Source organism: Ensifer sp. 38_S197, assembly GCF_056924495.1.
Genome location: NZ_JBXOVZ010000001.1, coordinates 285326 through 399149, shown reverse-complemented (window position 1 = coordinate 399149; position 113824 = coordinate 285326). Strand labels below are relative to the sequence as shown.

Genomic DNA, 113824 nt, shown 5'->3' with positions numbered 1-113824 from the left:
AAGGCCGTCGAGCATCTCGCCCGGCTTCAGCCAGCCATAGTGCTGGACCGCTTCCTGGGCGACATAGGCGAGCACGGCATAGGCGCCGCCAAAGGTGACGACCGCCATCTGACTGAAGAACAGGCCGATCTGGCTGAAGACGCTCTCCCGGCCGAGGACGATGACGAGCAGCGCCAACGGTAAGAGCCACAACGCAAGCAGGACGCTGGAGATCCGAAGCGACCATGCAAGATTGGGGCGTGCGTGAACGGGGATTTCCTCGCCGAGCGCGGAGTCCTCGTCTCTCAGAAATGCGCCCGTGCCACCCTTGTGTCCGCCGCCGATGCGAAAAAGCGGCGAGCCGACGCGGGCCCCGACATAGCCAAGCACGCCGGCTGCCAGGATGATCAGCGGGAAGGGAACGCGAAAAAAGAAAATGGCGATGAAGGCGACCGCCGCGATGCCGACCATCATCCGGTTCTTGAGGGCCCGGCCGCCAATGCGGAAGACGGCCTGGACGACCACGGCGAGCACGGCGGCCTTGAGGCCGAAGAACAGCCCTTCGACGACGGTGACATTGCCGAAGGCGGCGTAGACGTAGCTCAAGCCCAGGATCGCCAGGAAACCGGGAAGCACGAAGAGAAGGCCGGCAACGAGGCCGCCGGCGGTGCGGTGCAGGAGCCAGCCGATGTAGACGGCAAGCTGTTGCGCCTCGGGTCCAGGCAGCAGCATGCAGTAGTTCAGCGCATGCAGGAAGCGATGCTCGCCGATCCAGCGCTTCTCATCAACGAGGATGCGATGCATCACCGCGATCTGTCCGGCCGGGCCCCCGAAGCTCAGCGCCGCGATGCGCGCCCATACCCGCACCGCTTCGCCGAACGAAATGCCGTGGCTATGCCCGTGCCGCGCCACATCGGGCGCGGCCTTGTCAGCGATATCGGTCATCTCAGAGATCCTTTTTCGGCGAAGGCCAGTTGTGCGTCTCGTTGGTTGCGTCCCGGCACCAGCGATAGAAGGCGTCGTAAAGCAGCATCCCTGCTTCCAGTTGCTCCAGGTCGTCGGCATACATGCGCGAAAGACCGAGAGAGGCGGCGAGCAGACCCGGTGCCTCGGGCGCAAGCTCGAGACGGGCGGTGTCGGCTCCGCGCACGATGGTCGCGAGCCGCAGCAGCGGGGCGGTTGCCAAGCCGAATTGCTCGACCATGACATCGAAGGTGCAGAGCTCGCCGCGGTGGCTCCAGGGGATCGGGGCATCGATATCGAAGGGCGTGGCGCCGAAGCGCTCGCCGACCAACTCGACTTCGGACGGTGCGACATACAGGAACACCGCTTTCGGATCGACGAAGCGGCGGATCAGCCAGGGGCAGGCGATACGGTCGATTTTCGGCCGCGCCCGCGTAACCCAGATGGTTCGTCCATTGGTGTCCCGTTCGGGGATGGCAGAAGCCGGCACGGCCGGATAGCCAGCGCCGATCCAGGCCTCGAAACCGCCTTCGAGCACGTCGGCAGCAATGCCGGCATTGCGAAGCCAGGCTGCAACGCCATGGCTAAGCTTCTTGCCCTGCTGGCAGATGATGATTGCCGCTGCCCTGTCGACATCCTTCATCCAGTCCTGCACCCGGCGATAGTCACGCCGGTGGGAACCTGGGACGAGGCGTGGATCGGCATCGAAGTCTTCGTCGATCCTGACATCGATCAGTGCGGGACAATTCGGCGTGCCGATGAGGCGGGAGAGTTTTTCCGAGGATATTTCGAGAAATGACGACATGACGCGTCCTCCGGATGAGCGGTTGAATGGACGCGATTCTTCGGCTGGCGCCTCATGGGGTGATCGCACCCCCATGCGCGAAGTTTTCCGCTCTTTGAGCAGACTGTCAAGCCGACGGTTGAGAATGGAAAGCCAGTCCACCGTGCTGAGTGCGGAAGGGCCACCGCACTCAGCACGCGGATGCTCGGCGTGTTCGGGCTATTTGCCGGCATCCTTGGCTGCGGTCTCGATGATCTCGGCAACCTTTTCCGGCTGCGAGGCAAAGACGGCGTGGCTCGCCTTGATTTCGCTTACCTTGCTGCCGGCTCGCTTGGCCATGCTTCTCTCAAGGTCCGGATTGATGGCGCGATCTTCGGTTGCCACGATCGCCCAGCTTTTCTTCGTCCTCCAGGCGGGATCGCCCGCCTTGGCCGTGAAAACTTCCTTTGCGGCAAAGACCTGCGACTTCGCGGCAAAGGCGGCCTCCGTTTTGGGAAGGTCGGCGGCGAAATCAGCAGCAAACGCTGTCGGGTCGAGATAGACGTATTTGCCGTCGGTGGTTTCCTTGATGCTCATCGCCGCCGGCGGCTTCGAACCGGCAAGTGCTGCCAAGTCCTCGCCCTTGTCGGGCTGAAAGGCTGCGACGTAGACCAATCCTTCGACCTTCCGGTGATGGCCGGCCTCGCTGATCACCATGCCGCCGTAGCTATGTCCGACGAGCAAGGTCGGCCCGTCCTGCAGGTCCAGAACTCGGTTTGTCGCCTCGATGTCGGCCGCAAGCGAGGTTAGCGGTTCCTGCACCACCGTCACGTTGAAGCCGCGCCGCGCCAGGATATCGCCGGCCTGCCGCCAGCCCGAACCGTCGGCAAAGGCGCCGTGCACGATGACGATGTTCTTGATGTCCGCGGCCTCGGCAGCGAAGGCGACAACGCTCGTTGCAAACGCAAGAGCAATGGTTGGGAGAATTCGGCGGCGCATGCGATCGTTCCTTCCGGGTTCGTGAGGCGACGATCGCAATCTGGTCCCGCGAGGTATCCCGGATATGTCGGCCCCCGCCATCAAATGTACCGCTATGTAGCGAAAAGCGATCGATCCCTTCTCGCGTCGCCCAAGGCTCAGATCGCGGCAATTGGCCCGCGAAACGGCTCCGAATCTTGTTTTTGATCGGCTTCCAAGTTCCTTCGATGCGGTTCCTGTCCATTCAAGGTCTCGTCGACCTACAGGCGCTATTGCAACTCGCGGTGGAAGAATTGGTTCTCGGCAAACGCGAAGTGCCCCGACGTCTTAGGAACATTAGAAAAGCACAATGGTTTGGGCGGCAGTGCGATAAACAAGTTGGAGAGTTCTAATGACCAATATCCTTATCAAAAGTGCCTTGGCCTTGAGCCTTGGTACCGTGGGCATTCCCGCCTTCGCCCAGACAGAACAGCCCGCTCAAGGGCAAGCCGAGCAACCCGCCCAAGGCCAATCGACCAAGTGTCCTGTGGGGACCGAATGCCCGAAGGGTGGTACGGAACAGAACCAACAGCCCGACACTCAAGGGTCCACTCAGCCTGAGACGCAATCACCGGATCAACAGGGTTCGAATGGCAAGCAGATGGGTACGGGACAGAAACAGCCCGACACCCAAGGCCAGGCACAGCAAGGTCAAAGCACCGAACAACAGAAGACCAACCGAAAGAAGACTGGTGCGGCCGAGAGCCAAACTCAGGAGCAAGGCGGCACGACCCAGCAGAACAATGCAAGCCAAACTCAGAAATCGGGAAGCGGACAGGGCGGCAACGAGCAGCCCACACAACAGGGTGAAGCCAATCAGTCTGGTCAAGGCAAGTCCAACTCGTCCACGACCAACGTGACCGTCGAACAGAAGACCGAAATTACGCAGGTCATCAAGGAAGAAAAGGTTAGACCCATTGACGTCGATTTCGACGTTTCGGTCGGCGTCGCTGTGCCTCGGACCGTCAAGGCCAAGCTGCAACCGCTGCCGCGTCGCATAGTTCAGATCGTCCCCGCATACGAAGGCTACCTCTACTTTGTCCTCGCTGATGGTCGGATCGTCATCGTTGACCCATCTTCGCTGGAGGTTGTCGTGGTCATTGCCTGACCGATCGTTCGGGCCGGCTGGCTGCCAGCCGGCCCGTCTCTCTGGCCGCCATTGCGGCCAGAATTGTCTGGGGTTTCGAAACTAGGGTGATAATCCTCAAAATCGGACGCTCAGCCCGGGTCGGCCAGCGGCCCGGCGTCGTCCTGACGCTGGCGCTTTCTGCGGCCTTTCGTCTTGATCTCGACTGCGAGATCGTCGAGATATTCGAGCGCTTCACCCGCAGCGATTGCGGAGGTGGTACTGCCGTCGTCAACGGCCTGCCGCAGGTCGTTTCGCGCCTCTTCCACCGTCTTCTCGATGAACCGATGCGGATCCTGGCTGTGAGAGGCCGCCCATCGCAGCAACCGACACATCAACCTCTCATTCACCCGCATCGCAGTAACGGCCTGGCTCAGCATCAGGTTCATTTTTTGAGCTTTGTCGACCTTTATCTTCCGGGACATGAGATGGTCTCTCCGCTGTTCTGCACGTGATGTTTGTGTCCTTAGTCGAACACTTGCGGGCTGAAGAGGTTCCGTGACTTTCCGTCACGGTGGCCGCGGATGCTCGTGCGGAACATTTGGTCCCGACGGCGGTTTGACGGCTTCAACCAGAGGAGAACGGTCGTGCCCCGCGGAAACAAACGGACAAACACCCAGGACCATCAACGCAAGACCGACCATGGTAGTGAGCCGGGACGCGAAGCGTCATTGCAGAAGGGTGGACAGATCGGCGTGGACGCCTCAGTCCGACGTTCCAAGGCAGATCGCTCGGTGTCTCCGAAGAAGGCAACCGAAACGCGCAAACCGATAGAAGATCGCAGCTCACGCTGACGCTCACGTCCCTTCTAAAAGTGGTTTTGAGCTTCCGCAGAGCGGAACATTTTGAGAGTTGGGACGTACTTGCTGGGCCGGGCAACACGAATCCGCCAATGAATGCCCGGTCGGAAGCGAGCAGTCCGATGCCGTCACGCCCCTTCGATGAGGACGCAGTCGCCGACGATGTCCTTCGGGCCAGGTTGGCTGCGATCGTGGAGTCGTCCTTCGATGCGATTATCAGCAAAGATCTGGACGGCACTGTGCGCACATGGAACGGAGCCGCGGAGCGGCTGTTCGGGTACATGGCCGAGGAGATGATGGCGCAATCGATCCTCACCATTATCCCGCCGCATCTGCACGGCGAGGAGTGGAGGCTGCTCGATCGCCTGGGACGGGGAGAGCGGATCGACCCGTTCGAGACGGTACGGCAGCGCAAGGACGGAAGTTATGTTTCCGTGTCGCTGACAGTCTCGCCCATTCGAAACGGCGTGGGCAAGATCGTGGGCGCATCGGTGGTCGCCCGCGACATTACATCGAACAAAGAGAAGGAACGGCGCATTCGCCTTCTCCTGCGTGAGGTGAACCACCGGGTTCGCAACCAGTACGCCATCATCCTTGCGATGATCAGGCAGAGCGGCAGTGAGGCATCCAATGCAGCCACATTCCAAAAGCGGATCGAGGAGCGTATCTGGGCACTGGCAGCCTCCCACGATCTGATTGCGTCCGCCGACTGGAAGGGGGTTGATCTCGGTGGTCTCGTCGAGACGCAAATGGCGCCCTTTCATCCGGGCGATACCTATGAGATCGCCGGCCCCTCCCTTGCGTTGGCGCCAGTCGCGATCGAGAACCTCGGCATGGCGATCCACGAATTGGCACTGAATTCGCTGCACAACGGCGTCCTGAAAGAGCGAACCGGAGCGATCTCCGTGCAATGGGCGCTCGCCGAACGGGGTCCGATCCGGGGCTTCTCGATCACATGGGAAGAGCGGGTGGCACCGGGAAGCAAAAGCCCGAGCTTTCCGCAAACCGGCTTCGGCGCAGTTGTGCTCAGGCGCAGCGTTGCGCAGGCGTTGAACGCGACCGTGGACATTCTCTGCGGCGACGGAATGCTCCGGTGGCGATTGGCAGGACCGGCGGATCAATTCCTGGAGCCACACCAGGCCGCCATTGAGCCGCGCCCGACCGATGGGGCATAGCGGCTCTGCGGCTCGCGCAGTCACTCAGCGAGGTGCTGGCGGCGCTCGTTCATGAATTTGTCGAGATCACTGCGCGCCGGCCCGACACGGCCGAAAATCTCGCGTGCGACCAGAGGCGTCAAACCGTATTTCGCAATGAATTCCGCAAGGTCGTAATGGCCGTAATAAACGGCCTCCGACGGATTGATGATCTTGGCGCGCCCTCGTTTGGCAGGTGCAGACGGTTTGCTTCCATGGGAAGCGGGCTGGTGCTGTGCCATCTCGATCTCCTGGTGTCGTGCGACGTCGGTGTTTGCGGTTCGCAACCCACGCCGACCCGTGGCGCTGCGTCAGCGCCCAAGTGTTCCAACGTCCATTTTGTTCCCTCCCGGAAGCCTTGGAGCGCGACAATCCTGAGGTTTCGACGCCGGACAGGATCCCCCGATGCATTATTGAGACATGGGGGCGGTCGTTCCGCCCGAAGGGTCGAGACCTTGTCTTGACGAAGTCGGTGTGTACCCCGGGCTGCAATCAGCCGGTGCTTGCCGGGATTGCGCCATCAGGGGCGCGGCCGCAGCCGATCCCGTTCGGCATCTATTTCCCCGTTCGTCCAAGGTCTGCCAGCCTCATCGAAACGTTCCCAGCCCGTCTGCTCGTAGTCGGCGCGGCGCTCTGCGGGGTCCACGCTCGCCCGCCCGAGGATAGCCTGAACGCGGTAGGCCATCGGTTCGTCGAGAACGCGGGCAATCACCAGTGTGCCGCCACGGCGTATCCCCTCCGCGTAGAAATGCGCGTCCTCTTCATAAACGCCGGCATCAATCAGCCCGCCGATGATGCCGCCCACCGCGCCGATGGAAACGGCGCCGGCGGCGGCCCCTGCAAGCGTCGCTGCCAGCCAACCGGCGGCAACGACGGGACCGATCCCTGGAATGGCCATCAAACCAAGGCCCGCCAACAGTCCGAGAGTGCCTCCGGTGACCGCGCCGACGGCTGCTCCAGTTCCAGCACCCTCGACAGCGCGGCTTTCGCCCGCATGCCGACCGCCCACATTATTGGCGATGATGCTTATGTTCTCGGAGGGAACGCCCGCCTGCTCCATCTCAGTGACCGCTGCGCGTGCGTCGGCGTAGTCGTCGAACAATCCTGTCACCGTTTGCATTCGAAACCTCCTTATCGCTGCCGGCGGCACTGGCTCAGCCAGAAACTCCGCAAATTCTCGTGGCCCAACCGACTGTTATTTCTTTGGTTCCGGTCGGTTGGTCTCTGGTTCCGGGTCAGACGTAGCGGGGCGGCTACGGTCGGGCGGATTAGATGGCCCAAGGATTCCCGGTAACGAGAGGCGGTCGTCGTGTCGGTCAGTCGATCTTTCCCATCAACGCCGTGCCGAGACTGCCCATGGCGAACGAGGCGCCGAAGGCGAAGATCTGCATGAAGAGGGCCACGGGTTCGATTGAGCCGCTATGGCCAAGCGCCTCCGGATTTTGGGCGACGATCACCAGGGCGGTGATGGCGCCCAGCAGGAAGCCGGACGACAGATGCCAAAAGAGAAAACGCAACAACATGGGCATTTCTACCTCCGCGGACGAGAGGCGAGGGCCTTCGGCAACAAGCGCTGTCGCGAGCAACGGTCAATCGGAATTGATCGCCTCGCGGCTCACACGTTCCTCCAGCCTCGCCAGGTAGGATTGCAGGCGGAGAAGCTTCTTCCGATCGTCGGCAACGAGCGCTTTGATCACCTCGGAGCGGTTCATGGCGGGAGCCACGCCAACGACTTCGCTTGCTTCCGCAAGGATGTCGTCGATCTCGTGTTCGAGCTCTTTCGTCATTTGCCGCAACATTGCCAATTGGTCTTCGAGCGGATGTGCATCCGCATCTACATCGAGATATGACTGGTTATGCTGTTCCGCATCGAGCGTTGCCGTTTCCTTGCGCATCACCGTGCACTCCTCCGGCAGCCGAACCGGCCTACGCGCAATTGGTTCCCGGGCTTTGATTTCGCAGGGGATAGCGTGCAGCCGGAATGCTGCGATTGAGCTTCGTTGTTATCCGGCCATGAGCTTGAGCGCCTCCGGATCGCGGACGCCCGATCGAAACAGTTCGATGACGCGCGCCGCAAGGGTTTGCGCGCGCGCGTCCGCGGGCGAAATGTTCTTCTCTCTCAACAGTTGATTGAGCACGTCTTGCAGCATCGCCATCTCCTGTGGGCGGATGACTGCGCTTCGATCTTGCCCGTTGGGGTTCATGGGGGTTTCTCCTGGAGAAGCCCCATCCAACTTGCGCCCCGCGATTTTGTTCCCGTGAGAGGATTTTCGCCATGCCTCGCCAACGCGGCTTTGGATAGGCGGGATCACCGAAATCGATTTACGCTTGCGGTGCCCTTTTTAGGTCCAGTTGCTTTTGCTGCCCAATGGGGCACTGAAGCGGATACGTCAGGCCTCATGCTGCCATTCTGCGGCAGCTTTCGGCGCAGCGCCGACACGCTTCGACGCAACTTTCCATGTTACCAAGATGCATGCAATCATCCGCGCACTCTTGGCAGAGGTCCGCGCAAATCCGGCAGACTTGCCGGTGGTGGTCGGTGCCAATCATCATCAACCGGGCTGACGCCTGGCATAGCTCGGAACAGGAGAGAATGAGCCGAAGATGCCGCGGTTCCACATGTTTTCCCCCGAGTTCGATGCACCGTTGCATGGCGGTGTCCAAGCATTCACGATGGCAAACGAGGCAATCGTCGATGCATTCGTTCATCTCGGACATCGGGTTGTCGTACATCGTTCCGTCCTCCTGTTGGGCATCTATCATGGGGGAAATGTTTCGCGTGCTCCCCTGTTGAACCAAGCGCCGACAGGAAAGGTTCCCGATGTGGGCGCAAGCCCGCCATTGCGTCGCCCGGGCACGCGACGCGCTAAGGTGGCCTCTTGAAGCCGCCCATGGACCTATCTGCTCTTCCTCGAGCGGCGCCGTCTTAGAAATCGGACGAACTGGGCTTCGTCCGCCCGAAGTCCCGCAACAGGCTTCGGGTTGGCGCCGCCTTTCGGGATTGTTTCGCCAGGATGCGAAAGAGCAAGCACGGCGGGATGGACATAGCTCTTGCGGCAGACGGCGGGTGTGTTGTGAAGGACGTTTGCTGCCGCTTCGCACATTTGCTTGATTGTCGGGCGCCTGCCTTCGTTGAGGGCTTGTCGCGCGACGGCAAAGGCAGCAACGCTTCCCGCCCAAGTTCTGAAGGTCTTGGCGGAGATCTGGGTGCCGGCGATCTCGGCGAGGTAGCGATTGAAACGGCCGGACTCGATCGGTTGTGCCTTGCCGTTAGGCCCCACGCAAACAAAGAGTTGTCTCCCTGGAAGTTCAGCAATTTCCTCCAGAATTCGTTGCAGTCTGGGATTGCGCAGGCGTCTGCGGATACGCTGCCCGCCCTTGCCCCTGAAGTTCAGTTCGATGCAATCGTCGCGAATCTTGAGATGCCGCTTGAGAAGCGTGACGGCGCCGTAGCTGCCGTTCTGCTCGACATAGTTGGCACTCCCGATGCGAAGCGGTGCCTGATCGAGCAGCGCAGCCAGCGTGGCAAGAATTGTAACCGGATCGTCGATCGGCCCGCTCATATGCTCGCGCATCGTTCGGCGCATCCGCGGCAGTGCTTTGGCAAAGGCAGGAAGCTGGTCGTATTTGGCGCGGCTTCGCAATTCCTGCCAGGCATCGTGGTAGCGATATTGTTTCCGGCCGCGCGCATCGTAGCCGGTCGCCTGAAGGTGGCCGTTCTTGTTCAAACAAATCCACACATGTTCGTAGGCTGGTGGCAATCCAAGCGCTTCAATGCGCTCGATGATACTGGGGTCTTTCAAGGGTTCGCCGTTCGGGCGTCGATAACAAAAGCCGTTCCCGATGCGCGACCGGCTGTAGCCCGGTTCCTTGTCGGAAACATAGACAAGGTCGTGCTCAGCCGGTGTCACGCTCTGGCCTGTGCCCAATCAGACCCGCCCCATCAACAGGAGCACCACCAGTACGACGACCAGAACGCCGAACAGGCCGGACGGGCCGTAGCCCCAATTCGCAGAATAGGGCCACGCGGGAAAAGCGCCGACCAGCAGCAGAATCAGAATGATCAGCAGTACGGTTCCAAGCATCTTTCAGTCCTTCCGCTATTCGCTCCTTGAATCACCAGACTTCGATGACTTCACGGGTCTGCGGGTTGATCAGCACTCTACGGTCATTGAGCACCACGTAGCCGTAGGCAGGCTGATTTGGGATCGTATGGATCTCGACGGTATCGGGAAGGCGGGTGCCGACGACCAGGTCGCCCTGATAGACGACCGAAGGGCTGCTCTGCTCAAGAACGTAGGTCTTGACTTCACCGGGCACGACGACGGTTGCGGTCTGCGCGACGGCGACACCACCGAAGGACAGGCCCGCGAACAAACTTGCCAGGATTATTTTCTTCATGATCAAGCCTCCTAACTGGTGTGGACTAACCGACGATTGCGAGAATGGTTCCGAAATGCAGCCGATAGCAGTAGGCCGGACGAGTAAGGTGGCGACCGCCTTCATCCGTGCGTCCGTCGCGCCGCACGGGGTTTCGAGATCACGATTGTCAGCGACTGCATCTCCGCAGCCTATCTGCGGGAAACGTCTCGCCTTTCGAACTTCAGCCACGGGTCCTGTTCGCCGGATGGCGACCGATGCCTTCAACTTCGCCCGGAACCCGTCGTCGTCCTCCGAGTTTATTTATCGAATAGGAGGAACCAATGGTGAAAACGATCGAAACGAACGTCGACGCTGGTGCCGGACGTGACTTCGAATGTCAGTTGGCAATGAGCGATCAATTTCGGCTCCTGACGGAATTCGCCGAACATGCAGGGTGGTCCTGGGACGAAATCGCCATGGCCTTGCTGGAGCTGACCGACGACTATGTCGCCGCCATGCGCACGCCCTTGGAACCTGCAGTGGCGCACGCCAAGTTCGTTTCCAAAAGCAATACGCGGCACTGAGTTGGCATCACCAGAGCATCTCTCTGAAAGAGCAGGCGCTCCTGTCGAACCCCGTGTCACGAACTCAGCTCGACTTCTTTGGCTGCATACTCCTTAGGTATGATGTTCGATACCTATTTCAAAGTAGAGGACACGGAGCAACTACTTCCTTTTTCATCCGCAACACCCCAATTTGATCGTATTCTGGAGACGCCTTTTGCAGTAGTCTCTAATATATTGGTTGTTGTAGAGTAAACGCGTTTCGTAAAAATTTTTAGCGGAGAGTCTCTGTCAAGTTAATGTGGTGGACCGATCTCCAAGTATAAACCGAAGTATTTTTATGACCTGATAGCGCAGCCCTGGTGGTTTCATTGCGAATCGTGGGTTGAATATTTTCGGGTCTGGGGGAAATGTAATTATGATCTTAAAAAAGTCGAATGGGAAGCAATTAGCTAACGATACCTTCCACTTGTCCGGTAAACATTTCGAAACCGTCGAAGCGGGCCCGGAGGCAGCACCACAACGGGAGCGCCTGCTGGTTATCATCGACGGTCGCGCGCTTGACCGACAATGCCTGGCGCAGAGCATCGTCGCCCACAAGGCGGAGCTGCGTGTGCTGGCCTTTGGATCAATCGAGGAGTGGAGACAGCGACACAGCCAATGGCCTCAACTGTCCGCGATCCTGCTGGACATCGGCGGGAGAAGAATTTCTGAGCCGGCCGTCGCCGAAGAAATTCGCAGGTTGTCGTCGGATTTTGAGCCGGCGCCCGTTATCGTCCTGGCAGACACAGACGAACTTAGCCAGATCATGAAGGCGCTTGAATGCGGGGCGAAGGGCTACATTCCGTCCTCCGTCAGCATCGATGTGTGCATAGAGGCTGTCTACCTTGCTTTGGCCGGTGGCACATTCGTTCCTGCCAGCAGTGTGTTCGCCATGCGCCAGTTGCTGGAAACGGGCAGCACGGCCGCGCGTCCGCTCGCCGGAATGTTCACGGCGCGCCAGGCGGAAGTGGTCGAAGCCCTGCGACGTGGAAAGGCCAACAAGATCATCGCCTATGAGCTCAATCTGCGCGAAAGCACCGTCAAGGTTCATATCCGCAATATCATGAAGAAGATAAAGGCGACGAACAGGACCGAGGTCGCCTACAAGATAAACGATCTGTTCCCTGCGGATCCGCCAGTCGAGGGCATCAACCAGCGGTATCGCTGACTGGACGTGTCGCTGGACGCTGCCCTTGGCGCGGGACCAAGAACGAAGACCCATGGCCTCGGTGTTTTAGGCCCACCCGGACCGGGTCGAGGTACGTCGCTTGCATAAGTAAAGGCTTCCGTCTATTGTAAGAGTTCAGCTCGTCCAGCCGAGTGCGCGTGAGGTTACGTTGGTATCCGATCGGCGCCGAAAAAAGAAACGCACTGGAAATGCAGGGAATACTCACCTGCAGTGCGGCAGCATACTAAAAATTTCCTTTCGAACTCAAGATATTCTCGCTCACAACTCAGCGTGAGCCGTTGGCCGCCGCGAAGGTCTGGCACTCTGAAGATCCTTTCCCGCAACGCAATACCGGCTCGCAAGTATCTTGCTTGATCGAGCCATGCGTCATCATCGCTCGAGCGATCATTGCTTCAAATCTCTCTCCTCCTGCTGATTGCGTCGATCTGGTTTCCGGGCGCCACGCGGATTGCCGGAACGGATGGATCGCTTTCCTTCCTGCTGGCGCTGTTTTGCGCCGTCGTCGGCGTGGCATCGTATGGCGAGCTGGGAAAGCGCATTCACCGCACCGAGGCGACCTTGGCGACGGCATTGCTCACCACCGCGGCCCTGATCATCGTTCTGTCCCTGTTGTCGATGCTCCACGCCGACAATCCGATGCGGGCCATGCGAGCAATCTTCGCGCAGATCTTCGGTTTCGCCACGATCCCGGCGGTTGCTGCCCTGTCCACCAGGCCGAATGGTCAGGTTTTGCTCGACCGGCTGGTGACGGCAATGGTCGTCATGAGTGTCGCAACGGCGTGCCTCGTCGTTGGCGGCCTCGGTGGAGGCAGGTTCGCCGACAGGGCGGAAGGCTACTTCAAGCATTCAAATCAGTTGGGCATCGCGCTTTCGGCCGGCCTGCCCCTTGTCGCTGCCCGCTTGGTCACGACCCGCAAACACCGATTGCTCCTTGCCGGTTGTATGGTCGCCGTACTTCTTGGCCTGGTGAAATCAGGCTCCAAAACCAATTTCGTCGTCGGTGTCATCGGGCTCGGCCTCTTCTTCGCCTTGTATGCAATCTATCTCGCGGTGAGACGACAGCGGCCCCTGACGGTCGTCGCCGGCGTGATAGCGGCACCAGTGGCGCTCCAGATGGCGCTGGTCATCCTGCAATCCCTCAATCCGCGGGCATATCGGCTGTTGATGACCCAGGTGTCCGGCGGCGAGGCTCACTCCATGGTGTCGCGCGAACGGCTTTGGACCATCTCGATCAACCTGGGTCTCGCGCATCCGTTCACGGGCGTCGGCGCGGGTCAACCGATCGGCGATATCGCTCCCCATAGCCACAACCTGTTCATCGAGTATTTCCGCACCCTCGGCGTGCCGGGCGTCGGACTGATCACAATCATGGTGCTGCTCGTCGTCATATTTCTCGTCAGTGCCGTGGTTCCCACTCTGATGGGGCAAGGCGAGAGCAGGCATGCGACCGTCTCCAATGTCATGCTGCTCGGATCGGCGGTCTGTGTCTGGAACTATCTGGTGGCAAACCAGATGAGCAATTCTTTCGGCCCGTCGACGGCGCCATTCTTCTGGATCCCGCTCGCGCTGCTGATCGCCTATCGCAGCATGCAGCGATCGCCGGTGCCAGCAGAGGTAGACCGGAGCCGGGTGACTTACGACCGGCCGATGCCGGCCGCGGCGCGGACATTGGAGATATGAGAGTGGCCGGCATGGATCTGGATCCGGCGGCTTCGAAGAGGCCGGGTGCGATGGCTGGTGGCGAACCGCGAAGCGTCGGCGGCGACGCGCTGCCGGCAGGCATTCGTTTCATTGAATTCTTCGGTCTTCCGGGCATCGGCAAGACCACGGCTTCCCGCCTGTTGGCTGAACGACTGCGAAGCGCTGGCGCCGTCGTCGACGAAAAAAGGACGACATGGGAAGACAAGGCGCTCGTCGCGCGACAATTCAATCGCCTGAACCTCGTCCTGCCAAGACTGCGCCACAGCGACTTTCGCTCGATAGCATCGCGCATTGCAAAGTTCGTTGCCGAAGACGGGCAGGAGGCGCCTGCCGACCTCCTGCGTTGGACCTGGTGTCTCTGGTCGGTCGCCGCCTATATGGCCGACGAGCGATCAAGGGGCGACAAGGTCACGGTCTTGGATCAGGGGCTGCTGCAGGGGTTCTGGTCCGTTCTGCTGAAGAGCCGTCACAGAGGTACCTCCGAGCACTGGCTGGATATCATGGCCGCAATCGGGCTCGACGACATCGTCTTCGTCGAATTGCGCGGCGGCATCGAACTTGCGCGAAATCGGATTCGAAGCAGGGACGATCGCGCTTCTCGCCTTCAGCGGCAAGCTCCGACGGGCGAGGGGGCGCTCTGGACCAAGGCGGAACGCGCCTATTGCACGATCGCTGCCGACCTCTGGAGACGACAGAACGCGGCGCATAGCATGCCCATGCTTGCCGTCGTGGACATGAGCGCTTCGGCCTCGCCCGAGGAGGTGGCGGACAAGACGCTGCAGGCCGTGCTTCTGACCTATGAGCGCAGACAAAGAACCATCGAACCGGGGAGCCGCTGAACGTGAAACTCGATCGACGGTCATTCATGCGCCTCGCCGGCGCCGGTCCCGCCCTCGCATTGTTAACCGGTTCGGGCGTCACGAATGACCGGCAGACTTCGGTCGATGAAGACGACTTGGATGGCGCACGCATCGTGCTAAGTGGCGAATACGGCTATGCACAGAAAACCATTCGCGACCTTCCGCCCGAAACCACCGTCGATGCCAGACGGGCCCTCTTCACTGTTGCCAACAGCCGGAACGCGGCTCCGAACGCGGTCCTCGGCTGCGACATCGGCATGCAGCCGGTCAATCCCTATCCGATCGTCCTTCGCAATTGCCCCGGCGTTCATTTCGTCGGCGGCCGCATCAACGGCGAAGTGCCGCTTCAGTCGGACTGGGCGCACACCTATTGCAACAGTGCCGGCTTGCTCATCAGAGATGGAACGACACGACCGACGATCGAAGGTGTGCGGGCGCGCCGCTGCTGGGATGGCATCCGCTTCACCGACCAGGCGAGCGGCTTTCATCTCAAAAGCTGCTGGCTGAGCGAGATTCGGGACGATGCCGTGGAAGACGATTACCTTCTCGGGGGCGTCATTGAGGATTGCCTGTTCGACGGCTGTTTTTCAGGCGTGAGTCTCGACCCGGCATCGAATGATCGCGACGGGCGCGAAGAAGTGGTGACGATCGATCGGTCGCTGATCCGGATGCAGGCCTTCCTGGCCAAAGGGGACATAACGCATCAATCCCCCGTCAAAGCGTCCGAGGTCTCTCCGAAACTGAAAATTACCAATTCGGTTTTCGCGTTTTCCTCCGCAAAGATGCGAGGATTTCGGCGATTGGAGCGAACCTGGCAAAGAGTGTTTGAAAGCCACGGCAATACGCTTCTGTGGCTCCCGGACGATCCGATTCCGCCGGAACTGCCGCTTCCGCCCGACGGCTTTGTTCTGCTGACCGGCATTGAGGCCCGTGCCTATTGGAACAAGGCCCGCCGACAGTGGATCAGTGCCCACCCGGACGTTGCCCGCTTTTCCGATGACGAGCTGTGACGCGATCGCAGCCGGCTGCTCGAGATGCGCCAGGTCAAACACGAGACGAGCGCGCGCATGACCTTCAACCCATTTGAACCCGACCGAAGGTAAAAGCCATGAAAGCCAGACACGTCGAGCTCCTTTGCACCCTGGGTCCCGCATCACTCAATGACAGGGTGATCCATTGGTTGGAAAGAACAGGCACGTCGCTGCTGCGCCTCAATCTTTCCCACACGAAGGTCGAGGATATCGAGCGGATCATCGGCTACATCAAGCAGCGCACGTCTGTGCCGCTTTGCCTGGATACGGAAGGGGCCCAGGTTCGTACCGGGCCATTTGCCGACGGCAAGGTGACGGTACGAGAAAATCGGTTCCTGACCGCGCATGCCCGACCGGTCACGGGAAACCAGTCCGCCATCAGCCTCTACCCGCCCTATATCGTCAACAAGCTCGAAGTCGGCGATTTCGTCAGCATCGACTTCAACGCTGTCCTGTCCCAGGTTGTCGAGAAGCGCGACGGCGAGGTCGTGCTTCGGGTTCTGAACGGTGGGGAGATCGGGCAGAACAAGGCGGTGACGGTTCAGCGAACGATCGAAATGCCGCCGCTCACCGCGAAGGATGTCGCCGCGATCGCCATCGGCCGGCGAATGGGAATCCGCCACTTCGCGCTTTCCTTCGCCCATCGCGCCTCCGACGTGGACGTGATCCGCTCGCATGCCGGCAGCGACGCGACCATCATTTCCAAGATAGAGTGCCTCAGCGGACTGCGTCATCTGGCGGCGATCGCTGAAAAATCTGAGGCGATCCTCATCGACCGCGGCGATCTCTCCCGCGAAGTTCCGATCGAGCAAATCCCCGCCATACAGAAGATGATCATCAGCCAGGCAAAGGCGCACGGCGCCAAAGCCTATGTCGCGACGAACCTGCTTGAATCGATGACCAGCGCACCGACGCCCACGCGCGCCGAGGTCAATGACATCTACAACACCCTGGCGGATGGCGCCGATGGCCTCGTTCTGGCGGCGGAAACCGCAATCGGTCAATATCCGGTCAATTGCGCGCGGATGGTAACAAAGGTCGCCCAGCAATTCTTGCGGAACACGAACAATGGCGGGCGCCCCATCCGCGTCCGCCCTTCGGCACTGATGCCTGGTGTCGAGCCGCATGGCGGGCGCCTTGTCTGTCAGGCACCGGGCCCGGTCGAAATCCCCGACATCAAGCATTTGCCGACGATCAGGGTCGCTGACGAGGAATTGACCGACGTCGAGCAGATTTGCCGCGGCACCTTCTCGCCGCTGCGCGGTTTCATGGATCGGGCCTGCCTGGAGAGCGTGCTGGAAGAAAAGCGTCTGCCCGGCGGGCCGATCTGGACGATGCCGATTCTGCTCGCCGTGCCGAAAGAAACGGCGATCCGCTACGCCAAGGGCGATCGGGTCCTCTTGACCACGCAAGACGGGTCGCCGCATTCCGTGCTCGATGTGTCCGAAACCTACGAATTCCCGCCGGAGCTTCTGGCGCGCAAATGGTTCGGCACCGAGTCCCGCGAACACCCAGGCGTTGTTCGCGTGCTGACGCGCGGCGGTCATTTCCTCGCTGGTCATGTCACACTGGTGCAGCCGCTGGCCTTGCCCTGGCGACGCTATGATCTGACCCCTTCGCAATTGCGGACGGTTTTTGCGCACAAGGGCTGGACCCGGGTGGTGGCATTCCATAGCCGCAATCTCGTCCATCGCGGTCACGAAATGATTCAGCTCGAGGCCCTGGAACGGACCTATGCCGACGGCCTGTTGGTCAACCCGATCGTCGGCCATACCAAGCGCGGAGATTTTCTGCCGCACGTGATCCTCGACGGCTATCAGGCGATGCTGGACTACGGCATCTATCCGCCGGGCAAGGTGGTGCTGGCAAGCTTCATCACCTATCCGCGATTTGCCGGTCCCCGCGAGGCAGTCTTTACCGCGCTTTGCCGCAAGAACATGGGCTGCAGCCATATCATTGTCGGGCGCGATCACTCAGGCGTCGGCGACTTCTACGGGGCAAATGCGGGTCGCGAACTCTTCGAGGAACTGGGAGATATCGGTATCGAACCGATTTTCTTCGATGCCGTCGGCTACGACACCCAGTCCGAGCGCTATGTCGACTTGAGCGCCTGCGGAACAGCCAAACCGATCAGCGGCACGGAAATCCGGCGCGCCTTGAAGGCTGGTGAAGCGTTGCCGAACTGGATGATGCGCTCCGAAGTGCAGGACGTCGTTCGGGCCGAATTGATGATGAAACGAGCGCTGTTCCAGGAATAGCTGCAGCACAGGGGAGGATAGACCGTGCAGGGAAGGACGCATCTACAGCCCGATACGCGGCATCCGCGCGCTTCGCTACAGGCTGGAACGGTACTGTGGCTGCTCGGACCGACGTCGGCGGGCAAGACGACGCTTGCGACACGGGTCGTCGCCGATTTGAGGATGGCCGGGATCCCCGCCATTCTCTTCGATGGTGACGAGGTCCGCGGCTTCTTCGGCGCAAAGCTTGGCTTCGGGGCAGAAAGCCGACTACATGTCGTTTCTATTCTCGCGCATCTGGCGAACAAGGCGGCTGAGGCCGGCCTCAATGTGGTCGTCGCGGCTCTGACGGCCGGTGAAGACGCGCGCGAATATGTTCGCAAGAATGTCAGAAACCTGACGACCGGCTACGTCGCCTGTTCGATCCAGGGCTGCGCCGAGAGGGATCCGAAGGGGCTCTACGGCAAGGCCATGCGCGGCGAGATCGATACCCTGATCGGCTACAACACCACCTACAGGCCACCGGAGAACCCTGATTTCGTCCTCGATACGGAACTCTATTCGCTTGATGAGCTCGCAGCCCGCGTCGTCGCCACCTACACCCGGATTGACGGTCGTGCGTGATATCCGCAGCCGCATGGTTCACCGGGCGCCGGCATTTGAGGCTGCGTCATGAGCGATTCCGAAACCGCGCGTTTCTTCCTGTCGCTGGTGCTGCTGCTTATCGGAGCGCTGGGCGGCGGTCACCTGTTTGAGCGCCTGAAGATGCCCCGGGTCATTGGCGAGATAGCCGGCGGTATCGTCCTTGGCCCATCGGTGCTTGGTACGATTTCGCCCGAAGCGCATGAATGGCTGTTCGCTGCCTTTCCGGCGCAGTCCGCGCTGCTGACGGCCTTCTATTGGTTCGGCCTCGTCCTCCTGATGTTCACGGCGGGCTTCAAGGTTCAGGCAGAGGGCGGTGGGGCTGCCGGCCGCATCGTGGTCGCCCTGGTGGTTGGCGCGCTGATGATCCCGTTCGTGCTCGGTTATGCGAGCGCCTCGCTGTTCGCAGACACCCAGCGTGGTGATCCCTTCGCCTTCAAGCTGGTTATGGGGATAGCTGCCGCCGTGACGTCGATCCCGGTCATCTCGCGGATATTTCTCGACCTCGGCCTGATGGGAACGCCCTTCGCGCGCAACGTCATCGGGGCAGCCACGATTCAGGATCTCATCCTCTGGACGATCCTCGCCGTCGCCACTGCGGTCCAGCATGGCGAGGCGGCGAGCGCGGCCGGCATCGGGCGCGTGGTCGCCATAACGCTCGGTTTCGTGCTCGCCTCCCTGTTTTTCGCACCGGCGGTGGTAAGGGCACTTCGCCGATGGATGATCGGCAAATTCAGTGAAGCGCCTTTTACCGGCTATACGATGCTGCTGTGCCTGATCTTCGTCGCCGGCGCGAGCCTTTTGAACGTGAACATCGTTTTCGCAGCGCTTGTTGCGGGCCTGGTCATGGCGCGGTTTCCGTCGCGACACCTCGCTCCCGTCAAGCAGCACATCGCCGACATCGCGATCTGGTTCTTCGTCCCGATCTACTTTGCGCTCGTAGGACAGCGGCTCAATCTCGCACATGAGTTCGATGCCGGGCTGACCGTTCTGTTCATCGGCATGAGCACGACCATCAAGCTCGTGAGTTGCACTCTTGCCGCAAGAGCCGCCGACTGCGACTGGGCGAGAGCACTGGATTACGGCATCTCCATGAACACGCGCGGCGGGCCGGGCATCGTGCTCGCCAGCGTAGCCTATGCGGCAGGCATCATCGACGGCCGCATGTTCACGGCCCTGGTGCTTGCCTCGATCCTGACCTCGTTTGCCACCGGGCTGTGGTTGCGTTGGCGGCTCGTGCGCAATCCGAAAGTCTTTGCCGGATTGGCCGGATCGCCGGCCGAGTGAAAGTTTGAAAGCCGCCTGCGCCGCGGGATGGGGAGGGATGAAGGGCTATGGGAGCTTATTTGGGAATGCGAGGCGACAGCGTGGCGCCCCGTTTCGTCACCCAGGCACGACTCGTCCGGATCAGGGGGCAGAATGTTCTGTTCAGTGCATCGCAACACGCGATCTTCACCCTGAATGACACTGCCGCCTATATCTGGCGCCTGCTGGAACAGGGAAAGCCGACGGAGGGTGTGGAGCGCGCCGGCGTCGATGCCAAGGATGCGCATGGGCAGGTCGAGGCGGCGATCGAGGATTGGCAGCGCCTGGGCTTGATCCGGCCCCGGATCTCGCCGCTCGATATTTCCGCGCAAGATCATGTGAGCCAGATGCTGAGTGTTGCCGGGCGCCATATGCGCATCCTCTATCCGATTGCCCACGCCTTACCGACGATGGCCATATTCAGGCATCTCGAGGTCGGGGACGCCACCCCCGACACCGTCTTCCAGCTGGCCGAGCATGGTGACCGGCTCCACTTGTTTCGCAATGGCGAATGGCTCCTGGCCTCGGCCCCAGACCAAATGGCGACAATTTTGAAGGGGGAAATGCTGAGCGATGTCCTCGGTGCCGGCCATTACGAACTGGCCCTTCACGCGGCAGCACTCCTCAAGAACGAGCGGCTTGTTCTCCTCTGCGGCGAGCCGGGGGCGGGCAAGACGACATTGACGATGGCGTTGGCCCATGCCGGATTCGGTTTCGCGTCGGACGACGTGACCCTCCTGAATGCTGACGGGTGCTGCGTCGGACTCCCGTTCGCACCCGCCGTCAAGTCGGGCGCATGGCCTTTGCTGGCGGAGCGCTTTCCCGACCTCGATGCGGCGCCGATTTTCCGACGTCCGGACAACCGGCGCGTGCGCTATCTCGTACCGAAGGCCGCTGCCTCCCTGACCGCGCAGTCGTGGCCGGTGGGCGCTGTCATTCTCCTACATCGTGATCGCGCTGCGAAACCGAATTTGGACAAGGTCGACCCGGTGGATGTCCTGCGCGGCCTGCTTGGCGGTGCGTTCGCGCCGGGTGGCGAGTTGGGCGATACCGGTTTCGACGTGTTGGCTGGCGTCATAGGATCCGTGAAGGCCTATCGCCTGACCTATTCCGAGCTCGATGAGGCGGTCAGGCTGATTGGGCGGGCATGCTCATGAAGCCCGCCGCAAACCCACTCGACGCGTTGATTGCTGGCCTTTGCGGTCGTGTTGTCGACCAGCCGGACTGGCCGGGGATAATTGCGCTGGCGAACCAGACCTTGTTGACGCCGGCTCTGTTTGCGTCACTCGAGCAGGCGGGCCGCATCGGGGACGTGCCCGGCGACGTGCGCGACTATCTTCAGTTCATTCGCGACTGCAATCGAGAACGCAATCAACGATTGCGGCTGCAGTTGGACGAGGCCGTTACCGCTCTGAATGCTATTGGCGTCGCTCCGGTTCTGCTGAAGGGGGCGGTTCCGCTGTTTCTCTCGCAAGCCGTTCCGGATCGGATAACCAGCGACATCGACCTGGCTGTTGCGGCGCGCGACGAGCCATTGGCGCAAGCCTGCCTGGAAGAGCTTGGCTATGTCGGCGTGCCCGATGGTCGCGGCATGGCGCGCGACCGGGACGTGGGCATGCTTGAGTTGCGGGCCTATCGTGCGGATGGCCTTGGGCGCCCGAAGCTCGTCCAGCAGGGGGGGCTCTCCGTGAAAATCCCTCCTGCGCAGTCTCGTGCCCTGCACTGGATCGTGCATGACCTTCTCAAGGAAGGGGACTACTGGCGGGGAAGGATCGACCTCAGGCATATGTATGACCTGGCACAACTGGCCGAAAGCGAAGCTATCGACTGGTCCGCACTTCGAGCATTGCTTGCGGGCAGAAGCGCGCGCAATGCTGTCGAAACGCAGCTGCTGACCTTGCATCGCTTTTTCGGGACGAGCATTCCGCCCGGGTGCGGGGAGCGGTTGACGATCCGATTCCAGCATTGGAGGCGCGTCTTTGCCTCATGTCACCCGATCCTGGGTGCGCCCCTGCGCCTGGCTGGCAATATTTTTTGGGGCGCAAGGCGGTTTTCACGCGTCCACGACCTCGCTCGACGGAATCCGGCCCATCTCGCCCGCCGCATCACGGCTGTCCTCTTGAATAAAGATCTTCGCTCGAAGATTTAAAGTATTTATGTGTGCATATCGCCAATTGAACTCTAAGATGTAAAGTGATAGTGTACCCGGATAATTTAAGTCCGCGCAAAAAGGGAAGTGTTATGTCGATAGATACCCAAAAAGGCGTAGACAATTCGCCAGAAAGACTTAATACGGAAGCGGAAGCGCGCCGGAATTTTCTCATGAAGGCCGGGAAATTTGCTGCTGTAACTCCTCCCGCCATAACCTTGTTGCTTGGCACTAGCCTGAGTTCGCGCGCCATTGCCAAATCCAGCGGATCGCACCCCAAATTCCCGAAGCCAGGATATGGATGGGGAGACAAGAACCACGATCACTACGGTCCGCCTGGACAATTGAAAAAGCTTGTCAACCTGAACCTTGATTTTTGGAGCCATAAGAAATGATCCCCAATGAGGGAAGGCGCCCGCGTTAAGTCGCAGGCCGTTCGTCTCAGCAAAGCCGGCAGGAATGCCGGCTTTTTGCGTTCCAGGGCACGAGTGCGTGTTGGCTTTGATCGCAGCCGGTTAAATGACAGAACATGAAGCAAATCAAAGTGCTAAAGCGACCTTTGCACCTCTGAGATATAGCGATGCCGTATAACGACAAAGCCGGAGCCCCGTACTTTCAGGGCTCCGGCTTTGTCGTTTCGCCGATTGTAGGAGTTGGCCTAGCTGGGCCGAAGGTGGCAGACCGCATGTCTCCATAAATCGACTTCGATTTAAGGACGAAGAAATGCAGTAAATCAAAGTGTTAAAGCGACCTTTGCGCGTCATATATGACGCGCGGCGCGGTAGGTCACTTCATTTAGACAAGCAGGCCAGCCCGTACGAAGTTGTCGTCGTGGAGTTGCTCGGCATGCACGCCGAGCAAGGTCAGGTGGTCGGTGCCGCTGAAATTGGCCACGACGTTTGCGCCCTGGTTCGACGCCACCAGCCGAAATTCACTGGCGCTGTCGATGCCGAATGCACGCAGGTCGAGGACGTCGCCGGTGGCAGCGCCCGCCCTGAAGTTCAGGATTGCATCGTTGCCATCACCAACCTGGAACACGAAGAGATTGCTGTTCTTGCCGCCGACCAGCGTATCGTTGCCGCGTCCGCCCGACAGCGTCGCATTGCTTCCGAGCCCCCAGAGGTAGTCGGCGCCCGTCGTGCCGTTCAGCACATAGCCGCCATTGGCAACCGTCGCAGCACGTCCGGTCGGCGTCGCGATGAAATAGGAGTCGGTGAGGGAGCTCGTCGCAGTGGTCCCGTTGAAACTGGTAACGTTGTAGAATTCGATCAGCATGCCCTGATCGGTGATGGTCACCAGGCTGGCTCCGACATTCGGGACATCGCGGCCCGCACCGCCGAGGCCGGTGGTGGTATAGGGAAGCTGCAGGCCGTCGCCGTTGTCGTCGCGGTTTTCGCGGTAGTAGTTGTGCTCGTGACCGGCAAAGACCGCATTTACGCCCCACGGCTCGAAGGGCCAACGCATGGTACTGGTGCTGCCGCTTGGGTTGAAGGCCGTGTGATGGAAATAGGCGATGTTGAAGCTCGCGTTCGACGCGTCGAGCGTTGAGTGCATCCATTGGCCCTGGACCGACGTCGCACTGCGGCCGTCAGTTTCCTGCTTGTTGCTGTTGAGCGCGAAGAAATGCACCGGCCCGATCTGAAAATCGTAATACCGTTCGTTGTCGGGCAGTGTGAAGTAGTTCAAATAGTTGGTGACATTGTTCTCGTTGTACTCGTGGTTGCCGAGCACGGGGAAGAAACGATTGATGGCGCTGCCGGCGCCATAGGCGCCTTTGTAGTTGCCGATATAGTCATGATATTGCTGACCGATTGCCGCATCCATTGTCTGGGGCGCGTAAACATTGTCGCCGACCGTGAGGACGAAATCGACATTCCAGCTGTGGACGAGCGCCGACACGGCCTTTTCCCCATTGAGGTTGGTACCGCCGAAATCGCCGAAGACCGCGAAGCGGTAAAGGGTCTGCGGTCCCGCTTGGGCCGCAACGTTGACCGTGTAGTCGTGGGTGGCGGTGCTGCCATCGGACGATGTTGCGGTCACGTGAAGGGCGATTGACGGTTCGCTCTGGGCATTGAGCGTGCCGGTGGCGGAACGGGTGATGACCCCGTTGGCATCGATCGCGAAGCGATTGTCGTTGAGACTGTAGGTGATAGTCGAGCCGGCATCGGGGTCTTTCGCCGAGGCGGTGATGCCGACCCGGGTTCCTGCCGCTGCGCTCTGGACGATCCGGTTGTTGGCCGTATCGGTGTCGGCCGGATCGTTGAAGGCAATCGGTTCGGGACTGTCGAGAATACCGAGGGTGAAGGTATGGCTGGCGGTGCTTCGGTCGGAGGAAGTTGCCGTTACGGTCAGCGAGATCGAACTCTGGGTTTCGAAGTCCAGTGTGCCGACGCCCGAGCGGGTGATGACGCCGTTCGAACCAATGGAGAAGCGCGCGTCGTCGATGCTGTAGGTAACGGTGGCACCGGCGTCCGGATCGCCTGCCGAGGCGGTGATGCCGATGGCCGTGCCGGCCGCAGCCAACTCCGCGATCTGATTGGCTGCGAGGTCGGTATCGGGGGGCGTGTTGAAGACGACAGGGGCGCTTGCCGGTGGCACGTAATATTCGATATGCAGCAGCGGAGCTGCCGCGGCGTTGCTGTCAAAGGCCCTTGCCGTGCGCGTGCCGGTGCCGGTCACAAGGAGCACCATGTCATTGAGCGCCGCCCAGCCGCCGCGATCGACGATCTCCTGGACGATCGCCTTGAGGTCCGGCGTCCGCTGCGCCAGGTCTGCCGCTCCGCGCGTCGTCCAGTCCGCTGGCGTCCAGGCGACCGATGCGTCCGTTGTCGCGCGCGAAGAAACATTGAACTGAGCGGTCGTGAAGGCGGCGGCATCGTCCACATCCTGGCCGCGGATCATCAGCGATACTGCTCCCGTGCTCACTTGGTCCACGGTAAACTGGATATAGGCATTGGTGATGATCGCGCCCTTGGGAATGTCGATTCCGGTGAAGCGCATTCCGACGGTCTGGACCTTGGCGCCGTCGACGGTCAGTTCCAAATCGCTGCTGGTGGCAGAGACCGAGCCCGAGGCCGCTTCTTCGACATCATCGAGGCTGGCGAGAACTCTCTTCTCGAAGATCATGGTGTTGGTGGCAGGCGGACTGTTGATGATGGTGTAATCGTGGGCGGCGGTGCTGCCATCGGACGACGTCGCCGTGACATGCAGCGTAATCGTCGGCTCGGTTTGCGCATTGAGCGTCCCGATCGCGGAGCGTGTGATGACGCCATTGCCGTCGATGGCGAAACGAGGATCGCTAAGGCCATAGGTCACGGTTGAGCCGGCATCGGGATCGCTGGCTGAAGCGGTGATTCCGACTCTGGTGCCGGCGGCAGCATTTTGGGCGATCCGGTCGGCGGTCGGGTCGCTATCTGCCGGGCTGCCGAAGGCAACCGGTTCCTGGCTGTTGAGAATGCTGACCGTGAAGGTTTGGTTTGCCTTGCTGAAATCCGAGGAGGTGGCCGTCACCGTCAGCCTGATCGAGGTCTCGGTCTCAAAGTCCAGTGTGCCCGCCCCCGAGCGGGTGATGACGCCGTTTGCGTCGATGGCAAAGCGCGGGTCGTCGATGCTGTAGGTGACGGTGTCGCCCGGGGTGGGGTCGGTGGCCGACGCCGTAATGCCGATGGCGGTGCCGGCGGCCGCAAGCTCGGCGATCTGGTTGGCGATGGGATCGGTGTCTGCCGGCGTATTGAAGACGACCGGATCGCCGGATGTCGGTACGGTATATTCAACGTGCAGGAGGGGGGCGGCCGTCGGGCTGCCGTCATAGGCTCTCGCCGTGCGCGTGCCGCTACCGGTGATCAAGAACACCATGTCGTTGAGTGCGGCCCAACCGTTGCGGCCGACGATCTCCTGGATGATTGCGCTGAGATCGGGCGTGCGCTGCCCCGCGCCGGCCTCACCGCGCGTGGCCCAGTCAGGAGGCGTCCAGGCAACGGATGCGTCGGTCGTCGGGCGCGAGGTGACGTTGAACGAGGTGGCGGTGAAGGCCGCGGCGTCGTCCACATCCTGACCGCGAATGAGCAGCGAAATCGTCCCCGCGCTCACCTCGTCGACGGTGAACTGGATATAGGCATTGGTGATGATGGCGCCCTTCGGAATGTCGATGCCGGTAAAGCGAATCCCAACGGTCTGGCCAACGCCATCATCGACGGTCAACTCGAGGTCGCTGCTGGTCAAGGACGTCGAGCCGCTTGACCGTTCCTCTGCGTCGTCTGCGCTCGAGGCCACCCTTGTCTCGAAGACTGGATTGGCCGCAAGTGCGGCGATTGTGGCGCTGTTTGGCGCGGTTGCGCCGGTTTCGGCCGGCGCCTCCAGGGTGGCCGCGTCGGACAGGCGGCTCCCGCTTCCTAGCGTATTGTTGTCGAGCTCCTGGGTGCCAGAGGACAGCGCGGTGCTAATCGTGCCGGTGACGGATCCTTCCTCCGGGTTGATCACAGCGACGGGCGAGTGGTCGCTGTGATCGAGAGAGGCAGAAGCCCCCCAACTCCCAGCCAGGTCAATTGCCGATCGCGGTTGCGCTGCTTTCGGATGAACGGAGCCGATTGAAACAGCGGCGAGGTCGTCAAAGGTGTCATTGCCGTTGACGTCGAAACCCAGTGCGAACTCGATCGCGAGCAGTTTGGGGTCGTCCAGGCCGGACGGGATGCGGGACAGCTTGGTCATGTCCAATCTCCTTTGCACGGCTTGCGCACAGCCGGAACCCACCGGTGCAGGCCGGTGCTTCTATGTCCGTCGGGGAAGGGGATTTTCGGGAGCCGGTCGGTAACGGGATACAAGCGACGAAATGCCCCCGCTGGACGGGGCTGATTTCGTCGGCCGAAGACGGCAGACCCATCAGGTCACTCAGACAAGAAGTCCTGTCCGGACGAAATTGTCGTCATGGAGCTGTTCTGCGTGAAGGCCCAGGAGCGTCAGATGGTCCGTGGCGCTCAAGTTGGCCACCACGTTCGCGCCCTGGTTCGATGCCACCTGCAGGAATTTGCTGGCGCTATCGATACCGTAGTCACGCAGGTCGAGGACGTCACCGGTGGCAGCGCCGGCCCGGAAATTCAGGATCGTGTCGTTCCCGTCGCCGGTGTGGAACACGAATTGATTGCTGTTCTTGCCGCCGACGAGCGTATCATTGCCGCGTCCGCCCGTCAGCGTCGCATTGCTTCCAAGCCCCCAGAGATAGTCCGCCCCCGTCGTGCCGTTCAGCACATAGGCACCGTTGACGATCGTCGGGGCGCGGCCCACCGGTGTCGGGACAAAATAGGAGTCCGTGAGGACGCTCGTGGCGGTGGTCCCGTTGAAGCTGCTGACCTTGTAGAACTCGATCAGCATGCCCTGATCGGTGATGGTCACCAGATTCGTGCCGACGTTGGGGACGCTGCGGCCGGCGCCACCGAGGCCCGTTGTCGTATAGGGCAGTTGGACACCGTCGCCATTGTCGTCGCGATTTTCGCGATAATAGTTGTGCTGATGTCCGGCAAATACCGCGTCCACGCCCCAGGGCTCGAAGGGCCATCGCATGGTGGTGGTGCTGCCGCTCGGGTTATAGGGCGTGTGGTGGAAGTAGGCGACGTTGAAGCTCGCATTTGACGCATCCAGAGTGGCGTGCATCCATTGGCCCTGGATTGACGTCGAACTGCGGCCATCGGGCTCCTGCTTGTTGCTGTTGAGCCCGAAGAAATGCACCGGCCCGACCTGAAAGTCGTAATACCGCTCGTTGTCGGGTAGCGTGAAGTAATTCAGGTAGTTGGTGACATTGTTCTCGTTGTATTCGTGATTGCCGAGCGTCGGGAAGAAGCGGTTGATGGCACTGCCGGCGCCATAGGCGCCTTGATAGTTGCCGATATAGTCGTGGTATTGCTGGCCGACAGCATTGTCCAACGTCTGTGGTGCGTAGACGTTGTCGCCTATGGTGAGAATGAAGTCGACGTTCCAGCTATGGATAAGCGCCGACACCGCCTTTTCGCCGGAAAGGTCGGTGTCGCCGTAATCGCCGAAGACCGCGAAGCGGTACAAGGTCTGTGGCCCCGCTTGGGCCGTGACATTGACGGTGTAATCATGTGTGGCAGTGCTTCCGTCGGACGATCTTGCCGTCACGTGCAAGGCGATCGACGGTTCGGATTGGGCATTGAGTGTCCCGGTGCTCGAACGGGTGATGACGCCATTGGCATCGATGGCGAAGCGTGGATCGTTGAGGCTGTAGGTGACGGTCGAACCGGCATCGGGATCTTTGGCCGAGGCGGTGATGCCGACCCTGGTGCCGGCGGCAGCGCTCTGGGCAATCCGATCGGTGGCGCTGTCGCTGTCGGCCGGGGTATTGAAGGCAACCGGCTCCGGACTGTTGAGAATGCCGAGCGTGAAGGTCTGAGTCGCGGTGCTTCGGTCGGACGAGGTCGCCGTCACCGTCAGGGTGATCGAGCTCTGGGTCTCGAAGTCGAGCGTACCTGTCGATGAACGGGTGATGACGCCGTCGGCGGCGATGGCGAAGCGCGCGTCGTCGATGCTGTAGCTGACCGTATCGCTGGCGTCAGGATCGCTGGCCGAGGCGGTGATACCGATCGCCGTGCCGGCGGCAGCAAGTTCAGCGATCTGGTTGGTGGCGGGATTGGCATCGGCCGGAGAGTTGAAGTGGACCGGATCGCTCGCCGGCGGCACATAATACTCAATGTGCAGGAGCGGGGCGGCCGCTGCGTTGCCGTCGAAGGATTTTGCCGTTCGTGTACCGGTGCCGGTGATCAGGAGCACCATATCGTTGAGCGCCGCCCAGCCGGTGCGGTCGACGATCTCCTGGATGATCGCTTTAAGGTCCGGCGTGCGTTCGGCAAGGCCGGCCTCGCCGCGTATCGTCCAGTCCGGCGGTGCCCAGCTCACCGATGCATCTGTCCTGGTGCGCGAGGATGCGTTGAAGGCCGTGCTGGTGAAGGCAGCGGCGTCGTCCACGTCCTCGCCGCGGATCAGCAGCGAAACAGTCCCGGTGGTCACCTCGTCGACCGTGAACTGGATATAAGCGTTGGTGATGACGGCACCATGGGGGATGTCGATGCCATTGAAGCGCATACCGACCGTTTGGTTCAAAGTGCCATCGATCGTCAGCTCGAGATCGCTGCTGGTGATGTACATCGAGCCTGTGGGGCGTTCCTCGACATCATCGAGGCTCGACGCGATCCTTGTTTCGAAGATCGGATCGTTGGCTGCAAGCAGGCTGGCGGTGGTGCTGGACCCTGTCGCAAGCCGGCCATCCGCCTCAGTTGTCCCGGTCGGTTGCCCCTCGGGCCCAACGGTTTGGACGGCGCCGTCACGCGAGGAGCCGCGAGCGCTATCCGGAGGCGTATCGAACAAGTTGCTGTCGGCGTGGACGCCAAATCTGGCTGCGGCCTCTGCGAAACCAGGGGAATTGAATGCATGCTCCGCCGCCTTGGCGATGGTGATCGCGGGCGTGAAAGTCGAGCCGTCGTTCTCACCCGGCGCGGCATCGGATGCCCGGTTGTCGCCACCCTTGCCGGCCTCGACAGCGGAGCGGCGGCTGTGATCGGCAGAGCCGGCCCAGTCGCCGCTCAGCTCAACTGTCGCCGCTCCCGGCGGTAGCTCGTACAGATTGACGGACCCCGCCAAGTTCGGGTTGGCCACTCCGGCCGGCCCGATGAAACCGTCATCGAGCGAATAGCCGCCCTTGATGTCAAAACTCAAAGCGAACGTGTCGTCTATGTTAAACGGAACGCGGGACAGCTTAGACATATCCAAATCTCCCTTCCGCAGCTTCCAGGTTGAATCCTCGCGCTGTGCCGCACACGCCACAGCCGGCACGATTGCGCGTTGCGCTTAAACGCCTCGCGCAACGCGCCATAACTATTTGATTTCACGCGTTATGTTTGTGCGGAATGCTCTAACGCGCCGCGCGAGTGCCGGGTCGCGCTCGCCCCCGCAGCATTGGCTGCAGGAGCCGGTCATCTCCCGGGTCGCCCGAAGGAAAGCTGCGATTACCCCTGGTTTATCGATCCAGTTGATCGATCGGCCCTGCTGGTCGGGCAATGGGCCCCCGAGTCTCCTCAGGAGAGCAGCCAATGGTCGAGCCGGAACTCATACATTTTGCCGTCGTTCTCGCTCGGGTTCACGTCGTTGTCGACGCCGCGATCGACGATGTAGAGGCTCATTTGGTTCGGATCGTCGCTGCTCGGCGCAAGCGCCAGTCCCGCCACCTTACGAGCATGGGCCGCGGAGATATCCAGGGTTCCCAGGAATTCGCCTGTCGGTGTGGTCATCGTCACCTCGGTACGCGACTTGACGATGTAGAGCAGATCATGAACGGGGTCGTATTCGACACAGGGATCCCCGTTTGACACCGTACCCATTGCGAAACTCGTCACCACATCATCACCACCCACGGATGGCACGCCGTCGAACTTGCCATTCGCACCCGGATTGATCGTATAGATGGTGTTAGTGACGCCATTCGCGAGGTACAGAACTCCGCGGTTCGTGTCATAGGACAACCCTTCCGGATCTGTGCTGCCGAACGCCGAGGTCTTGAATGAGGTCACGATGTCGTCGGACGTGTTGTAAAGTCCGTCCGTTCCGGGATTGAGTTCGTAGACGCTCTTCGTGCCGGTGTCGTCGGTAAAATAGAGATGGTGGTTTGTGGGGTTATAGGCGACCCCACTCGGTTCATCGGAAAAACTGATGGTTGTAAGTGACCTTACGAGCGTGCCGTTCAGGCTTGTCTCAAAGAGATTCTTGCCCTGGAAGATCGACATCTCGTCGACCTCACCGTCGGAAACGAACAGCGTGCCGAGATGCGAAATATAGGTTATCCCCGAGGGATCGGGGCTCGCGGGCGACCACTGCGAGGTGAGGACGGTATGGACCAAGGTCGCTGATATCGGCGGGCCGCTGGTGACGTTTAAATTGAAGGTTTCGGAAGCAGTGCCGCCGTCGGACGACGTCGCCGTGACGGTAAGCGTGATCGACGGTTGGGACTGGGCATTAAGTGTCCCGGTGCCCGAACGGGTGATGACGCCATTGGCGTCGATTGCGAAGCGTGAATCATTGAGGCTGTAGCTGACCGTATCACCGGCATCGGGGTCGCTGGCCGAAGCCGTGATGCCGACCTTGGTGCCGGCGACAGCATTCTGGGCAATCTGGTTGGTGGCCACGTCGGCATCGGCCGGCGTGTTGAAGGCAACCGGCTCCTGGCTGTTGAGAACACCGAGGGTGAAGGTCTGGGTCGCGGTGCTTTGGTCGGACGATGTCGCCGTCACCGTCAACGTGATCGAGGCCTGGGTCTCGAAGTCGAGCGTGCCGGTGCTCGAGCGGGTGATGACGCCATTGGCGTCGATGGCGAAACGTGAATCATCGAGGCTATAGCTGACCGTGTCGCCGGCATCGGGATCGCTGGCCGAGGCGGTGATGCCGACCACGGTGCCGGCGGCAGCAAGTTCGGCGATCTGGTTGGTGGCCGTGTCGGTGTCGGCCGGCGCCCTGAAGGCGACCGGCTCCTGGCTGTTGAGAACGCCGATGGTGAAGGTCTGGGTCGCGGTGCTTTGGTCGGACGATGTTGCCGTTACCGTCAGCGTGATCGAGGCCTGGGTCTCGAAGTCGAGCGTGCCGGTGCCCGAGCGGGTGATGACGCCATTGGCGTCGATGGCGAAACGTGAATCATTGAGGCTGTAGCTGATCGTGTCGCCGGCATCGGGATCACTGGCCGAAGCGGTGATGCCGACGACGGTGCCGGCGGCAGCAAGTTCGGCGATCTGGTTGGTGGCCGTGTCGGCGTCGGCCGGCGTGTTGAAGGCGACCGGCTCCTGGCTGTTGAGAACGCCGATGGTGAAGGTCTGGGTGGCCGTGCTTTGGTCGGAGGAGGTTGCCGTTACCGTCAACGTGATCGAGGCCTGGGTCTCGAAGTCGAGTGTGCCGGTGCCCGAGCGGGTGATGATCCCGTTGGCGTCGATGGCGAAGCGTGAATCATTGAGACTGTAGCTGACCGTGTCGCCGGCGTCGGGATCGCTGGCCGCGGCCGTGATGCCGACCACGGTGCCGGCGGCTGCGCGTTCGGCGATCTGGTTGGTGGCCGTGTCGGTGTCGGCCGGCATGTTGAAGGCAACCGGCTCCTGGCTGTTGAGAACGCCGATGGTGAAGGTCTGGGTGGCCGTGCTTTGGTCGGAGGAGGTTGCCGTTACCGTCAGCGTGATCGAGGCCTGGGTCTCGAAGTCGAGTGTGCCGGTGCCCGAGCGGGTGATGACGCCATTGGCGTCGATGGCGAAACGTGAATCATTGAGGCTGTAGCCGACCGTGTCGCCGGCATCCGGATCACTGGCCGAGGCCGTGATGCCGACGACGGTGCCAGCGGCTGCTAGTTCGGCGATCTGGTTGGTGGCTGGATCCCCATCTGCCGGCGTGTTGAATGTGACGGGACTGCCTGCCGCCGGAACGGTGTACTCGATGTGCAGGAGCGCGGCGCCAGCGGCACTGCCTTCATAAGACTTCGCCACGCGCGTGCCGGTGCCAATGAGCGTGAATGCCATGTCGTTGAGCGCCGCCCAGCCGCCGCGGTCGATGATCTCCTGGACGATCGCTTTGAGATCCGGCGTTCGCTCGGCAATGCCGGCTTCACCGCGCACCGTCCAGCTTGCCGGAGTCCAGGCAACGGATGCGTCCGTGGTCGGGCGCGAGGAGACGTCGAACTTGATGACGGTAAAGGCGGCCGAATCGTCTGCATCCTCGCCACGGATCAGGAACGACGCCGCGCCGGTGCCGACCTCGTCGGAGGTGAACTGGATATAGGCGTTGGTAATGACCGCACCCCGGGGAACGTCGATCCCGGTGAAGCGAAGTCCGACGGTCTGGCGAGTGGTTCCATCGTAGCCCATGTCCAGATCGTTGATGTTGGAAGATATCGTGCCGGAGCTCTTTTCCTCGATGTCATCAGCGGCCGTGGCGATCCTTGTCTCGAAAATCGGATCGGCGGCAAGCGCGCTGAGGGCGGTACTGCTCAACATCGTCGCGCCGGAGCCAGCCTTGCTTAATGTCGGCTCCAAGGCTGTTACTTCGGAGGTGCGTAGCGTGCTCTCGTGCGTATCGCTTCCAAGCAACCTCCCATCGGTGTCGGAAGACACCGAGGTATTGGTCGTATCCACGAGCAAGCCTTGGTTCTCTTTACCTGACTCGACGGAGGAGTGATGCCCATGGGCGACCGTGGGCTCCTCCCAGCTCGCGCTCAGGTCAGCCACCGATCGCTGTGCCAGCCCTTGAGGATGAGCAGTCCAGATCGAACCTCCGGTATCATCCTCGAACACGTAACCGCCATGGGCGCCAAAACTCGACCCAAGCTCAATCGCGAGGAGTTTTGGGTCGTCTAGGCCAGATGGAACGCGGGACAACTTAGACATGTCCAATCTCCTTTCCGCGGTTCTCTGATAATCGGAGCCCGCCGATGCGGGCCTGTGCTTCTATGTTCGTCGGGGGCTGATTTCGTCGGCCGAAGGCGGCAGACCCAGTCAGGTCACTCAGACAAGAAGTCCGGTCCGGACGAAATTGTCGTCATGGAGCTGTTCTGCGTGAAGGCCCAGGAGCGTCAGGTGGTCCGTGCCGCTGAGGTTGGCCACCACGTTCGCGCCCTGGTTCGATGCCACCTGCAGGAATTTGCTGGCGCTATCGATACCATAGTCACGCAAGTCGAGGACGTCACCGGTGTTGGCGCCGGCCCGGAAATTCAGGATCGTGTCGTTCCCGTCGCCGGTGTGGAACACGAAGAGATTGCTGTTCTTGCCGCCGACCAGGGTATCGTTGCCGCGTCCGCCCGTCAGCGTCGCATTGCTTCCAAGCCCCCAGAGGTAGTCGGCGCCTGTCGTGCCGTTCAGCACATAACCGCCGTTGGCGACTGTCGGAGCGCGTCCGGTTGGCGTCGCGATGAAGTAGGAGTCGGTGAGAGAACTGGTCGCTGTGATCCCGTTGAAGCTGGTGACCTTGTAGAACTCGATCAGCATGCCCTGATCGGTGATGGTAACGAGATTCGTGCCGACGTTCGGGACATCGCGGCCCGAACCGCCGAGGCCGGTGGTCGTGTAGGGAAGCTGTACCCCGTCGCCGTTATCGTCGCGGTTTTCGCGGTAGTAGTTGTGCTCGTGACCGGCAAAGACCGCATTCACTCCCCACGGCTCGAAAGGCCACTGCATGGTTGTGTTGCTGCCGTTTGGGTTGTAGGGCGTGTGGTGGAAGTAGGCGACGTTGAAGCTCGCGTTCGACGCGTCGAGCGTGGCGTGCATCCACTTGGCCTGAACCGACGTCGCGCTGCGGCCATCAGTTTCCTGCTTGTTGCTGTTGAGCCCGAAGAAATGCACCGGCCCGATCTGAAAATCGTAATACCGTTCGTTGTCCGGCAGTGAGAAATAATTCAGGTAGTTCGAGACGTTGCCGTCCTCATACTCGTGATTGCCGAGCACGGGGAAGAAGCGGTTGATGGCGCTGCCGGCTCCGTACGCGCCTTGGTAGTTGCCGATATAGTCGTGATATTGCTGGCCGATGGCTGCATCCATTGTCTGGGGCGCGTAGACGTTGTCGCCGACTGTGAGGACGAAATCGACGTTCCAGCTATGGATGAGCGCCGACACGGCCTTTTCCCCATTGAGGTTGGTATCACCGTAGTCGCCGAAGATCGCGAAGCGGTAAAGGGTCTGCGGTCCCGTCGGCGCGGCGACGTTGACGGTGTAGTCGTGCGTGGCAGTGCTTCCATCGGACGATGTCGCCGTCACATGAAGGGCGATTGATGGTTCGCTCTGGGCATTGAGCGTGCCGGTGGCGGAACGGGTGATGACCCCGTTGGCATCGATCGCGAAGCGATTATCGTTGAGACTGTAGGTGATGGTCGAGCCGGCATCAGGGTCACTCGCCGAGGCGGTGATGCCGACCTTGGTGCCGGCGACAGCATTCTGGACGATCCGGTCGGCGGCCGTATCCGCATCGGCCGGCGTTTTAAAGCTGACCGGCTCCGGACTGTCGAGAATGCCGAGGGTGTAGGTTTGGGTGGCCGTACTCTGGTCGGATGAGGTTGCCGTCACGGTCAAGGTGATCGAGGTCTGGGTTTCGAAGTCGAGCGTCCCTGTGTCCGACCGGGTAATGACACCGTTGGCATCGATGGCGAAGCGATTATCGTTGAGGCTGTAGGTGACCGTCGAGCCGGCGTCGGGATCACTTGCGGAGGCGGTGATCCCGACCTTGGTGCCTGCTGCGGCAAGCTCGGCAATCTGGTTCGTGGCCGGATCCGCATCGGCGGGCGATTTGAAGGCGACCGATTCCGGGCTGTCGAGAATGGCGAGGGAGAAGGACTGAGTTGCGGTGCTTTGGTCGGACGAAGTCGCCGTCACCGTCAGCAGGATCGATGTCTGCGTCTCGAAGTCGAGCGTCCCGGTGCCAGAGCGTTTGATCACGCCATTGTTGTCGATGGCAAAGCGCGGGTCGTCGATACTGTAGCTGACCGTATCGGTTGCATTGGGATCCCCCGCCGATGCGGTGATGCCGACCGCGGTGCCGGCCGCTGCGAGCTCGGCGACCTGGTTGGTGGCCGCATCGGCGTCAGCGGGGCTGTTGAAGGCGACGGGCTGCGGGCTCACGAGGACGCCGAGGGTGAAAGCCTGACTTGCCGTACTTCCGTCGGAAGATGTGGCGATCACTGTAAGCGAGATCGATGGTTCGGTCTGGGCATTCAAAGTTCCGGTGCCCGAGCGCGTGATGATCCCGTTGCCGTCGATGGCGAAGCGTGAATCGTTAAGGCTGTAGCTGACCGTGTCGCCGGCATCGGGATCGCTGGCGGAGGCCGTGATGCCGACCACGGTGCCGGCGGCTGCGCGTTCGGCGATCTGGTTGGTGGCCGTGTCGGCGTCGGCCGGCGTGTTGAACGCGACCGGCTCCTGGCTGTTGAGAACGCCGAGGGTGTAGGTCTGGGTGGCCGTGCTTTGGTCGGAGGAGGTTGCCGTTACCGTCAACGTGATCGAGGCCTGGGTCTCGAAGTCGAGCGTTCCGGTGCCCGAGCGGGTGATGACGCCGTTGCTGTCGATGGTGAAGCGCGAATCGTTGAGGCTGTAGCTGACCGTGTCGCCGGCATCGGGATCACTGGCCGAGGCCGTGATGCCGACTATGGTGCCAGCGGCTGCGCGTTCGGCGATCTGGTTGATGGCCGTGTCGGTGTCGGCCGGCGTGTTGAAGGCGACCGGTTCCTGGCTGTTGAGAATGCCGACGGTAAAGGTCTGGGTGGCCGTGCTTTGGTCGGACGAGGTTGCCGTTACCGTCAGCGTGATCGAGGCCTGGGTCTCGAAGTCGAGCGTTCCGGTGCCCGAGCGGGTGATGACGCCGTTGCTGTCGATAGCGAAGCGTGAATCGTTGAGGCTGTAGCTGACCGTGTCGCCGGCATCCGGATCACTGGCCGAGGCCGTGATGCCGACCACGGTGCCAGCGGCTGCTAGTTCGGCGATCTGGTTGGTGGCTGGATCCCCATCTGCCGGCGTATTGAATGTGACGGGACTGCCTGCCACCGGAACGGTGTACTCGATGTGCAGGAGCGCGGCGCCAGCGGCACTGCCTTCATAAGACTTCGCCACGCGCGTGCCGGTGCCAACGAGCGTGAATGCCATGTCGTTGAGCGCCGCCCAGCCGCCGCGGTCGATGATCTCCTGGACGATCGCTTTGAGATCCGGCGTTCGCTCGGCAATGCCGGCTTCACCGCGCACCGTCCAGCTTGCTGGCGTCCAGGCAACGGATGCATCCGTGGTCGGGCGCGAGGAGACGTTGAACTTGATGGCGGTAAAGGCGGCCGATTCGTCTGCATCCTCGCCACGGATCACAAACGACGCCGCGCCGGTGCCGACCTCGTCGGAGGTGAACTGGATATAGGCGTTGGTAATGACCGCACCCCGGGGAACGTCGATCCCGGTGAAGCGAAGTCCGACGGTCTGGCGAGTGGTTCCGTCGTAGCCCATGTCCAGATCGTTGATGTTGGCGGAGATCGTGCCGGAGCTCTTTTCCTCGATGTCATCAGCGGCGGTGGCGATCCTTGTCTCGAAAATCGGATCGGCGGCAAGCGTGTTGACGGTGGCACTGTTCAGCGTGGCCACGCCGGGGGCAACATTGCTTGATGCCGGATCCAAGCTGGTTGTATTGGATGAGTGGAAGGTGCTCTCGTGCGTATCGCTTCCAAGCGACCTCCCGTCGGTGTCGGAAGACACCGAGGTAGCGGTCGTATCCACGAGCGGGCCTTGGTACTCTGTGCTGGCGTCCACAGAGGAGCGGTGCCCATGAGTGGCGACCGTGGGCTCCTCCCAGCTCGCCCTCAGGTCAGCCACCAATCGCTGTGCCAGCCCTTGAGGATGAGCGGTCCAGATCGAACCAGCATCATCCTCGAGCACGTAACCGCCATGGGCGCCAAAACTCAGTCCGAACTCGATCGTGAGGAGTTTTGGGTCGTCTAAGCCAGATGGAACGCGGGACAACTTAGACATGGCCAATTTCCTTTCCGCGGTTTGCGGATAACAGGGGTCGACCAGTGGACGCAGCCACCCCTACACCAGTGATATTTCGCGACTTTATCGCAAAGCCGCCTGCGCACTTTTGCGCGACATGCTTCAGGTTTTGGCAAGGTGGCCGATCATGCTCCCCCAATCAGGCGAGCAGCCAATGGTCGAGCCGGAACTCGTAAAGCTTGCCGTCGTTCTCGTTCGGGTTGGAGTCGTTGTCGACGCCACGGTCGACGATGTAGAGGCTCATCTGGTTCGCATCGTCGCTGCTTGGCGCAAGCGCCAGGCCGGCCACTTTGCGGGCATTGGCCGCCGATATATCGAGTGTGCCCAACTGCTGTCCCGTCGTTGACATCATCACGACTTGGGTGCGCGACTTGACGACATAGAGCAGGTCGTGAACGGGGTCATACTCGACGCAAGGATCCCCGTTGGACAGCGTCCCGATGGAAAAACTCTTCACCACGTCATCGCCGCCCGTGGAGGCCACTCCGTCGAATTTGCCGTTCGCGCCCGGGTTGATCGTATAGATCCTCGCGTTGCCATCCGCGAGATACAGGACGCCGCGCTTGGTGTCGTAGGCTATGCCCTCGGGGTCGGAACTCCCGAATGCAGAAGTCTTGAACGAGGTCACTATGTCATCGGCCGTGTTGTAAAGCCCGTCCGAACCCGGGTTGAGTTCGTAGACACTCTTCGTGCCGGTATCATCGGAGAAATAGAGGTGCCGGTTGGTGGGATTGTAAGCAACACCACTTGGTTCGTCTGAGAAACTGGTGGTGGTGAGCGATCTGACCAGGGTACCGTTCAGGCTCATCTCGAAGAGGTTCTTTCCCTTGAATATCGACATCTCATCGACTTCCCCGTCGGAAATCATCAGGGTGCCGAGATGGGAGATGTAGGTGATACCCGACGGGTCCGGGCTTTCCGGCGACCACTGGGACGTCAGTACAGTGTGCACCAAGGTTGCCGATGTCGGCGGGCCCGGGTTCCCCGTCGTGACGTTGACGGTATAGTCATGCTGGGCTGTGCTCCCGTCTGACGACCTGGCCGTGACCGTTAGCGTAATCGAAGGCTGGGACTGCGCATTGAGCGTACCGGTCCCCGAGCGGGTGATGACGCCGCCGGCATCGATGGCGAAACGCGAATCATTAAGGCTATAGGTCACCGTCGAACCGGCATCCGGGTCCGCCGCTGACGCCGTGATGCCGACCTTGGTGCCGGCGGCAGCGCCTTGGGCAATCTGGTTGGTGGCCGTGTCGGCATCGGCCGGGGTGTTGAAGGCGACCGGTTCCGGGCTGTTGAGAACGTTGACGGTAAAGGTCTGGGTGGCCGTGCTTCGGTCGGACGAGGTCGCCGTCACCGTCAGGGTGATCTGGGCCTGCGTCTCGAAGTCAAGCGTGCCGGTGCCCGAGCGGGTGATGACGCCATTGGCGTCGATGGCGAAACGCGCATCGTCGATGCTGTAACTCACCGTGTCGGTGGCATCGGGATCGCTGGCCGAAGCGGTGATGCCGATGGCCGCTCCAACGGCGGCCAGCTCTGCAATCTGGTCGGCGGCGGCGTTGGTATCTGCCGGAGTGTTAAATGCGACTGGAGCGCTTGCTGGCGGCACGTAATACTCGAGGTGCAGGAGCGGTGCCGCGGCGGCGTTGCCGTCGAAAGACTTGGCGGTGCGCGTGCCGGTGCCAGTGATCAGGAAGGCAATGTCGTTCAGCGCCGCCCAGCCGTCGCGATCGATGATTTCCTGGATGATCGCCTTGAGGTCCGGCGTGCGTTGGCCAGCTCCGGCCTCGCCGCGTATTGTCCAGTCAGCAGGTGTCCAGCCGACCGACGCATCCGTAACCGGGCGGGATGAGACGTCGAACTTCGCGGTTGTGAAAGCTGCCGCGTCGTCCGAATCCTGACCGCGGATTAGCAGCGAAACCGCCCCCGTGGTCACTTCGTCGGTGGTGAATTGGATATAGGCATTGGTGATGATGGCGCCTTTGGGGATGTCGATGCCTGTGAAGCGGAGCCCGACCGTCTGACGGGTGGTGCCGTCGAAGCCGAGTTCGAGATCGTTGATGTTGCCCGAGATCGTCCCCGAGCCCTTTTCCTCGGCGTCATCGGCGGCGCCGGACACACGGATTTCGAGTGCTGTCGGTGTGCTGCTTGTCGAAGCGGCAAGGCTCTGCACCTCCATCGCTGTGGGCGCTTCGCCGTCGCTGGTCGTCATGGCGGGGGATGGGCTTGTTGCACCCTCTTTCGCCAATCCAGTTTCGGCCGGTGCCGTAGCGCCACTGGCGCCATCATCGCGCTCGAGACCCATTGGTGAGAGGCCCCAGTCGCTGCCCCCCTCGAAGGAGACCGTCGCGCGCAGAACGTTCTGGGCAAAATGCGTCAGTGCCGCATTTGCAGCGGGGACGCCGGTCAGTGCCAGCGAGCCGTCATCGCCCAATCCGCCCTTAAGGCCGTAGTCGAGGTCGATATCTGCCAAAAGCTCTTTGATACTAGGAAACCGAGCCAAACTGGTCATGTCGTATCTCCTTTCTCAAGGCCGCCTCCTCAGCCGGCCTTTGCACGTCCGCGATCGGTGCCCGTCAGGACGGGCACCCCTGGGTAATGCCGAAACCCGCGGCCGAAGGAGGGCGACCGTTGGGCAGGACGGCGTCACTCGATCGGATCGCGGGACGAAATTTGGAACGCGCGTGTTTCGCCGTCCGGACTATGCCTCAGGGTTGTCTGCCTAGCCCGTCCGACTGCGTCGCAGCCAAGCGGGCGCCAATCCGGCGACCAGACGAAGCATCGACTGCCCGTCCCGACCAAGGAACAGCGACGGCAGGAGCCAGCACGACACCAGGCCCGTCGCGCCGGCGGCAATAGCGACATTGAAGAGGAGGACGAGCGGCATCACGTGAACCTGACGCAATTGATCCGCCGCGATCCAGGCACTGGCGCCAACCACGCCCGCGAGCGCAAATGCCGGCACATGCGCCCCGATGAACTCGGACCAGTTGATCCCGGTGACGCGCAGGCTGAGATGCGCCATCAGCATGAAATTGGTCATGACGGCCGCGACAACGCCGACCGCCACACCCGTCACGCCCCAGAAACGTCCAAGAAAAGCGCCAGCCGCAACGGCGACGACAAAGATCGCCTGCCGCCACGCCCTTGCGTAGACGACACCGGTCGCCCGCGAAATGGAGTCGCTGAGCTTGTAGCTTGTCCGAAACAACATGCCGACGGCCAGGATCTGGAGGGGAGCGACGACCGCGTCCCATCCTTGACCGAGGAGAACCAGGACGAGTTCGGGCGCCGCGATCGCGACGACGAGACTTGCCGGCATCACCACGAGAGCGCAGGCGGCAACCGCGCTGCGATAGGCGCGGGCGAGCCGGGCGGGCTCCTGTTGTACGAGCGCCATCGTTGGAAACAGGACACGGTCGAGAATCTGGCCGATGATGACCGCCGGCGTGGTCATGAGCTGTGAGGAGAGCGAATAGATACCGAGCGCTTCCGCTCCGAGCCAGCGGCCTACGATGAGCTTGTCGACCTGGGTCGCAAGATAGTTGCACACTCTGGCAATGGTGAACCCGCCGCCGAAATACAGCAATTCGCTGATTGCACGCCGTTCCAGCAGAGGGCGTTTCGGATGCGGCTGGCCGACAAGCAACACGATCGTGCGCAGAACGTTTTGGGTCATCAGCGCACCGACGAGCGCCCAAATTCCGAAACCAGCCAAGGCAAGGATCGGTGCTGCGATCACGAAGCCGACCGCAAAGCTTATCGCGTCGACGGCGGCCAGCCATTCGAACCGCAGTGCTCGCTGGGCGACGGCCTGCGCCACCAGCGCGACGCCCTGGCAAATGAAGACCACGCTGGTGGCGCGCACGATGGGTGCCAGGTCGGCAAGTCGCATGGCATGTGCGATCGCCGGTGCCGTCAACCAGACCAGCCCGGCGATCACGAGACTGAGGATCAGCGACAAGGTGAAGCCGACCCGCAGGTGGCGTTCATCGAGTTCGGGCCGCTGCACGATTGCCGGGGCGACGCCAAGGTTTTCGAAGATGGTCGCCAGCTTGATGATGACGAGGGCCGCGGCATAAAGCCCAAATTCATTGGGGGAAAGAAGCCGGGCGAGTACGAGAAGCGCGACGGCCTCCGCCACGGCGAGCGCCCCCATGGACAGGCCCGTCCAGAACATGCCCACGACACTCCGCCTTGCCAGCCCCTGTCGAATGTTACTCACGCCTTGCTCTCCTTGGCGAACGAACCTACACGCTGCTCTTGCGGCACTCTCTCATTGAAGGGGAGGCGGAACTTCGTAGCCATACACGCGCATCTCTTCCTCGATCTCCGGAAGGATTGCCCGCAGTTGCTCGCGATCGAAGCGAAGCCATTTCTCCTGGCGGGTGGGATCGACCATTTCCTTGGCGGCACGAAGGATATCATCGCTGCAGGCGAGCCCGCAGTGGTCGTAGATGCGGCGCAAGGTCGTCTCGGTATCCTGCATCAGGTCCTCGTATCGACATGTCAGCACCCGGCCGTCTCCGAGCCTGGCAAGATCCTCTCTGGCCCGGCGGTTGCCACGCGCCCATTGGCGCGCAATCACTGTCAGCTTGTCATGTTCCTTCAGATCCTGGTGGATCCCCTCGTACTTCGGCCCGTAGATCGGCGCGTATTTCTTCCGCAGTATTTTCTTGACGAACATTTGGCGGATGAGCACGGCGGCATAATAGTGAAGTTGTGTCAGCGGCGTGGTCGAAAGCGTTCTCTTCATACCCTTCAGCGTCTTCGTTCTCTGCCATTTCAGTTCCATCGAGCTGATGTAGGAGAACGGATTTCGTGTGATGAAGAGGAAGGTCGCCTCCGGGAAGATCTCGTGCACATAGGAGGTGCGAAGGACGTTCGACGGGGTATTCTCCATGATCTGGCGGCCGCCGTTCTTCACCTGAAATTCGAGAAAGCGTCCGCGAATGTAGCGGATGACCTTTTCCGTCGCATCACGCTCGGTGAACACATCATGCTGCCTCCCGGGATCCGCGTAGAGCCAGAGCGTGCGCGGCTCATACCAGGTCACCACGTCCGGATGCAGGCCGATCAATTTCTGCGTGATTGTCGTTCCTGAGCGATAGTTGCCGATCAGGAATATCGGAGGTCTGAGCTTGTTCGCGATCACAGCAATCCTCCTTCGCTGGAGACACCGGATTTAGCGGCAGCGTTGGTGCCGCCTGCGTTGCGCCTATTGGTCCCGGAATGCGCGCATCATCTGGTCTGACAAAGGCTTCATCAGATAGGAGATCATCGTCCGGTCTCCGATCGTGATGAACACTTCGGCGGGCATGCCGGGAAGGAGGGTCAAGGAACGTTCCGACCCATCGAGCTTCGGCGTGATCCGCGCGACGTAGTAGCTTTCATTCGTGCGCTGATCGTGCGTCACGTCTGCCGAGACCATCGAGACGACACCTTGGAATTCCGGCGTGATGCGTTGATTGAAGGCGGTGAACCGCAACTGGGCGCCTTGGCCGATAAGGACCTGGTCGATGTCCTGAGGAGCAACCTTTGCCTCGATCGCCAAGGCATCGTGATCCGGTATGATCATCATGATCGGCTCACCGGCACCAATCACGCCGCCGATGGTGTGCACCGTCGACTGATAGACGGAGCCGCTGACGGGCGCGCGGATATCGATGCGCAACAGTTGATCTGCGGCCGTCACCTGTCGTTCCTCGAACTCGGCAATCTTGGCGTCGACATCGCGAAGTTCGCTGCCGGTCGAGCTCGAAAACTCCTTGTCCAGCTGCAGGATCTGAAGTTGCACCTCTGCGATCGCGCCCCGCGCCTGCGCAGTGCTGGCGATCAGCTGCGCCCGCTCGCCGTCGATCCGGGTCGCGTCGCGCTCATAGGCCGTCAGCTTCGACAGCGGCGTGAGTTTCCTCTCGACAAGATCGCGAATCCCCTCGAGTTCTTCCCCGATCAGTTCGATCTCCTTGCTCTTGGCCTTTCCTTGCGCCAAGTAGCCCTCGATCTGCTTTTGAAGCTGCTCGATGCGCTCGCGAAGCCGCGCTTTGTTGCCGGAGCGCTCGATGCGACGAATTTCGAATAGTCGACGCTCGCTCGTGACCAGCGCTGCAACCTCGGGCTCACTCATCCGCGCGACCAGTGTCGGGGCGATCGTCAATTGCTCCTCGCCGTCGCGCTCTGCCTCAAGGCGCGATTTTCGGGCATAGAGCTCGTCCAGGCTCTTGGTCACGAAGGCCAGATTGGCGCGCGGCACGACATCGCTGAGCTGCACAAGAAGATCGCCGGCTTCGACATGCGTACCGTCGCGCACGAGGATCTTGCTGACAATGCCGCCGGTCGGGTGCTGAACTTTCTTGCCGTTGGAGGCGACGACCACCACGCCGTGGGCGATGATCGCGCCGGAGATCTCCATCGTTGCAGCGAAGCCGCCGACCACGCCGAAAAGCAGGGCGATGACCGTGACGCCACCCAGGAGGTTGCGGCGAATAGAGCGTCGGTGGGAGTGCGGTGTGTTCATTTGACTGGCGACGATTGCTTTGACCGCCTTCAATTCGGCAGTTTGGGGTGGGCGGCGACGGGTCTGAGGAAATCAGTGTTGGCCGGCTGCGGCGGGGAGAGCTTCGAAAGCACCCGTTCTCGCGGGCCCAACGTCTGCATCTGTCCTTCCTTCATTTCCATCACCAGGTCGACCGCGGCGAGGATGTTCGGTCGATGCGTGACGATGACGACGATCCCGCCGCGAGCCTTGATCCCTTTGATCGCTTCGCCAAGGGCGCTCTCGCCATCCGCGTCGAGATTGGAGTTCGGCTCGTCGAGCACGATCAGAAATGGGTCGCGATAGAGGGCGCGGGCAAGCGCTATGCGCTGACGCTGTCCGGCCGAAAGTGCGGTTCCGCTCTCGCCAATCTGGGTCTCGTATCCATTGGGCAGGCTGACGATCAGGTCGTGAACACCCGCCGCACGTGCCGCGGCAACAACGGCCTCGGCATCTGCCACCGGCTCAAAGCGCGCAATGTTGGCCGCAACCGTTCCCGAGAAGAGCTCCACGTCCTGCGGCAGATAGCCGATGTAGCGCCCAAGATGGTCCTGCGGCCATTGATCGAGTGCCGCCCCGTCCAGCTTTATGCGGCCGATCGTCGGTCGCCAGGCGCCGACGAGGGCACGTACAAAGGTTGATTTGCCGGAACCGCTGGCGCCGATCACGCCAAGCCCGACGCCTGCGCTGAGATTGAACTCGATGCCCTGCACGATCAGCCGTTGCGTGCCAGGGGCGCTGACGGCGACGCGATCGACGGTGAGGCTGGAACGTGGCGCCGGAAGGGCCATCGGCCCCACTTCGTCAGGTAGCCGCGAAAGCAACTGGCTCAGCCTGCGCCAGCTTTGGCGCGCAGAGATGAAATTGCGCCAATGAGCGATTGCGAGATCCACAGGGGCAAGGGCCCGTCCAGCGAGGATCGAGCCGGCGATGATGACACCGGCCGTTGCCTCACCATGGATCACCAGCCAGGCACCGACGCCCAGCATCGCGGATTGAAGCATCAGTCGCAACGCTCTGGAAAGGCTGCCGAGGCCCCCAACGACATCGCTGACGCGCTGCTGCTGGGCGATGTGTTCGCGGCTCGTTTCCTGCCATAGCTCATGCAGGCGCCGACGCATGCCCATGGCGGCCAGAACTTCCGCATTGCGGCGGCTTGCTTCCGCCAGGTTGTTGCGCCGGATTCCCGAAGATGTCGCCGCGCTCGCCGGCTTGCGTGTCAGCATCTCGGTCGTGATCGTCAATGCCACCAATACGATCGCGCCGCCGATCGCCGTCAGCCCGAGGATCGGGTGGAAACTCCAGATGATTGCGATGTAGAAAGGTAGCCACGGCAGTTCGAAAAGCGCGTTGGGACCCGGGCTGGCAAGGAAGGTGCGAATGCTGTCGAGGTCGCGTTGAGGCTGCAGCCCTTCGCCTTGTTGCCCGACGAGGAGCGGTAGGCGCGCGATGGCGGAGAACACCCGTCCCGAAACGCTTTCGTCCAGTTCGGCGCCGATCCGCGTCATGATGCGGCCGCGCAGCAGATCTATGACCGCCTGCCCGAGGAAGAGGGCGGCAGCCAGGATCGACAGGCCGATGAGCGTCGGCACGCTCCGGCTCGGCAGGACGCGGTCGTAGACTTGCAGCATGAAGATCGCGCCGTTCAGCATGAGGATGTTGCTGACGCCACTGAAGATCGCGACACCTGCGAGTGCGCCGCGGCAGGAACGCAAGGCGCCCGCAAGTTCCGTGCCCGGCGTGCGCCTTTGCGTGGCCGAAAAGGTGGCTGCAGGCGTGTTGGCAGAAACCCGTCTTCGCCTGCGCCGCAGCGGAACGACCATCAGCATGAGGCCCAGTGCCGCCAAGGCCAGCCAAAAAGACTGCCCGTCCAAAGCAACGCCCGTCAGCTTCGTCAGTTGGTCCCTCGCAGAGGCGGCGCTTGCGGTGAGGCTCTCCATCCAGGCCGGCCATGGGGCGACGGCGAAGGCGGATCGCGCAGTCATCCACGCGCTGTTGGCGGGCAGGAACTCGAATGCAAATCGGAGAAGGGGGAGCATGAAGAGGATTGCGCCGGCCACCTGCACTGGCGTGACCGCGCTGCGGCGACGGCGTGACCTGTGCCGCGGCCCACGCAAGAGTTGCCCATGCTTCGCCGGCGCCGCCTTGTGGCGCGGCGCAGCACGCCTATGACTTGCCGCAAGCACGAAGGCTGCGCCGGCAAGGAAGGTCAGAATGCCGGTAATACTGTGGCCGCTGAATACCATACTCAGTGCATCCTGGTCGTCGAAGTGGCCGCAAAGCAACGCCGGGCCATCCGAAACTTGTAAGACTGTTGCACGACTGTCATTGTTTTCGCCGATGGTTACTGCGATATTTACGCGTGACTCCAACTGTCGCTCTGACGAAGAGCGCAGCATGAGAGGGGTATCAGGTGTTTGAGTTCGCGACCCTTCTGACGATCGGTTTTCTCGGAGGATGCTTCGGGCGGGTCGTCTGGATTTTCCTGTCGTCCATTGTCGTATTGTTGATCACGCCCGTTTATCTGGTGCTTCAGCGGGGCATCGATGGTGTATTCGCCGTGATCTTACTGAGCCTGCTCGCCGTGATGACGGTTCAGTTGGGATCCGTGACCGGCTTGCTGGTGCTGCGGTCGCGTCGCAAGGCGCAGGAATCGTCTCGCAACATGGTCGATGGCGGCTCGCCTTCCCGTCAGAACGCTTTCTTTTCCATGTCCACTGCCGGGTCCGGACGCGAATCTCCCGACGAATAGAAGCCCTTGCTCGCCACGACCGACACTTCGATGACGTCGCCTGCATTGACGTCGGTGTCCTCGTCGGCGGCGACTTCCTGGCCCGTCTTCTGGCCGCGCCGGAAAATCAGGATTCTTACTGATCCCTGCAGCTCTTCGATCGTCCGATGCTCGCCATATTCGAAGACGAAAAGCAGTTTGTCCGACAGGTATCTGAGCTGGCTTGCAAGCTTCGCCAGTTGAACCTGTGTTTCCTGCGTGTCCGAAATCAACTGGAATTCGTGGTCCTGATGCTTCTTGCGCAGCTCGCTCTCCATGTTGAGCAGATCCTGCTGCAGCCGCGTCTGCTGCATTTCGAACTGGGCGAGGTCGAGGCGATAGTTGTTCTGGGCACGCTCCAGCGCCATCACGTTCGTATTGGTAATCAAACCTTTCTGGCGCAAGGTCCGCACAGCTTCCAACTCTTCAAGTTGGCTCTTCAACGTCTGCTGACGTTCGTCCTTGGCGCCGGCCAGCGTCTCGGCTTCCTTCTTCAGGCGCGCAAGCGAGGCTTCAAGGTAAGATACGTCGTCCCGGAACGCGCCCAGCCGAGCCTTCAACTGCGCCTTTTCGGTTCCAATGATCTCGTCAATCAGGCCCTGGCCAAGTTCGGCCGGCGGATCAGTCGGGATAACAAAACTATCGGTCAGTTTGCTCTCGGCGTTGAGCCGGGCAAGGCGAACCTTCAGCCGATATTCTTCAATCATCAAATTTGCCCGCTCGCTACGCAGGTCTGCAATCTGTAATGCCGGCACGGATTCTCCGGCTGTCGTTGGACGGAAGCCGCCGGCAAGCGCCAATGCGTGCCGGACGGTTATCCCGGGCTGGAACGGATAGGAGCCGGGGTGCGCGACGGCGCCGGAAATGAAGAACGGACGGTATTGTCCGATCTCGACTTTGACATAGGGGTCGAGGATCAATTTCCGTTGCTGGTAGGCATTGCGGATGTTCTGGGACAGGGCGGCTGTCGTCAGGCCACGGGCGCGAACGTCACCGAGAAGTGGAAGCGCGATCGAGCCGCGGTCGTCGACCGCGACCTCCAAAGGATAAGCCGCCTCACCGAAGACCAGGACGCGCACGACATCGCCGGTGTCGAGCACATACCCCTCCGCACGGGCGAGATTGGCGGTCAGCAAGGCAGCCAGCACCGCGAGAATTCGCAGCAGCAGTCGGCCGCAATCGACCGCGCGCATGGGGCCGTGAAAGTCTCCAGGGCCTCGGCGTGCGCCTGCGTACCGTGAAGAGCCATAGCTTTCGACATACGGTTTCATAGCCTTCTCCTTCGTCAACGCTGGGGACGTGACGATACTCAAGACACTTCAGAATGCATTGCTGTGCACAAGGACCCGCAAGGTCCTGAAAAGGATCTTCACATCCAGCCAGAGCGACCACGTATGGATGTATTCAATGTCGGCGGCGACGCGGCTTTCGATGTCGCATTTCTTCTCCGTCGGACCTCGATAACCGCGGATTTGCGCAAGGCCCGTCAGGCCAGGCTTCATCGAATGACGATGCCAATAGTCCGGCACCACTTCCCAATAGAGCGCACCTTCTGCCGATGCGCCCAGCGCGTGTGGCCGAGGACCGACGAGGCTCATTTGCCCCATGAAGACGTTCCAAAGTTGGGGCAGTTCATCAAGGCTGGTATGGCGCAGGAAATGTCCGAGGCGTGTTATCCGAGGGTCGTTGCGCTCGGTAAGGTGGTTGCCGGCCGCGTCGGTCAGGTCGACGCGCATGGTCCTGAACTTGATGCAGTTGAAATATCTGTTGTTGGTGCCGATCCGCTTCTGCACAAAGAACGCCGGCCCGGGCGAATCCGCGCGAACGAGAACCGCGAGCACGGCGATCAGAGGCACGATTACGGGCGCTGCGAGCAGCACCAGCATCAGGTCGAAGCCGCGTTTGAGCGCGCGCTTGTGCAATGTCAGCGGTCCCGTCGAGACAACGAGCGTTGGCGTGGAATCGAGATAGCGGAGCGCCAACGGTTTCAGGCCAGCAAGACCCGGTTCGAGCAACTCGGTCTCGAAGCCGAGTTCGCCGAGCAGCTTTGCCCATTTCTGTTGTTCCTTGAAGGCTCTGAACGACAACACGATCCGATCCGCGTCCGCTACCGCCAACGACAGATCATTGAGGAAGTTCGGATCCATCTCCACCGGACGCCAGTCGCGTGCTCTCACATTAATGGTCGTTGCGACCTTGCGCTGGCGATTTGAACGGACGCTGTCGTCGCCCAGCAGAATGACCTTCGTCTCCGTTTGATGCTCCCGGCGACGCAATCCCGCCGCTACGCTCCAATGGAAGACGGTCAGGCCGACGGCGGTGAGCCCAAGGAAGAAGGCCGTTTGTCGCGATGAGAAGCTGCCGATGACGCTGAAGGCGAGCGCGGCGAGGAGCGAGAAGCTCGCCGCGGTCGCCAGGGAGGCAAGGCAACTTCTGACAGACGCCAAGCGCGAACGCAGCGTCGGCAAGTGGTAGGCGCCCAGGTTCCAGGCGGCGACCAGGTAGGTGGGCAAGACGACATAGGCGAGCTTTGGCCCGTGCCCATGACCGGTCATGTGCAGGCTGACCAAGTTGGTCGTGACAGCTGCTGCAAGGATCACGCATAGGTCACCGAGCATAGCCAGCGAGCAGAACAGGCAGCGCAGCACAAATCGATTCTTGATCTGCTCAATCGGGAGCGGAATCGCCTTGTGCCAGGGACGTGAAGATTCGGCCGGTATTTGAGTCACGATATATCTCCCAGGAGAAACGGGACGGACCTATTGCCTTTGAAAGAGAAGGACAGACGCGCCTGCCTTGGCAGCGCGGAGCCTGGCCCTGATCGACGTGTAGAAATCTGCAGGCACTGCGATCGCTATTGCAGTTGCGATTGATAAGCCTGCGCGCCTGAAAGGTCGCTTTGGGGGAGCGCCCCGAGTACGGACTGGTAGACCGTCTCGACGCTGTCGCACATCGCATCGAGTCCCCAGGATGTGAGGTCGGTGCGTCTTGCGCCTTCGGCCAAATGGGCGCGAAGTGCCTTGTTTTCGAGGAGATCGGCAATGGCCGTCGCTGCAGCGTTCACGTCACCGGTGGGGGTGACGATGCCGTTGACGCCATGCCTGACGACTTCCTCCAGCCCGGGCAGCTCCGACACGACACAGGGCCTGCCGCCGGCCAGGTACTGCATGACCACGCGCGGCAGTCCTTCTCGCATCGACGTCAGCACGCAGACATCGGCCAGGCTGATCAACTGTTCCGGCTCGGAATGATATCCGATCAGATGGATACTGCCGCCCACCGGGGAGCGGGCAATGGCGGCTTCGATATCCCGCCGTGCCGGTCCTTCGCCGGCGAGGATCAACCGCGCGTCCGGAACGCGCTCGATGACCTCGGGAAAGGCTTCGATGAGTTCGATATGGCGCTTCCTGGGTTCGAGTGCCGCCAGCATCAACACGACCGGTGGCTTGGGCTCGCCAGGCGCAATGCCGAGAAGCCGCGGCGCCTCGTTCGGCCAATCGGCGTGGGAAAAGCGCGTGAGGTCGAAACCCGAATGAACGACATAGTGCTGTGCGGGGCTGCCGATATGGTGGGAAACGCAGATATCGCGCATCGATTGGCTGACGTCGATGAAGGCGCGTGTGAACCGTGCGGTCAGTCGTTCGGCTGCAAGGAAAGTCAGTTTCTGAGCATTGCCGACGTGCACGAAAGGTAGAATGTGCACGCCGTGGATGATGCCCGGAACATTGGCCTGCTTGGCCGCCAACCGGCCGATGATGCCAGCCTTGCTTTGATGGGTGTGAACGATGTCGGGGCGCCATTCGAGGAGAAGGCGGCTAAGTTGCCGCAGGGCCGCGAAATCGTTGATGGGCGATATCGGATGGACAAGCGCGTCAAGGCCGACGACCCGCATGGTCTTGGCGACGGAGGCCTGCAGGCTGGCATCATATTCGTTGCCGTGAACCAACAGGACCTCATGGCCATGCTTCACCTGAGCGTTGCAACAAGCCAGCGTATTTTCCTCCGAACCCGCGCGATGCAGGCGAGTCAACACATGAACGATCTTCATCTGCGTGTATCTCCGCGAGGCTGACGACTGCTGGTAGTTCGTTGAGGGGCTTGGCCGCGAAACGACGGCGTTTCGGGGCGCGCATTCCGTGTCGGCGACGATTCAAGGGAACAGGCAGAGGGCCGCGCCGGAACGTGGCGCGTGTGACCTGCTGGGATTTTGGGGGTAGGCGTCGCCTCTTACAGGGAAAGCCAGATTTGCTTGAAAAGAACCCGGGTGACGGTCTCGGTATTGCCGCTTGCGTCGATGGCCCTGATGTCTTTGTCGAGTGCTCGAAGCTCGCTCATCAACGACATCCGCGCCTCGAACCCTTCCTTGCTGATCTCTCCCGGCTTTCTGCTCTCAGAGACCGAGAAATCCGATACGAGGTGAAGGATAAGGTCTGGCTTGCATTCGCTCATCTTGTGATAAAGCCGCTCTTCGAAGCGGGCAAGCGCCGCGAGGCCGGGAACGGCAGGCAGGTCGGATTGGATCATCGGTCCGTCCAGGTAGCCCTTGCGAAGCGTCTGCGGCCACCGATCGCACACGACGATCAGGCCGCGTGTCGCCCATCGATGCGCACGCTTGACGACCCCGTATCTCTCGATCGCAATCAGTACGGCCCATAATGCCAGCCCCGCCGCGAGCACCTTGCCCATCGCCCCGCCGCGCGGTTCCTTGCGGTCACGCTGGATCACCGCCTTGAGTTGGTGCCTGCGTGGGGAAAGAAAATTCTGCAATCCCTTGCGGAACCACCATCCATCGCCTTCTCCAGTACCGACATAAACCTGCGCGCAACCGAACTTCCAGGCGAAGATGCGTGTCAGCAGATCGGTCTGCGTGCTCTTGCCAAGGCCATCCGGCGCGACGAGCGCGACCACGAGCCCGCCTGTAGAGGCGCGCCTCTTTGCCGGAACGCTGCCTGGCCACAGTCGCCCCAGGATCCTCAACGAAAGATAGGAGGCCTTGCGGATGAAGTGGACCGTTGCATCCGTCAGACCGCTGCTGCGGGAGTATCCGCACCGGTGACGGATCGCGTGCCTGAGCCGCGCGAGATCAGCGCGATAGACCTCGATGCCGCCTTCGTTCGGCCGGATCCTGCAACTTATCGTGCCGCTGCCGCCACTGGCGCATTCGATGACACGTTCACCCGCTTCGCCGGATCGAAAGGGCAGTTGCGCAAGGTGGTCCTCCCAGTCCCCAGGCAAGACCACCCATCGTGTCCACGGCCATCCCCAAAGACGAAAGGCGAAACGACCAATCGTCAACCGAATTTCGTCCTCGAGAGAGGCGACCGGGATGGTTATACCGTCGACCGACAGGTGCTCCCACTGCGCGATCGCCGTATAGTCGAACGCCAGATAACGCTTGCGGAACTCCCAGCCGACGCGGATGCCGACATGAAGATCGATGTGGAGATAGGCGCTGCGTGAAAAATCAGGAACGAACCAATCTTCGCGACCGTCGCACACATTGTCGTAGCAGGAGAGGCTGACGCTGCGAAGGCCGTGGAGCCGAGCCATGATCTCGCAAAAGGCTGTGTAGTCCTGCTTATCGAGCAGCATGTCGATATCGTCACGGCCGGCGAGGGCTTGCGGCAGGCTTCCCGGATCCTGGACAATGCCATAGTGGATATCGGCGGCATCCAGCGCAGCAAACAGTTCAGCCGCGATCGCCAACGGTGGAACGGGAGGTGAGGGGAGGCATCTGGTTGAGCCGCTCCGTAACGTCGCTGCCTGATCGAGACCGCTCGCCTGCGAAGTCGACGACTCCTTGGTCACGACGTTTTCTTGCCAGGTAGACATGGGCCGCGACTTCATGGGAGCTGCCAGTAGAGTTCACGGCCGCTCTTCCGCTCCGTGATCCTCTCCAAGAGGCTATGATGAGACGGGCCCATCCTCATGGCCCATGGCAAAGGGAGCTCTTCACAATCGACTGTCGGGAGCGTCATCCGTGAAATCCAGTGATGTGCCGTTGCCAATCTTTCGACACAGCGCAGGCTCGGCCGATTCTTCGCAGGCTGCCGCAGCGAGGGTGAGTCGATCTGGCTCATCTTTCGCGCAAAAAACCTAGGATTAAAGCAACAAACTCAACAAAAGCACTAATTAAGCAGATGTTAATTTATCACCAGACACTTGTCTCTGTCTATATAAATTGGAACGGCCCTATTCATAATATCCATCAAGACGCGGACTGCTCCTGAGCGCCCGACGTAGTCAAGGACGCCGAGTTGATCTGCAAATGGGCCGCTCTCTACTTTGATTGTTTTTCCCGCTTGGAACATATCCTTGGGGTGCAGGAAGCCCGCTTCGTCGGTCGCCATGATCAAGGCTTCGACGATTCCGTAAGGGACTGGTATCGGCTTGCGGTCGCTCATCACGAGCTTGCGCACGCCGACGGTCGAATTGATCGGCGACCATCTCTGCCGTTGAATATCCAGTGAGACGAAAAGGTAGCCATCAAAATAGGCACCGCACACAGTCTTTACGCTGCGCGCATGGCGAACGGTTCGGCGCCGTTTCGGTAGGTAGGTCCGCAAGTTTTGTGAAGTCAGATGCTTTTCAGCCAGGGTCTCACAGTGTTGATGTGTCTGCACCACGTACCAGCGTTCAGGCTGGGCATCGCGTGCATCGTCCAGTCGCACGGAACGTGAACCATCGTGTGAGTTGTCACTCAGCATCTCTTCACCTCCATCTTATTTTTTATTTGTTCCGATTTTTATTCAGTATATTTCTATTTGTTACTTTGTTTTTGTTTATTGTTATTATGCATAAGCGATGTATTGACTATCTTTTTAAAGGTGAATTGCTTCTTCTCCTCGAGAGGTCGAGTGGATTTGCTCATCAATTCAGGTAGCGGCCGTCATATCCATTGCCGTCGAGAGACGCGTAGCGGCCATATTTGGGCAACTTCGGCCCATCGACCATTGTCAGGGCTATCCCGGCAATCTTGGATTTGTCGCCGAGGTATCGAATGCCCTCAGCCACCGCTTCGCGGGACGTGTCTCGCCACTTCACGACGAACACCACCTTGTCGGCGTGTCCGGCAAGAATGGAGGCATCTGCCACCGGACCGACCGGCGGCGCATCGATGATCACGGTGTCATAAGTCGCCCGGAACTCGTTGATGAGCGACCGCATCCGTGCCGAGGCAAGGAGAGCGGGAGGGTTCAGGGTCTTGGCGCCGGCCGGCAGAACGTGAATGCCCGAGCGCTCGTCCAGGTGGATTGCCTTGGCGGGATCGATCGGGAGCGTCAGAAGATCGACCAGGCCGACATTCTCCGTCATGCCAAAGAAGGCGGTGGTGGCCGAAACCCTGAGATCGGCATCTATTATCAGCGCGCGCTCCCCGTCTGCGGCGGCAGAGCAAGCAAGGCTGAGTGCAAGGGTCGTCTTGCCTTCGCCCGGCATCGCCGAGGTAACGAGGGTGATTGATGGCGAATTATCCGTGTCGGGTATGTCGCCGAGACCCAGGCGCAATCTTCTGACGGCCTCGCTGTAGCGCGACAAGGGACGGTGCTCCAGGTACGCCACCGGCTGCACGCGCGATTTTGTCCGCGACCATTCCGTCATCCGCGGCAGGGAGGCGAGAACTGGAACGGCCAGTGCTTCTTCGACCTGGCGCCTTGCCATGAAGCCGGATGAAAACAGCTCGCGGACAAGCGCGCCGGCTCCGCCCAGGGCAGCACCGACCACCAGGCCCACGGCGGCAAAAAGCGGCCTGTTCGGGAAGCTTGGCGCGAGCGGGACGCCGGCGCGTGTAATGACGCGCACACCGCTGCTCAGCAATGTCGATTTCTCCTCGGCGATCTTGGCGCGCGACAGGAATGTCTGGAACAGTTCCTTGTTCGCAGCCGCAATCCGCTCCAGGTCGCGCAACTGTACGCCAACCTGATCCTCGACCGCCGACTGGCCGGATACCGACGCCAGCGCCCGAGACAGCGCAGCTTCGCGCGCTTCGGCAGCTTCCACCTCATTTCTGAGGTTGCCGACGAGCCGCTGTATCTCGGCGGCGATCTGCTGCTCGATGTCGCGGTGCTCCGCCTGGACCGTCATCACCTCAGGATGCTGCTCGCCGTAACGTAGCCGCAGATCTGCTTCCTTGCGCGTCACGACACCGGCCTGGGTGCGAAGCGCGCTGACGACATCGGATTGCAGCACGTCGGGCAGGGTCTGGGCATCGCCACCCGAATTAACGACCTTCTCCGCCTGCTCGAACTTCGAGCGTTTCGTCGCCAGTTCCGCTCGGGCGTTGATGAGGGCTATGTTCAACTCGGACAATTGCTGTCCGGTCAGGCTCCCGGACTGCGTCGCCAGAAGATTATGCTCGGCACGGAACTTTTGGACGGCATTTTCCGAACGGCTCAGTTCTTCGCGCAGAATTCCGGCGCGTTCGCTCAACCAGGTGGAAGCCTTCTTGGCCCCTTCGTAACGGGACTCGATGCGGTCTTGCACGTAAACCTGGGCAAGCGCATTGGCGAGGCGCGCTGCCTGTTCGGGGTCATGTGAGGTTACGTTGAGCTCGATGACATCGGCCAGTCCGACGCGCGAAACCTCGAGCGCGCCCTCGAGCCAGGTCAAGGCCCCGGCCTCAAGCGCAGGGTCTGACGCCAACCCTTCGCTTTCGACAACCTTCTGAAGCAGCGAGGCGGACGTCAGGACGGCGATTTCGCTTTCGATGAATGTGGAGTTGTCGCGCAGTTCAGGCCCAGCGTCCTGAGAGAGGATATAATCCTTCGGAGCGTCGAGCAGTATCCTGGAAATGGCTGTATAGGACGGAGTGACGACGAGCGAGATTCCTACGAAAGCTCCGAGCGTTAAGACGGCGGTGCACGATATGAACTTCCAACGCCGGCGAAGAAAATCGATAATCTCCCTCACGTCGAGCAGCGCCGGTTCCGGTGTCACAATCACGCGGTCGGTCGAGCTCTGCATTGTCAAATCCCTTCAAATATCCACAATGATTATGTTCCGTCGGCGCTGCACCAGCGGAGGGGCCTGCAGTAAACAAACGTTTGAGGAGCTAATGGTTAGTCGCACTCACGCGCAGCAGTCCCGGTATTCGCACACCGGTTCGCCGTACGCCCAAGTCATCCTGCTCCGCCGTCGACCGATCAAACTGCCGGCCACCGAAAAATATATCAGGTTCGCAGATATCAGTGCCATCAGCACTAGTGCGTAGTAAGCTGAAGCAAGGGATGAGGTGGCGAGTACCTTTGGCCAACTGCATCGCCAAAAGGCGAATGGCGCGTACCACTATTGTGGTAGGGTCAACGGGGAGATACGCGAATGAGACTGCTGACGAACTGCGTCTCAAGATGGTAATCGTCGAGCCGGAGCAGACCGGGGCCGCCGAAAAGGCCGCCGAGTTGGCACCCTAGCCATTTTCGACGACACTTTGATGAACCGGAACACCGGCGCGTTCGGATGGAACGCCCGGTTGATCAGACGCTCAACTTGAACTGTCTCAGCGAGCCGTGGGTCGCCATGGATACACTCATCGAATTCGCTTCGCAGAGCCTTGCGGACAAATCCGGGATCGTAACCGTCTTGTTGGCGACCTTTCCCGCCGTGCTTTTCCTGAGAGGCGGCCGCAACCTGCGATGCGGCGCCGTTGCGATATTTGTCGGCGCTGTCATATTGATCCTGTTTGGCGTTGAAGGTCTTGCCGGCGCGCTCATCGTTGTGATCGCCGATATTCTCGTGGTTTCGGCTGCGGTGCTCACCATGCGCAAGAGGCTGATTCAGGCCGAAGCGCAACTCGATGCGGCGAGATCGGCCATCCGGGAATTGGAGATCACCGAGGGCCGGCGCCAAGTCTTCAGCGCAAAAACGTCGGCAGAGCACGCGACTTCCAGTGCCAGTCGATAGGGCTCGGGATCAGCCATTCGACCGCTGCGCCAGAAGGCAAAGCCACTGCATATTTCCTTTAATCCAAGCCGGCCGAAGGGGTAAAAAGTAGCAATTCAACGTGCTACGGCGATCTTCTCGTGTCTGCAAGGATGCGCGGCGCGGCAGCGCTTCGGCGGCTCATTGCTCAATGCCTTCATCGGCGCCTTCATCGGGCGGCAGTTCGTGGGGCTTGATAATGCGTGTTTTCCCGGTGGGCGGAGCCGGTTCCACCAGTTCGCGGTCACCTGTCTTGGGTGGCAGAAGAACGCCGGCGCATCTCTCGAGTTTCCGCGTCCATTCCTCGGACTGCTCTGTCTCAGGCGTTGCGGGACCGGTTTGGCAATCGGCGGATGGAGCTTTATCGCCAGTCTGGGGAAATGTCGGATGGGCAGTCGGTATAACGGCGAGCACAGCCAACAGGGCGGTTCTCGCAGAGATGGCGGCTGATCTCACTCGACCAGAGATGCGAGCATTGCTGATCCGGTTCGGGAACATCATGGAGACCAAACCGACAGCACCGTAGATCGTTCCGAAGCAATCGATTCCCGCCACGGAGCCGGGAAACTTGGCTTCCACGCCCACAGGGGGTATCCTGACTTCGTTGCCATTGGCGGCGAGCATGCCCGGAAGAGCACTGTAAAGGACGACTAGGGTAGAAGCGATGGCTTCGGGCAAGAAGACAGTTGATGAAAACGAGACCTTGCTGATCGACAATGCGGTTCCCCGTGCGGTCGAGCCGGATGCGGCGCCGATCGATGATGTCCCGGATCGGTTGCTGATACTCGCCAACAGGCTGCAAAGGGCTCTCGATTCCCGGCGAGCCACAACAGCGGCGGGCGACCGCGCGCAGCGCCGGAAAAACTGAGATGCGCAGAAGGATTGAGGACGGAATATGATGCCGGAACTGCAGCATTTGCGGGTGCTGGTGGCGGAGGATGAGTTCTACGTCGCGAATGACATCGCCCTATGGCTCGAACGGGCCGGCGCGACCATCATTGGCCCCACCCCAACGGTGCAAGAAACCTTGAAGCGCCTTTCGAAGGCTGACGATATTCAGGTTGCTGTCCTCGACATCAACCTCAATGGGGAGTTGGTTTTTCCCGTGGCGGACGAGCTCGCGCGCCGATCGGTGCCATTGATCTTCTTCAGCGGCTACGACGATTTGAGCGTTCCGGAAAGGTTCAGCTCGGCCGCTCGCCTTAGCAAATGCACTGACTCGTCAGACCTGGTGAGCGCCGTTTTCGAGCAGTATCTCCAGAATTTATCAACGCTTGCTGCGATCTGCGGAAGCTTGCCCGATCAACCCGTTGCGGATCTCATTCCCGGCCTGCGCCTCAGGGCCAGGGTGTTGATGTCGACCGTCAAGGCTGCGGACTTCCTCGTCGAGCGTACGCTCGAACGCGCGATTGCCGTGGCCGCGACGAGGCAGAGAACACAGCCGCTCGATGCATGGCTGCACGAGTTGATGATGATCATTCATGGCGAAAGCCCGTACGGGCCAAACTGATAGCAGCTCTTCGCGGCTACATGGACGAGAGGCGAAGTTCGGCGTGCATGGGTGGTTCACGGACTTCGTCCGGGTTCGGCGTCCGCTTCTCATCCGGCAGATCCTCGGGTTCTGGTTCTTCGACCGGCCGCGGTGTCCGGTTCGGCCTCGGTGCCGGTGGCTGTTGCTCGCCGGGTCTACGTGGGGTCGGGCTCATTTCCTTTTCCTCATTTTCCAAGAAGAACCGGCGTTTACACGCATAGTTCCGAGAAGTTTCGAGGATTGTAGCGTGCGGCGTGTTCGATCCGGTCAGACCGCTTGCAGCGGCGCTTGTGGGCCCCCAATCGAGCCGGAACAAATCCACGATTTTAGAGTTTGCAAGGCGCAACACTAAAACGAGGGCCAGTGTCATGGACGACAGGGAGGAACGCATTCGCCGGCGCGCATATGCGATATGGGAAAGCGAGGGACGGCCCGAGGGTGCCGACCAGCGCCATTGGGAACAGGCCAGCCGCGAACTGGCTGAACGTGAGCGCCTTCATCCCACGGACGACGCCGACGACGATACCGGAACCGTGGTTGCGCCGTCGACGGCTCCGCACGGAAAGGCCGGCCGCGGACCCGATAAATCCTGAACGGAAAGGACAACACCATGCGAATTTCAGACATCATGACAACGGGCGTTCGCATTGCCAGCCCGAACGATACGATCTCTGCGGTTGCGCGGGAAATGGCCGAAAACGACATCGGCTTTCTGCCGGTCGGCGATAATGATCGCCTGGTCGGCATGATTACGGACCGCGATATCGTCGTGCGCTGTGTCGCCGACGGTCGCGACGACAAGACCCGTGTTGGTGACATCATGACCGCCGACGTCAAATACTGCTTCGACGACGAAGACGTGTCCGACGTGGCGCGCAACATGGGCGATGAGCAGGTACGCCGCTTGCCCGTCGTTGATCGTAACAAGCGGCTTGTCGGCATCGTTTCGCTGGCAGATGCGGCGCGTCGAGATCCCGGTTTGGCGGGCGTTGGCCTCAAAGGCGTGACCGCTCCTGGCGGCGCCCACAACCAAAGGCCATAGCAATGGCTGACACCCGTGACCGGCGCTCGCTCTGGCGCTCTCCAGTCCTGCTATCGGCGCCCGAGGAGCGTGCCTGGGCGCGAGAAGTCGCCGTTCACGCCCACGCCGGCCAGCGTGACAAGGCAGGCGAACCCTACATACGGCATTGTCAGCGCGTTGCCGACGCCGTTCAGGGCGACAAGGCCAAGACGGTTGCCTTCCTCCATGATGTGCTTGAAAAATCGCCGGGATGGACGGCTGAAAGGCTGCTGGATTCCGGCTTCTCACCGGAGGTCGTTTCTGCTGTCGAATCTCTGACGCGGCGACCGGGTGAAACGAAGGATGCGTTGACGATCCGCGCCGCCGCCAACCCGCTTAGCCTGGAGGTGAAGCGGGCGGATCTCGGCGACAATCTTGCCCAGCTCGAACGCCTCGGAAAAAACGGCGCCGAATACGGACGCCGGCTGCACCTGCTTGACGAAATCATCAGACAGGACACGCTCGCAGACCGGGACGAAACGGCTGAAGGCCTGAATTCAAACCTGACGAGCGGGATGCGGCTTGACCGCGTCGATGCTGCCCGCCAGGCGCTTCGCAGGCAGAATACCGATCGCGTCGCGAGCCGATCTTTCGTCGTTCTGTTCGGCTTGGCCCTCCTCGGCGCGCTCTACCTGATTTTCATGCAGTGATCGGAAGGGCCGGCTCATTGAACCGGCACACCGCTCATGCGATAGGCGAGTTCATCGCGAGCTCGGCTCAATCTGCTCTTGATTGTTCCAACGGCACAGTCGCAGATTTCGGCTGCCTCTTTGTAACTAAGGCCATAGCCGGCGACGAGCACAAGGACCTCCCGATGGACGGGGGCCAGCGTTTCCAGCGCCGAGCGCAATTCGCAGTTCATCACACACCACTCTTGTGGTGGGGCCATTGGTATCGGCAATTCGGCGCAGTTGACGGCGCCGGGCGCTTCGCGCCGACGCAATTTGTACTGCGTGCGGAAGGCATTGTGCATGATGGTGAAGAGCCACGACTTCAGATTTGTGCCGGGTTCGAAGCCATCGATACCGCGCAATGCACGGAAAAGGGTTTCTTGCAGGAGATCGTCCGCCTCGAAGTTGGAGGTGACGAAGGTACGTGCAAACGCCCGCAACGCCGGAATGAGGTCAACGACCTGGGTCTCCAGCGGCTGCGTTTGGTCTTCCTTCTCAGGGGTGGAAGGCATGGGGATACTGCCTTTCGAGGTAGCTAAGTTGCTCTTTAGACAATGCGCGGTCGGCCTTTATGTTCCGAGCGGCGGCGCTCCCGGCGGCATGATGGAACCAACGCCGCTTCCTTTCTGTTGGAGATGCCTTTGGAAGAAGTCCAGCCGAGCTTGTCGGCCAAGACGAGGTACAAAATGGAGAAGATCGAGCTAAAGCTTATGGCTCACCGAAAAATCCTGACCGCGCTCCTGGCGGTTGCTGCACGCGATAACGCATGCTGGGAAAGGCTCATGGCCCATCTGCGCGACGATCTCGTCGTCCAGGATCACGAGGAGGACCCGGGCATCGTTCCAAGCCCGGACTTTGCCTATCAGAACGCCCTCAGCGAAGAACTGATGGACATCGTCAGCCGCGCTGAAATCCGCGCCGCGGATGATACGGAAACGAAATAATGGCGCCGTCACCTCTTCTTGGAAGCGCGGGCCGACATGTTGGCAGTTCTGGATGGGCGTCCCTTAAGCGTTCCGATGGAAACGCAACGGACGCTAAGGGCCTTGGTTCTAAGGCATCCTTCCGCTTCCGGTGGCTCGACACCAAAGCGGGATGCTCCTAGAGCAACAACATTGCGGCCGTCGCGGAGACCATCACTATGGCGGTCGCTCCACCGAGCACCAACATCCACCACGGCGCCTTGAGCTGGCCCATGATGCGGCGATTGGCGGCCATCATCGTCATGATGGCGATGAGGGGGCCTGCGAGTACTCCGTTGATGACCGCACTCCAATAGAGCAGCAGGAACGGATCTACCCCGACAAGAAAAACGGCAACGCTGCCGAACGTTGCCAGAGCGATTGTGCCATAGAAATCTTTTGCCCTCCGAGGTGCGCGATCCAGCCCTTCTGTCCATTGAAACAGTTCCGCAACGGCATAGGCGGCCGAACCCGCCAGAACCGGAACCGCCAACATGCCCGTTCCGATAATGCCAGCGGCAAAGAGTGCGAAGGCGACGTTGCCGGCGATCGGTTGCAGAGCCTCAGCCGCCTGCGCCGACGTTTCGATGTGTGTGGTGCCGTTGGCGTGAAGCGTTGTGGCGGTCGCGATCATGATCGAGAGGGCGACGAGGCCCGACAACGCCATGCCGACGACGGTGTCGATCTCTATGCGCACGAGCTCCGGCTCGGCGGCTTGTGGGTTGGCGCCCAATCTTGGATGATGCCGTCGTCCGAGCTCTTCGACTTCCTGGCCCGCCTGCCAGAAAAGCAGATAGGGACTGATCGTCGTTCCCAGCACGGCGACGAGCGCCATCGCCTGTTCGCCGCCAAAGGTAAACGAGGGAATGAAAACGCCATGCGCCGCATCCATCCAGGGAACATCGACGACAAAGACGACCGCGACATAGGCGAAGAGCGAAAGCGTCAACCACTTTAAAAACATCGCATAACGTCGGTACCGTACGAAGATCTCGAGCAACACGCAGACGATGCCAAACAGCACGGCATAGACGAGCTGTGGCCCACCGACGAGCAGCCGCAGGGCCGCGCCCATCGCGGCGAGATCGGCGCCGATATTGATGATGTTCGCGATCAACAGCATCAATGTGGCCACGCGCGCCAATGACGCGGGGTAGTGCCGACGCAGGTTGCGCGCAAGACCTTGACCGGTGACGGCACCAATCCTGGCGCTCAAACCCTGCACCCCAACCATGAACGGATAACAGAACAGCACGGTCCAACCGAGCGAGAAGCCGAATTGCGCGCCGACCTGGCTGTAGGTGGCGATCCCGCTTGGATCGTCATCGGCAGCACCGGATATCAGGCCGGCGCCGAGCTTGCGCGAAAAACTGTCGCCGTGCTGTTCGCGCGAAGTCGTTGATGAACGCCGCTCCTGCTTTCTGCTGTCGCCGTCTTCGCCCAATAAGCCCGTCTGTCGGACCGGATCCATCATGATCGGCCTTCCGTTGCTGGTGTCGGTTCAGCGTCGAACGGCCCTACCAGGCGATTGTTCCCTTCGGCGAGTTGCTCTCCGCCGCGCGAACCTGCCGCGCAATGTATCTGCCCACCCCACAGAGCTACGCGGAGGGGCGGGCAGATGGGAGCGTGTCCGTAGCTATGCGGTGGTCTTCAGTTTCCCGCTGATGTATCGAAACTCCTGCGTCTTGCCGCCGTAGCCGTAGGCGGCGGCCGGAACCTCGTGCACGAGAATGTAGCTCTCTGAATGCAGATTGCCGAGCAGTTGTTCGAACCGGCCGTAGACCGCTTCCAGGTAGGCCGCCATTTCCGGCTTCGTGTTGGTGCCGTCGACGACCTTGATATCCAGCCAGAAGCTGTTCAGATCCTGCTCCGCCAGCGATCTGCCGCCGGCGAACCAATGGGCGGGATCGATATAGACGATGGCGATTGCGGTGATCGTCGGGTCCTTGCGCAGGTGCGTGGCCGTCAACTCGCTGACTGCGGCGGCAATCCGCGAAGAGAGAGCCGCATCGGCTTTGCCGCTGACCGTGATGTTGATGATAGGCATTGAAGGCTCCTTTGTTGGTTGTGATCCCTTGTTGTCTTCAATCTGCCACTTCATTTGATGATGTAAAATCGAATTGTTTGGTGTTGATGATTCGATTATGTTGAAGTGATGAAAGCCTTCGATCCTGACCTACTCCGAACGTTCCTCGCCTTCGCCGAAGGCGGCTCGCTCGCGCATGCGGCCGCCGCGGTCGGCCGCACCGCTTCCGCTGTCACCGCTCAGATGCAGCGGTTGGAGACAATGGTGGGGGAGCCGCTTCTCGCTCCATCGGGAAGGGGACGTGTGCTGACGCCAGCCGGAGAGGAACTGCTGGTTCACGCGCGGCGGATTCTCGAAGTTCACCGTGACGCCTGGCTCAGCTTCAAAGGCGCCAAGGCCGATGGCCGCCTGGCGCTCGGCTGCACCCAGGACTTTGCCGATAGCAATCTGCCTGATCTCCTGCGCCTCTTTGCCCGAACGCATCCACGCGTCCGGCTTGATCTCAGGGTCGGACGGTCACGGGAGCTGACGGCGGCCTATGATCAAGGCGTGATCGACGTTCTGATCGTCATGCGCGAGGGCCCGCAGCCGGACGAGGTCGCTTTGTTGAGCGAGCCGATGCTGTGGCTGTCGGCATCGGGTGAGCCGGCTCCTGCCGGTGGCGAGCTGCCGATCGCGGTGCTGGACCCACCTTGCGGGTTCCGGTCGGCCGCCACAGACGCACTTGATAAAGCGGGCCACAGCTATCGTATCGCGGCGACCAGCCCGAGCCTATCCGGGTTGCGCGCTGCAGTTCGAAGCGGGATCGCGATCACGGCTCGGACCGCGCGATTTATTGGCGAGGGCATCGCTGTCGCACCTCAGGCTCTGTCATTACCGACGCTGCCGAATGCTGAGTTCTCTCTGCGGCTCAAGCCAAAGGCGGACAAGGCGGCCTCCAGTCTCGCGACGCTTCTTGCCGAAGGTTTGCCTGGCGAAGGTGGCGGGCCGTGAACCGATCGGAGGGGCGGTTGCTACATCTGCACGGTCATGCCGCCATCGACGGTCAAGGTAATGCCATTGACGAAGCTTGCAGCGGGCGATGCCAGGAACACGGCCGCAGGCGCGATCTCTTCCGGTCGGCCCCAACGCTTCAGGGGAATGCGGACATCGACGAAGGCCTGGAGTGCCGGATCGGCGGCAAGCGCCGCATTGGTCTCCGTCGCGAACCAGCCGGGCGCGATCGCATTGACTGTCAGCGTGTCGGAGCTGAGTTCGACCGCGAGCGAGCGGGTAAGTGCATCAAGGCCGCCTTTTGCGGCCGTATAGGCGGGGTCTCCGGGGCGTGCAACGAAGGCGGCGATGGAGGTGACGAAAATCAGCCGCCCCGCAACGGAGCGGCGAAGATAAGGAAGCGCTGCCTTCGCCATTCCATAGGCAGCCGTCAGGTCGGCGTTGATCAGCGCAGCAAAGGAAGCGGGGTCCATGGCGTCCGTACCGCGCCGGTCACGCTCGCCGACCGCATGGATGAGGATGTCGAGCTGTCCCGTTCCCGCCAACGCCGCGTCGACAATTTGTGCGGCGTTCGTCGCCACGTCGCCTGGGGCGATATCGAGCGCTATGCCATCGTCGGCAAGTCGGCGGCGTGCCGCTTCAAGTGCCTCACGGTTACGACCATTGATTGCTACCGCCGCGCCCGCTCTGGCGAGAGCCTTTGCCATTTCGAGGCCGAGGCCGCGACCACCGCCTGTCACCAGGGCCGTCTTTCCGCTGAGGTCGAACATATCGGTCTCCGTATCAGTGGCCGCTTTCAGGTCGATCAATCTCGACAGACGAGCTTTAGCGCCTGCGGCGGCATCCGCCAAGAATACCCTCGCGTGCCTTGCGTCGCTCGCTGTCTCGGCGGCCGCCCGATGGCACAATCAATGGCACGACCAGTGGCGATGTCCGGGTTGACCGTCTCGTGGAGCCGGGCATCGCGCGGCTGGCGGATGCTGGCTCTTATTGTCCGGCTGGTTTTCCCCCACAGGCTGCCGGCATCTGTGTAGGTTGAAACGTATGCCGACCGACCGGACCTTGATCGATGCCTGGCCCCTTGACGGGGAAGCAGGTAGCACGCTCGGCCCGCACGTGGATGGTGGTTGGATAGGTTGAAGCTAAACAATGGGCCGGGCAATCGCTTGTCGGTGATCCCGAGTCCCATGCGATCGTAAAGCGGCAACGCACTGTTATACGCGCTGCCTGTTATAATTGAGAAATGAGCGACCGCGCCCTTCAGGCGCGGTCGGCTTTCGTCCGGTCGGCCGTAAACCGACCCGCGGCGTGTCACTTCATCGTGTAGACGTCGATGCTGAAGTACTTGTCGTTGATCTTCTTGTAGGTACCGTCGGCGCGAATCTCGTCGAGTGCCTTGTTGATCTTCTCGCGCAGATCGTTGTCTTCCTGGCGGACGGCAATGCCGACGCCTTCGCCGACGAACTTCTTGTCGGTGATCGGTTCGCCGATGAGTTCGCAGCAGCCCTTGCCATCATCGTTCTTCGTGACCCAATCGAGCAGCGGCAGCATGTCGCCGACCTGGAGATCGAGGCGTCCATTGACCATGTCGAGATTGGCCTCGTCCTGGGTCGGATAAAGCTTGATCTCGGCATCGGGGTAGGTCGCGGTGATGTATTCGGCCTGGGTAGTGCCGGACTGCGCGCCGATAACCTTGCCCTTAAGCGCCTCGTTGGTGAACTCCGTGATGCCCGAGCCCTTTGGCGCAGCGTGCGTCATCGCGGCAAGATAATAGGGATTGGTGAAGGCAACCTGCTTCTTGCGTTCCTCGGTGATGAACATCGAGGCGATGATCAGGTCGTATTTCTTGGCGAGCAGACCGGGAATGATGCCGTCCCAATCCTGGGCCACCACTTCGCACTCGACCTTCATGCGCTCGCAGAGCGCAAGCCCGATATCCACATCGAAGCCGCTGATCTTGCCGGCGGGATCGATGAAGTTGAAGGGAGGATAGGCGCCTTCGGTACCGATCTTGATCTTCTCCGCCGCCTGAGCCGACGAAGCTGTTGCCGCCATGATGGCGAGTACGGCTGCTGCAATCTGCTTCTTCATTCGCGTTCCCCTTGTTTGCATCATTCCTGATGCTTTCCAGGGAAGACTATGCCGCCGAGGTCTATAAGCGAAATAGATAGGCGCGATAACCGGTATTGTTTTGGTTGATTGTCACATTCAGCGGGGCGTCACTTATAGCGACCGTGGCGCTGAAGCACCTCGATCTTGTAGCCGTCGGGATCGATCAGGAAGAAGAAGCGGGCAAGCAGGATGCCATCACGGTTGAAGGCGACGATCTTGCCGGGGTTGAGGCCCGCATCGCTGGCGCGTTGATGCTCGGCATCGAGATCGGCGACCGAGAATGCAAGATGGCCATAGCCGTCGCCGAGTACATAGGGCTCGGTTCGATCCTTGTTTACCGTCAGCTCGACTTCGAATTCGCTCTCCTCATTACTGAGATAGATGAGGGTAAAGGTTTCGAAGTCCAGCCTTTCGGCGACTTCAAGCCCGAAGGCCAAGCGATAGAAATCGGTCGACTTCTTTTCGTCGAGAACGCGGATCATCGAATGGATCGCTTTGGCCATCATTGTTTCCTTTGGCGTTGAATGCGGGCGGGATAGCAGGAACACGCTCGGTGAAACCGGCTTGCACGGGAGCCGAGATCAGGCCTTCGCCTGCCGCTTCTTCAATTGTTGCTCGCGGAAGAAGATGAAGAGGCCCGAGGCGACGATCAATGCCGCCCCGATGATCACCGTCGCACGAGGTGTGTCGCCGAAGAAGAACCAGCCGAACACCACGGCCCAGAAAAGCAACGTATATTGCAAGGGCACGACCGTCGCAGCATCGGCAAGCTTGAGCGAGCGGTTGACCAGCATATGCGCAAGCATCGCGACGATACCGAGCATGCCGAGTTGTAGCAGCGCCTCGCCGCCAACCGGCGCCCAGCCGGAAGGATTGGCTGCGACGCCGACGAGCGAGAAGATCAATGCGCCGACGATCTGCCAGAAGACGAGGGTGGTATCCGGTGTCGAGCGCAGCGTGCGGCCAAGCATCAGCGCGAAGGCGAATGCGGCGCTGCCTGCAAGCGCGATCAATGCCGGCAGGCCAAGGCTTTCCTTGGAAGGTTCGAGCGCGATCAAGACACCGGCAAAGCCGATGAGGATCGCCGTCCACCGCCGCCAGCCGACCTTCTCGCCGAGCAGGAACGGCGAGGCCGCAGCGACATAGATCGGCGCAGCCAGCCAGTAGGTCATGGTGTCGGCAAGCGGCATATAGGCGACCGCGAAATAGAAAGCGGAGGCATCGATCGCAAAGAGCAGCGAGCGAAGCGCCTGCAGTCCCGGCCGCTCGATCTGGAACATCGAGCGCAACCCGCGCCTGAGAATGAAGGGCGAGAGGAACAAAAGGGCCGCAATGCTGCGGATCACCATCAACTGGCTGACGGAATAGGTCGCGACCAGCCATTTCCCCATAACGTCGTTCAGCGAGAACATCAGCATGCCGAGCAGCATAATGAGGACGCCGGTCCGGGCGGCATTCGGGGCGGTTACGGGGACGGTGATCACAGTCATGTTGGGGCCTTCAGCAAGTTGTGCACGCCATGACACATTCCGATCCGTCGATCCATTGCCGTTCGCATATGGAACGATAAGTTTTGCGAATGAATGGGTTTGGGTGTTCGGGCGCCCAACCAAGATACCCCTATGCCAACACGACGCTGACACTCCCCTTCTCGGCCACCAGCGCGATCGAGAAGGGTTACAACGCAACTTGCGCATGCTGCATAAAAGGTTGCTGCGAGCGTTGGCGCTTCCGCGTACGAAAAGGTTTTGTCGATCTACCGGCGTAATGTTTGCAAACTGCTCACTAGCGCGATCGAGGAGCGGCTGCCGGCGATCGGGGAGGCACCAAGGATATGTTCCTCAAGCTTACAGGCCGCCCGCGTGCGCCAGCGTTTGCGGATTATAGACTCATGCTCCGTAGATCCGTGCCAACAGCACTCCGGGACACGATCCGGCGTGGTCGGGCTGACAGTCTGAGGGACCAGCGATCCCCTCAGCTTAACTCCCACCGGTCCAAGGCACGCTTTCTGGCCCTAACAAGGGTTTCGACATCGGCTGCGTAAAGTTCGAGGGTCCTCTCGTGCATGGCGAGAAGTACTCGACGGTCTGCTTCCTCGGAGTTTCTCCGACGCTCGGGATCGTCTTGCCAGGATGCTTGGTCCCTTGCGGCCTCGAGACGCACATCCGCCATAGCAAGGTTCTGTTCGATGACGGCGAGAAGAGACGGGTGAGTTTCGTGGATGGGGAAAAGGAAGTTGCTGGGGATGTACATCGGAGCGCTCCCGATTGGGGCGGAAGCGCACGTATCTCCCGGCTAGCAGCGCCCTGTTCAAATGCTGCTAATGAAGTCCAACGGGAATGTTGCGCATTTGTTCCCTGAGCGCCGCTTACTTGGCCAAGTTATCGATTGAGTGACATGGGCTGGGCCCGCAAATACAGCTGGACGGATGCTGTTCGCCAGCGTCATCCTGGCGAACGTGTCTATACCTTCTGGGAGTACTTTCGAAACGCCTTCGTAAGAGACGTCGGTCTTCGCGATCACTTCTTTCTCAGCCCGGACGTTCCCCGAAGGCTTTCAGGTGCAGGGGTCGACAAGCATGTGCGCGGCTGGGATCATACCACTGACCACGCGCCCACATGGATGGAGCTTTTCCTTCAACCATGAGACGGAGGAGCAGCAATGCCGAAACATGACTGGCGGGGCGACCTGCGTCTTGGTCTCGAGAGTCTGATCGACGCGGCCGTCAACCGCGGAGCGCAGCGTAGGGATGTCTGCGCCGCCATTCTCGAAGACTTAGGACACTTGCGCCTCGCTTACGACAGAGATCCCGATCCGGCCGATGACGTCAGCGAGCAGTTCGTCGAAGAACCATCTAACAACTGGCCTGCAGCTGACTAAGTCTAAGCCAGCTCGTCGACACGTGCCGATTCGGGTCAGTCGATCGTCCTTAACGCTCGCAAGATCGGGGAGCGTTTGCGTGTCATGCGGGTCGTTTTGCCGAAAGAAACACCGGGAGAAATGCGGCGCGGGCATTGTCCTTCTTGGAAGCGTTCGGGTGCCTTGTTTTGACGGCGTAGATCAAGGTCTTGGCCTTCCGCCTTACGCGGACGTACCGGCGCGCCGGCCGTCGCCGGCTGCGCGGCGCGTCGGGTGGTAGCGGCGCCCGGCCGATCTGTTCTATTATGCGAGGGGGCGTCCGCGGTCGAAACCCAAGTCATCTGCGGGACGTCTTCGAGGCGCGGCGCGCCAACGATTCGACGAGCTTCTTGACCGCGTTGCGTTGGGCATCAGATTCGATTTTGTCGAGTTCACTTGCCAATTCCAAAGCTGCGAAGCTGACATTGAGAACTGGTGCGATGTTGGTGCTTGCGTCCACGTCTGCGAGGAGCTGGGCAGCAAGCCAATCCCAGCAAACCGTTTGGTGATCGCCAGACAAAGCAAGAAGCGCCCCCTTGACGTTCCTCCGGACGTTGCTATTTAGGAAATCGCTCCCGCCCTTAAGACATCAGACGCGGGAGGAACAATGGTGCCGGGCCCCTCTGGCGAGAGTTTTTACGGCGCTCTCGTGATGTCGGTACCGCCAGCAAATTAGCCGGCGGATTAGCTCCAATGAAAACTGATCTCATGCCTCACGCATGTGCCCCTTCGGCTGTGCGTATTTCCGTTTTGAAACCGCATTTCTTCACCGATCCCGGCGTGGTTCGCGCAAAGGAGGCTCGTCAATGACACAGCCTCAATCGCACGCGAGCGCGCTCGGCTACTTCAAATGGGCCTTCATCGTCACGGCGGTCGGCCTTGTGCTCGGCGCCTGGCTCGGCTGGCAGTCGACCGGAACCGTCGGTGGGATGGCCTCGGTCTTCTTCATCTGCACCGTGCTTGCGGTGCTGGAAATCTCGCTGTCCTTCGACAACGCGATCGTCAATGCCAACAAACTCAAGGACATGACGCCCGAGTGGCAGCATCGCTTCTTGACCTGGGGTATCATCATCGCCGTGTTCGGCATGCGCATCGTCTTCCCGCTCTTGATCGTCGTCATAGCGGCGAACATCGGCCCAATCGAAGCGATCGTTCTCGCCGCAAGCAAGCCCGAGGAATATGCGCGCATCATGAACGACGCGCATCTGCCGATCGCCGCCTTCGGCGGCACCTTCCTGATGATGGTCGGTCTGACCTACTTCTTCGACCACGAAAAGGACGTACACTGGATCAAATGGGTCGAGAGCAAGATGGCGCGGTTTGCGACTATCAAGGGCATCGAGATCGCTTTCGTTCTGGCACTCATCCTCGGCTTTTCGACGCTGCTCGAGCCGGCGGAGGTTCACACTTTCGTCTATTCGGCAATCTACGGCCTGTTGACGTTCCTCGTGGTGGAGGTGGTCGGCGGCCTACTCGACGCATCGCAGGAAACCATGAGTGCGGCGGCAAAGGGCGGCTTCGGTGCCTTCCTCTACCTCGAAGTGCTTGATGCCAGCTTCTCGTTCGACGGCGTCATCGGCGCCTTCGCGCTGACGCAGAACCTCTTCGTCATCGCGATTGGCCTCGGTATCGGCGCCATGTATGTGCGCTCGATGACGATCATGCTCGTGGAGAAGGGTACACTCAGCGAGTACCGCTACCTGGAGCATGGCGCATTCTACGCGATCCTGATCCTCTCGGTGGTCATGTACTTCCAGACCCTGATCCACATACCGGAAGTGATCACGGGCCTCGGTGGGGCTGCCCTCATCGGCATCTCGCTCTGGTCGTCAATCCGCTACAACAGACGCGAACGCGAAATGGAACAGGCGGAAACGGCGGATTCTGAGCAGCGACTGCGCGCCTGATATCGTCTCACAAGTGACTACGGACCCGGCGGACATGTCCGCCGGTGCCTTTCGCAGTAGCGCGCGCTGCTACTCTAACGAGGCTGACTTCCGCCTCGCCGTCGAGCGAGAGCGTGCACTCGGTCAGTTTGACGACATTGTTGCCCATTACGAGGCGTTCCTTCGCCAGGAAGGTCCGGCCGGTTCGGGCGGGGCGCGACTGCGACGGGAGTTCGCTCGCGTCCGCGACGAGCTCGGCGATCTTCCCGGTCGGATCGTGGACCGCAGGCGGTTGCGCACCATGCTTGCCCATCTCGGACGGACGCTGCACGTCGGCTTCCTCAACGACTGCCTCTTCGATGCGGCGACCGCGCTCTGCCTCACCGACGCGCCGGGCGCCGAGCAAACCGCGCTAGTCCTGTCTCGATGCAGCCCCGATCGCTGCCCGAACGCCTGTCTGACCGCCCCGCATCGCGAGCCATGGCAGGCTTCGATCGCCGAGCGCGAAGGGTTTCTTGCTGTAGGCCGCCTATTGCCGTTGCAACGCGAAATCATCGCGCGCGACAACGAACGCAAGCGCCGGCTCATCGCACCACTGATAGAGGGCGGAGCATGAGCGCGCTCGGCGCCGAGAGAAAGGCGGCGTTGCGGGCGGCGATGGCGCGGCTGCTCGACGGCCGCCCCGAGCGCACCGATGGCGCGCTCACCGTCTCCAACCTGACGCGCGAAGCGGGCGTCAGCCGGGCGACGGCGAACCGTGCGGCTGATCTTCTCGCCGAGTTCCGGGCGGCTGAAGCGCGTCACCGGCAGTCCTCCCCTAGGGCCCTCAAGGAGCGCGTCCTGGCGCCAGAAGCCGACCTGGGCGCCCGTGCGCGGCGCCGAGATTGCCGAACTGCCTGGCCTTGTCCGCACGCTCGCTCAGCACATCCAGGTGCTGACGTTGCGAGTCGCCGAGCGGGATGCCGTCATTGAGGGTCTGCAGCAGGAGCTGGCCCGAGCTGGTAACGCCGGGATTGTCCCCCTGAAGGGGTCACCGCGAGACGACGGCGGCTGAGAGCGGCGCATCATCCGGGCCGTTCCGGACGCCGACCATAGTCGACACCTCCTTCAACTCTCCCGTCGAGGCAGGGCTCGGGTGTGGCAGACGCTGCCAGCCCGTCAACCCTGTTCCGCACCAGCACCGAGAACAGGGTGTGACGGGCCGGCCTCCCGCGTCTGCCCCTGCCGCCTCGCCCTCGACGGAGAGGGCGAGCTGAAGGAGGCACCCATGACCACAAATCGCAACCGCGAGACCCCGACCGATATCTACGAGCGCGTCACCAGCCAGATCATCGCCGCCATCGAAGCCGGCGCCGGTGACTACCGCATGCCCTGGCACCACGACGGATCGGCCATCACCACGCCCGTCAACGTCGCCTCGTGCAAGGCTTATCGCGGCGTCAACATCCTCTCGCTCTGGGCTGCGGCGCACGCGGCCGGCTATCCCGCCGGCATCTGGGGCACCTACCGCCAATGGCAGGCGCTCGGCGCGCAGGTTCGCAAGGGCGAGCGTGGCCACCTTGTCGTGTTCTGGAAGACCACCGATCGTGACGCGGTGGACGCCCAACACGGCGACGACGATCGTGACGAGCTCGCCCGGCGTCTGTTCGCCCGCGGCTATACGGTCTTCAATTGCGCTCAGGTCGACGGCTACAGGCCGCCGGAGATGCCAGTGCTGCCCGAGGCGGAGCGGATCGAGCGGGCCGAACGCTTCTGCGCGGCCCTTGGTATCGACATCCGCCACGGCGGCTCGCAGGCCTATTACCGCCCGGCTGCCGATCACGTGCAGATGCCGGAGTTCGCCTGCTTCCGCGACGCGGTCGCGTACTACGCCGTGCTGCTCCATGAATGTGGCCACGCTTCCGGCGCCAAGCATCGCCTCGGCCGCGATCTTTCCGGACGGTTCGGCTCGGCCGCCTACGCCATGGAGGAATGCACGGTGGAGCTCTTGAGCGCGATGATCTGCGCCGATCTCAACCTCAGCGTCGAACCACGATCCGACCATGCCCGCTACATCGCCTCCTGGCTCAAGTAATGGCGAGCTCGCCATTACTTCGGTAATCAGCAGCAGCTCATAATGTGAAGGATGGCCGAAGACGGCCATATGGACCAGATCGTCCAAGCTGTTTTTGCTGGCTTAATTCCACCGTTCCGCTTGATGGAATTTGTCGAAAGGCAGCATTAGCGTTAAATCTGAGCGGCAATGGCGAAAACAAAGACGACCGAATTTGATCTCGTTCTCCGACGGCAGGTTGCGGCGCTTCCTTTCCGTATTTCAGAATCGGGTGCCGTCGAAATTCTGGTTCTTACCTCGCGTGATACGGGGCGCTTTATCATACCGAAGGGCTGGGAGAAGAAAGGTCACAAGAAACCTGACGCCGCCGCGATAGAAGCCTATGAGGAGGCGGGCGTCATTGGGGAAGTGCAACGAAGGCCGGTCGGTACCTATACCTATTGGAAACGCGGCGCGACCGTGTTCGAACGACTCGAAGTGCTTGTATATCCGCTGCTGGTGACGAAGCAACGCACAGATTGGCCCGAGAAAGGTCAGAGGAGACTTGCTTGGCTCTCCCGTGACGATGCAGCGCTCCTCGTAGATGAGCCAGAACTTGCGTCCCTCATTCGGAGCTTCACGGGCAATTCTCGCTGATGGCGACTTCGCGTTCGGCTCCGACGTGTCGACGGCGTCACTTATGCGGGTGATGCTCCTTACCTGACGCGGTGCGGTTCGGCGGCGCCATGGCCGTAGCCGTTGGGCTGAGGGCCGGCACCAGCGAGTGGCGGTATCGGCTGCGGCGGCTCCTCGGGCTCCGGTTCGATCCCGCGGCGGCGCAGGTCGTCGCCGGACAGAAGCGGCCATCCCCGGCGGAGAACATATTCGAGCCAAGCCCCGCACGCCTGTGACGTAAACACCGCGGTAAGGACCAGGGTCGTGAAGAACGGGGCGTTGATGATGCCGGCGTCGAAGGCCACCGAGGCCATGACGATGCCGGGGCCGCCGCGGGCGTTCTGGGTGACGGCGAGATTGACGATGTCGAGGCGGCTCATGCCGGCCAGCTTGGCGCCGAGGCCTACGGAAAGGAATACCACGATGGATGTGCCGACCATGAAGCCGCCGAGCATCAGCGGGTCTAGCGTCTTGGAGAGATCGAGACGATAGCCAACAATGGCGAAGTACAGCGGCACAAGAAAATATCCGGCCACATCACTGATGGACTGCATCGGGAGTCGGAACCGGGCCTGCTCGGTACCTCTCATGCCGCCCATGACGCCGAATCCGGCCAGCAAGGCGGCGAAGGCCAGAGTCACATCCAGAGCCGCCGCCAGGGAGACGTAGGCGAGAAACACGGCGAGCATCCAGGCGACGGGGGAGTGCTTGGCCACGATGTTCCAGTTTGCTCGTGAGAGCTTGCGGAGCACCGTCGGCATGACGGTGAGGGCGACGATAACGTAAACGGCGTTGACAGCCACATGTTCGCCGACGGTGGTGGTTAGCACGTCGCCGGTGGAGCTGAGCGTGGCGGCGGCGATGGCGGTGGCCACGGAGAGGACCCCCCACAACGCAATATCCTCGAGGACGGCGGCTCCCAGTTGGAGGCTGGCGAAGCGGGTGTGGAGGATACCGAGGTCGTAGAAGATCTTGGTGATGACGGGGATCGATGTCACCGCCGCGGCAGCGGCGAAGACGAGCACGACCGCGTCTTCGCTACCTGCGGTCCCCGTAAAGTACTCAAGCGGCAGCAGCGGCGCCAGGAAGAGCGCGATGAAAAACGGCAGCGGCGTGCCGATGCCAAGGACCCAGGCCGTGGCCTTGCGGTTCTCTGCGCCCAACAGGTGCTTGGCCGCGCAGCCTGAGACGAACATCAGCATGAGCAACCCAAGGTGGTACATGAATCCCAGCACGACCGCCTTCGGGTCCGCCTTGTCGGCGCCGAAGAGGTCGGCGACGAAGTCGGGCGCGATTGTCCCGAGGAGTGTAGGGCCGAGAAGGATGCCGGCGAGGATCTCGCCAACAACCTTCGGCTGACGCAAGCGACTGCACAGCTGCCCGAAGAGATTCGCTCCCAACATGAGCAGCAGAATGGCGAGGAGGACTTGGCCCAGCTGTGGATTCGTCATTGCCGCTCTCCTAATGCCCAACGCCCCCGAGGGGCCACATGATGCCCGATGTGTGAACGAGCACGATACTCCAGGCCTAAGCAGGACCGCATTGGAGGAAAAAGGCGTAGTTCTCAATGGAAAGACAGTCTTTAGGAGAATCCATCTATCTCTGGCTAATGCGGAGGGGCTAGCCCGGATCGTCGACGACGAAGGCGGCGCGCACGGGAGGTTCATGCCCGGGCTCCGCAAAGGCCAAACCGCGAGAGCGATTTGCTGCGCATTATCTTTGGCATGAGACCCTCGGCTGTTTGTCAAATACAGTTGAGGGAAATGCCATGTCACATGAACACCGCGCCTTGGTCGAGCGATTTAGAGAGACCTTGACGCTACAACGATACAATCCAGTAGTGGTTCACAATTATTGCCGGAACGCCGATTACTTCCTTTCCTATCTGGCCGAACGGAAGATTGCTCTCGAATCGGTGACGCCGACGATCGTGTCGGATTATCTGCGCCTTGCGGTCCGGCAGTTTCGTAAGCGTCATGGCCGCGCTCCTGCTCGCGATTGGATATCCATCCCCCGATCTGGGATACACGGGTTTCTGAAGTTCGTGCTGAAACGCTGGCCGCCCGAACCTGTGGCCGCCGAAGCCGGCGGCATTCTTTGTCGAGAGGTGTGCGACCAATACCAGACATGGTTGCGGGAGGGACGTGGGCTGGCGGCCGCCTCGATTTACGCTTTAATGTGGGAGGCTCGGCATTTTTGTGCCTGGTACGTCGGGCACTCCGGCATGGCCAGCTTCATGAAGCTGAACGTCCGCGACGTCGATGCCTACATGGACATGCGGGCGCCCGGGCTGACGCGCAGGTCTTTGAAAGATGTCGCCGAGCGACTTCGATCGCTGCTGAAGCATCTGCACAGGACGGGTCACCTCACAACCGATCTCACCCCGCACGTGATCGCCCCGCTGCTCTATGCCTATGAGGGCATCCCGTCCGCCCTGAGTTCGGATCAGATCGCATCTGTGCTGGAATCCGCCCGGAAAGACAGATCACCGATCGGCTTGCGGGACTATGCCATCCTCCAACTCCTGGCAACTTACGGGTTGCGCTCGGGCGAAATAGGTCGTTTGCGGTTGGACGACATCGACTGGCGTGCCGACATCTTGAACATCCGCCTCTCCAAGTCGGGGGCGCGTTCTCAGCTGCCGTTGCTGGATCCAGTTGGGGAGGCGTTGATCGACTACCTTCGGCACGGCCGCCCGGAAACCGATGTGCGGGAAATCTTCGTCCGCACACGGGCGCCATATGTTCCCATGGTTCGCATTTACAGTGAGGTCCGCCGGCGAATGGAAGCGGCAGGTATCCTGCTGACCGGCAAACGCGGCCCGCATATCTTCCGCCATGCACGTGCGGTGAGCCTGCTGCGGGCAGCCGTCCCGCGTAAGGTGATCGGGGACGTGCTGGGTCATCGTTCAGCCGAGTCGACGATCCCCTACCTGAAACTGGCGACGGAGGACCTACGGGCGATTGCCCTGGAGATACCGGGACAGGAGGTGCGCCAATGAGCACCTGGCCCGACACGGACGGCAAGACCATTGCTCGCTATCTCAGCCGGCTCCGGCTGCGCGGTCCGATTAGCCCAATTTATTATCGCCAAACCCTGCACAGCTTCCAGGAGGTCGCTGTTCGGCGGCAATGCCGACCGTCGCAGATCACGCGGGAAGCTCTGGAAATGTGGTTGAACGAGCGGGCGCATATCTGGGCTCGGTCAACGTTGCTCCATCGCGCCCGGATCGTCACTCGCTTCCTCGACTTCCTGCAGCGGGAAAGATTGATCGTCAGCAATCCAGTAGCTGATCTGCGCGCCGAGTATAACGCAAGAAGCGACAAGGCGATCCTGCAGGCCCTGCTCGCTTCCGATCCCGATAAGGCGCTTGAATCGCTACGGCAGTTCCCGCCGTTCGGCAGTGTCCTCGGAGACCTAATGCGCAACCACATCGCGCTGATGCAGGCAAGAGGCTATCGCTACCAGACACAGGCCCGTTGGTTCTGGCGCTTCGATCGCTTCTTGCAGGCACATCCGGAACTGGCGCAGGAGCCGGTATCGGTGATGCTGCAGCATTGGGCGGCGGCGCGGCCGACCGTCAACCATGCCGCCGAGTGCGAACGGCTCGCTCAAGCCCTGAGCAAAGCACAGCATCATCTCGATCCCGACACCAAACCGAGGCGCCCGGATCCGCGGCCGGCACAGCAGGTCGCGCGGCAATGGCGTCGGCCTTACATCTACAGCCCGGAAGAGGTTCGTCGTCTCCTCGATATTGCGCGGACCTATCCATCCCCGCGCGCACCGCTGCGCCCGATTAGCCTCTATACCATGCTGGTCCTGGCTTATTGCGCTGGATTGCGGTTGGGTGAACTTGCGCGCCTGAATCTTGCGGATATCGATCTGCTGGCCGGCACGATCACCATCCGGGAGACGAAGTTCTTCAAATCCAGAATACTGCCATTGGCCGACAGCGCATTATCGGCGCTGCGGGAATATCTGCAAGCCAGATGCAAGGCGAAGGCGCCGCAAAGCCCCGATTCCGGCCTGTTCTGGCACGATCAGGGCGACGCGCGCTACACGTCTCACGCCATCGCGGGCCACCTTGTCGACATCCTGCGGCGGGCCGGAATCAAGCCGCCGACGGGCAAGACCGGCCCTCGCATCCACGACCTGCGGCATTCGTTCGTGGTGAACCGGATTCTCGAATGGTACCGCGCCGGCATCAATCCGCAGGACAAGCTACCGTTGCTTGCGACATATCTGGGGCACCGCGATATCCACTCGACGCTGGTCTACATCACCGTCACCCGGGAGCTCCTGCAGCAAGCAAACGAACGCTTCCGGACGTTCGGAGCGCACTGCCTGCATGCATCGGAAGGGGTGGAGCCATGAAGCCGGCCGACCCGTTCCCGAGGCTCCTGCATGCCTTCTTCTATGAATGGATGGTCCAGCAGCGGAACGCCTCTGTGCACACTGTTCGGTCCTACCGCGACACATGGCGCCTGTTCCTCAGGTTCGTGGCTCAACGTCGGCGCCGACCGGTCGCTCAGCTTACATTGGGCGACCTGACGGCTTCCGAGGTCAGCGCCTTTTTACACCATACCGAACAGGAACGCGGAGACACGATCGGCACGCGCAACGTCCGCCTGTCGGCATTGCGCAGCTTCTTCGGCTTTGTTGCCGGCCGCGAGCCGACTGCGATCGCGCAGTGCACCGAAATCCTGCACGTTCCGATGAAGAAAGCGCCGATCCGTGCGCCATGCTATCTGGAACCGGAGGAGGTGAAGGCCATTCTGGCGCAGCCCGATCGCTCGACGATCGAGGGCCAACGCGACCACGCACTCTTCTCCTTCCTCTACAACACCGGCGCGCGCATCCAGGAAGCGCTCGATGTCTGCCCGCAGGCGATCCGGTTCGACTCGCCAGCCTGTGTGCGTCTTTATGGCAAGGGACGGAAAGAACGGGTCAGTCCTCTTTGGCCGGAGACGATATCATTGCTGAGATCGTTGCTTCAGCGGCAGCCAAGACCCGCCGACCAGCCGATCTTCGTCAATCGGTACGGTGGCCCGCTCGGCGCATCGGGCGTCCGCTTCAAACTGGCGGAATATGTCGAGGCGGCAGCCAAAGATGTGCCAAGCCTGGCCTCGAAGCACGTAACGCCTCACAGCTTCCGTCATGCAACAGCGGTGCATTTGGTGGCGGCCGGCGTTGACGTCACGGTGATCCGAAGCTGGCTTGGCCACGTCAGCCTCGACACCACAAACCACTACGCTCAGGCAAATCTGGAAACTAAGCGTCTGGCGCTGGAACGCCTCGGAGGTCCATCACGTCCGGCCAAACCTCCATCGTGGAAACAAGACCACAGCGTGCTTGCCTGGCTCGATAGCCTTTAGCCATCCTGGAAATAATGTGGAGGAGATCGCCAACCATCGCCGCGTAACAGCTGAGACAAGGAGCTCCTCCACATTATGAGCTGCTGTTGATTACTCGAGGTGCTGCGTTCCGACAAGCGCGCCATCTTCACCGCCGCGAGCAAGGCGCAGCAGATCGCCGACTGGATGCACGCGCAGCAGTGCGAAGCTCACAGGAGCGATGTCCGGGGCGCCGCATAGGCGCTCCGAATTCATAGCAAGGTCCTGTTTCAGGCAGCGGTTTCGATCGGCAATCCGGCGGCTTTCCATTCTGGATAGCCGTCCTCGAGCCGGCGCACGAGATAGCCGTGGGCTCTTAGCGCCGCGACCGCTTCAAAGGAGAGGACACAGTATGGACCGCGGCAGTAGGCAACGACTTCCCGATCTTGCAGAAGTTCGCCCAAGCGTCGCTCCAGCTCGCCCAGCGGGATGTTGACCGCGCTTGGGAGATGGCCGAGTGCGAACTCATCCTCCGGGCGAACATCGAGGATCGTAACGAGATCATCTCGCAACCTGGAGACCAGATCGTCTCTTGACACGGGCTCCAGCGCATCGCGGGTGTGGAAGTAGTCTGCCTTCACGCGGTCGATTTCGGCGAGGTCGCGCTCGCCGACACGGCCGAGTGCCTTAGTGAGCGAGCCGGCGAGGCGATAGAGAATGTGCTTGTCCCGGCGCTCCGTCTCGACAAGGCGGCTCGCCGAAGGATCTGCAGATGGCGCGATGTGTTGGCGAAGGTTAGGCCGGTCGGGGAGGAAAGCTCCTCGACGCTGCGCTCGCCCTGCGCGAGGTGCTCCAGGAGTTCAAGCCGGTGCGCATGTCCGAGCGCCTGCGCCACCTGGCCGGGTTTTGGAGTTCACGGAAAGGCAATCCCATGTTCAGGGCCGAAGCACTCTCATCCATGCAGAGCGGCCGCCTGAACGTTGCCCTGGACGGGCAGTACCGATTTGACGGCGTCGTTAAATCGCTCCGCTCCATAGAGAGGAACTGGCGGCGGCAGGTCCGCTGGAGCTGGATCGATTATTCCCGGACGCACTTCAACCTGCTCGCCTCTTATAAGGCCCAGGACGCCTTCATCGCGCGTCTCAACGCCCCGCAACTCCGTGTTCCCGTATCAAGGAAGTCGCGGCATCTCGCCCTCGGCCAGCCTCCAGACCCAAGGTGCGATCTCCGGCCTCCCGTCGATCATATCGGTGAGTGCCTGCTCGTATTCATCGCCGGCGCTCGCCGGCACGATGAACATCGCGACGGGGGCGGGCTTCTGTTCCGGCAATGTCACTGACACGATCGGCGCATCGCGCGGCAGGTTGAAACGCAGGCCCTTGACGCTCTTTCGCTTGAGGTGGCTCAGTTTCTCTAAGAGCCGTAGCTCGTGGATGTCCTCGAATGGCAGCCAATGTTCGTTGACCACCATCAGGGCGACCTCTTCGACCGACGCGATACCGGCGGTCGAGATGCCGAAGGTGGCGATGACGATCAGATGCAGTGCCTCGCTCGAGCGCCACAACTCCAGTTCGGTCTCATAGCGGGCTGCAAGACGCCGCCAGGCGCCATCCTCGATCATCAGCGGGAAGGGCAGATGCCGTGCGACAATCTTGTGTCCCTCGCGGGCTGCGGAAAATTCCTTCACCTCGGCGACGATCATCATCAGCTTGCGCGCCCCCGAAGCTGTCGCTTGCACACCGTTGAGCGCAGCGGCGCGCCGGGTAGCAACCCCCTTCTTGTCGTCCGGATGAAAAACCTCAGGAACGAAGAGCATGTCGCTCAACGGGCCGCCCCTTGCGGTCATCTGCGAGGCGGCATTGATGAGGCTGGTGCGCACCCGGCCCCAGCCGCGCCGGCCCGCCCATGTCGAGCGCCATTCCGTCAGTTCGCCGGCCTCCCAGAGATAATGCAGCATCGCCCTGAGCGACAGCTTCTTGGGCTCGCTGCGGATGCTTGGTTCCGTTATTTCAGCCGGTGCGCCCGGCGCCGATCGAGGCCCGCGTTTCGTCAAGGAAAAATCCAGCTTCAGGTCGGCCCTGCCGCTGCCATCGATCTGGATCGCATTGCCGATCAGGGGACCGAGACCGGAAAGCTCGTAGGGCGCCTCATAGGAAGGGCACGCGGGATCGTGGTCGCGCCCCGAAAGCGGCATGCGCTTGATGAGATACTGATCCTCCAGGAGCGCGATATACATCGCAACCGGGGGCTCCTTGCACATACACATCGGCCGAAGCCTCTGCTCATAGGCACGCGGAAGCAGCGCCCGAAACTCCGGCGAGGATCCGTCCAGCGTCTGATCGCCGATCGTGAAGTTTCGCACTTTGGTTCTCCCTTGCTTCAGCCGAAGGTACACGGGTAGCGTCCATTTTACTATCAAAAAATAGATAGTAAAACCCTATAGCGTTGCATTTACGCCCTTCGGGCTTAGTCGCGGAGACCGCCGACGGCGCGCCGCGGGAACGCAGCTCGGCTGGAACCACTGGGCGGGGGGAACTGCGTCATCGACGACGACTTCCGCGCTCGGCGTGGCGAGGCCGATCAGGGTCGGTCCCTCGCCCGCGCCAGAGAACGCAGGCATCTGGGCACTCAAGTATATGGGTACTCCGGCCCGTCAGCCGACGTTGGCTCAATGCGCTAGCATTTCGTCGCCGGCCGGTGTGAACGCAAGCGAAGTGGCTGGCAGTCTTTGAAGTGCCGGGCCGGGTGGCCTGAATGGTTCGTCGCTAGCTTGGCGCTTCCCTTCCGAAAGCGGGAAGAAAGCGCGCCCGTTTTTTAGAATTTTGCAAAATTTTCGGCCGAGCTGACCGCAGCAGGTCGGCCGTCTCTTCGTGCCACCACGATCGCAACCCTGACTTAAGAGCGATGGCATCCTCGAAGGCGTCTTCGCCGCCATCCGGGTCAACGCCCCGATCGCCACCGTCCCGAACGCAAGCAAGTCGAGCGAAGAAGCCCCCAACTACTGCGTCATCAACCGCAAGACCGGCTTCGAAATCGGCGCAGCTGGAACCGCTTCTGATCGACACCCACGCACAACTCGCGGTGACGCGATCCAAGCATCATGCCGGGGGTGGATGCAGCCGCGTGTCCAACGCGAAGTTCTCCTGGAGCTTCAGAACGTAAGCGCCCGTCGCGCGGCTCGCGAGAAAGATTAAGTTCCAGCTATGCCGCGAGACTGCACTTGGAACCGCTACGAAACGGTGTCGGCGCAACAGATGATCCCCGAAGGCTTGCTGTCCCGCGCCGGGAATCCCGGGGCGCAGCCAGTTGGGATTGGGTACCGTTTCTGGGTCGACGACATGGACATCGCCGACATCAGCAATTATGGCCGCCGTCATCATATGCGCCACCGCGTCGAGCGCCCGAAATCCCTTATGGACCGCGACTTCAAGAATTGCCGTCGCAGGGTCGAGGGAGCAGTAGACCGCGCGGACCCCCTTGCTATTCCAGCGGCCGCCCACGTGATAGGAACCTTCCCCGCTATCCCAAGTCGGCGCATGGACGGCCTGATCGAGCCGCCACGCAAGCAACTCGGTCCCGCCGAGCGCGATTGGCAGAAATGTCATGCGTAGACGCCGTATTCCAGGCGGTCGAGATGATCCTCAACCAGTTCTACACCGGCGGGCGTCCCGAGAAGATCGATCGGACGGCGCTGGTCAAGCCCGACTGCTGGGCGATCGAGCCATTGCTCGGCTTCCGCCTGCGATCCGAAAATACCCGTTGCCTTTGCGAGGATCTCGGCGAATTTCCAAGCACGGCCGCTTTGTTCCAAGCTGAGTGGTTTGGAGGGCGTGTCCTTCCGCCGCTGCCATGTGCGCAAGCTCATGCCGACCGCCTTTTCAAGAGACTCGTTCTTGCCGATGACGACGAGGTTACCGATAAGATGATCGAGCGCCAACGCGGGCAAGCCGTTTAGAAGCAGGTCATGCGCGTCGAGCGCATTGGTCAGGCGGCGCGCCAGAACGCGCGATCCGCCGAGCAACGCTTCAATCTTTTGCAGTTCGCCACCGCTTGCTGAAGAAGGTGCTTTTGTTGCGATGCCCATGATCTTTCTCCAACGTCAGCTGTCGTTCATTATGTGTCACGTGTCGCGAGCAATTTCAAGGTTGGTGCAGCCGGCGACGTCGCCGGACCGGGCACTATGCCCCTGTCTCGCAGGCTGCAGGAGATGGCGCGAAGTGCTGTTTTCTTGCAAATCTGGAAAAGATGGATATTATGGAGAGCGACAAAGGAGTATGACCATGCGTCAGTTCACGACAGGTGATCTCAACAAGCAGGTGGGCGATGTAACCGACGCCGCGAGCCGCGAACCCGTCGTTCTCACCAAGCACCGGAAACCCCGCTTCGTGCTGATGAGCTATGAGTATTACGAGCGGATGCGCACCGGCGGCGATCCGCGTGGCACCCATCGCGCTTCGGATATGCCGGAGGAACATAAGGAACTCTTCGCCGCGGAGATCGATCGGCTGGCGCGCGGCGAGGGGTATGATGATGAGTCGTGAGTTCCTGCCCGGTCAGGTGATTGCCTATCCCTACCTCTGGGCGTGGCAGCAGGAGCGTGGCGAAACCGAAGGCCGGAAGACCCGGCCGGCCTGTGTCGTGGTCGCTGTCCGTGGCGCGAATGATGGACTCACCCATCTGGCACTTCTCGCGATCACGACCCAACCGCCGCAGCCCGATCGTATAGCCTTGGAAGTTTCCGATATCGAGTGCCGGCGGGCGGGCCTCAGCGACCTCAAGCGCTGCTGGATCGTTGTCGACGAATACAATTACGATGTCGCCGAACGATCCTGGTACATCGAGCCGGACGAACAAGCGCTTGGACGGTTCAGCAAGGCCTTCATGATGAGAATTGCCGCAGCCTTTGGCGAGGCGTCGCGCAAATCGGGCCGACGCGTCAATCGGACGGAGTAAGCGAACGCCGGCCCCGCAATTACCTAGCTCTGACGGATCGGAGCATGCGAGCGTCTGTCGAGGCGACAGCGATTGTGCTGAGACGGGACCGTGGCAAGATCGCCTTGGTCGATCTCCGCACCGGCCAGCGCATCGAGATATCGCGGTGCTGTTGGCTGGCATCGTCACCGCTGTGGTCTCGACGTGCAGGCGAGAAAGGCCGGCCTTTCCGCCTCGCGACAACATGCCCTCGTCATGCCGACCGGTGTCGCCGTCCCTCCACACGGCGCGAGACGCTTGCATTTCTTAAAAATTGTGTACACATCTCCCGCTGAAAACGGAGCCCCGCCATGCCTCAATCCCGGCAGCAGACATCAACGCCCCGCCGCGTCGGCGTGCGAGAATTTCGCGGCAATCTGACGTTCTTCCTCAAGCAGGTCGAAGACGGGCAGAGGTTCGTCTTGACGTCCCATCATAAGGTCGTTGCGGAAATCGGACCGCCATCGTCAGACGTCGTCATACGGAAACCAGGTGCATTGCGCGGAAATATCAAAGTTGCCGATGACTTCGACAGCCTGCCGGAGGATTTTCTTAAGTCCCTGGAAGATGGGACGTGAGCCTGCTGCTCGATACACATGCCTTGTTGTGGCGGCTGAACGACGACGAACCTTATCGGGGATCCTGAGAACGACGTCCTCGTCAGTGCCGTCTCTCTTTGGGAAATCACCGTGAAGCTGCGGATCGGTAAACTTGATGCCGATAGAGATCCTTGAGATCTTGCCGGGTCAGGGATTCGACCGGCTGGATATCACAGAAGCGCATCTTATCGCTCTTACGGCTCTTCCGCTTCATCATCGCGACCCCTTCGATCATCTTCTCATGGCGCAGGCCGTGGCGGAGGGAGCCCATTTTGTTTCCCAGGATCAGAATGTCGCGCTCTACGGCATTCCGTTGGTGACTTGCTCGGATCCTGTTGTCTTGTGATCTCGGACGGGCTTGATGTGCCTGAACACCGGCGGCTCAGATAGCCGGGCGCGGACGGACGAGTGGGGAAAGATCACTCATCTGATGCCCAACGAACAGCTTCACCCGGTGTTGCCGCACGGTCTGCAGGCGGCATACCGTCGCCGTGGCTGACCTCTCGGATCAACAAAGGGATGATATTGGCAGGGATGTGCTCATCCGCTTGCTGTAGTTGAGATCGGGCGAGAGTACGCATTGACTGGCTTGGAGGCAAAACGTTCAAGGGGTGCGTGGCCGATATCCTGCGGCGTCGGATCGGACAGCCATAATGGTTTGTCCCGTCCTTCAGTTGCCCCGAACCATTCCCGTTTTGTGCCGCTCGTATAGACGACCGCCTGCTATTGCGGCCAACCCCTGAAGGGGTAAGACTCGCCCGAAATTTTTGCAAAATTCGATTTCGGTTCTTTTGTTCTGGCGGAAAATAGAATTTTGCAAAATTTTCGGCCGAGCTGACCGCAGCAGGTCGGCCATCTCTTCGTGCGCCATCGGGAATGGTCCCGAGCAACTGAAGGAGACAGAACCATGGCCACCACAATCGCAACCCTGACGCAGAAGCCCGACGGCATCCTCGAAGGCATCTTTGCCACCATCCGGGTCAATGCCCCAATCGCCATCGTCCCGAACGCAAGCAAGTCGAGTGAAGAAGCCCCCGACTACCGCGTCATCCACCGCAAGACCGGCTTCGAGATCGGTGCGGCCTGGAACCGTATCGCCCGCCAGACTGGCGAGGAATACCTCTCGGTGAAGCTCGAGGCCCCCGAGATCGGCGTCATCTTCGGCAACCTCGCACCGGCACCCGGCAGCGATCCGAGCAAGAAGGTGATCCTCTGGAACAATCCAAACTGACGAGCCAAGCGAGCGGCCCCGAGCAATCGGGGCCGCCTTCGCCGTTTTTCGGTTGGACCGCTTCGCGCAGCATCGGGAGCAAAAAGCGGGCATCGAGCCCGCATTTGCTCCTTCTTCCGTGCCACACGAGACGAAAGCCTGTCTGCTCGGATAGCCAAGTCTGTCGTGAGCATCGCGCCGCCTCAAGGACGGCGGCCCCTCCAATTTTCAGCCGGTGCCCTCAAGGGCACCGTCAGAAAATCGGTTCCTCCGCGCGCCGGCTCCGCCGGTCGCTGACGCGATCCTTGACCCGGCGCGATCCTCACGACCCCGGGCGTCATCTTTCACATTCAAGGAGATGACGACAATGACGATTACCATCGAATTCCACATCGAAGAGCTGCGCCGGGAACTGAAGAATGCCGATCCGGCAGAGCGCCGCCAGATCGAAATGGAGCTAGCAGTGGCTGAGGCCGAACTGGCGGCAACGGTCGCCCAACAGGAGGCCACCATCGACGCCGCGCCGCCCTTCTGACGGCGGCGTTTGCCGCGCCATTGCGACCATCACAGGCCGCTTGGCGAGCTCGGGGCAGATCCTGCACCGCATGCCCGAATTTGGCGCTATCGCGCGGCCAGTGCGCACCGCCCCAAGCCGTCATCGCCAGGCAACCCTGCTGCCGCGCGAAGAACCTCAGCACCAATCTCTTCGCAACTGCTTGCTGGACATCACGGCTCCCGAAGCACTTGCTCCGCGAGCCTGAAGAACGTTCTTCGCCACATCCAGCCATGCTGGTGTTCTTTTTGGACGCTCCTCTGTTCGGTGGCACTGCCGTCATTCTGGGGGCGACCACCGCATCATGAAACAGCGAAAACCTCTCATTGACTCTCGCAGGCGTGAGAACATATTGAGAACACGCAACATGGAGGGCGATCATGAGCGACGAAACGGGCACAGAAAAAAAGATGGATAGTGGTCCTGTCACCCACCTGTGCGAGCACCTCGGTTGCAAGAAATGGGGCGGTTTCGGCTTTGCTAACGGCAGAGCCGCGCCCAACTGGTTCTGCTACGAGCATCGGCCGGAGAGCCGGCAGCGATCGAAGCAGGCCTAAAGCAGCCAGCGTCAGGCGGGACGCTCTTTTAAGTGCGGCGCAACACCAGCCGGCAGATGCCTGCCAGGAGAGAACCTGTGCCCGATTATAGGAACCTCGACCAGGTCATCTATATCCGCCTCACGACCACGCGAACTCCGATAAAGCGGGCGTTTGCCGGAACGGGCCAGTCCCGGCGGCGGGAGAAGTCAAGTGCACATTGGATCGCGCAATCGATCGTCAAAGGCGTCTGCATCAACCACAGGATAGAGCGCAATGGTGCCGCCGTCGACGAGGCGGAGATCATCGACATGCTGACGGAGGAGCTTTGGAGCGTCCCCGAGTCCGTAGCGAAGGATCTTGTCGGCATTGACGCCAACAAGAGAGACGACGCCAAGAGGACGATCACGAGCGCGCTGCTGTTGGCCATGACGAACAGATACGAGTGCACATTCTTCATGCCGGAGTATCATGGTATGGGGCCGTCGTCCCATGGTGCGCGCTGAACATCCAGTTCGATACGGGCCGCACCGATCAGGGTCTTCGCGCCGAAAGAGTTTGACCTGTTGTTACCAGGGTTCTCGCAGGGCTCGGCCATGGGTTATAGAGCTGCCGTTCGGCAATATCTTTCGCCAGACGTTTCAAGCTCCGGAATCCGCAACAGCTCTGGCGAGGGCACATCCTTCAAATCTTCTGCCGCCCTTGTCGAGTATTGGACACTTGAAGGAGAAACGGGTGCAATTTCATGCCTGAGAGTTTCATCGTCGACCCCGCATAAGAGCAGCCCAGAACCCAGTAGGTACGCGATTGTGAGATTCTACCGGTTTAAAGCTGCCGGGGAACCAATTTTTCTAGGCGTGGTTGGATAGACAGTCTCGGCTTCCCTTTCGCCGGGACGCCGGAAGTCTTGGCCCCGACGCCCCATCGGGGCCATTTTCTCCGGTTCGAAAAACGGAACCTTTTCCGCCCCCTGCACGTTTGGTGTTCTCGACCCCTTCTTTCGCTAGGGGTCAAACGCTGGCAGGCTTCACCTACCCTCGAGTGAAGTCAGGAACTGGCCTCGTCATCCCGACGGGGCCAGTTCTTTAAACCCCTCGGAAACACGCGCTTGCCAAGTTCCGATGATCCCTTCGGACCGGGTAGACTCGGTGGGGTTTCCGCTCCTTTCTCAATCCGCTCGGAACACCTTTTGCCCCCGTTGGTTTGCTCACTGTCGAAGATTTGTAATCTCGACGGGGATCGAAAGCCGGACTCCTCTCTTCTTATCGGGTGGGGTTCGGCGCATCTATTGCGGTCTGAGATCCGATGCCGCCAGGAGGCAGACCTGAAACCTTTCCAGGTGTTTCCGACTGAGCGGCCTCTCGTGGCGGTCAGACATGGTGTGGGAGCGAAGGAAGGTTGTAATGTCCCCGCAAAAGAAGCGCCTGATGAAATCGAGTGAGATTCCGGATTTCGTGGCTGAGATGATAGCCGCCGGCTGCGACATCTGCGCCATAGGACACCATATGTATGTAACGGGCGACACGGACCGGCGCCAGTCGGCTAGAAGCGAGGTGCGGCGCATCGGTGAGAAGTACGGCGACCGCGACCCAATCAGGCAGGAGATTGTGGATTATCTCTGGTCGATCGGCCGGTATATCGAGGTCACCTCAAAGGGCGCGCGTCATTAGATCGGTCTTCCCGCCGAGCCAGGTTTGTCAGACCAGACGTCCACATTTTGCCTGACCTGGTTGTCATCCCATGGGATTGGCTCATAACGCTGCGGGCCGCCCCCATTTCGAGTGTTCGCACACATTCTGCCGTCATTCTGGCAAAGCGGTGCATCAAGGGGGGCATCCCATCCGTGACAAAGGCGATTCACGCCGCCGTTTTTGTCATGAAAGCCGCGGAATAGCCGGCGAACGCGGACCACGACCTGGCGGCGAACGCCTGATCCGTTACCCGCCTATTTGACAAACCGATTGGCCTTGGCGGCTTCGTTCATGTCCTTGCGGCGAAAGTAAATCGCACGGCCGCAGCGGATTGGGCTATGGCCCTGGACGATGATGATCTGCTCGTCCTTGCGCATCGACTGGGTGATCTCATGCGGCATGATCAGTGGCCGACGATGGAAGTTGACGCTCTCGGATTTGCGCGATGCTTTGTTCTTCATGTCCCAGCCAATTTGGCGGGAGCTTCCCTTCACCTCGACCGTCATTTCTCCGCATTGCGCCGAAACATAGCGCGCCGTGTCGAGTGCCTTGATCGCGGCATAGGAGGCAAAGGCGCAGCCATCGATCCACGATGTCGCACCATCTTTCCCAAAATGCCGCTCCAGCTGCCCGACGGACTGATACATCAGCATCATGCTGATACCATACTTGCGGCCGCGATCGCGTGCCTCCTCCAGCACGCGCATGTAACCGAGAAGATCGACCTCATCGAGCATGAACAACGCCCGGCGCTGGAAGCCGCCATCGGCCTGGATCATGGCATTGATCAACGAGCCGATGATCACCCGGCCAATGCCCGGATAGGACCGCAGGATCGATGCCGGGATGTTGAGGAAGACGTCCTTCCTGGCCGTAACGATGTCGCTCGACCTGAACGCATTCCCGCAGACGAGCGCGGCATAGCTGTCCAGGGAAAGCCACTGTGTGTCTTTCGAAGCGGTCGAATAAACACCGGAGAAGGTCTGCTCGGTCATGTTGGTGAACACGCCGAGCGTCTCACGGATGAAGACCGATTGCGTGTGCTCCTGTATGTCGCGAAGCATGGCGAGCACGGAGGGCTCGGGCTCCGATACGATCTGGCGAAGACTGCGCAAGGTTCGCCGGCCCTCATATTCGCGTGAGAGCATGACGTGGGCGAGAAGGCCGGTCAGGAGGTTATGTGCCTGGTTCTGGAAATAGGCGCCGCTCGAGCTTTCGAAGCGCACGCTCTCCGACAGCAGCATGTGGGCAATGCCGACGATGTCCTCTTCCTTTTGCTTCGATGTCTCGATGCCGTCGAGCACGTTGAAGCCCATGATCGGGCTCGTCGGATCGAGCACCATCACCTCGCGGCCGAGCGCGCGAGTTCTATGTTCGACGACCATCGGCGCGACCTCGGTCGATGGATCGAGACAAATCAGCGGCCCGGTGTAACGTAGCGCCGTCGGCACGACGTTGCTGGTGGTCTTGTATCCACCTGACCCGGCAAAGAAGAGCATGTGCGTTGAATCGAAGTCCTGTTTGTAGGTCAGCAACGAGGCCTTGCCGCCGCGCCCCCATGTGGCCGGATCGTTCGGATCGAACGGCAGTTCGTGGACGACTTCCCTGTCGACGCGATAACGCTCACCGACGACGATCTCGCCGTCCGGCGGAAACAGGTTTCCGGCCGCCGACATCGGCAGCCAGTCCGCGTCGCCGAGGATCCCGCGCCTGGCGCGCTTCACGCGTTCTGGCACGACGGTCGAGACGCGCGCGCAGACAGCTACGATCATAAAGCCAATAACCGCGCCGACGACAGCGACCATGTCCAGATAGGACAGCGCACGATCCCATGATAGCGCGCCGCTTTCGACGGAGGGGGACAGCCGGCGGAATTCACGCAACGCGTAGAAGCTGGCGACTGTCAAAAAACAAGCGAGGCTCGCCATCGCTACCGGCGTTCGCCGGTGCAACGGCAAGGCCCAAACGGTCAACAGTCCTGCGAATGGCCCGAGCAATAACGCTGGTAGCGGCGAGGCTCGTAGAAACCAATAGGCCGCGTTCCCCGGCATGCCGGCGGCGAGCCCTGGCCACCGCCAGCCCACGACGTATACCGCAAAGGCGGTCACGGCGACGGGCAAGAGAATGAGCAACAGGCTAGGCTGCGGTTTTGCCTTTAGTGCCATCCCGCCGTCTCCGCGACGCGAGATGATCCGCCATCCAGTGCCGGAGCCTTGAAGGCCTCTTCGCCGAGATCGCGCAGGCGCCGATGCTCGGCAGTGCCCGGCGCGACGCTTGCCAGTTCGATGAGGCCGCCGAGAAGAAACGCCCGGTCGGCTTTAGACAATCCCGCCCTGACGACCATGCCGCCAAGCAGGAACTTCTCGCGTGCCTCGCGCTTACGATCTGCCGTCATGAGAAACCTGCGCCGGCGTTCCAGAGCCGCGATTTGGTTGTCGAAGCGACGAAGCAGCTGCGTTGGCAGTGCGCTTGTTTTCCTCTTTGCGAAATCGCGCCGCGATCTCTTCAAAGACTGCGTCGAGCTCCTCGTCGGCGATTTCCATCTCAGCCAAACCCGATTTTGTCGCCGCGCGCGCAAACCGTTCGGCGGATTTTACTATCAGCGTTCGTCTGCGCTCGCGCAGTTTCTCGATCTGCGCGTCAATGTCATTGATCGATGATTTCCCTGCCATCATGGTGTCCTTTCCTGTTCAAGCAAGCTCTGTAGGGTCTATTATACTATCTGAAATCTGATAGTAAATAAGACTGGTAGGCGTCGTCCCCGAAAACTCGGAGCCGGAACCCCGGACGATGGCTGTCTTCCGGAAAAGCGGCATCGCCCCTTCGGTTCGATCGGTTTGAGGGCGCAATATACGTCGCTGTCGCGACGTGCCTGAAAGCTTCGGAGAATGTCGTGGCGATCATGTTTGTCAGAGCGCAGGTGATCAGCAGGGGAGCGGGACGCAGCATCGTCTCGGCCGCTGCCTACCGCCATCGCGCCCGGATGACGGACGAACAGGCCGGGACGTCCTTCAGCTACCGTGGCGGTGCGTCGGAGCTGGTGCATGAGGAACTGGCGCTGCCGGACCAGATACCTGCCTGGCTGAAGAGAACAGTCGACGACAAGACCGTGGCGGCGGCCAGCGAGGCGTTCTGGAATACGGTGGATGCGTTCGAAAAGCGGTCGGACGCGCAGCTTGCGCGGGAGTTGATCATCGCGCTGCCCGAGGAGCTGACACGGGCGGAGAATATCGCGCTGGTGCGCGAGTTCGTCCGAGACAATTTGACGTCGAAGGGCATGGTCGCTGACTGGGTCTATCACGACAAGGACGGCAATCCGCATATCCACCTGATGACGGCGCTCAGGCCTCTTACGGAGGAGGGGTTTGGGCCGAAGAAGGTGCCGGTCCTGGGCGACGACGGAAAGCCGTTGCGTGTCGTCACACCGAACCGGCCGAACGGCAAAATCGTCTACAAGCTTTGGGCCGGCGACAAGGAAACCATGAAGGCATGGAAGGTCGCGTGGGCGGAAACGGTCAACCGCCGCCTGGCGCTGGCCGGCCATGAGATCCGTCTCGACGGCCGCTCCTATGCTGAGCAAGGCCTCGATGGGATCGCGCAGAAACACCTCGGCCCGGAGAAGGCGGCGCTCGCGCGCAAGGGTGTCGAGATGTATTTCGCGCCCGCCGATCTGGCGCGGCGGCAGGCGATGGTCGACCGGCTGCTCGCGGATCCTGCGCTTCTCCTCAAACAGCTCGGCAACGAACGTTCCACCTTTGACGAGCGCGAAATCGCCAAGGCGCTGCACCGCTATGTCGATGATCCAGTGGACTTCGCCAATATCCGCGCGCGGCTCATGGCTTCGGACGACCTGGTGCTGCTGAAGGCGCAGCAGATCGACACCCAAACGGGCAAGGTGACAGAGCCGGCGGTGTTCACAACGCGGCGGATCCTGCGCATCGAATATGACATGGCGCAGTCAGCCGAGGTTCTGTCGATGCGAAAGGGCTTCGGCGTCTCCGGTGCCAAGGCCGCCGCCGCCGTCCGAAGCGTCGAAACGGCCGATCCGGAAAAATCCTTCAGGTTCGATGCGGAACAGGTCGATGCGGTACGTCATGTCACGCGCGATAATGCCATCGCGGCGGTCGTGGGGCTTGCCGGCGCCGGTAAGTCGACACTGCTTTCGGCGGCTCGCGTCGCATGGGAAAGCGACGGCCGACGGGTGATCGGCGCGGCCCTTGCCGGCAAGGCCGCGGAAGGGCTGGAGGACAGTTCCGGGATCCGGTCGCGTACGCTGGCGTCCTGGGAGCTTGCCTGGGCCGGGGGGCGCGAAACACTGGAGGGCGGCGATGTCCTCGTCATCGATGAGGCCGGCATGGTGTCATCGCAGCAGATGGCGCGTATCCTCAGGGCCGTGGAGGACGCAGGCGCAAAAGCCGTACTGGTCGGCGACGCGATGCAACTGCAGCCGATCCAGGCGGGTGCGGCGTTTCGGGCAATCACCGAACGGATCGGCTTCGCAGAACTTGCCGGCGTGCGGCGGCAGCGCGATGTCTGGGCGCGCGATGCTTCCCGTCTCTTCGCGCGCGGCAAGGTCGAAGAGGGCCTTGATGCCTACGCGCAGAGGGGCTGCATTGTTGAGACCGAAACCCGGGGCGAGATCATCGACCGCATCGTTGCCGATTGGGCCGATGCTCGCCGTGACCTGCTTCAGAAATCTGCCGTGGGCGAGCATCCGGGACGTCTTCGTGGCGACGAACTGCTTGTGCTTGCTCACACCAACGATGACGTCAGAAAGCTGAACGAGGCCTTGCGCAAGGTCATGATCGACCAGGGCGCACTGACAGGTGGGCGCCAATTCCGAACTGAACGTGGGCTTCGTGAGTTTGCCGCGGGCGACCGGGTGATCTTCCTCGAAAACGCCCGCTTCCTTGAACCTCGAGCAAAGCGGCTTGGTCCACAATATGTGAAGAATGGCATGCTTGGCACGGTCGTTTCATCCGGCGACAAACGCGCAGACGCGCTGTTGACGGTGCATCTCGACAATGGCCGGGACGTCTTGATCAGCGAGAATAGCTACAGCAATGTCGATCACGGCTACGCCGCGACAATTCACAAATCTCAAGGCTCGACCATCGACCGAACTTTCGTGCTCGCCACCGGAATGATGGACCAGCATCTGACCTATGTGGCGATGACCAGGCATCGTAACCGCGCCGATCTCTACGTGGCGCGTGAGAACTTCGAACCGAAGCCGCAGTGGAGGCGTAGCGCACGTGTTGACCATGCAGCCGGCGTCACCGGTGAAATGATGGATACGGGGTTGGCCAAGTTCCGTCCGCAAGATGAAGATGCCAAGGAAAGCCCCTACGCCGATGTGAGGACGGATGACGGAACCATCCATCGACTTTGGGGCGTGAGCCTGCCGAAGGCACTCGAGGAGGGTGGGATCGGGACCGGTGATACTGTGATGCTCCGCAAGGATGGCGTCGAAACGGTCACGGTAAGGGTGCCCGTCACTGATGAAAAAACCGGCAAGAAGCGTCTCGAGGAACGTCAGGTCGAACGCAACGTCTGGACTGCAACCCAAATCGAAACTGTCGATGCGCGCAAGGCTAGGATCGAACGGGAAAGCCGTCGGCCGCTTGTGTTCAGAAAGCTTGTTGAGCGCCTCGGGCGATCCGGCGCCAAGACGACGACGCTCGATTTCGAAAGCAAGGAAGGCTATCGGGAGCATGTCCTTGATTTTGCCAAGCGGCGTGGCATCGACACGCTGGCGCGGGCCGCTGCGGAATTGGAAGAGGGCGCGGCGCGACGGTTGGCGTGGCTTGCGGAGAAGCGGTCGCGGTTGGCGAAGCTTTGGGAGCGGGCGAGCATTGCGCTCGATTTTGCGATCGAACGGGAACGGAGCGTCTCGTACAGCGAGGAGCGCAGAGTATCCTTGGTTGCCGGCATCCCGTTGGCCGGAAACTATTTGATCCCACCCGCCATCGAATTCTCCCGCAGCGTTGAAGAGGATGCGCGTCTCGCGCAACTCGCCTCGCAACCGTGGAAGGAGCGGGAGGAAATACTCCGGCCATTGCTGCAGAAAATCTATCGCGACCCGGATGGCGCGCTGTCGGCCCTCAACGCTCTGGTATCAGGCGCTGGCGTCGAGCCGCGCAAGATTGCCGAAGATATTGGCCTTGCACCCGAACGCCTTGGCCGATTGCGCGGCTCTGACCGCGCAGTCGATGGCCGCGCCGCTCGAAACGAGCGCAACGAAGCCATGGCCACCTTATCGGAGCTGCTGACTTTGGCGCGCGGGCATGCAACCGAGTTCCGCAGGCAGACGGAGCGCTTCGCCAGCCGCGAGCAGCAGCGGCGCGCTCATATGGCATTGTCCATTCCCGCGCTTTCGAAAAAGGCGATGTCGCGTCTCGTCGAAGTCGAGGCGGTCCGGGAGCGCGGCGGGGTTGATGCCTACAAGACGGCGTTCGCCTATGCCGCTGAGGACCGTTTGCTGGTGCAGGAGGTCAAGGCCGTCAACGAGGCGTTGACCTCACGCTTTGGCTGGTCTGCATTCACCGCCAGGGCCGATCCGATCGCCGAACGAAATGTTGAAGAGCGCATGCCGGAAAACCTCGCCACTGAGCACCGTGAAAAACTGGTGCGCCTGTTCGAGGTCATCAGGCGTTTTAGCGACGAGCAGCATCTCGCAGAAAAGCAGGATCGCTCGAAAATCGTTGCCGGCGCAAGCATCGAGTTCGGAAAGGAGGTCGTGCCCGTGTTGCTGCCCATGCTTGCCGCCGTCACGGAGTTCAAGACACCCGCCGCCGATGAAGCACGCGAAAGGGCGCTTGCCGCCCCCTATTACAATCATCATCGCGCCGCGCTCATGGATGCAGCGACGCGCATTTGGCGCGATCCGGCCGGCGCGGTCGCCAAAATCGAGGAGCTTGTCGCAAAGGGTTTTGCCGGCGAGCGGATTGCCGCAGCCGTCACCAACGATCCGGCCGCCTATGGGGGGCTGCGTGGCTCCGGTCGCCTAATGGACAAGTTGCTTGCTCCCGGCCGGGAGCGGAAGGCTGCGCTTCAGGGCGTGTCGGAAGCAGCAAGCTGTGTCCGTTCTCTCGGAGCGTCTTATGCCGCGGCGTTTGAGGCCGGGACCAAGGCTATCGTTGCAGAGCGCCGGCGTATGGCGGTCGCCATTCCCGGCCTATCGCGGAAGGCTGAGGATACGCTGCGGAAGTTGACGGCAAGGATGAAGAAGAAGAGTGGGGGGCTCGACGTTGCTGCGGGTTTGACCGATCCGACCGTCGCCCAAGAATTCGTCGCCGTCAGCCGGGCGCTCGACGAGCGCTTCGGCCGCAACGCGTTCCTGCGTGGGAACAGGGACGTTTTCAACTTTGTGTCGACAGCGCAACGGAATGCATTCGAGGCGATGCAGGAGAAGTTGAAGGTTCTTCAGCAGATCGTGCGGGCAGATAGCGGCCAGAAGATCGTTTCCGAGCGCCAACGACAGGCGGTCAATCGGGGTCGTGGTGTCGAGCGGTAGAGGCAATTCAAAGAGCTTCATCCACTCAGCTGTCTCGGCAGCCGTTCTTGCCGCCTGGCGCGGCATCAACATCCCTCAAAGAGTCGCGGCAGTTCGTCGCGCGAGGCGGTGATAATTGAAAGCGTCATGGCAGCCCACTGCTCTTCGACACTGAAATATTTCTGTTGCTCTTGTTGCCACCGCGCGGCGGCCGCAGCGCGATTATTCCGATGACATCGTCACCAGCTTTAGCCTTTTATCCGCCTGGCGCAAAAAGTCAGGAGCTCTATATTGGAGCCTGACGCCGATCAGCAATCCTCGAGACCTCACCGCGATCTCGCTAACCAATGGCTAAGCGCCTATTGCTGTCGAGCTTGCGCCACTCTTTCAAGGCGCCGTCTACGAAGCCAGCTTATAGGTCGTTCAGCTAAATCTTGATAACCGGATGATTTGCTCGCGTGTCGGCGAGCGCGTTCGATTCAAGCCGTTCCAGCATCGCCTCGTAAGCTCGGGCGGGGACCCAATAGAATGCCGGTTCATTTCTGCTGAGGATCGCGACCGGCGCGCCTCCGCCAGCTGCTACCGTGCCCAGAGGGCTCTTCTTCAGTTCCGATACGCTGGCCGTTACCTCTGCCAAGACAACGTGCGCCATATGAGCGCTCCTTGATTAGGTGCCCTGATTAGCGCCGTTTAGGGTCTTCTAGCAAGGTAGTCTCGCAGCCTTGCGATATCGTGTTTCATCAGCGCCCCCTTTGCTGGCAGGCACGCAGCGCAGAGCGTCGGGAGCCACCGCCAGCGACGATACACAGGTGGCCGAGCGGGTGAAATGGCGATGAAGGGAGCGAGTTGCTCCGCAGACCGAACCGAAGAGCGGGGTTGGAATAATCCGATGACGTTTCTCCGTTGGCAGCAATACGGTGCAAGTACACGCTCCGGTTTATCAATCAGGTGATAGAATTCTACGGAAAAAAACCTTTGACAGACACGGCACCGGGCCGGCCGGGTGCCACCCAACGTCTTTACCTGTGAATTCCGGTAGCGCGGCCAAGGTTACCTGCAAAAGCGTCCAGATACCGTAAAAGGCGAGGGTGTCCTGCGCGTCTATCCGAAAATGCAAGCCCTCGTCCGTCGGCCTCAGCGTCACGCGTGCGTCGCCGAAGTCCAGCGACCGATCGACCCCCGTGGCGCCGATCGGGCTCCAGTATTCGCGGTAACGGGCGAAGACTTCGCTTACGCCCTGTTCCGCATTCTGGAGTGCTACGAACGCTTCTGCGGTATGCTTGTACATCGGCACTCCTTGCTGCAAATCCTCGCGTGCATTGAGTTATCAATTTCGGCTCTCGGCTGCTTCGCCACCTTGGTCCTGCACGCTCGTGGCACGGTTTTCGATACAGATCGCTGATGTATGACAACTCATACGTGCGATATTCATGCACGCTTTGGTCGAGCGCTCGACTACTAATTCTATTAGTCGCCTAAGCGCGGAAACTCGTGTCCAGTGGTCTGAAGCAGGTTTTCTTCGGAGAATGGAGATGGAGATACTAGCTGTGCCGGCCGCAGCGCGCGGAGAATTTGCTGACTTGATCGACTCGATGCATCGGCTGCGTGCGCGAGTCTTTGGCGACAGACTGGACTGGGATGTAGACATAAGGGACGATCGTGAGGCCGATGCTTACGATCAGTTCAATCCCACCTATATCCTGGCCGTTTCTACCACAGGTGCAGTGGCGGGCTGCGCGAGGCTCCTCCCCGCTACCGGGCCGACGATGCTCGCCAATACATTTCCGCAGCTCCTCTCATCGCGACGGCTCGACGCCCATGCAGGCATGGTCGAAAGCTCGCGCTTTTGCGTCGACACGGCGCTCGTCGAGGGCAGGACAGGGGGAGTTCTCCATGGGACGACGCTTGAGATGTTCGCCGGCATCATCGAGTGGTCGATGGCGAACGGCTATTATGAAATCGTCACGGCAACGGACCTGCGGTTCGAGCGCATTTTGAAACGCGCCGGCTGGCCGATGCAACGTCTTGGTCGGCCATCTCCCATCGGCAGCACGATGGCCGTAGCAGGCGTGCTTCCTGCCGACGCCGCGAGCCTTAATAGAATTCGCGCTGCTGCCTGTCGCCAGGAACACATGTGCACCACAACTTCGCTGCTTGGGGCAGCACGGCGTGAAACGGCGCCTTCTGCCGATTTAGCGCAACCGGCCACACCGCCTACAGAGGACGATGCAGGTCCTCACGAGGGATCAAATCACAACTGATGCTGCGCAAATAGAGGAGAGGTCTTTGAATTCCGCGCGACCGCTGATCCTGATCGGTTCGACCGATGCGGATTACTATCTGCTACTCGTCCACATCCTGGAATCCGAGGGATATCAGGTCATTCTTGGTTCCGGGGTCGAGGAGATCGTCCATTTTGCAGGCGAGTACGATGTCGGAGCCATTCTTCTTGATTGTCGATCGGGAGAAGATTGGGCTCCCGCAGCCTGTGTAAAGCTGAAGCAGGAGCCGCGCACATTCGGGATTACGACGGTCGGGTTGATTGGCCCCGGTGCGGAAAGTCGGTTTATTGATCTGCTGAAGGCCGGGATTGACGAGAATTTCGTAAGACCGATCACTCCCTCCAAGCTGCTCAGCTTCCTACGCGACCGTATCCTCCTTCCGCAAGTGTCGGGTCCGATGGCGAGCGACGGTCATATCCTCGTCTACGCAGGAATTGAACTGAATACCAACAGGCACAGCGTCAGGCGTCTCGGCATCAACGTCCACTTGGGACCGATCGAATTCCGGCTGCTGCAGTTTCTGATGGAGAACCATGAGCAGGCGTGCAGTCGCGCACAACTCATTGAAGCTGGTTGGCCCGAGCGCCGTTTCGTCGATGTCAAGACGGTGAATGTTCATATCGGACGACTGCGCAAGGCGCTGAGCGTGACCGGCGGCTCTGATCTCATCCGCACGGTTCGATCGTCCGGCTACATGCTCGATGGTTCCAGTCAGGAACGTTCCCAGTACAACCCGGCTCGGCCGGGCGAAGGGCCTGGCGACTAGGACAGCACCCCGGTTGACGAAAGGAACAGCTGTCATGGATCTGGTAATCCGAAATGGAGGTCTCATCACTGGCGACGGCAAGACGTTTCACAAGCGGGCTGCCGTATATGTCCGGAAGGGACGGATCATAGGTGTCGACGCCGCCGCAGGCGCTGAAATCGCGGCGCGAGAAACCATCGATGCTGGCGGCGGCATCATTATGCCAGGTATCATCAATGCACATGCGCACGGCTGTATTCGGGGGCCTTCCATGCCGAGCGGCTCGAAGCCATTTGAAGGCGAGGATGTTGCCTATTTCCGGAACCGCCATCTTCTTCAGGGAACAACGACCCTTTTGAACGTCTGCGGCCTGGCCATGGCCGACGAAATAGATGTCGACGGCGTAGAACCTCATGCCATGGATATCCGCGTTTCCACGGCTCACACTCCGAAAAATATCGAGGCGGCGCTTATGGTCGACGGCAAGGGACTCTCAGCACGGCACCTGAGCGCGACGACAGATGGCCTGTTGGCCTCCGGCGCGGTCGCGCTTGGCGAGGCAGGTGGCGGGCAGACACTGGGTGGTGGTGCGCAAGAATACAGGTTCATCCCGCAAGCGTTCCTGCAGGAGTTCGGGGTCGAAGTGACACCCGCAGCCGCGAGGCGCTTGAAGAACGCCGTCCTTGGCCGCTATCTCGATCCGGCAGACGGCCTATCGAATTTAAAACTGACCGACGAGTTGGAGCGTTGCGGTCTTTCCGGGGTCGCCGAAGCGGATCGTGTTCGCGACATCATTACGCGATCGGTGATGCCTTCGGTTGCCCTCTCGCTGGACGGATTCGATGAAATCGCACGCGAAGCCGAGCGGTTCGGGTACCCCGCGATCTTCCACAATGCGGCACCTTCTGCGAAGCGGCTGATTGCCGCGGTCGAGAAGCACCCGAAGGCACGTTTCGTCGCCGGTCATAGCAATCACCCGAGCTTCCTCCCGGACGAGGCAGTCTCGATTGCCCAGAACCTGAGAGAAAAAGGGGCTATCATCGATGTTTCGACACTGGATTGTATCGGGACGCGCTGGCGCAACGATCCCTCCAACCTCGACGCACTGATCGATGCGGGCTGTGTCGATACGATTTCGACCGATTTTGCCGGCGGGCATTGGGATGGAATTCTTGAAGCGATCCAGCGAATGGTCAGAAAGAAGCAATTGTCTGCGGCGGAAGCGGTTGCCCTTGCGACCGGGAATGTCGCGCGTGTCTTCACTCAAATGGCCGGTGACCGCGGACTGATTGAAAAAGGCAAGCGCGCAGACCTGATCGTTGTCGACCACCTTAATCTGAGCCGGGTCAGGCATGTCGTGATCGCAGGCCGTATAGTCGTCAGGAATGGCCGGCTTATCTGACGGCCTCAGCCGGAGATGGCTCTCGCGTCGACTCCGATAGTGTTTGCCTGCGGCTGCAGCTCTGAGATGTCGGCGCGGGATACGATCCCCTTGACACAGAGGGCAGTGGTCGGGGTTTCAGTCGATCAATCGCATCCTGAGGCGCTGGAGGAGGGGGACCACATCTCCTTTTTTTAGCGTTTCAAAAGCCTCAAGGACAGTATTTTGCGCCCTGGGGGAAAGCTTGCCCCTCGTCGCTGCCGAGAACTTATTGATGAGATGCTCCCAGTCTAAGGGGCGCGCCTTGTCCCCGCGTGGCGAGGTCACCTTGGAAGTGATCGATTTGCCATTGGTCATTCGTAGGCATATCTGCGCAAGGGTCTCAGTCGGAAAACGGGCGTCGATCTCAGGATTGACTGAGACACAAACCTTGCGGGCGAATTCGATGAGGTCCGGTCTGTCCAGCTGCGCACTACCGACCGGCGCCAGCGCCGCAGCTCCATCGACAACAGCAATCGCCATGCAATAAGGCAGACTGTATTGGATCTCCGTCAATGTATTGGGAGACACGGTGTTTGAAAGTCGGAGAGCCCATTGAAAAGTCTGCACTTCGATTGATGCGATTTGTTCGGTCCTGATGTCAGCAACTTCCGAAAGCGCCACAAAGGCATCAAGAGCGGGATGGATGTAGCGGCAGCAGGAATAGGGTTTGAAATAGACCCTCGAGATCTCAGCTGGATCACCCAAGTCCGCGATGATGCTCGGCCGGTCGAAGTGCGACGCATGATCGAGCAAATCTTGCGGCCCGGTAAATCCCCGCTCCGCGAGGTGCAATGCGGTTAGGCCCGTCACGACACTCCAGGGAATACCCTCCTTGACGTCGTTCCCGGTGAGGTTGGCATAGCCGGAGCTGCCGTTTGCCTCCTGGTTTGGTGCGAGCACTCCGGCCACAGCGAGTGCGTGTGCGAGTGCCGGGGGATCGGTTCTGTAGAGGCGGCCGGCCGTGGCCGCGGCAGCATAGCCGGTCCAACGTCCCGACTGTCGGCTTTTGATCGCTTGCGGGTTCTGCGCCACGGCGATGCGAATTCCGATCTCGTATCCGAGAGCGATTGCGGTCAGGAGATCATCGGCGGATGAACCAATCGCAGATGCCACGGAGAGTGCTACGGGTATCACAGCCGCACCGGGATGACCGCGCGCGGCGCGATGGCCGTCGTCGAAATCGAGTGCAGAGGCTGACGCAGCGTTACAGACTGCCGCAGCAGTGACCCCGAGACATTCGCCCGTAAACCAGACTGAAGCCCGGCCGCTTCCAAAATCGTGCCGGGCGACGGCGCGCATTACACGGGCACTCGGAACATCGCAGCCGACGACGTAGGCGGTGACTGCATCCACAATACAGCAAGTGGCACTTAGCCTCAGATCGGGCGGCAGAGCATCGGAAGGATAATTCGCCAGATACTCTGCAAGGATCTCGGTGACATACATCCGCCCCCTCCGTGAAGCTTAGGCTGCCGAGCGTCAGTTCGTGCTAGATGAGTGGACGGATGACGCCGTGCCCCCACCTGGCGAGAACCAGGTTTCGTAAACATGAGCGGCGACGTAAAGATCCAGCATAGGCAACCCAACGCACGTGATGAGGATCGGGAATTCCGATCCGCCGCCCGCGTCACAGAAATCCTTTAAGTTCATGACACCGAGCGCTGGGCCAAGCTGCTCCAATGTCGATCCCTTGCGTGAGAAATAGAGCGCCAGGCTTTGCGAGTTTCGCCGCGACACCATCGAAACGTCATCGCAGAGCGCCAGTCCGGACCGAAGAACTTTTTGGATATGGCCGGATGGAGTCTCGTCTCCCCCAAGATGCAGAACAACCGCGTTTGGGCAAACCTCTGCGCTCTCAAACACCGGTGCGCTGGCATTGGTAGCGGTGATGACAAACCGGCAACCACGCAGCCTCTTATTATCCGCGACAGCCTCAAGCCGAATTCGAGGTGACTGTCTGTGTCTTTTAACGAGTTGGCGCGCGGAAGCGCCTGAACGGCTGCGCACGAATATCTTCGAGACGATGCCGGCTCCGAAATGATCGAGCACTCTGATGATCTGCTCGGCAATGGGGCCCGCTCCAAAGAGGAAAACAGAGAGTTCTTCTGTTTTGGGGAAGAAAAGTTCAAGCGCCATTGAGGCATAGGTTGCCGTTCTTGCGGCAGAGATATCGGTTCCGTCCATCACGCAAAGCGGGCGCAGCGTGAAGCTGTCTAGCAGCAGGATCGTCGACGTCGAACGCGGCTGACCCAGGCGACGGTTTATCGCATTGGCACCGACCACCTTCACGGCGGCGTATCTGCCACCGACGCTGGAGAGCGCAGAGAGCTTCCAGCCCAATCGCTCGCCTTGCAACGTATCGCGGTACGCTTCAAACTGGGGTTCGTTCCACAGGGCGGCTTCGGGAAAGGATAGGACAGATTTCAGCCCATGGGCCTGGCCCAAGCGGATGTCGGACCAAGCTGCGGTGGCGGCATCGTGGAGAGCGGATGCCTCGAGACAGACGCCGAGGCGCTTCATTTCCGCAAGTGAAATGTATCTGGGTGTGCTCTCCATCGCCGTTCTCCGTGGAATTGTCGACGCCATGCGACCGGGAGCAATTTCACATCTGGAACGGAGGGATTAAAGGAAAGGTTGGGATACATTTTTGTCGTCTTTAAATGAACGACTTTTGCCGCTGAGCCGAGAGCCGAACCGGCTTGGCGATTTCGCGCTGCGGGAAGGGAAGCGGAATTCGCGTCGTTCGGATCGTCACGAACGGATACTTCGTCGACAAGATCCGCTACTTGCAGTCCCGCTATTTCCGATCGCTGCCGCCGGCCGGAGGCAAACGCGGTCAGAAGCAGCGCCCGGTCGCGCAGATCGACCAGGCGCACGCCGGCCCAGGCCTGCAGCAGTATTGCGAGAATGTCGACCGTGACGGCCTTCTTGCTTTTGCGTGTCGCTTTCGGGCGTTCAAAAGTGAGAAGTCGCGACTGTGTCAATAATTGCGCAAGGATTGTTATTGTGGCATGCCGTGACGCACATCCGGAGGTGTGGCATGAACGTTTCCATTGGTGAGCGCTGGGAAGCCTTTGTATCTGACATCGTGAAGGACGGCCGTTACGGCTCCGCGAGCGAAGTGGTGCGCGAAGGCCTGCGTCTGGTCGAGGAACGCGAACAGAAGCTGAGGGCTCTGAGCAGCCTCCTCAACAAGTCGATTGCCGAGGGCGCGGTGAAGTGTCCGATGCTGATATTGACGCGGCGCTGGAGGCCAAAGCCGCACAACTGACCAAGGAAGGCTTCTAAGCGTTCCGCAGCTTCGTATGCTGCCTTCGGCTCACTGATCTGGTCAATATCCTCGAATACATCACCCGCCAAAGCGGCAGCTTGGTCGCTGGCCGCCGTTTTGTGGGGGAACTTCGGCAAAAGTGCCGCAGACTTGCCGACCTCCCTGGCACGCTCGGCCGATCGCGAACGGAATTGCGGGCCGATATCCGCAGTTCGGCGCACAAGGGGTATGTCATCTTCTTCCGCTACGTCGATGACCGTTTTGAGGTAGTCAACATCATCGAGGAACACCGCGACATCGATGAGCTGTTTTCCTCGACCGACATGGACGAGTGCCATCCTGGCTGCCTGTCAGGGCTGTCCGTGCGACCGCGCTTTTCGCGCAGACGCCGCGTTAGATATAAACTTCGCTCAGTGTAATCTCGGAGTACATACTCGCGCCCGCCAGCCGCTGCTTCAAGGCCAACACCGGCCGGCCATGGGCGCTATCGTCTCTCGTGGTCGTCTTGGCGCGGCCGAGGCGGATCGACGGGTAGATGAGGAGCGGCGCACGAAGCCGCGACACATGGCGGGATAGGGATGGGAGCGGCCGCGGCAGCATTTGCAAATCACTTCGTCCGGAGCGTGCCTCAATTGCTTTGCACATATCGCTCGTCGATCTGCGCCGAAGACGCTAGATGCGTGCGTAAGCGAGTGGCCAGGGAATTTAAGCCTTTGTTCAAGCTCGGCGGGTCGCCGCGACGGCGGCAATCGCCGATCGCTCGACTAAGTGCGCTACCTCTGGTCATTGAAAATGATCCGGGCCGACGTCCTTGGCACTGCCGCCCTGGCATCTCATCAGATTGACAAATATGCTACTGAGTAGCAACTTAGGCTCAAAGGAGATAAGCTGATGAGTGTGAAATCGTCGATCTCGCTTTCCGACCAGCAGGATTCGTTTGCCCGTTCGCTGGTGGAGAGCGGTCGGTATTCCAGCATGAGTTCCGTTCTTCAACATGGCCTGGAACTGCTTCGCCAAAAAAACGAAACTGAGGCCGTCGAAACGGCAGCGCTCCGCGAATTGGTCCAGCGGCGATTGAACGGACCAATGATTTCTGCGACGGAAATGGAAAGCCGCGTCGCGGCAATGATTGAGCGGAAGCGACGGGTTGCTGGTGTGGACTCTTGAATATTCTGAGGATGCCGAACGCGATTTCGAGTTGATCTTCGATCATCTGTTCGACGCCTATGTCGAACTTGGGGATGCGCCTGACGAGGCGGTGGAGCGTACTGCCGAACGAATTCGCAAACTGCGTGTTGAAATCGATCGTCTCGTCGAGACGCCCTTTATCGGGACTCTTCGCCCCGATATTCATCCCGGAATCCGGTTTCTTCGGCGGGACAAGGCGGCTATTTGGTTTCTTCCGTTGGAGCATAGCCGCGCAATCGTTGTCGCGGCAATTTTCTATGGCGCGCAGGACCACATCAGAAATATGCTCGCGCGCATGCTGGCGGGGTAAGATTCCTACAGCCCCGAGGCCTTCGTCAGATTGACCCTAAATCGGTCGCGTCGGCGGTGGTACCTGCGGTTCATTTCCGCACGCGCATGGCCAAGCTGCTTTTGCACGTGGCGCTCGTCGACTTCGGCCGACGAGGCCAAGCCGGCGCGCAGCGAATGACTGGAGAATTTGGCTGCCCGCACGCCTTCGCTGAGGTCGCTATGCAGGCCAGGGGGAAGGACCGTGGGGACTCCCGTCCCCAAGGTGTTGATTTGCGGTTGCAGGCTTAGCTTGCGAACAAAATGCGTCATGTCGGTATATGCCGGTATCAGCTGACCAATACGCGAAGGAGCGTCCGGAGCGATCCCGCCTTATCCAGCGCGTACACGTTATCAATGGCTTCGCAAGCACCGCTGTCTCCCACGACCGGGCTCGCAAGTCGCAAGAACTTACCCTCGAGAGCCGATTTCTGCATGGGGTTACTTGCCTCTCCCTCCGCAACGTCCACGTGCCTTTCGAAACTTTGCCCGTCGCGCAACTGTAACCAAGCGCTTGCGGCGTGAGCGCCTCGAGGCGAGGCGTGGCTGGTATGTGGCCTGAGCTCGATACTGTCTTGAAACCGCCCGGCGATCTCGTCATGAAGCCAATCATCCACGAACCAGTCGGGACCGGGCTCGACGCCGAATACGGCCATGGCTATGGCGTGCGGTGCGCTGAACTGTGCTGCCCACATGTCCCGTGGACGCACTTTGCTAAATGGCGGTTCGCACACGATCGGAGGTGCGGTCACGACCAGCTTGGCATGCAAGCCGTCGGCGGGATCAATGCCGGCCATCCGGACGACGTCGCGGCTGGCCTGGACACTGCTTTGGATGAGCCGGCAGCAACTGAATGGCTTGAAGCCAACCCGGAGAATTTCGTAGGAGGCCCCCAAACCTTTGGTCAATTTATCGAAACGGCACTCGTCGGCGCCCGCCATCCGCCAGAAACCCGTCTCACCCTCGAAGACATCCAAAGGCCCCTCGTAGCCGGCAGCGGCAAGGCGCGCGGCCAAGACGCCCATTTGCGCGGCCATGCCGAAGTTGTTCTTCGCCATCGAAGGCGTGCCTCCGTAGACGGTCTTCATGACGGACGCCACTGGCGCATTCGCAGCAGCGATCGCGATCGCATGCGCCGCTCGTCCGGCGTCGAGACGCATGAGTCTCGCGGCCGCGGCTGCTGCACCGAATATCTGCCAAGTCCCATGGCCGTGAATGGCCTTTCTGGGCTGGACGTGAGCAAGTGAGATGCCAACGCGGCAACTCACCTCATAGCCGATGATCACGGCCTCAAGGAATTCTGTGCCTGAAGACTTCATGTGCTCAGCGACCGATAAGGCTGCCGCAATCACCGTGGCTCCGGGATGGCCCTTCTCGTAGATGTCGTCGAAGTCGAGCGCATTGATCAAAGTTGCCTTGACGAAGGCGGCAGCCGCCGGTTCGGCACAGCCACTGCCAGGTCCGCCGGAGGAGGGTGCGACCTGGCTGTCCGTCCGCAGTACCTCCAGCATGCCAGCCATCGGCAGCTTATGCCCGCCGAACAGGCAGCCAAGGGAGTCCAGGAGGCAGAGCTTGCCCTTGTCGATGACGTCGCCTGGAACACGAGCGAGTGCTTCCTCGGCGATATAGCTGCCGAGCGTTTGCGTGATGAAAGCAGTCATATCTGGTGTCCGATTACCCGATGATGGCGATTGGCGGTCCATTTTCAGGGGAGCGTTGTCTACGTGCTACTAGAAGAAATTGGTGCCCCGAAGGTCTGCACCGGCGAGCTGCAGGAGGAATTGCAACGCTCACTGCGGCTGCAACCTCGGTTGACGCGTGCCTGATCAACAAACGAAACCTTGTGCGACGCGGCGGGAATGAGCTTGCGAACTGCTGCCACACGGTCGAGATCGAGGTGTGCGGAAACCACGCCGACCTGATCGACGGCGCGGGCTATGACCTGTCCCCAGGGGTCGCAGACGAGAGAGTTGCCGTAGGTGAAACGGCGGTCTCCGTCCGCTGCAGTGTAGCCTCCCCACTGACCACAGGCGACGAAATAGACCTGGTGCTCGATCGCGCGTGCACGGCAGAGCACTTCCCAGTGGTCCTTTCCCGTCTGTAACGTGAAGGCCGCGGGCAGAATGACCACATCGACGCCGGCGTCTGCAAGCGCATCAAAGAGCCGGGGGAAGCGAAGGTCGTAGCAGATCGCACAGCCGATCCTGAAACCGCCGGATTCGTAGACGAACAGGCTTTCTCCAGGCGCAACGGTGGCGGATTCTCGATACATCTTGCCATCTGGCGCCTCGATGTCGAACAGGTGAACTTTGCGGTAGCGGCCGACCTCGTTACCTTCTGGGTCAAAGACGACCGTTGTGTTGTAGATCTTCGAACTTCCATCGACCCTTTCGAGCAAGCTGCCGCCATGGATCCAGACCTTTTGCCGGGAGGCGAACGCCTGCAACATGCGATAGGCGTCGCCGCCCGGCATATGATCAGCCGCCGCCAGTTTTTCCGCCACCGCGCCGCCGGACCAGTCGAAATGTTCCGGGAGAACGATGAGATCCGGTGTATCGCGTGCGATTGCCTGCAGCATCAGGCTCTCGGCCGCGCGCAAATTGCTGTCGCGGTCGGGCTGGGAGTTCATCTGGACGAGGGAAATCTTCATTACACGATCCGATCCAATTCGAAGATGGAATGGCCCGCCTCAAGGTAGGGCCGGAGCTTAAGGGAGCGCTGTTGGCGCTCGAGGGCAGTCTCGGCGATGCAGCGAACATCGGCGGGATCGGCAACGAAGACACCCTCCGTATCAGCTAAGACCGCATGCCCGGGCAGCACGGCCGCCCCGCCGCAGGCTACCGGGACGTTGATCGCGCCACCGATCAGGTGCCGGCGGCTGGTTGTCTTGGACGAGACTCCGCGACACCAGACCGGGAAGCGGCTGGCGCGGATCTCCTCGATGTCGGTGCAAGGACCATCGACGATAATGGCGACGGCGCCACGCGCTCGGGCAGCAGCAACGACACCGCCGCCGACGCAGGCAACGTCGTCCCGGTCGACCCGGGAGATGACGAGCACATCTCCCGGGCGGAGCAGATCGATTGCCGTGTAGATGACGGCTCCATCGCGGCCGGGCGCGGCGACCGTGACTGCCGTTCCAATTGCCTTGGCCGGAAAGATCGGCGCAATTCCTGCCCCAACAAATCCAAGATATTCGAAGTGGCCGATGGTTGCGGTTTCGACTCCCTCAAGCAGGGTTCGCAGTGCGTCCGGTATCGCTTCCGGCTGTTTTTCAATCTTGTAAGGCTGGGACATCGATGAGACTCCGATCTGCCCTGTGGTTCACAAATCAGACCGGGCGCTCGCCGGATGTCGTCGTCCGATGCATAATCCGGATCGTGTTCGGGTCGAATGAATCGCGCCGATGCATCGTGCAACGGTTGTCCCACATCACGATGTCGCCCACGCTCCATTTTTGGACGAAGACTTCAGGCGTGTTGGTGGTGTGCTCCCAAAGCCTTGAGATCAGGTCGTTGCTTTCATCGAGCGGTATGCCGACGATCCACGCCCCCTCCGACGTCCCACCAAGATAAAGCGCTTTGCGGCCCGTCTCGCCGTGGGTTCTGACCAGCGGATGAACGACGCCGCTCCATTCGCGAAAATCCGCGCTCGTCGGTTCGCCTTTCCCGAGGCGCAACTTGCCCGTCTTGTCGTAGACGTTCTGGAAGAAGATCTGCCGCCCCTCAACAGCCCTGCGCAGCTCCTCGGGGAGCGTTTCGAAAGCCTGGTAGGTCGACAGAAAATACGTGTCTCCGCCGGAAGGGGGAACCTCGATCGCCCTGAGGATGGCGCCGGCGGGCGGGCGCTCGTAGAACCATGTGTCCGTGTGCCACGTCGCCTCGCTGTTACCGAGAGCGCCGCTCGGCTTGCCGTCCTTCATCACATTGCTGATCACCAGGATTTCGCGATGGATCGGGTGTCCGCCTTCCTGCATTTGCTTGGGATGGATGACGAAATCCCCGAAGTGACGGGAGAAGTCGACCTGCTGCTGGTCTGTGATATCGGTCGCCCGAAAGCGGATGACGCCATATTGCAGCCAGTAGGATCGAACCGCCGCAATGTCTGCGTCGTCGTAGCCGGAAAAATCGAAACCGACGATATCTGCGCAGACGTTGCTGTCATTCTGGATTGCCGAAACTTTTGTTTTCATGTGTGTCTTTCGCCTCCGTGTGGGAAGATCCCGGGCTCGGGATCACATTGAGCTTAGCGGAGTGATAAATCGGTATTCCAATATCAATTCTTTCGCATTGATAATGGACGACAATGAATATCACTATTGCTCCAGCAGTTGGACAGCGGAATGGGCGATGGCGAGCTCTACGCGGCAGCCGGCCGAGAGCTTCTCGATGCGGGTCGAGCGGATCATGGACTTCAAGGTGATCCCGCTATCGACGAGCATCCAGGCCTCGAGATAGGCGCCCAGATTGACGACCTTTTGGACGGTGCCTGTCAGGCGGTTTACAGGTTCGTCGAGGGCCCCTGCCGCATCTGCGAGCCTGACGGCCTCCGGTCTGATACAGCAGAAGCGCACATTGTCAGGAGCGACGTCGTCTCTCCGCGTGGCTGTGAGCACCGCCTTTCCTGCGCCGAGGGATACCTTCAGGTTCCGATCGCTCCCGTTCTCTGCGGATGCCGGGAGAATATTGGACTTGCCGATGAAGTCCGCCACGAAGGAGGTCCTCGGGCGGGCGTAGATGTCCGCGGGCGATCCTTCCTGCGCGACCACTCCGCCCTGCATGACGATGATCCGGTCGGACATGGCCATCGCCTCTTCCTGGTCATGTGTGACATAGATGAAGGTCATGCCGAGATCTTCCTGGATCTCTTTCAGTTCGACGCGCATCGCTTCCCGGAGCTTAAGGTCAAGGTTTGAAAGCGGTTCATCGAGAAGCAGCACCGACGGTGAGGGCGCAATCGCCCGAGCGACCGCGACCCGTTGCTGTTGGCCTCCCGAAAGTTCTTTCGGATACCGATCCTCAAAGCCCTCGAGATGGACACTTTTCAAGGCTCGTGAGACACCGTCGGCGATTTCCTCGCGGGGCCGGCCCTGCATCTTCAGGCCAAAGCCGACATTCTGGGCGACCGTCATATGCGGGAAGAGTGCGTAGTTCTGGAAGACCAGTCCGATTTTCCGGGATTCCGGCGGGACGCCTTCCTGATCGTGGCCGCGAATTCGGATCTGCCCGCTCGAGGGCGCTTCAAATCCGGCGATCATGTTCAGGGTCGTCGTCTTGCCACATCCGGACGGACCAAGAATGCTGACGAATTTTCCCTTCGGGATGGCAAGGCTGATATCGTCGACGATGCGGTTTGCACCGAACTGCTTGCTGACGGAAAGGAGTTCAATATCGATGGTGGTCATTTGCTACCCCCGTGGAACTGGGCGGAGAAGCCGCCGATCTTTTCGAAAAGGATGATTACGCCAAGGATGAAGAGGAGTGACGCGACATTCACTGCCGCAAGCACCGGATCGAGGCTGTATTCGAGATGGTTGATGACGGTAATCGGAAGTGTCGTCTGACCGGGTCTGACCAGGAAGACGGAGAGCGGGATGTTGTTGAAGGAAATGATGAAGGCGAAGGTCATCCCCGAGAAGAGGCCGGAGCGGATCAGCGGCAACAGCACGTATCGGATCCTCTGCGTGATACTGGCGCCCAGTATGCGTGCCGCGCGGTCCAGCCGCTTGTCGAAACCGAACATCGCGGTGGCCGCCATACGCACGACGTAAGGCAACGTCAGAATGATGTGAGCCATGACAAGGCCGGGCGTCCCCAGCAGGTCGTAAAGTCCAACCGAGGACAGGAACAGGACGACCGCCACGCCCTTGACGATTTGCGGGACCGACATGGGTGACAAGAGGAACGCCATGATGGCGGTGTGTCCCGGACATTTTGCGTAGGCGACGCTGTAGGCTCCAAGGACGCCGAGCAGTCCGCTAGCGAGGGACACGATGACGGCAAGTTCGACGCTGAGTAGAAACGGATCGAGCCAGCGGCTGGTCCATAGCGCCGCGTACCATTGCAAGGTCCATTCGCTTGGGAGGAACGTCACGGCCGAGGTTGGACTGAAAGAGGCCGCGACGACGACCACCAGCGGAAGGGTGATGAAAGCAAGGATGGCGGCAAGCGCCATCCTGAACAGATATGTGAGCAGTCGGTTCATTGGAGCCTCCCGAGACTAAAGGTGAAGTTTTTGGTGGAGGCGCGACTCCAGCCTGGATCCGACGAAGCCGGCGGCCAGCATCAGGATGAGAAGAACGTTCGCCATGACCGCCGCGAAGGGCCAATCGAGATAGAACAGCACCTGCTCGTAGACCATTGTGGCCATGACTTTGAAGCCAGCGCCGCCAAGGAGGGCCGGGGTCGCATAAGCGCTTGCGGCCATGGTGAAGCCAATCAAGAAAGAGCTTACGATTCCCGGCACGGAGAGCGGCAGGATGATGTGCCGGAGAACAGCAAAACGTGACGCGCCAAGAATTTGCGCAGATTTTTCCAGATTGGGGTTGATACCCTGGAGGCTCGTCAGAAGCGACAGCACGCCAAATGGCAGGATGACGTGAGTAAGCCCAACCACGACGCCGAAAAGGTTCTTCGACAAGGGCAAGGGTTCGGTGATCAATCCGGTCCACATCAGCGCGGTATTGATGAAGCCGCGATCTTCGAGAATGATGAGCCAGCCATAAGTGCGAAGCACGACCCCCGCCAATTCCGGCGCAATGGCAAGCGCGAAGATGACCGTTCGCCAGCGCGATGTGGCGCGTGCCAGATAGTAGGCGAGGGGATAGGCCAGGACGGTCACACAGAGCGCAACGAGGCCCGACATCACGACGGTGCGGGCCAGGCCCGCAAGAACCAGATCGTTGCTGAAGAAGCGGCTATAGCTCGCAAGTGTCGGGCTGCCCTCCGTTGGGCTTTGAAAGCTAATCCCGATCATCATGCCCATCGGTATCGCGAAGAAGAGCACCAGGACGAGCGACGGCGCGATCAGCGGCAGAAGTCCCTTGACAGGGGCTAGGGCGCGCGGAGGCTTTGTGGGAGCGGAGCAAATAATGACGGCCATGATCTACCTCACTTGGCCGCCGCGACGACATCACGTTCCCATCGTTCTCCCCAGGCGGAGAGCCGTGTCGCGACCGCAGCGAGATCGGGCAACAGAAGGGCCTTCAGATCGGCCTCGGTGGTGATTTGTTTGGCACGGATATCGGCGGGCACCTCGATGTCGATCCGACCGCTGCCGACTTTGTAGCCGGTGACCCATGCCTCCTGGCTGGTCTTCTCAAGAAAGAAGTTGACGAACTTGAGAGCTGCGTCTCGGTTCGCCGCGTGCTTCGGCACGTTCAGGGTTGCGACCAAGGGGATCGAGCCTTCCTTCGGCAGGACATAGTCGACCGGCAAGCCACCATCGACGAGAAGTTGCGCGCGCCCGTTCCAGAAGGGCATCGCCCAGACGTCGCCCCCTTTGAGGTACGTTTCCATGACCGAGGATGATTGCTCAAAGCCGATCGACTGCCCCGCGAGCTTGGCCATGGCGGCAAAGCCAGGATCGACGTTCTCGAGCAGATCGCCACCATGGGCGACCGAGAAGATCTCCATCAGGTAGGCCGCCATCACGTTTTGGAATGTCGGCAGGATGATCTTGCCCTTGAGGCTATCATCCAAAAGCGCGTTCCAGGAATTCGGACGCTCTGCCAGCTTGTCCGTCCGGTAAAGAAGCGAGAGATATTGCACTTCGTGAACCGCGCCGCAGGGGCCAGCAACCCCGGCGATCACCGATGACAGATGCTGAAGATTGGGAACCTCCTCTGGCGAGAATTCCTCAAGCAGGCCCTCCTTGCATCCTTCGAGCGATTGAGAAGCGGTCATTACGACGACATCGAAGCCGGGGCGGCCGTTGGTGGCCTTGATCTTGGCATAATCCTGGGAGGCCGAACCGACGGCGTCATAGATAACCTCGATCCCGAATTTGGCCTCGAAAGGCTCAATGATCCGCTCCCGGATGATGGTTTCGTACGGCCCGCCATAGCTGTTGACGATGAGCGTTTCGGCGTGGCCGTTCGCGGCCAAAACCATTGATACGATCGCAGGTGCGCACAGCGCAGTGTACCTCATGACGATCCCCTTTGTTGGTGTTGTCGGTTCGGTGACATTGCGCCCGCCAGTCTTGCGATCTCCAATATTGAATTCCCGGTATTGATACGGAAACCATATCAATCGTGTTGCATTCGCTAAGCTGGCGGACGGCTTGCATCGGATTCGGTCTTGAGGGCCTCAAGCTCTATGAATCCGCGCTCGGGTTTATGCGCGCTGCCTCAGGCAGCCGCTTCGTCACCCCGGCTGGCAGATTTCGTTGATCAGGTGTGGATCGGATTTCAGCGATTTGAAGATATGAAGCCAGAACCGGTAATGGCTTTCGCGATTGAGGTCCCTGGCCTCGAATGCGCGCTTGGCCGCAGCGGTCACGGCGTCGCAGCCGTAAAACTCCATTGCAAGTTCCACAGCCGCCGCGACCGCGACGTCATGTTGCGCATCCGCCTCGTTTGACGGTTCCAGTACATTCTTCAATGGCTTCGACATGACGACTCTCCTTTGAGAGTCCGGCGGGGAAATGTGGCCGGACGGTCTCACAGCGAAGATC

Annotated in this window: 100 protein-coding genes and 10 pseudogenes (1 of these 110 only partly in view); 48 read left to right on the top strand and 62 right to left on the bottom strand. The window is 60.7% G+C overall.

Going from position 1 to position 113824, the window contains the following annotated elements; all coding sequences use genetic code 11:
• The 3 genes from chrA to AC1Z3V_RS01685 all read right to left on the bottom strand — a co-directional run.
• Positions 1-924 carry the 5' portion of a chromate efflux transporter gene (chrA, locus tag AC1Z3V_RS01695; RefSeq protein ID WP_483496855.1) on the bottom strand. Its footprint begins 483 nt before the window's first position, so only the first 924 of its 1407 coding nucleotides appear in the window; the start codon lies at positions 922-924; its stop codon lies off the left edge, out of view.
• A gap of 1 nt (position 925) precedes the next feature.
• A complete protein-coding gene (locus AC1Z3V_RS01690; RefSeq protein ID WP_483496854.1) occupies positions 926-1747 on the bottom strand; it encodes a chromate resistance protein ChrB domain-containing protein in 822 nt (273 codons plus the stop codon).
• Between the two features lie 198 nt (positions 1748-1945).
• Positions 1946-2704, bottom strand: a complete 759-nt coding sequence (locus AC1Z3V_RS01685) for an alpha/beta hydrolase (protein WP_483496853.1) — start codon at positions 2702-2704, stop codon at positions 1946-1948.
• 370 nt (positions 2705-3074) lie between these two features.
• On the opposite strand from AC1Z3V_RS01685, the gene AC1Z3V_RS01680 reads away from it, so the two are divergent.
• The gene (locus AC1Z3V_RS01680) at positions 3075-3830 is read left to right on the top strand and encodes a DUF1236 domain-containing protein (protein WP_483496851.1); all 756 of its coding nucleotides are present in this window, start codon (positions 3075-3077) and stop codon (positions 3828-3830) included.
• Between the two features lie 110 nt (positions 3831-3940).
• Here the strand turns inward: AC1Z3V_RS01680 and AC1Z3V_RS01675 are convergent, their stop codons facing one another.
• Positions 3941-4273, bottom strand: coding sequence for a hypothetical protein (locus AC1Z3V_RS01675; protein WP_483496850.1), 333 nt, complete (start codon positions 4271-4273; stop codon positions 3941-3943).
• A 467-nt stretch (positions 4274-4740) separates the two neighbouring features.
• On the opposite strand from AC1Z3V_RS01675, the gene AC1Z3V_RS01670 reads away from it, so the two are divergent.
• Positions 4741-5823, top strand: coding sequence for a PAS domain S-box protein (locus tag AC1Z3V_RS01670; RefSeq protein WP_483496849.1), 1083 nt, complete (start codon positions 4741-4743; stop codon positions 5821-5823).
• Positions 5824-5843: 20 nt separating this feature from the next.
• Here AC1Z3V_RS01670 and AC1Z3V_RS01665 read toward each other — a convergent pair whose 3' ends face one another.
• From AC1Z3V_RS01665 to AC1Z3V_RS01625, 9 genes are all read right to left on the bottom strand, one after another.
• Complete coding sequence (locus tag AC1Z3V_RS01665) at positions 5844-6083, bottom strand: hypothetical protein (RefSeq protein ID WP_483496847.1); 240 nt, start codon at positions 6081-6083, stop codon at positions 5844-5846.
• A gap of 278 nt (positions 6084-6361) precedes the next feature.
• On the bottom strand, positions 6362-6961 hold the full coding sequence (locus AC1Z3V_RS01660) for a hypothetical protein (protein ID WP_483496846.1): 600 nt from the start codon (positions 6959-6961) through the stop codon (positions 6362-6364).
• A gap of 196 nt (positions 6962-7157) precedes the next feature.
• Positions 7158-7370 carry a hypothetical protein gene (locus AC1Z3V_RS01655; protein ID WP_483496845.1) on the bottom strand — a complete coding sequence of 71 codons (213 nt, stop codon included), beginning with the start codon at positions 7368-7370 and terminating at the stop codon, positions 7158-7160.
• A gap of 60 nt (positions 7371-7430) precedes the next feature.
• Positions 7431-7736 carry a hypothetical protein gene (locus AC1Z3V_RS01650; protein WP_483496844.1) on the bottom strand — a complete coding sequence of 102 codons (306 nt, stop codon included), beginning with the start codon at positions 7734-7736 and terminating at the stop codon, positions 7431-7433.
• 108 nt (positions 7737-7844) lie between these two features.
• Positions 7845-8045 (bottom strand): hypothetical protein, encoded by a 201-nt coding sequence (locus tag AC1Z3V_RS01645; protein WP_483496843.1) that lies wholly within the window; start codon positions 8043-8045, stop codon positions 7845-7847.
• A 193-nt stretch (positions 8046-8238) separates the two neighbouring features.
• Positions 8239-8550 carry a four-helix bundle copper-binding protein gene (locus AC1Z3V_RS01640; protein WP_483499509.1) on the bottom strand — a complete coding sequence of 104 codons (312 nt, stop codon included), beginning with the start codon at positions 8548-8550 and terminating at the stop codon, positions 8239-8241.
• Between the two features lie 188 nt (positions 8551-8738).
• Positions 8739-9770, bottom strand: coding sequence for a DNA topoisomerase IB (locus AC1Z3V_RS01635; RefSeq protein ID WP_483496842.1), 1032 nt, complete (start codon positions 9768-9770; stop codon positions 8739-8741).
• Positions 9771-9926: a DUF3309 family protein gene (locus tag AC1Z3V_RS01630; RefSeq protein WP_429810102.1), complete on the bottom strand. Its 156-nt coding sequence runs from the start codon at positions 9924-9926 to the stop codon at positions 9771-9773. It abuts the gene before it with no gap.
• A gap of 31 nt (positions 9927-9957) precedes the next feature.
• Positions 9958-10242, bottom strand: coding sequence for a DUF1236 domain-containing protein (locus tag AC1Z3V_RS01625; RefSeq protein WP_483496841.1), 285 nt, complete (start codon positions 10240-10242; stop codon positions 9958-9960).
• Positions 10243-10544: 302 nt separating this feature from the next.
• Here AC1Z3V_RS01625 and AC1Z3V_RS01620 point away from each other — a divergent pair, with 302 nt between their 5' ends.
• The 11 genes from AC1Z3V_RS01620 to AC1Z3V_RS01570 all read left to right on the top strand — a co-directional run bounded on the left by AC1Z3V_RS01620 (position 10545) and on the right by AC1Z3V_RS01570 (position 22317).
• A complete protein-coding gene (locus AC1Z3V_RS01620; protein ID WP_483496840.1) occupies positions 10545-10787 on the top strand; it encodes a hypothetical protein in 243 nt (80 codons plus the stop codon).
• A gap of 397 nt (positions 10788-11184) precedes the next feature.
• A complete protein-coding gene (locus AC1Z3V_RS01615; protein ID WP_483496838.1) occupies positions 11185-11976 on the top strand; it encodes a LuxR C-terminal-related transcriptional regulator in 792 nt (263 codons plus the stop codon).
• Positions 11977-12384: 408 nt separating this feature from the next.
• Entirely contained in the window at positions 12385-13677 is a 1293-nt protein-coding gene (locus AC1Z3V_RS01610; protein WP_483496836.1) for an O-antigen ligase family protein, read from the top strand.
• Positions 13678-13688: 11 nt separating this feature from the next.
• Positions 13689-14537, top strand: a complete 849-nt coding sequence (locus AC1Z3V_RS01605) for a hypothetical protein (protein ID WP_483496835.1) — start codon at positions 13689-13691, stop codon at positions 14535-14537.
• Between the two features lie 26 nt (positions 14538-14563).
• Positions 14564-15568, top strand: a complete 1005-nt coding sequence (locus AC1Z3V_RS01600) for a hypothetical protein (RefSeq protein ID WP_483496834.1) — start codon at positions 14564-14566, stop codon at positions 15566-15568.
• A gap of 98 nt (positions 15569-15666) precedes the next feature.
• Positions 15667-17847 carry a pyruvate kinase gene (locus AC1Z3V_RS01595; protein WP_483496833.1) on the top strand — a complete coding sequence of 727 codons (2181 nt, stop codon included), beginning with the start codon at positions 15667-15669 and terminating at the stop codon, positions 17845-17847.
• A gap of 24 nt (positions 17848-17871) precedes the next feature.
• On the top strand, positions 17872-18450 hold the full coding sequence (locus AC1Z3V_RS01590) for an adenylyl-sulfate kinase (protein WP_483496832.1): 579 nt from the start codon (positions 17872-17874) through the stop codon (positions 18448-18450).
• Positions 18451-18498: 48 nt separating this feature from the next.
• Positions 18499-19755 (top strand): cation:proton antiporter, encoded by a 1257-nt coding sequence (locus AC1Z3V_RS01585; protein ID WP_483496831.1) that lies wholly within the window; start codon positions 18499-18501, stop codon positions 19753-19755.
• 47 nt (positions 19756-19802) lie between these two features.
• Complete coding sequence (locus tag AC1Z3V_RS01580) at positions 19803-20930, top strand: PqqD family protein (protein ID WP_483496830.1); 1128 nt, start codon at positions 19803-19805, stop codon at positions 20928-20930.
• Positions 20927-21922 carry a nucleotidyltransferase family protein gene (locus AC1Z3V_RS01575; RefSeq protein WP_483496828.1) on the top strand — a complete coding sequence of 332 codons (996 nt, stop codon included), beginning with the start codon at positions 20927-20929 and terminating at the stop codon, positions 21920-21922. The genes AC1Z3V_RS01580 and AC1Z3V_RS01575 overlap by 4 nt, the downstream gene beginning before the upstream one ends.
• A 92-nt stretch (positions 21923-22014) precedes the next feature.
• Positions 22015-22317 carry a hypothetical protein gene (locus AC1Z3V_RS01570; protein ID WP_483496827.1) on the top strand — a complete coding sequence of 101 codons (303 nt, stop codon included), beginning with the start codon at positions 22015-22017 and terminating at the stop codon, positions 22315-22317.
• 400 nt (positions 22318-22717) lie between these two features.
• Here the strand turns inward: AC1Z3V_RS01570 and AC1Z3V_RS01565 are convergent, their stop codons facing one another.
• From AC1Z3V_RS01565 to AC1Z3V_RS01525, 9 genes are all read right to left on the bottom strand, one after another.
• A complete protein-coding gene (locus tag AC1Z3V_RS01565; protein ID WP_483496826.1) occupies positions 22718-26629 on the bottom strand; it encodes a metallophosphoesterase in 3912 nt (1303 codons plus the stop codon).
• A gap of 180 nt (positions 26630-26809) precedes the next feature.
• Positions 26810-29692 carry a metallophosphoesterase gene (locus AC1Z3V_RS01560; protein WP_483496824.1) on the bottom strand — a complete coding sequence of 961 codons (2883 nt, stop codon included), beginning with the start codon at positions 29690-29692 and terminating at the stop codon, positions 26810-26812.
• Between the two features lie 311 nt (positions 29693-30003).
• Positions 30004-33339, bottom strand: a complete 3336-nt coding sequence (locus tag AC1Z3V_RS01555; RefSeq protein ID WP_483496823.1) for a hypothetical protein — start codon at positions 33337-33339, stop codon at positions 30004-30006.
• A 117-nt stretch (positions 33340-33456) separates the two neighbouring features.
• A complete protein-coding gene (locus AC1Z3V_RS01550; RefSeq protein WP_483496822.1) occupies positions 33457-37440 on the bottom strand; it encodes a metallophosphoesterase in 3984 nt (1327 codons plus the stop codon).
• A gap of 160 nt (positions 37441-37600) precedes the next feature.
• The gene (locus AC1Z3V_RS01545) at positions 37601-39970 is read right to left on the bottom strand and encodes an RTX toxin (RefSeq protein ID WP_483496820.1); all 2370 of its coding nucleotides are present in this window, start codon (positions 39968-39970) and stop codon (positions 37601-37603) included.
• A gap of 210 nt (positions 39971-40180) precedes the next feature.
• Entirely contained in the window at positions 40181-41683 is a 1503-nt protein-coding gene (locus AC1Z3V_RS01540) for a lipopolysaccharide biosynthesis protein (RefSeq protein ID WP_483496818.1), read from the bottom strand.
• Between the two features lie 51 nt (positions 41684-41734).
• Positions 41735-42613: a sulfotransferase family protein gene (locus AC1Z3V_RS01535; protein ID WP_483496816.1), complete on the bottom strand. Its 879-nt coding sequence runs from the start codon at positions 42611-42613 to the stop codon at positions 41735-41737.
• 63 nt (positions 42614-42676) lie between these two features.
• Positions 42677-43975 (bottom strand): HlyD family type I secretion periplasmic adaptor subunit, encoded by a 1299-nt coding sequence (locus AC1Z3V_RS01530; RefSeq protein ID WP_483496815.1) that lies wholly within the window; start codon positions 43973-43975, stop codon positions 42677-42679.
• A gap of 29 nt (positions 43976-44004) precedes the next feature.
• Positions 44005-45816 carry a type I secretion system permease/ATPase gene (locus tag AC1Z3V_RS01525; protein WP_483499508.1) on the bottom strand — a complete coding sequence of 604 codons (1812 nt, stop codon included), beginning with the start codon at positions 45814-45816 and terminating at the stop codon, positions 44005-44007.
• 590 nt (positions 45817-46406) lie between these two features.
• Between AC1Z3V_RS01525 and AC1Z3V_RS01520 the strand changes: the two genes are divergently transcribed.
• Complete coding sequence (locus AC1Z3V_RS01520) at positions 46407-46745, top strand: hypothetical protein (protein WP_483496814.1); 339 nt, start codon at positions 46407-46409, stop codon at positions 46743-46745.
• On the opposite strand, the gene AC1Z3V_RS01515 is transcribed toward AC1Z3V_RS01520, so the two are convergent.
• The 9 genes and pseudogenes from AC1Z3V_RS01515 to AC1Z3V_RS01475 form a co-directional block, all read right to left on the bottom strand.
• The gene (locus tag AC1Z3V_RS01515) at positions 46685-47563 is read right to left on the bottom strand and encodes a hypothetical protein (RefSeq protein WP_483499506.1); all 879 of its coding nucleotides are present in this window, start codon (positions 47561-47563) and stop codon (positions 46685-46687) included. The two genes, AC1Z3V_RS01520 and AC1Z3V_RS01515, sit on opposite strands and share 61 nt — an antisense overlap.
• Before the next feature lie 15 nt (positions 47564-47578).
• Positions 47579-47956 (bottom strand): annotated as a pseudogene (locus tag AC1Z3V_RS01510) (polysaccharide biosynthesis/export family protein); the annotation flags it as partial.
• Positions 47957-48082: 126 nt separating this feature from the next.
• A complete protein-coding gene (locus AC1Z3V_RS01505) occupies positions 48083-49363 on the bottom strand; it encodes an exopolysaccharide biosynthesis polyprenyl glycosylphosphotransferase (RefSeq protein ID WP_483496812.1) in 1281 nt (426 codons plus the stop codon).
• 254 nt (positions 49364-49617) lie between these two features.
• Entirely contained in the window at positions 49618-50811 is a 1194-nt protein-coding gene (locus tag AC1Z3V_RS01500) for a glycosyltransferase family 4 protein (protein WP_483496811.1), read from the bottom strand.
• 179 nt (positions 50812-50990) lie between these two features.
• Positions 50991-52595, bottom strand: coding sequence for a hypothetical protein (locus AC1Z3V_RS01495; RefSeq protein ID WP_483496810.1), 1605 nt, complete (start codon positions 52593-52595; stop codon positions 50991-50993).
• A 311-nt stretch (positions 52596-52906) separates the two neighbouring features.
• Positions 52907-53470: a transcription termination/antitermination protein NusG gene (gene nusG / locus AC1Z3V_RS01490; protein WP_483496809.1), complete on the bottom strand. Its 564-nt coding sequence runs from the start codon at positions 53468-53470 to the stop codon at positions 52907-52909.
• 163 nt (positions 53471-53633) lie between these two features.
• On the bottom strand, positions 53634-55724 hold the full coding sequence (locus tag AC1Z3V_RS01485) for a GumC family protein (protein WP_483496808.1): 2091 nt from the start codon (positions 55722-55724) through the stop codon (positions 53634-53636).
• Positions 55725-56102: 378 nt separating this feature from the next.
• Positions 56103-56606 (bottom strand): hypothetical protein, encoded by a 504-nt coding sequence (locus tag AC1Z3V_RS01480; RefSeq protein WP_483496807.1) that lies wholly within the window; start codon positions 56604-56606, stop codon positions 56103-56105.
• A gap of 213 nt (positions 56607-56819) precedes the next feature.
• On the bottom strand, positions 56820-57263 hold the full coding sequence (locus AC1Z3V_RS01475) for a hypothetical protein (RefSeq protein WP_483496806.1): 444 nt from the start codon (positions 57261-57263) through the stop codon (positions 56820-56822).
• Positions 57264-57342: 79 nt separating this feature from the next.
• Between AC1Z3V_RS01475 and AC1Z3V_RS01470 the strand changes: the two genes are divergently transcribed.
• The 5 genes and pseudogenes from AC1Z3V_RS01470 to AC1Z3V_RS01450 form a co-directional block, all read left to right on the top strand.
• Positions 57343-57546, top strand: coding sequence for a hypothetical protein (locus AC1Z3V_RS01470; protein ID WP_483496804.1), 204 nt, complete (start codon positions 57343-57345; stop codon positions 57544-57546).
• A gap of 30 nt (positions 57547-57576) precedes the next feature.
• Complete coding sequence (locus AC1Z3V_RS01465) at positions 57577-58188, top strand: response regulator (RefSeq protein ID WP_483496803.1); 612 nt, start codon at positions 57577-57579, stop codon at positions 58186-58188.
• A 389-nt stretch (positions 58189-58577) separates the two neighbouring features.
• Positions 58578-58686, top strand: a pseudogene (locus AC1Z3V_RS01460) (DUF2934 domain-containing protein); the annotation flags it as partial.
• Positions 58687-58819: 133 nt separating this feature from the next.
• Entirely contained in the window at positions 58820-59251 is a 432-nt protein-coding gene (locus tag AC1Z3V_RS01455; RefSeq protein WP_483496802.1) for a CBS domain-containing protein, read from the top strand.
• Between the two features lie 47 nt (positions 59252-59298).
• Positions 59299-59715: pseudogene (locus AC1Z3V_RS01450) on the top strand (HD domain-containing protein); the annotation flags it as partial.
• A gap of 218 nt (positions 59716-59933) precedes the next feature.
• Here the strand turns inward: AC1Z3V_RS01450 and AC1Z3V_RS01445 are convergent.
• The gene (locus AC1Z3V_RS01445; protein WP_483496800.1) at positions 59934-60452 is read right to left on the bottom strand and encodes a sigma-70 family RNA polymerase sigma factor; all 519 of its coding nucleotides are present in this window, start codon (positions 60450-60452) and stop codon (positions 59934-59936) included.
• A 129-nt stretch (positions 60453-60581) separates the two neighbouring features.
• Here AC1Z3V_RS01445 and AC1Z3V_RS01440 point away from each other — a divergent pair, with 129 nt between their 5' ends.
• A complete protein-coding gene (locus AC1Z3V_RS01440) occupies positions 60582-60884 on the top strand; it encodes a hypothetical protein (protein WP_483496799.1) in 303 nt (100 codons plus the stop codon).
• A gap of 157 nt (positions 60885-61041) precedes the next feature.
• Here AC1Z3V_RS01440 and AC1Z3V_RS01435 read toward each other — a convergent pair whose 3' ends face one another.
• Positions 61042-62376 carry an Nramp family divalent metal transporter gene (locus AC1Z3V_RS01435; protein ID WP_483496797.1) on the bottom strand — a complete coding sequence of 445 codons (1335 nt, stop codon included), beginning with the start codon at positions 62374-62376 and terminating at the stop codon, positions 61042-61044.
• 162 nt (positions 62377-62538) lie between these two features.
• Entirely contained in the window at positions 62539-62949 is a 411-nt protein-coding gene (locus AC1Z3V_RS01430) for a tautomerase family protein (protein WP_483496795.1), read from the bottom strand.
• Positions 62950-63057: 108 nt separating this feature from the next.
• Here AC1Z3V_RS01430 and AC1Z3V_RS01425 point away from each other — a divergent pair, with 108 nt between their 5' ends.
• Positions 63058-63921 (top strand): LysR substrate-binding domain-containing protein, encoded by an 864-nt coding sequence (locus AC1Z3V_RS01425; RefSeq protein ID WP_483496794.1) that lies wholly within the window; start codon positions 63058-63060, stop codon positions 63919-63921.
• A gap of 20 nt (positions 63922-63941) precedes the next feature.
• Here AC1Z3V_RS01425 and AC1Z3V_RS01420 read toward each other — a convergent pair whose 3' ends face one another.
• The 4 genes from AC1Z3V_RS01420 to AC1Z3V_RS01405 all read right to left on the bottom strand — a co-directional run bounded on the left by AC1Z3V_RS01420 (position 63942) and on the right by AC1Z3V_RS01405 (position 67523).
• A complete protein-coding gene (locus tag AC1Z3V_RS01420; protein WP_483496793.1) occupies positions 63942-64691 on the bottom strand; it encodes an SDR family oxidoreductase in 750 nt (249 codons plus the stop codon).
• Between the two features lie 541 nt (positions 64692-65232).
• Positions 65233-66012, bottom strand: a complete 780-nt coding sequence (locus AC1Z3V_RS01415) for an ABC transporter substrate-binding protein (RefSeq protein ID WP_483496792.1) — start codon at positions 66010-66012, stop codon at positions 65233-65235.
• A 128-nt stretch (positions 66013-66140) separates the two neighbouring features.
• A complete protein-coding gene (locus AC1Z3V_RS01410; protein ID WP_483496790.1) occupies positions 66141-66536 on the bottom strand; it encodes a VOC family protein in 396 nt (131 codons plus the stop codon).
• Positions 66537-66614: 78 nt separating this feature from the next.
• Positions 66615-67523: a DMT family transporter gene (locus AC1Z3V_RS01405; RefSeq protein WP_429810029.1), complete on the bottom strand. Its 909-nt coding sequence runs from the start codon at positions 67521-67523 to the stop codon at positions 66615-66617.
• A gap of 931 nt (positions 67524-68454) precedes the next feature.
• Between AC1Z3V_RS01405 and AC1Z3V_RS01400 the strand changes: the two are divergent.
• From AC1Z3V_RS01400 to AC1Z3V_RS01375, 6 genes and pseudogenes are all read left to right on the top strand, one after another.
• Positions 68455-68679, top strand: a pseudogene (locus AC1Z3V_RS01400) (exodeoxyribonuclease III); the annotation flags it as partial.
• Between the two features lie 15 nt (positions 68680-68694).
• On the top strand, positions 68695-68913 hold the full coding sequence (locus AC1Z3V_RS01395; protein ID WP_334196635.1) for a hypothetical protein: 219 nt from the start codon (positions 68695-68697) through the stop codon (positions 68911-68913).
• Positions 68914-69737: 824 nt separating this feature from the next.
• The gene (locus AC1Z3V_RS01390; protein ID WP_483496789.1) at positions 69738-70838 is read left to right on the top strand and encodes a DUF475 domain-containing protein; all 1101 of its coding nucleotides are present in this window, start codon (positions 69738-69740) and stop codon (positions 70836-70838) included.
• A gap of 34 nt (positions 70839-70872) precedes the next feature.
• Positions 70873-71433 carry a hypothetical protein gene (locus AC1Z3V_RS01385; protein WP_483496787.1) on the top strand — a complete coding sequence of 187 codons (561 nt, stop codon included), beginning with the start codon at positions 70873-70875 and terminating at the stop codon, positions 71431-71433.
• A 651-nt stretch (positions 71434-72084) separates the two neighbouring features.
• Positions 72085-72891 carry an ArdC family protein gene (locus tag AC1Z3V_RS01380; protein WP_483496786.1) on the top strand — a complete coding sequence of 269 codons (807 nt, stop codon included), beginning with the start codon at positions 72085-72087 and terminating at the stop codon, positions 72889-72891.
• A gap of 168 nt (positions 72892-73059) precedes the next feature.
• On the top strand, positions 73060-73506 hold the full coding sequence (locus AC1Z3V_RS01375; protein WP_483496785.1) for an NUDIX hydrolase: 447 nt from the start codon (positions 73060-73062) through the stop codon (positions 73504-73506).
• 59 nt (positions 73507-73565) lie between these two features.
• Here AC1Z3V_RS01375 and AC1Z3V_RS01370 read toward each other — a convergent pair whose 3' ends face one another.
• Positions 73566-74975 carry a cation:proton antiporter gene (locus tag AC1Z3V_RS01370; RefSeq protein ID WP_483496783.1) on the bottom strand — a complete coding sequence of 470 codons (1410 nt, stop codon included), beginning with the start codon at positions 74973-74975 and terminating at the stop codon, positions 73566-73568.
• Between the two features lie 317 nt (positions 74976-75292).
• Here AC1Z3V_RS01370 and AC1Z3V_RS01365 point away from each other — a divergent pair, with 317 nt between their 5' ends.
• Genes AC1Z3V_RS01365 through AC1Z3V_RS01355 form a run of 3 tightly spaced genes read left to right on the top strand, consistent with a single transcriptional unit; the run spans position 75293 to position 78899 of the window.
• Positions 75293-76525, top strand: coding sequence for a site-specific integrase (locus AC1Z3V_RS01365; protein ID WP_483496781.1), 1233 nt, complete (start codon positions 75293-75295; stop codon positions 76523-76525).
• Complete coding sequence (locus AC1Z3V_RS01360) at positions 76522-77898, top strand: tyrosine-type recombinase/integrase (protein ID WP_483496779.1); 1377 nt, start codon at positions 76522-76524, stop codon at positions 77896-77898. Before AC1Z3V_RS01365 ends, AC1Z3V_RS01360 begins: the two co-directional genes overlap by 4 nt.
• Positions 77895-78899 carry a tyrosine-type recombinase/integrase gene (locus AC1Z3V_RS01355; protein ID WP_483496778.1) on the top strand — a complete coding sequence of 335 codons (1005 nt, stop codon included), beginning with the start codon at positions 77895-77897 and terminating at the stop codon, positions 78897-78899. The genes AC1Z3V_RS01360 and AC1Z3V_RS01355 overlap by 4 nt, the downstream gene beginning before the upstream one ends.
• Before the next feature lie 90 nt (positions 78900-78989).
• Here the strand turns inward: AC1Z3V_RS01355 and AC1Z3V_RS01350 are convergent, their stop codons facing one another.
• The 3 genes and pseudogenes from AC1Z3V_RS01350 to AC1Z3V_RS01340 all read right to left on the bottom strand — a co-directional run bounded on the left by AC1Z3V_RS01350 (position 78990) and on the right by AC1Z3V_RS01340 (position 81219).
• Positions 78990-79133 (bottom strand): hypothetical protein, encoded by a 144-nt coding sequence (locus AC1Z3V_RS01350; RefSeq protein WP_483496776.1) that lies wholly within the window; start codon positions 79131-79133, stop codon positions 78990-78992.
• Positions 79134-79147: 14 nt separating this feature from the next.
• A pseudogene (locus AC1Z3V_RS01345) lies at positions 79148-79752 on the bottom strand (ArsR/SmtB family transcription factor).
• Positions 79753-80028: 276 nt separating this feature from the next.
• The gene (locus AC1Z3V_RS01340; protein ID WP_483496775.1) at positions 80029-81219 is read right to left on the bottom strand and encodes a DUF1173 domain-containing protein; all 1191 of its coding nucleotides are present in this window, start codon (positions 81217-81219) and stop codon (positions 80029-80031) included.
• A gap of 480 nt (positions 81220-81699) precedes the next feature.
• Between AC1Z3V_RS01340 and AC1Z3V_RS01335 the strand changes: the two are divergent.
• A pseudogene (locus AC1Z3V_RS01335) lies at positions 81700-81901 on the top strand (DUF736 family protein); the annotation flags it as partial.
• 54 nt (positions 81902-81955) lie between these two features.
• On the opposite strand, the gene AC1Z3V_RS01330 reads toward AC1Z3V_RS01335, so the two are convergent.
• Entirely contained in the window at positions 81956-82462 is a 507-nt protein-coding gene (locus AC1Z3V_RS01330; RefSeq protein ID WP_483496774.1) for an RES family NAD+ phosphorylase, read from the bottom strand.
• Positions 82459-82941, bottom strand: coding sequence for a type II RES/Xre toxin-antitoxin system antitoxin (parS, locus tag AC1Z3V_RS01325; RefSeq protein WP_483496772.1), 483 nt, complete (start codon positions 82939-82941; stop codon positions 82459-82461). Before parS ends, AC1Z3V_RS01330 begins: the two co-directional genes overlap by 4 nt.
• Before the next feature lie 196 nt (positions 82942-83137).
• Between parS and AC1Z3V_RS01320 the strand changes: the two genes are divergently transcribed.
• From AC1Z3V_RS01320 to AC1Z3V_RS01280, 9 genes and pseudogenes are all read left to right on the top strand, one after another.
• A complete protein-coding gene (locus tag AC1Z3V_RS01320) occupies positions 83138-83398 on the top strand; it encodes a type II toxin-antitoxin system Phd/YefM family antitoxin (protein WP_483496771.1) in 261 nt (86 codons plus the stop codon).
• Positions 83388-83810 (top strand): hypothetical protein, encoded by a 423-nt coding sequence (locus AC1Z3V_RS01315; RefSeq protein WP_483499504.1) that lies wholly within the window; start codon positions 83388-83390, stop codon positions 83808-83810. The genes AC1Z3V_RS01320 and AC1Z3V_RS01315 overlap by 11 nt, the downstream gene beginning before the upstream one ends.
• A gap of 329 nt (positions 83811-84139) precedes the next feature.
• Positions 84140-84406: a type II toxin-antitoxin system Phd/YefM family antitoxin gene (locus tag AC1Z3V_RS01310; protein ID WP_483496770.1), complete on the top strand. Its 267-nt coding sequence runs from the start codon at positions 84140-84142 to the stop codon at positions 84404-84406.
• Positions 84403-84773: pseudogene (locus tag AC1Z3V_RS01305) on the top strand (type II toxin-antitoxin system VapC family toxin). The gene AC1Z3V_RS01310 and the pseudogene AC1Z3V_RS01305 overlap by 4 nt, the downstream one beginning before the upstream one ends.
• A 561-nt stretch (positions 84774-85334) precedes the next feature.
• On the top strand, positions 85335-85658 hold the full coding sequence (locus AC1Z3V_RS01300; RefSeq protein ID WP_483496769.1) for a DUF736 domain-containing protein: 324 nt from the start codon (positions 85335-85337) through the stop codon (positions 85656-85658).
• A gap of 346 nt (positions 85659-86004) precedes the next feature.
• Complete coding sequence (locus tag AC1Z3V_RS01295) at positions 86005-86172, top strand: hypothetical protein (RefSeq protein ID WP_483499672.1); 168 nt, start codon at positions 86005-86007, stop codon at positions 86170-86172.
• A gap of 398 nt (positions 86173-86570) precedes the next feature.
• Entirely contained in the window at positions 86571-86747 is a 177-nt protein-coding gene (locus AC1Z3V_RS01290; protein WP_483496768.1) for a hypothetical protein, read from the top strand.
• Between the two features lie 77 nt (positions 86748-86824).
• Positions 86825-87232: a hypothetical protein gene (locus tag AC1Z3V_RS01285; RefSeq protein WP_483496766.1), complete on the top strand. Its 408-nt coding sequence runs from the start codon at positions 86825-86827 to the stop codon at positions 87230-87232.
• Positions 87233-88129: 897 nt separating this feature from the next.
• On the top strand, positions 88130-88396 hold the full coding sequence (locus AC1Z3V_RS01280) for a hypothetical protein (protein ID WP_483496764.1): 267 nt from the start codon (positions 88130-88132) through the stop codon (positions 88394-88396).
• A 275-nt stretch (positions 88397-88671) separates the two neighbouring features.
• Here AC1Z3V_RS01280 and traG read toward each other — a convergent pair whose 3' ends face one another.
• From traG to AC1Z3V_RS01265, 3 genes are read right to left on the bottom strand one after another with little or no spacing between them, the layout of a single operon-like run.
• Positions 88672-90582, bottom strand: coding sequence for a Ti-type conjugative transfer system protein TraG (traG, locus tag AC1Z3V_RS01275; protein ID WP_483496762.1), 1911 nt, complete (start codon positions 90580-90582; stop codon positions 88672-88674).
• Positions 90573-90812: a conjugal transfer protein TraD gene (locus AC1Z3V_RS01270; protein ID WP_483496761.1), complete on the bottom strand. Its 240-nt coding sequence runs from the start codon at positions 90810-90812 to the stop codon at positions 90573-90575. The genes traG and AC1Z3V_RS01270 overlap by 10 nt, the downstream gene beginning before the upstream one ends.
• The gene (locus AC1Z3V_RS01265; RefSeq protein ID WP_483499502.1) at positions 90796-91089 is read right to left on the bottom strand and encodes a TraC family protein; all 294 of its coding nucleotides are present in this window, start codon (positions 91087-91089) and stop codon (positions 90796-90798) included. The genes AC1Z3V_RS01270 and AC1Z3V_RS01265 overlap by 17 nt, the downstream gene beginning before the upstream one ends.
• Before the next feature lie 221 nt (positions 91090-91310).
• Between AC1Z3V_RS01265 and traA the strand changes: the two genes are divergently transcribed.
• A complete protein-coding gene (gene traA, locus AC1Z3V_RS01260) occupies positions 91311-95933 on the top strand; it encodes a Ti-type conjugative transfer relaxase TraA (protein WP_483496759.1) in 4623 nt (1540 codons plus the stop codon).
• 406 nt (positions 95934-96339) lie between these two features.
• On the opposite strand, the gene AC1Z3V_RS01255 is transcribed toward traA, so the two are convergent.
• Positions 96340-96564, bottom strand: coding sequence for a type II toxin-antitoxin system Phd/YefM family antitoxin (locus tag AC1Z3V_RS01255; RefSeq protein WP_483496758.1), 225 nt, complete (start codon positions 96562-96564; stop codon positions 96340-96342).
• Between the two features lie 288 nt (positions 96565-96852).
• Positions 96853-97200 (bottom strand): SMa0974 family conjugal transfer regulator, encoded by a 348-nt coding sequence (gene rctB, locus AC1Z3V_RS01250; protein ID WP_483496757.1) that lies wholly within the window; start codon positions 97198-97200, stop codon positions 96853-96855.
• A gap of 244 nt (positions 97201-97444) precedes the next feature.
• Here rctB and traI point away from each other — a divergent pair.
• The 3 genes and pseudogenes from traI to AC1Z3V_RS01235 form a co-directional block, all read left to right on the top strand.
• Positions 97445-98035, top strand: a pseudogene (gene traI, locus AC1Z3V_RS01245) (acyl-homoserine-lactone synthase); the annotation flags it as partial.
• A 163-nt stretch (positions 98036-98198) separates the two neighbouring features.
• Positions 98199-98960: a winged helix-turn-helix transcriptional regulator gene (locus AC1Z3V_RS01240; protein WP_483496756.1), complete on the top strand. Its 762-nt coding sequence runs from the start codon at positions 98199-98201 to the stop codon at positions 98958-98960.
• A gap of 34 nt (positions 98961-98994) precedes the next feature.
• The gene (locus tag AC1Z3V_RS01235) at positions 98995-100341 is read left to right on the top strand and encodes an amidohydrolase family protein (RefSeq protein ID WP_483496755.1); all 1347 of its coding nucleotides are present in this window, start codon (positions 98995-98997) and stop codon (positions 100339-100341) included.
• Positions 100342-100458: 117 nt separating this feature from the next.
• Here AC1Z3V_RS01235 and AC1Z3V_RS01230 read toward each other — a convergent pair whose 3' ends face one another.
• The 3 genes and pseudogenes from AC1Z3V_RS01230 to AC1Z3V_RS01220 all read right to left on the bottom strand — a co-directional run.
• Positions 100459-101808 (bottom strand): MmgE/PrpD family protein, encoded by a 1350-nt coding sequence (locus AC1Z3V_RS01230; protein WP_483496753.1) that lies wholly within the window; start codon positions 101806-101808, stop codon positions 100459-100461.
• Between the two features lie 33 nt (positions 101809-101841).
• On the bottom strand, positions 101842-102918 hold the full coding sequence (locus AC1Z3V_RS01225) for an ornithine cyclodeaminase (protein WP_483496752.1): 1077 nt from the start codon (positions 102916-102918) through the stop codon (positions 101842-101844).
• A 178-nt stretch (positions 102919-103096) separates the two neighbouring features.
• Positions 103097-103316, bottom strand: a pseudogene (locus AC1Z3V_RS01220) (integrase); the annotation flags it as partial.
• Between the two features lie 86 nt (positions 103317-103402).
• On the opposite strand from AC1Z3V_RS01220, the gene AC1Z3V_RS01215 reads away from it, so the two are divergent.
• The 4 genes from AC1Z3V_RS01215 to AC1Z3V_RS01200 all read left to right on the top strand — a co-directional run bounded on the left by AC1Z3V_RS01215 (position 103403) and on the right by AC1Z3V_RS01200 (position 105131).
• Positions 103403-103633, top strand: coding sequence for a type II toxin-antitoxin system ParD family antitoxin (locus AC1Z3V_RS01215; protein ID WP_483496750.1), 231 nt, complete (start codon positions 103403-103405; stop codon positions 103631-103633).
• A gap of 98 nt (positions 103634-103731) precedes the next feature.
• Complete coding sequence (locus AC1Z3V_RS01210; protein ID WP_483496749.1) at positions 103732-104052, top strand: type II toxin-antitoxin system RelE/ParE family toxin; 321 nt, start codon at positions 103732-103734, stop codon at positions 104050-104052.
• Positions 104053-104524: 472 nt separating this feature from the next.
• Positions 104525-104800: a type II toxin-antitoxin system ParD family antitoxin gene (locus AC1Z3V_RS01205; protein ID WP_483496748.1), complete on the top strand. Its 276-nt coding sequence runs from the start codon at positions 104525-104527 to the stop codon at positions 104798-104800.
• Entirely contained in the window at positions 104781-105131 is a 351-nt protein-coding gene (locus AC1Z3V_RS01200) for a type II toxin-antitoxin system RelE/ParE family toxin (protein ID WP_483496747.1), read from the top strand. The genes AC1Z3V_RS01205 and AC1Z3V_RS01200 overlap by 20 nt, the downstream gene beginning before the upstream one ends.
• A 5-nt stretch (positions 105132-105136) precedes the next feature.
• Here the strand turns inward: AC1Z3V_RS01200 and AC1Z3V_RS01195 are convergent.
• The 10 genes and pseudogenes from AC1Z3V_RS01195 to AC1Z3V_RS01150 all read right to left on the bottom strand — a co-directional run.
• A pseudogene (locus tag AC1Z3V_RS01195) lies at positions 105137-105334 on the bottom strand (integrase); the annotation flags it as partial.
• A 104-nt stretch (positions 105335-105438) separates the two neighbouring features.
• On the bottom strand, positions 105439-106809 hold the full coding sequence (locus AC1Z3V_RS01190; protein ID WP_483496746.1) for an MmgE/PrpD family protein: 1371 nt from the start codon (positions 106807-106809) through the stop codon (positions 105439-105441).
• 59 nt (positions 106810-106868) lie between these two features.
• Positions 106869-107798, bottom strand: a complete 930-nt coding sequence (locus AC1Z3V_RS01185) for a carbon-nitrogen hydrolase family protein (protein WP_483496744.1) — start codon at positions 107796-107798, stop codon at positions 106869-106871.
• Positions 107798-108445 (bottom strand): RraA family protein, encoded by a 648-nt coding sequence (locus AC1Z3V_RS01180; RefSeq protein ID WP_483496743.1) that lies wholly within the window; start codon positions 108443-108445, stop codon positions 107798-107800. The genes AC1Z3V_RS01185 and AC1Z3V_RS01180 overlap by 1 nt, the downstream gene beginning before the upstream one ends.
• A gap of 34 nt (positions 108446-108479) precedes the next feature.
• Positions 108480-109340 carry a TauD/TfdA dioxygenase family protein gene (locus tag AC1Z3V_RS01175; RefSeq protein WP_483496742.1) on the bottom strand — a complete coding sequence of 287 codons (861 nt, stop codon included), beginning with the start codon at positions 109338-109340 and terminating at the stop codon, positions 108480-108482.
• A gap of 123 nt (positions 109341-109463) precedes the next feature.
• On the bottom strand, positions 109464-110552 hold the full coding sequence (locus AC1Z3V_RS01170; protein WP_483496741.1) for an ABC transporter ATP-binding protein: 1089 nt from the start codon (positions 110550-110552) through the stop codon (positions 109464-109466).
• On the bottom strand, positions 110549-111352 hold the full coding sequence (locus AC1Z3V_RS01165; protein WP_483496740.1) for an ABC transporter permease: 804 nt from the start codon (positions 111350-111352) through the stop codon (positions 110549-110551). Before AC1Z3V_RS01165 ends, AC1Z3V_RS01170 begins: the two co-directional genes overlap by 4 nt.
• Positions 111353-111367: 15 nt before the next feature.
• On the bottom strand, positions 111368-112132 hold the full coding sequence (locus AC1Z3V_RS01160) for an ABC transporter permease (protein ID WP_483496738.1): 765 nt from the start codon (positions 112130-112132) through the stop codon (positions 111368-111370).
• A gap of 125 nt (positions 112133-112257) precedes the next feature.
• The gene (locus AC1Z3V_RS01155) at positions 112258-113259 is read right to left on the bottom strand and encodes an ABC transporter substrate-binding protein (RefSeq protein ID WP_483496737.1); all 1002 of its coding nucleotides are present in this window, start codon (positions 113257-113259) and stop codon (positions 112258-112260) included.
• Positions 113260-113514: 255 nt separating this feature from the next.
• A complete protein-coding gene (locus AC1Z3V_RS01150; RefSeq protein ID WP_483496735.1) occupies positions 113515-113763 on the bottom strand; it encodes a hypothetical protein in 249 nt (82 codons plus the stop codon).
• Positions 113764-113824 lie beyond the last annotated feature (61 nt).

Excerpts from the sequence above, each read along its gene's own strand:
- AC1Z3V_RS01215 (WP_483496750.1), top strand. The coding sequence starts at position 103,403 with ATGAACGTTTCCATTGGTGAGCGCTGGGAAGCCTTTGTATCTGACATC.
- AC1Z3V_RS01155 (WP_483496737.1), bottom strand. The coding sequence starts at position 113,259 with ATGGTTTTGGCCGCGAACGGCCACGCCGAAACGCTCATCGTCAACAGC.
- AC1Z3V_RS01310 (WP_483496770.1), top strand. The coding sequence starts at position 84,140 with ATGCCTCAATCCCGGCAGCAGACATCAACGCCCCGCCGCGTCGGCGTG.
- AC1Z3V_RS01665 (WP_483496847.1), bottom strand. The coding sequence starts at position 6,083 with ATGGCACAGCACCAGCCCGCTTCCCATGGAAGCAAACCGTCTGCACCT.
- AC1Z3V_RS01455 (WP_483496802.1), top strand. The coding sequence starts at position 58,820 with ATGCGAATTTCAGACATCATGACAACGGGCGTTCGCATTGCCAGCCCG.
- AC1Z3V_RS01170 (WP_483496741.1), bottom strand. The coding sequence starts at position 110,552 with ATGACCACCATCGATATTGAACTCCTTTCCGTCAGCAAGCAGTTCGGT.
- AC1Z3V_RS01545 (WP_483496820.1), bottom strand. The coding sequence starts at position 39,970 with ATGACCAGTTTGGCTCGGTTTCCTAGTATCAAAGAGCTTTTGGCAGAT.
- AC1Z3V_RS01190 (WP_483496746.1), bottom strand. The coding sequence starts at position 106,809 with ATGACTGCTTTCATCACGCAAACGCTCGGCAGCTATATCGCCGAGGAA.
- AC1Z3V_RS01380 (WP_483496786.1), top strand. The coding sequence starts at position 72,085 with ATGACCACAAATCGCAACCGCGAGACCCCGACCGATATCTACGAGCGC.
- AC1Z3V_RS01585 (WP_483496831.1), top strand. The coding sequence starts at position 18,499 with ATGAGCGATTCCGAAACCGCGCGTTTCTTCCTGTCGCTGGTGCTGCTG.
- AC1Z3V_RS01385 (WP_483496787.1), top strand. The coding sequence starts at position 70,873 with ATGTCCGCCGGTGCCTTTCGCAGTAGCGCGCGCTGCTACTCTAACGAG.
- parS (WP_483496772.1), bottom strand. The coding sequence starts at position 82,941 with ATGGGCATCGCAACAAAAGCACCTTCTTCAGCAAGCGGTGGCGAACTG.
- AC1Z3V_RS01205 (WP_483496748.1), top strand. The coding sequence starts at position 104,525 with ATGAGTGTGAAATCGTCGATCTCGCTTTCCGACCAGCAGGATTCGTTT.
- AC1Z3V_RS01435 (WP_483496797.1), bottom strand. The coding sequence starts at position 62,376 with ATGATGGATCCGGTCCGACAGACGGGCTTATTGGGCGAAGACGGCGAC.
- AC1Z3V_RS01185 (WP_483496744.1), bottom strand. The coding sequence starts at position 107,798 with ATGAAGATTTCCCTCGTCCAGATGAACTCCCAGCCCGACCGCGACAGC.
- AC1Z3V_RS01290 (WP_483496768.1), top strand. The coding sequence starts at position 86,571 with ATGAGCGACGAAACGGGCACAGAAAAAAAGATGGATAGTGGTCCTGTC.
- AC1Z3V_RS01425 (WP_483496794.1), top strand. The coding sequence starts at position 63,058 with ATGAAAGCCTTCGATCCTGACCTACTCCGAACGTTCCTCGCCTTCGCC.
- AC1Z3V_RS01675 (WP_483496850.1), bottom strand. The coding sequence starts at position 4,273 with ATGTCCCGGAAGATAAAGGTCGACAAAGCTCAAAAAATGAACCTGATG.
- AC1Z3V_RS01560 (WP_483496824.1), bottom strand. The coding sequence starts at position 29,692 with ATGTCTAAGCTGTCCCGCGTTCCGTTTAACATAGACGACACGTTCGCT.
- AC1Z3V_RS01605 (WP_483496835.1), top strand. The coding sequence starts at position 13,689 with ATGGATCTGGATCCGGCGGCTTCGAAGAGGCCGGGTGCGATGGCTGGT.
- AC1Z3V_RS01690 (WP_483496854.1), bottom strand. The coding sequence starts at position 1,747 with ATGTCGTCATTTCTCGAAATATCCTCGGAAAAACTCTCCCGCCTCATC.
- AC1Z3V_RS01500 (WP_483496811.1), bottom strand. The coding sequence starts at position 50,811 with ATGAAGATCGTTCATGTGTTGACTCGCCTGCATCGCGCGGGTTCGGAG.
- AC1Z3V_RS01445 (WP_483496800.1), bottom strand. The coding sequence starts at position 60,452 with ATGCCTTCCACCCCTGAGAAGGAAGACCAAACGCAGCCGCTGGAGACC.
- AC1Z3V_RS01330 (WP_483496774.1), bottom strand. The coding sequence starts at position 82,462 with ATGACATTTCTGCCAATCGCGCTCGGCGGGACCGAGTTGCTTGCGTGG.
- AC1Z3V_RS01655 (WP_483496845.1), bottom strand. The coding sequence starts at position 7,370 with ATGCCCATGTTGTTGCGTTTTCTCTTTTGGCATCTGTCGTCCGGCTTC.
- AC1Z3V_RS01595 (WP_483496833.1), top strand. The coding sequence starts at position 15,667 with ATGAAAGCCAGACACGTCGAGCTCCTTTGCACCCTGGGTCCCGCATCA.
- AC1Z3V_RS01300 (WP_483496769.1), top strand. The coding sequence starts at position 85,335 with ATGGCCACCACAATCGCAACCCTGACGCAGAAGCCCGACGGCATCCTC.
- AC1Z3V_RS01230 (WP_483496753.1), bottom strand. The coding sequence starts at position 101,808 with ATGTATGTCACCGAGATCCTTGCAGAGTATCTGGCGAATTATCCTTCC.
- AC1Z3V_RS01360 (WP_483496779.1), top strand. The coding sequence starts at position 76,522 with ATGAGCACCTGGCCCGACACGGACGGCAAGACCATTGCTCGCTATCTC.
- AC1Z3V_RS01150 (WP_483496735.1), bottom strand. The coding sequence starts at position 113,763 with ATGTCGAAGCCATTGAAGAATGTACTGGAACCGTCAAACGAGGCGGAT.
- AC1Z3V_RS01365 (WP_483496781.1), top strand. The coding sequence starts at position 75,293 with ATGTCACATGAACACCGCGCCTTGGTCGAGCGATTTAGAGAGACCTTG.
- AC1Z3V_RS01320 (WP_483496771.1), top strand. The coding sequence starts at position 83,138 with ATGCGTCAGTTCACGACAGGTGATCTCAACAAGCAGGTGGGCGATGTA.
- AC1Z3V_RS01685 (WP_483496853.1), bottom strand. The coding sequence starts at position 2,704 with ATGCGCCGCCGAATTCTCCCAACCATTGCTCTTGCGTTTGCAACGAGC.
- AC1Z3V_RS01470 (WP_483496804.1), top strand. The coding sequence starts at position 57,343 with ATGGCTTCGGGCAAGAAGACAGTTGATGAAAACGAGACCTTGCTGATC.
- AC1Z3V_RS01600 (WP_483496834.1), top strand. The coding sequence starts at position 14,564 with ATGCGCCTCGCCGGCGCCGGTCCCGCCCTCGCATTGTTAACCGGTTCG.
- AC1Z3V_RS01650 (WP_483496844.1), bottom strand. The coding sequence starts at position 7,736 with ATGCGCAAGGAAACGGCAACGCTCGATGCGGAACAGCATAACCAGTCA.
- AC1Z3V_RS01485 (WP_483496808.1), bottom strand. The coding sequence starts at position 55,724 with ATGCAGAGCTCGACCGACCGCGTGATTGTGACACCGGAACCGGCGCTG.
- AC1Z3V_RS01175 (WP_483496742.1), bottom strand. The coding sequence starts at position 109,340 with ATGAAAACAAAAGTTTCGGCAATCCAGAATGACAGCAACGTCTGCGCA.
- AC1Z3V_RS01565 (WP_483496826.1), bottom strand. The coding sequence starts at position 26,629 with ATGACCAAGCTGTCCCGCATCCCGTCCGGCCTGGACGACCCCAAACTG.
- AC1Z3V_RS01630 (WP_429810102.1), bottom strand. The coding sequence starts at position 9,926 with ATGCTTGGAACCGTACTGCTGATCATTCTGATTCTGCTGCTGGTCGGC.
- AC1Z3V_RS01165 (WP_483496740.1), bottom strand. The coding sequence starts at position 111,352 with ATGAACCGACTGCTCACATATCTGTTCAGGATGGCGCTTGCCGCCATC.
- AC1Z3V_RS01555 (WP_483496823.1), bottom strand. The coding sequence starts at position 33,339 with ATGTCTAAGTTGTCCCGCGTTCCATCTGGCCTAGACGACCCAAAACTC.
- AC1Z3V_RS01160 (WP_483496738.1), bottom strand. The coding sequence starts at position 112,132 with ATGGGCATGATGATCGGGATTAGCTTTCAAAGCCCAACGGAGGGCAGC.
- AC1Z3V_RS01375 (WP_483496785.1), top strand. The coding sequence starts at position 73,060 with ATGGCGAAAACAAAGACGACCGAATTTGATCTCGTTCTCCGACGGCAG.
- AC1Z3V_RS01370 (WP_483496783.1), bottom strand. The coding sequence starts at position 74,975 with ATGACGAATCCACAGCTGGGCCAAGTCCTCCTCGCCATTCTGCTGCTC.
- AC1Z3V_RS01295 (WP_483499672.1), top strand. The coding sequence starts at position 86,005 with ATGACGATTACCATCGAATTCCACATCGAAGAGCTGCGCCGGGAACTG.
- AC1Z3V_RS01465 (WP_483496803.1), top strand. The coding sequence starts at position 57,577 with ATGCCGGAACTGCAGCATTTGCGGGTGCTGGTGGCGGAGGATGAGTTC.
- AC1Z3V_RS01420 (WP_483496793.1), bottom strand. The coding sequence starts at position 64,691 with ATGTTCGACCTCAGCGGAAAGACGGCCCTGGTGACAGGCGGTGGTCGC.
- AC1Z3V_RS01180 (WP_483496743.1), bottom strand. The coding sequence starts at position 108,445 with ATGTCCCAGCCTTACAAGATTGAAAAACAGCCGGAAGCGATACCGGAC.
- nusG (WP_483496809.1), bottom strand. The coding sequence starts at position 53,470 with ATGCTGAGTGACAACTCACACGATGGTTCACGTTCCGTGCGACTGGAC.
- AC1Z3V_RS01570 (WP_483496827.1), top strand. The coding sequence starts at position 22,015 with ATGTCGATAGATACCCAAAAAGGCGTAGACAATTCGCCAGAAAGACTT.
- AC1Z3V_RS01580 (WP_483496830.1), top strand. The coding sequence starts at position 19,803 with ATGGGAGCTTATTTGGGAATGCGAGGCGACAGCGTGGCGCCCCGTTTC.
- AC1Z3V_RS01265 (WP_483499502.1), bottom strand. The coding sequence starts at position 91,089 with ATGGCAGGGAAATCATCGATCAATGACATTGACGCGCAGATCGAGAAA.
- AC1Z3V_RS01405 (WP_429810029.1), bottom strand. The coding sequence starts at position 67,523 with ATGACTGTGATCACCGTCCCCGTAACCGCCCCGAATGCCGCCCGGACC.
- AC1Z3V_RS01350 (WP_483496776.1), bottom strand. The coding sequence starts at position 79,133 with ATGAATTCGGAGCGCCTATGCGGCGCCCCGGACATCGCTCCTGTGAGC.
- AC1Z3V_RS01495 (WP_483496810.1), bottom strand. The coding sequence starts at position 52,595 with ATGTCTACCTGGCAAGAAAACGTCGTGACCAAGGAGTCGTCGACTTCG.
- AC1Z3V_RS01575 (WP_483496828.1), top strand. The coding sequence starts at position 20,927 with ATGAAGCCCGCCGCAAACCCACTCGACGCGTTGATTGCTGGCCTTTGC.
- AC1Z3V_RS01395 (WP_334196635.1), top strand. The coding sequence starts at position 68,695 with ATGCCGAAACATGACTGGCGGGGCGACCTGCGTCTTGGTCTCGAGAGT.
- AC1Z3V_RS01645 (WP_483496843.1), bottom strand. The coding sequence starts at position 8,045 with ATGAACCCCAACGGGCAAGATCGAAGCGCAGTCATCCGCCCACAGGAG.
- AC1Z3V_RS01390 (WP_483496789.1), top strand. The coding sequence starts at position 69,738 with ATGACACAGCCTCAATCGCACGCGAGCGCGCTCGGCTACTTCAAATGG.
- AC1Z3V_RS01235 (WP_483496755.1), top strand. The coding sequence starts at position 98,995 with ATGGATCTGGTAATCCGAAATGGAGGTCTCATCACTGGCGACGGCAAG.
- AC1Z3V_RS01640 (WP_483499509.1), bottom strand. The coding sequence starts at position 8,550 with ATGAACGAATGCATCGACGATTGCCTCGTTTGCCATCGTGAATGCTTG.
- AC1Z3V_RS01680 (WP_483496851.1), top strand. The coding sequence starts at position 3,075 with ATGACCAATATCCTTATCAAAAGTGCCTTGGCCTTGAGCCTTGGTACC.
- traG (WP_483496762.1), bottom strand. The coding sequence starts at position 90,582 with ATGGCACTAAAGGCAAAACCGCAGCCTAGCCTGTTGCTCATTCTCTTG.
- AC1Z3V_RS01410 (WP_483496790.1), bottom strand. The coding sequence starts at position 66,536 with ATGGCCAAAGCGATCCATTCGATGATCCGCGTTCTCGACGAAAAGAAG.
- AC1Z3V_RS01315 (WP_483499504.1), top strand. The coding sequence starts at position 83,388 with ATGAGTCGTGAGTTCCTGCCCGGTCAGGTGATTGCCTATCCCTACCTC.
- AC1Z3V_RS01670 (WP_483496849.1), top strand. The coding sequence starts at position 4,741 with ATGAATGCCCGGTCGGAAGCGAGCAGTCCGATGCCGTCACGCCCCTTC.
- AC1Z3V_RS01525 (WP_483499508.1), bottom strand. The coding sequence starts at position 45,816 with ATGGTCGTTCCGCTGCGGCGCAGGCGAAGACGGGTTTCTGCCAACACG.
- AC1Z3V_RS01225 (WP_483496752.1), bottom strand. The coding sequence starts at position 102,918 with ATGGAGAGCACACCCAGATACATTTCACTTGCGGAAATGAAGCGCCTC.
- AC1Z3V_RS01530 (WP_483496815.1), bottom strand. The coding sequence starts at position 43,975 with ATGAACACACCGCACTCCCACCGACGCTCTATTCGCCGCAACCTCCTG.
- AC1Z3V_RS01550 (WP_483496822.1), bottom strand. The coding sequence starts at position 37,440 with ATGTCTAAGTTGTCCCGCGTTCCATCTGGCTTAGACGACCCAAAACTC.
- AC1Z3V_RS01615 (WP_483496838.1), top strand. The coding sequence starts at position 11,185 with ATGATCTTAAAAAAGTCGAATGGGAAGCAATTAGCTAACGATACCTTC.
- rctB (WP_483496757.1), bottom strand. The coding sequence starts at position 97,200 with ATGTACAAGCATACCGCAGAAGCGTTCGTAGCACTCCAGAATGCGGAA.
- AC1Z3V_RS01355 (WP_483496778.1), top strand. The coding sequence starts at position 77,895 with ATGAAGCCGGCCGACCCGTTCCCGAGGCTCCTGCATGCCTTCTTCTAT.
- AC1Z3V_RS01660 (WP_483496846.1), bottom strand. The coding sequence starts at position 6,961 with ATGCAAACGGTGACAGGATTGTTCGACGACTACGCCGACGCACGCGCA.
- AC1Z3V_RS01280 (WP_483496764.1), top strand. The coding sequence starts at position 88,130 with ATGTCCCCGCAAAAGAAGCGCCTGATGAAATCGAGTGAGATTCCGGAT.
- AC1Z3V_RS01415 (WP_483496792.1), bottom strand. The coding sequence starts at position 66,012 with ATGAAGAAGCAGATTGCAGCAGCCGTACTCGCCATCATGGCGGCAACA.
- AC1Z3V_RS01620 (WP_483496840.1), top strand. The coding sequence starts at position 10,545 with ATGGTGAAAACGATCGAAACGAACGTCGACGCTGGTGCCGGACGTGAC.
- AC1Z3V_RS01270 (WP_483496761.1), bottom strand. The coding sequence starts at position 90,812 with ATGACGGCAGATCGTAAGCGCGAGGCACGCGAGAAGTTCCTGCTTGGC.
- AC1Z3V_RS01430 (WP_483496795.1), bottom strand. The coding sequence starts at position 62,949 with ATGCCTATCATCAACATCACGGTCAGCGGCAAAGCCGATGCGGCTCTC.
- AC1Z3V_RS01255 (WP_483496758.1), bottom strand. The coding sequence starts at position 96,564 with ATGGCGCACGTTGTCTTGGCAGAGGTAACGGCCAGCGTATCGGAACTG.
- AC1Z3V_RS01625 (WP_483496841.1), bottom strand. The coding sequence starts at position 10,242 with ATGAAGAAAATAATCCTGGCAAGTTTGTTCGCGGGCCTGTCCTTCGGT.